At 50.5% G+C, this 115,343-nt stretch carries 105 protein-coding genes and 3 pseudogenes (2 of these 108 cut by a window edge); 58 read left to right on the top strand and 50 right to left on the bottom strand.

What is annotated here, in order from left to right; genetic code table 11:
* Together L2725_RS19725 and L2725_RS19720 are read right to left on the bottom strand one after the other, a co-directional pair.
* On the bottom strand, window positions 1-571 hold the start of the coding sequence (locus tag L2725_RS19725; protein ID WP_249250542.1) for a TonB-dependent receptor domain-containing protein. It extends 2,540 nt beyond the left edge of the window; 571 of the gene's 3,111 nt are visible here — the first part of the coding sequence; it begins with the start codon at window positions 569-571; its stop codon lies off the left edge, out of view.
* Between the two features lie 13 nt (window positions 572-584).
* Window positions 585-1,478, bottom strand: a complete 894-nt coding sequence (locus L2725_RS19720) for a S1/P1 nuclease (protein WP_249250541.1) — start codon at window positions 1,476-1,478, stop codon at window positions 585-587.
* Between the two features lie 207 nt (window positions 1,479-1,685).
* On the opposite strand from L2725_RS19720, the gene L2725_RS19715 reads away from it, so the two are divergent.
* The 8 genes from L2725_RS19715 to L2725_RS19680 all read left to right on the top strand — a co-directional run bounded on the left by L2725_RS19715 (window position 1,686) and on the right by L2725_RS19680 (window position 12,401).
* Window positions 1,686-2,558: a type 2 periplasmic-binding domain-containing protein gene (locus L2725_RS19715; protein ID WP_249250540.1), complete on the top strand. Its 873-nt coding sequence runs from the start codon at window positions 1,686-1,688 to the stop codon at window positions 2,556-2,558.
* Window positions 2,555-3,478 (top strand): hypothetical protein, encoded by a 924-nt coding sequence (locus L2725_RS19710; RefSeq protein ID WP_249250539.1) that lies wholly within the window; start codon window positions 2,555-2,557, stop codon window positions 3,476-3,478. The genes L2725_RS19715 and L2725_RS19710 overlap by 4 nt, the downstream gene beginning before the upstream one ends.
* 158 nt (window positions 3,479-3,636) lie before the next feature.
* Window positions 3,637-6,111, top strand: a complete 2,475-nt coding sequence (locus L2725_RS19705; protein ID WP_249250538.1) for a prolyl oligopeptidase family serine peptidase — start codon at window positions 3,637-3,639, stop codon at window positions 6,109-6,111.
* A gap of 119 nt (window positions 6,112-6,230) precedes the next feature.
* On the top strand, window positions 6,231-7,373 hold the full coding sequence (locus L2725_RS19700) for an HDOD domain-containing protein (RefSeq protein WP_249250536.1): 1,143 nt from the start codon (window positions 6,231-6,233) through the stop codon (window positions 7,371-7,373).
* A gap of 353 nt (window positions 7,374-7,726) precedes the next feature.
* Window positions 7,727-8,944 carry an aspartate aminotransferase family protein gene (locus tag L2725_RS19695; protein ID WP_249250535.1) on the top strand — a complete coding sequence of 406 codons (1,218 nt, stop codon included), beginning with the start codon at window positions 7,727-7,729 and terminating at the stop codon, window positions 8,942-8,944.
* A gap of 48 nt (window positions 8,945-8,992) precedes the next feature.
* Window positions 8,993-10,012: an arginine N-succinyltransferase gene (gene astA / locus L2725_RS19690; protein WP_249250534.1), complete on the top strand. Its 1,020-nt coding sequence runs from the start codon at window positions 8,993-8,995 to the stop codon at window positions 10,010-10,012.
* Window positions 10,013-10,022: 10 nt separating this feature from the next.
* Window positions 10,023-11,483 (top strand): succinylglutamate-semialdehyde dehydrogenase, encoded by a 1,461-nt coding sequence (gene astD, locus L2725_RS19685; protein WP_248937284.1) that lies wholly within the window; start codon window positions 10,023-10,025, stop codon window positions 11,481-11,483.
* Between the two features lie 102 nt (window positions 11,484-11,585).
* Window positions 11,586-12,401, top strand: coding sequence for a DUF1338 domain-containing protein (locus L2725_RS19680; protein WP_249250533.1), 816 nt, complete (start codon window positions 11,586-11,588; stop codon window positions 12,399-12,401).
* Between the two features lie 46 nt (window positions 12,402-12,447).
* Here L2725_RS19680 and L2725_RS19675 read toward each other — a convergent pair whose 3' ends face one another.
* The 4 genes from L2725_RS19675 to crp all read right to left on the bottom strand — a co-directional run bounded on the left by L2725_RS19675 (window position 12,448) and on the right by crp (window position 15,523).
* Entirely contained in the window at window positions 12,448-13,779 is a 1,332-nt protein-coding gene (locus L2725_RS19675) for an ATP-binding protein (RefSeq protein ID WP_249250532.1), read from the bottom strand.
* Window positions 13,776-14,450 (bottom strand): response regulator transcription factor, encoded by a 675-nt coding sequence (locus tag L2725_RS19670; RefSeq protein WP_115137108.1) that lies wholly within the window; start codon window positions 14,448-14,450, stop codon window positions 13,776-13,778. Before L2725_RS19670 ends, L2725_RS19675 begins: the two co-directional genes overlap by 4 nt.
* Window positions 14,431-14,778, bottom strand: a complete 348-nt coding sequence (locus tag L2725_RS19665; protein WP_249250531.1) for a PepSY domain-containing protein — start codon at window positions 14,776-14,778, stop codon at window positions 14,431-14,433. The genes L2725_RS19670 and L2725_RS19665 overlap by 20 nt, the downstream gene beginning before the upstream one ends.
* Window positions 14,779-14,887: 109 nt before the next feature.
* Window positions 14,888-15,523, bottom strand: coding sequence for a cAMP-activated global transcriptional regulator CRP (gene crp, locus L2725_RS19660; RefSeq protein WP_115137106.1), 636 nt, complete (start codon window positions 15,521-15,523; stop codon window positions 14,888-14,890).
* Window positions 15,524-15,901: 378 nt separating this feature from the next.
* On the opposite strand from crp, the gene L2725_RS19655 reads away from it, so the two are divergent.
* A complete protein-coding gene (locus tag L2725_RS19655; RefSeq protein ID WP_249250530.1) occupies window positions 15,902-16,675 on the top strand; it encodes a tetratricopeptide repeat protein in 774 nt (257 codons plus the stop codon).
* Window positions 16,676-16,916: 241 nt separating this feature from the next.
* Here L2725_RS19655 and L2725_RS19650 read toward each other — a convergent pair whose 3' ends face one another.
* The 3 genes from L2725_RS19650 to L2725_RS19640 form a co-directional block, all read right to left on the bottom strand.
* A complete protein-coding gene (locus tag L2725_RS19650) occupies window positions 16,917-17,804 on the bottom strand; it encodes a phosphoribulokinase (RefSeq protein WP_249250529.1) in 888 nt (295 codons plus the stop codon).
* A gap of 61 nt (window positions 17,805-17,865) precedes the next feature.
* Window positions 17,866-18,111: a YheU family protein gene (locus tag L2725_RS19645; protein ID WP_249250527.1), complete on the bottom strand. Its 246-nt coding sequence runs from the start codon at window positions 18,109-18,111 to the stop codon at window positions 17,866-17,868.
* Window positions 18,111-19,082 carry a hydrolase gene (locus L2725_RS19640; RefSeq protein WP_249250526.1) on the bottom strand — a complete coding sequence of 324 codons (972 nt, stop codon included), beginning with the start codon at window positions 19,080-19,082 and terminating at the stop codon, window positions 18,111-18,113. The genes L2725_RS19645 and L2725_RS19640 overlap by 1 nt, the downstream gene beginning before the upstream one ends.
* A 154-nt stretch (window positions 19,083-19,236) precedes the next feature.
* Here L2725_RS19640 and L2725_RS19635 point away from each other — a divergent pair, with 154 nt between their 5' ends.
* Both L2725_RS19635 and L2725_RS19630 read left to right on the top strand, forming a co-directional pair.
* Window positions 19,237-19,731: a TAT leader-containing periplasmic protein gene (locus L2725_RS19635; protein WP_249250525.1), complete on the top strand. Its 495-nt coding sequence runs from the start codon at window positions 19,237-19,239 to the stop codon at window positions 19,729-19,731.
* A gap of 14 nt (window positions 19,732-19,745) precedes the next feature.
* Complete coding sequence (locus tag L2725_RS19630; protein WP_249250524.1) at window positions 19,746-21,350, top strand: GMC family oxidoreductase; 1,605 nt, start codon at window positions 19,746-19,748, stop codon at window positions 21,348-21,350.
* A 42-nt stretch (window positions 21,351-21,392) separates the two neighbouring features.
* Here L2725_RS19630 and L2725_RS19625 read toward each other — a convergent pair whose 3' ends face one another.
* Window positions 21,393-21,839: a TIGR02444 family protein gene (locus L2725_RS19625; protein WP_249250523.1), complete on the bottom strand. Its 447-nt coding sequence runs from the start codon at window positions 21,837-21,839 to the stop codon at window positions 21,393-21,395.
* A 70-nt stretch (window positions 21,840-21,909) separates the two neighbouring features.
* Window positions 21,910-23,832 (bottom strand): ABC transporter ATP-binding protein, encoded by a 1,923-nt coding sequence (locus L2725_RS19620; RefSeq protein ID WP_249250522.1) that lies wholly within the window; start codon window positions 23,830-23,832, stop codon window positions 21,910-21,912.
* A 159-nt stretch (window positions 23,833-23,991) separates the two neighbouring features.
* Between L2725_RS19620 and L2725_RS19615 the strand changes: the two genes are divergently transcribed.
* From L2725_RS19615 to L2725_RS19565, 11 genes are all read left to right on the top strand, one after another.
* Entirely contained in the window at window positions 23,992-24,186 is a 195-nt protein-coding gene (locus L2725_RS19615; protein WP_205407327.1) for a YheV family putative zinc ribbon protein, read from the top strand.
* Between the two features lie 38 nt (window positions 24,187-24,224).
* Complete coding sequence (locus L2725_RS19610; protein WP_249250521.1) at window positions 24,225-24,461, top strand: hypothetical protein; 237 nt, start codon at window positions 24,225-24,227, stop codon at window positions 24,459-24,461.
* Window positions 24,462-25,050: 589 nt separating this feature from the next.
* Window positions 25,051-26,568, top strand: coding sequence for a hypothetical protein (locus L2725_RS19605; protein WP_249250520.1), 1,518 nt, complete (start codon window positions 25,051-25,053; stop codon window positions 26,566-26,568).
* A 254-nt stretch (window positions 26,569-26,822) separates the two neighbouring features.
* Entirely contained in the window at window positions 26,823-27,338 is a 516-nt protein-coding gene (locus tag L2725_RS19600; RefSeq protein ID WP_249250519.1) for a curlin, read from the top strand.
* Between the two features lie 49 nt (window positions 27,339-27,387).
* Window positions 27,388-29,706 carry a beta strand repeat-containing protein gene (locus L2725_RS19595; RefSeq protein ID WP_249250517.1) on the top strand — a complete coding sequence of 773 codons (2,319 nt, stop codon included), beginning with the start codon at window positions 27,388-27,390 and terminating at the stop codon, window positions 29,704-29,706.
* A gap of 222 nt (window positions 29,707-29,928) precedes the next feature.
* Complete coding sequence (locus tag L2725_RS19590; RefSeq protein ID WP_249250515.1) at window positions 29,929-30,351, top strand: curli production assembly/transport protein CsgE; 423 nt, start codon at window positions 29,929-29,931, stop codon at window positions 30,349-30,351.
* Between the two features lie 36 nt (window positions 30,352-30,387).
* Complete coding sequence (locus L2725_RS19585; protein ID WP_249250513.1) at window positions 30,388-30,795, top strand: curli assembly protein CsgF; 408 nt, start codon at window positions 30,388-30,390, stop codon at window positions 30,793-30,795.
* Window position 30,796: 1 nt separating this feature from the next.
* Window positions 30,797-31,654, top strand: a complete 858-nt coding sequence (locus L2725_RS19580) for a CsgG/HfaB family protein (protein WP_249250512.1) — start codon at window positions 30,797-30,799, stop codon at window positions 31,652-31,654.
* Between the two features lie 104 nt (window positions 31,655-31,758).
* Window positions 31,759-32,883 carry a membrane-bound lytic murein transglycosylase MltC gene (gene mltC / locus L2725_RS19575; RefSeq protein ID WP_249250511.1) on the top strand — a complete coding sequence of 375 codons (1,125 nt, stop codon included), beginning with the start codon at window positions 31,759-31,761 and terminating at the stop codon, window positions 32,881-32,883.
* Between the two features lie 395 nt (window positions 32,884-33,278).
* Window positions 33,279-33,809: a YbhB/YbcL family Raf kinase inhibitor-like protein gene (locus tag L2725_RS19570; protein WP_249250510.1), complete on the top strand. Its 531-nt coding sequence runs from the start codon at window positions 33,279-33,281 to the stop codon at window positions 33,807-33,809.
* A 26-nt stretch (window positions 33,810-33,835) separates the two neighbouring features.
* Complete coding sequence (locus tag L2725_RS19565; protein WP_249250509.1) at window positions 33,836-34,606, top strand: helix-turn-helix domain-containing protein; 771 nt, start codon at window positions 33,836-33,838, stop codon at window positions 34,604-34,606.
* A gap of 18 nt (window positions 34,607-34,624) precedes the next feature.
* On the opposite strand, the gene L2725_RS19560 is transcribed toward L2725_RS19565, so the two are convergent.
* From L2725_RS19560 to L2725_RS19545, 4 genes are all read right to left on the bottom strand, one after another.
* Window positions 34,625-35,632 (bottom strand): class I SAM-dependent rRNA methyltransferase, encoded by a 1,008-nt coding sequence (locus L2725_RS19560; RefSeq protein WP_249250508.1) that lies wholly within the window; start codon window positions 35,630-35,632, stop codon window positions 34,625-34,627.
* A 73-nt stretch (window positions 35,633-35,705) separates the two neighbouring features.
* On the bottom strand, window positions 35,706-37,007 hold the full coding sequence (locus tag L2725_RS19555; RefSeq protein WP_249250507.1) for an alpha/beta hydrolase-fold protein: 1,302 nt from the start codon (window positions 37,005-37,007) through the stop codon (window positions 35,706-35,708).
* Between the two features lie 139 nt (window positions 37,008-37,146).
* Window positions 37,147-38,001, bottom strand: coding sequence for a class I SAM-dependent methyltransferase (locus L2725_RS19550; RefSeq protein ID WP_248937309.1), 855 nt, complete (start codon window positions 37,999-38,001; stop codon window positions 37,147-37,149).
* A gap of 109 nt (window positions 38,002-38,110) precedes the next feature.
* Entirely contained in the window at window positions 38,111-40,255 is a 2,145-nt protein-coding gene (locus tag L2725_RS19545) for an FUSC family membrane protein (protein ID WP_249250506.1), read from the bottom strand.
* A 333-nt stretch (window positions 40,256-40,588) separates the two neighbouring features.
* On the opposite strand from L2725_RS19545, the gene codB reads away from it, so the two are divergent.
* From codB to L2725_RS19520, 5 genes are all read left to right on the top strand, one after another.
* Complete coding sequence (gene codB, locus L2725_RS19540; protein WP_249250505.1) at window positions 40,589-41,827, top strand: cytosine permease; 1,239 nt, start codon at window positions 40,589-40,591, stop codon at window positions 41,825-41,827.
* 30 nt (window positions 41,828-41,857) lie between these two features.
* On the top strand, window positions 41,858-43,135 hold the full coding sequence (locus L2725_RS19535; RefSeq protein ID WP_249250504.1) for a cytosine deaminase: 1,278 nt from the start codon (window positions 41,858-41,860) through the stop codon (window positions 43,133-43,135).
* Window positions 43,136-43,579: 444 nt separating this feature from the next.
* A complete protein-coding gene (gene bufA2 / locus L2725_RS19530) occupies window positions 43,580-44,041 on the top strand; it encodes a BufA2 family periplasmic bufferin-type metallophore (RefSeq protein ID WP_115137082.1) in 462 nt (153 codons plus the stop codon).
* Window positions 44,042-44,107: 66 nt separating this feature from the next.
* Window positions 44,108-45,001, top strand: a complete 894-nt coding sequence (gene bufB / locus L2725_RS19525) for an MNIO family bufferin maturase (RefSeq protein ID WP_249250502.1) — start codon at window positions 44,108-44,110, stop codon at window positions 44,999-45,001.
* A complete protein-coding gene (locus L2725_RS19520; protein WP_249250501.1) occupies window positions 44,989-45,786 on the top strand; it encodes an HvfC/BufC family peptide modification chaperone in 798 nt (265 codons plus the stop codon). Before bufB ends, L2725_RS19520 begins: the two co-directional genes overlap by 13 nt.
* A gap of 25 nt (window positions 45,787-45,811) precedes the next feature.
* Here the strand turns inward: L2725_RS19520 and L2725_RS19515 are convergent, their stop codons facing one another.
* From L2725_RS19515 to L2725_RS19500, 4 genes are all read right to left on the bottom strand, one after another.
* Window positions 45,812-46,378 (bottom strand): PepSY-associated TM helix domain-containing protein, encoded by a 567-nt coding sequence (locus L2725_RS19515; protein ID WP_249250500.1) that lies wholly within the window; start codon window positions 46,376-46,378, stop codon window positions 45,812-45,814.
* Window positions 46,371-46,841: a DUF4920 domain-containing protein gene (locus tag L2725_RS19510; protein WP_249250499.1), complete on the bottom strand. Its 471-nt coding sequence runs from the start codon at window positions 46,839-46,841 to the stop codon at window positions 46,371-46,373. Before L2725_RS19510 ends, L2725_RS19515 begins: the two co-directional genes overlap by 8 nt.
* A gap of 137 nt (window positions 46,842-46,978) precedes the next feature.
* Window positions 46,979-50,494: a pilus assembly protein gene (locus L2725_RS19505; protein ID WP_249250497.1), complete on the bottom strand. Its 3,516-nt coding sequence runs from the start codon at window positions 50,492-50,494 to the stop codon at window positions 46,979-46,981.
* Between the two features lie 136 nt (window positions 50,495-50,630).
* Window positions 50,631-52,655, bottom strand: coding sequence for a S9 family peptidase (locus L2725_RS19500; RefSeq protein ID WP_249250496.1), 2,025 nt, complete (start codon window positions 52,653-52,655; stop codon window positions 50,631-50,633).
* 565 nt (window positions 52,656-53,220) lie between these two features.
* Here L2725_RS19500 and L2725_RS19495 point away from each other — a divergent pair.
* Window positions 53,221-55,473 (top strand): TonB-dependent receptor, encoded by a 2,253-nt coding sequence (locus L2725_RS19495; protein ID WP_249250495.1) that lies wholly within the window; start codon window positions 53,221-53,223, stop codon window positions 55,471-55,473.
* Between the two features lie 63 nt (window positions 55,474-55,536).
* Here the strand turns inward: L2725_RS19495 and L2725_RS19490 are convergent, their stop codons facing one another.
* The 6 genes from L2725_RS19490 to napF all read right to left on the bottom strand — a co-directional run bounded on the left by L2725_RS19490 (window position 55,537) and on the right by napF (window position 60,077).
* Complete coding sequence (locus L2725_RS19490; RefSeq protein WP_248937321.1) at window positions 55,537-55,674, bottom strand: TIGR02808 family protein; 138 nt, start codon at window positions 55,672-55,674, stop codon at window positions 55,537-55,539.
* Between the two features lie 11 nt (window positions 55,675-55,685).
* Window positions 55,686-56,261, bottom strand: a complete 576-nt coding sequence (locus tag L2725_RS19485; protein WP_248937322.1) for a NapC/NirT family cytochrome c — start codon at window positions 56,259-56,261, stop codon at window positions 55,686-55,688.
* A 26-nt stretch (window positions 56,262-56,287) separates the two neighbouring features.
* The gene (locus L2725_RS19480) at window positions 56,288-56,743 is read right to left on the bottom strand and encodes a nitrate reductase cytochrome c-type subunit (RefSeq protein ID WP_249250494.1); all 456 of its coding nucleotides are present in this window, start codon (window positions 56,741-56,743) and stop codon (window positions 56,288-56,290) included.
* A 63-nt stretch (window positions 56,744-56,806) separates the two neighbouring features.
* Entirely contained in the window at window positions 56,807-59,296 is a 2,490-nt protein-coding gene (napA, locus tag L2725_RS19475) for a periplasmic nitrate reductase subunit alpha (RefSeq protein ID WP_249250493.1), read from the bottom strand.
* Window positions 59,293-59,586 (bottom strand): chaperone NapD, encoded by a 294-nt coding sequence (locus L2725_RS19470; protein ID WP_249250492.1) that lies wholly within the window; start codon window positions 59,584-59,586, stop codon window positions 59,293-59,295. The genes napA and L2725_RS19470 overlap by 4 nt, the downstream gene beginning before the upstream one ends.
* Window positions 59,587-59,591: 5 nt before the next feature.
* Entirely contained in the window at window positions 59,592-60,077 is a 486-nt protein-coding gene (napF, locus tag L2725_RS19465) for a ferredoxin-type protein NapF (protein WP_249250491.1), read from the bottom strand.
* Window positions 60,078-60,388: 311 nt separating this feature from the next.
* Here napF and L2725_RS19460 point away from each other — a divergent pair, with 311 nt between their 5' ends.
* Complete coding sequence (locus L2725_RS19460; protein ID WP_249250490.1) at window positions 60,389-61,063, top strand: hypothetical protein; 675 nt, start codon at window positions 60,389-60,391, stop codon at window positions 61,061-61,063.
* A 215-nt stretch (window positions 61,064-61,278) separates the two neighbouring features.
* Window positions 61,279-64,158: an insulinase family protein gene (locus L2725_RS19455; RefSeq protein WP_249250489.1), complete on the top strand. Its 2,880-nt coding sequence runs from the start codon at window positions 61,279-61,281 to the stop codon at window positions 64,156-64,158.
* A gap of 54 nt (window positions 64,159-64,212) precedes the next feature.
* Here L2725_RS19455 and L2725_RS19450 read toward each other — a convergent pair whose 3' ends face one another.
* On the bottom strand, window positions 64,213-65,052 hold the full coding sequence (locus L2725_RS19450; RefSeq protein WP_249250488.1) for a CZB domain-containing protein: 840 nt from the start codon (window positions 65,050-65,052) through the stop codon (window positions 64,213-64,215).
* Between the two features lie 57 nt (window positions 65,053-65,109).
* Window positions 65,110-65,649 (bottom strand): DUF6985 domain-containing protein, encoded by a 540-nt coding sequence (locus tag L2725_RS19445; protein ID WP_249250487.1) that lies wholly within the window; start codon window positions 65,647-65,649, stop codon window positions 65,110-65,112.
* Between the two features lie 195 nt (window positions 65,650-65,844).
* On the opposite strand from L2725_RS19445, the gene L2725_RS19440 reads away from it, so the two are divergent.
* The 3 genes from L2725_RS19440 (at window position 65,845) to L2725_RS19430 (ending at window position 67,909) form a co-directional block, all read left to right on the top strand.
* Window positions 65,845-66,789 carry an alpha/beta hydrolase gene (locus L2725_RS19440; protein WP_249250486.1) on the top strand — a complete coding sequence of 315 codons (945 nt, stop codon included), beginning with the start codon at window positions 65,845-65,847 and terminating at the stop codon, window positions 66,787-66,789.
* 77 nt (window positions 66,790-66,866) lie between these two features.
* A complete protein-coding gene (mtgA, locus tag L2725_RS19435) occupies window positions 66,867-67,592 on the top strand; it encodes a monofunctional biosynthetic peptidoglycan transglycosylase (protein ID WP_249250485.1) in 726 nt (241 codons plus the stop codon).
* 47 nt (window positions 67,593-67,639) lie between these two features.
* Window positions 67,640-67,909: a hypothetical protein gene (locus L2725_RS19430; RefSeq protein ID WP_249250484.1), complete on the top strand. Its 270-nt coding sequence runs from the start codon at window positions 67,640-67,642 to the stop codon at window positions 67,907-67,909.
* Between the two features lie 53 nt (window positions 67,910-67,962).
* Here the strand turns inward: L2725_RS19430 and L2725_RS19425 are convergent, their stop codons facing one another.
* Window positions 67,963-68,223, bottom strand: a complete 261-nt coding sequence (locus L2725_RS19425; protein WP_115137064.1) for a DUF2999 family protein — start codon at window positions 68,221-68,223, stop codon at window positions 67,963-67,965.
* Window positions 68,224-68,419: 196 nt separating this feature from the next.
* Between L2725_RS19425 and L2725_RS19420 the strand changes: the two genes are divergently transcribed.
* Window positions 68,420-69,424: an AraC family transcriptional regulator gene (locus L2725_RS19420; protein ID WP_249250483.1), complete on the top strand. Its 1,005-nt coding sequence runs from the start codon at window positions 68,420-68,422 to the stop codon at window positions 69,422-69,424.
* Between the two features lie 247 nt (window positions 69,425-69,671).
* Complete coding sequence (locus L2725_RS19415; protein WP_249250482.1) at window positions 69,672-72,272, top strand: hypothetical protein; 2,601 nt, start codon at window positions 69,672-69,674, stop codon at window positions 72,270-72,272.
* A gap of 88 nt (window positions 72,273-72,360) precedes the next feature.
* Here the strand turns inward: L2725_RS19415 and L2725_RS19410 are convergent, their stop codons facing one another.
* Together L2725_RS19410 and L2725_RS19405 are read right to left on the bottom strand one after the other, a co-directional pair.
* Window positions 72,361-72,609: a DUF3297 family protein gene (locus L2725_RS19410; RefSeq protein WP_248937339.1), complete on the bottom strand. Its 249-nt coding sequence runs from the start codon at window positions 72,607-72,609 to the stop codon at window positions 72,361-72,363.
* Between the two features lie 124 nt (window positions 72,610-72,733).
* Entirely contained in the window at window positions 72,734-73,198 is a 465-nt protein-coding gene (locus L2725_RS19405) for an MBOAT family O-acyltransferase (protein WP_249250481.1), read from the bottom strand.
* A 271-nt stretch (window positions 73,199-73,469) separates the two neighbouring features.
* On the opposite strand from L2725_RS19405, the gene L2725_RS19400 reads away from it, so the two are divergent.
* The 3 genes from L2725_RS19400 to L2725_RS23420 all read left to right on the top strand — a co-directional run bounded on the left by L2725_RS19400 (window position 73,470) and on the right by L2725_RS23420 (window position 75,060).
* A complete protein-coding gene (locus L2725_RS19400; RefSeq protein ID WP_249250480.1) occupies window positions 73,470-73,895 on the top strand; it encodes a hypothetical protein in 426 nt (141 codons plus the stop codon).
* Window positions 73,896-74,169: 274 nt separating this feature from the next.
* Window positions 74,170-74,700, top strand: a complete 531-nt coding sequence (locus tag L2725_RS19395) for a GNAT family N-acetyltransferase (RefSeq protein WP_249250554.1) — start codon at window positions 74,170-74,172, stop codon at window positions 74,698-74,700.
* 45 nt (window positions 74,701-74,745) lie between these two features.
* On the top strand, window positions 74,746-75,060 hold the full coding sequence (locus L2725_RS23420; protein ID WP_487392539.1) for a hypothetical protein: 315 nt from the start codon (window positions 74,746-74,748) through the stop codon (window positions 75,058-75,060).
* A 297-nt stretch (window positions 75,061-75,357) separates the two neighbouring features.
* Here L2725_RS23420 and metH read toward each other — a convergent pair whose 3' ends face one another.
* The gene (gene metH, locus L2725_RS19390) at window positions 75,358-79,089 is read right to left on the bottom strand and encodes a methionine synthase (protein ID WP_249250479.1); all 3,732 of its coding nucleotides are present in this window, start codon (window positions 79,087-79,089) and stop codon (window positions 75,358-75,360) included.
* 216 nt (window positions 79,090-79,305) lie between these two features.
* Between metH and L2725_RS19385 the strand changes: the two genes are divergently transcribed.
* The 8 genes from L2725_RS19385 to cobO all read left to right on the top strand — a co-directional run bounded on the left by L2725_RS19385 (window position 79,306) and on the right by cobO (window position 86,876).
* The gene (locus tag L2725_RS19385) at window positions 79,306-79,944 is read left to right on the top strand and encodes a histidine phosphatase family protein (RefSeq protein WP_249250478.1); all 639 of its coding nucleotides are present in this window, start codon (window positions 79,306-79,308) and stop codon (window positions 79,942-79,944) included.
* A 330-nt stretch (window positions 79,945-80,274) separates the two neighbouring features.
* Window positions 80,275-81,096, top strand: coding sequence for an ABC transporter ATP-binding protein (locus tag L2725_RS19380; protein ID WP_249250477.1), 822 nt, complete (start codon window positions 80,275-80,277; stop codon window positions 81,094-81,096).
* A complete protein-coding gene (locus tag L2725_RS19375; RefSeq protein WP_249250476.1) occupies window positions 81,086-82,141 on the top strand; it encodes a FecCD family ABC transporter permease in 1,056 nt (351 codons plus the stop codon). Before L2725_RS19380 ends, L2725_RS19375 begins: the two co-directional genes overlap by 11 nt.
* Entirely contained in the window at window positions 82,134-83,189 is a 1,056-nt protein-coding gene (gene cobT, locus L2725_RS19370; RefSeq protein ID WP_249250475.1) for a nicotinate-nucleotide--dimethylbenzimidazole phosphoribosyltransferase, read from the top strand. Before L2725_RS19375 ends, cobT begins: the two co-directional genes overlap by 8 nt.
* Window positions 83,170-83,952, top strand: coding sequence for an adenosylcobinamide-GDP ribazoletransferase (locus tag L2725_RS19365; protein WP_249250473.1), 783 nt, complete (start codon window positions 83,170-83,172; stop codon window positions 83,950-83,952). The genes cobT and L2725_RS19365 overlap by 20 nt, the downstream gene beginning before the upstream one ends.
* Entirely contained in the window at window positions 83,949-84,512 is a 564-nt protein-coding gene (cobU, locus tag L2725_RS19360) for a bifunctional adenosylcobinamide kinase/adenosylcobinamide-phosphate guanylyltransferase (protein ID WP_249250472.1), read from the top strand. Before L2725_RS19365 ends, cobU begins: the two co-directional genes overlap by 4 nt.
* 4 nt (window positions 84,513-84,516) lie before the next feature.
* Window positions 84,517-86,124: a cobyric acid synthase gene (locus L2725_RS19355; RefSeq protein ID WP_249250471.1), complete on the top strand. Its 1,608-nt coding sequence runs from the start codon at window positions 84,517-84,519 to the stop codon at window positions 86,122-86,124.
* A gap of 110 nt (window positions 86,125-86,234) precedes the next feature.
* On the top strand, window positions 86,235-86,876 hold the full coding sequence (gene cobO / locus L2725_RS19350; RefSeq protein ID WP_249250470.1) for a cob(I)yrinic acid a,c-diamide adenosyltransferase: 642 nt from the start codon (window positions 86,235-86,237) through the stop codon (window positions 86,874-86,876).
* Window positions 86,877-87,371: 495 nt separating this feature from the next.
* On the opposite strand, the gene L2725_RS19345 is transcribed toward cobO, so the two are convergent.
* The 3 genes from L2725_RS19345 to L2725_RS19335 all read right to left on the bottom strand — a co-directional run bounded on the left by L2725_RS19345 (window position 87,372) and on the right by L2725_RS19335 (window position 88,723).
* On the bottom strand, window positions 87,372-87,791 hold the full coding sequence (locus L2725_RS19345; protein ID WP_249250469.1) for a GFA family protein: 420 nt from the start codon (window positions 87,789-87,791) through the stop codon (window positions 87,372-87,374).
* Between the two features lie 46 nt (window positions 87,792-87,837).
* Window positions 87,838-88,233, bottom strand: coding sequence for a helix-turn-helix transcriptional regulator (locus tag L2725_RS19340; RefSeq protein WP_249250468.1), 396 nt, complete (start codon window positions 88,231-88,233; stop codon window positions 87,838-87,840).
* 88 nt (window positions 88,234-88,321) lie between these two features.
* A complete protein-coding gene (locus tag L2725_RS19335) occupies window positions 88,322-88,723 on the bottom strand; it encodes an ExbD/TolR family protein (RefSeq protein ID WP_115137045.1) in 402 nt (133 codons plus the stop codon).
* A 322-nt stretch (window positions 88,724-89,045) separates the two neighbouring features.
* On the opposite strand from L2725_RS19335, the gene L2725_RS19330 reads away from it, so the two are divergent.
* Window positions 89,046-90,467: an endonuclease/exonuclease/phosphatase family protein gene (locus tag L2725_RS19330; RefSeq protein WP_249250467.1), complete on the top strand. Its 1,422-nt coding sequence runs from the start codon at window positions 89,046-89,048 to the stop codon at window positions 90,465-90,467.
* Between the two features lie 49 nt (window positions 90,468-90,516).
* On the opposite strand, the gene L2725_RS19325 is transcribed toward L2725_RS19330, so the two are convergent.
* The 4 genes from L2725_RS19325 to L2725_RS19310 all read right to left on the bottom strand — a co-directional run bounded on the left by L2725_RS19325 (window position 90,517) and on the right by L2725_RS19310 (window position 96,228).
* Window positions 90,517-90,984 (bottom strand): OsmC family protein, encoded by a 468-nt coding sequence (locus L2725_RS19325; protein WP_249250465.1) that lies wholly within the window; start codon window positions 90,982-90,984, stop codon window positions 90,517-90,519.
* Window positions 90,985-91,024: 40 nt separating this feature from the next.
* Window positions 91,025-91,849, bottom strand: coding sequence for a cobalamin-binding protein (locus tag L2725_RS19320; protein ID WP_283164378.1), 825 nt, complete (start codon window positions 91,847-91,849; stop codon window positions 91,025-91,027).
* A gap of 423 nt (window positions 91,850-92,272) precedes the next feature.
* Window positions 92,273-93,622: a magnesium transporter gene (locus L2725_RS19315; protein WP_249250552.1), complete on the bottom strand. Its 1,350-nt coding sequence runs from the start codon at window positions 93,620-93,622 to the stop codon at window positions 92,273-92,275.
* Window positions 93,623-93,825: 203 nt separating this feature from the next.
* Window positions 93,826-96,228, bottom strand: coding sequence for a Lon protease family protein (locus tag L2725_RS19310; RefSeq protein WP_249250463.1), 2,403 nt, complete (start codon window positions 96,226-96,228; stop codon window positions 93,826-93,828).
* Window positions 96,229-96,458: 230 nt separating this feature from the next.
* On the opposite strand from L2725_RS19310, the gene rihA reads away from it, so the two are divergent.
* The 3 genes from rihA to L2725_RS19295 all read left to right on the top strand — a co-directional run bounded on the left by rihA (window position 96,459) and on the right by L2725_RS19295 (window position 98,983).
* Window positions 96,459-97,406: a pyrimidine-specific ribonucleoside hydrolase RihA gene (gene rihA / locus L2725_RS19305; protein WP_249250551.1), complete on the top strand. Its 948-nt coding sequence runs from the start codon at window positions 96,459-96,461 to the stop codon at window positions 97,404-97,406.
* Window positions 97,407-97,774: 368 nt separating this feature from the next.
* Window positions 97,775-98,503, top strand: coding sequence for a hypothetical protein (locus tag L2725_RS19300; protein ID WP_249250461.1), 729 nt, complete (start codon window positions 97,775-97,777; stop codon window positions 98,501-98,503).
* 75 nt (window positions 98,504-98,578) lie between these two features.
* Window positions 98,579-98,983, top strand: coding sequence for a cupin domain-containing protein (locus L2725_RS19295; protein ID WP_249250459.1), 405 nt, complete (start codon window positions 98,579-98,581; stop codon window positions 98,981-98,983).
* A gap of 62 nt (window positions 98,984-99,045) precedes the next feature.
* On the opposite strand, the gene L2725_RS23390 is transcribed toward L2725_RS19295, so the two are convergent.
* The 4 genes and pseudogenes from L2725_RS23390 to L2725_RS23375 form a co-directional block, all read right to left on the bottom strand.
* Window positions 99,046-99,228 carry a M24 family metallopeptidase C-terminal domain-containing protein gene (locus L2725_RS23390; RefSeq protein WP_428985304.1) on the bottom strand — a complete coding sequence of 61 codons (183 nt, stop codon included), beginning with the start codon at window positions 99,226-99,228 and terminating at the stop codon, window positions 99,046-99,048.
* Window positions 99,229-99,273: 45 nt separating this feature from the next.
* A pseudogene (locus L2725_RS23385) lies at window positions 99,274-99,894 on the bottom strand (M24B family metallopeptidase); the annotation flags it as partial.
* A 30-nt stretch (window positions 99,895-99,924) separates the two neighbouring features.
* Window positions 99,925-100,377, bottom strand: a pseudogene (locus L2725_RS23380) (aminopeptidase P family N-terminal domain-containing protein); the annotation flags it as partial.
* Window positions 100,378-100,434: 57 nt separating this feature from the next.
* Window positions 100,435-100,833: pseudogene (locus tag L2725_RS23375) on the bottom strand (aminopeptidase P family N-terminal domain-containing protein); the annotation flags it as partial.
* A gap of 224 nt (window positions 100,834-101,057) precedes the next feature.
* On the opposite strand from L2725_RS23375, the gene L2725_RS19285 reads away from it, so the two are divergent.
* The 3 genes from L2725_RS19285 (at window position 101,058) to L2725_RS19275 (ending at window position 103,884) form a co-directional block, all read left to right on the top strand.
* Complete coding sequence (locus L2725_RS19285) at window positions 101,058-102,236, top strand: MFS transporter (RefSeq protein ID WP_249250456.1); 1,179 nt, start codon at window positions 101,058-101,060, stop codon at window positions 102,234-102,236.
* Window positions 102,237-102,276: 40 nt separating this feature from the next.
* A complete protein-coding gene (locus L2725_RS19280) occupies window positions 102,277-102,459 on the top strand; it encodes a hypothetical protein (protein ID WP_249250455.1) in 183 nt (60 codons plus the stop codon).
* 207 nt (window positions 102,460-102,666) lie between these two features.
* The gene (locus L2725_RS19275) at window positions 102,667-103,884 is read left to right on the top strand and encodes a M24 family metallopeptidase (protein ID WP_249250454.1); all 1,218 of its coding nucleotides are present in this window, start codon (window positions 102,667-102,669) and stop codon (window positions 103,882-103,884) included.
* Between the two features lie 63 nt (window positions 103,885-103,947).
* Here L2725_RS19275 and bamJ read toward each other — a convergent pair whose 3' ends face one another.
* From bamJ to L2725_RS19250, 5 genes are all read right to left on the bottom strand, one after another.
* Complete coding sequence (gene bamJ, locus L2725_RS19270; protein ID WP_249250453.1) at window positions 103,948-104,421, bottom strand: BamJ family beta-barrel-assembly machinery protein; 474 nt, start codon at window positions 104,419-104,421, stop codon at window positions 103,948-103,950.
* A gap of 67 nt (window positions 104,422-104,488) precedes the next feature.
* Window positions 104,489-105,064: a DUF1294 domain-containing protein gene (locus L2725_RS19265; RefSeq protein WP_249250452.1), complete on the bottom strand. Its 576-nt coding sequence runs from the start codon at window positions 105,062-105,064 to the stop codon at window positions 104,489-104,491.
* A gap of 99 nt (window positions 105,065-105,163) precedes the next feature.
* On the bottom strand, window positions 105,164-105,673 hold the full coding sequence (locus L2725_RS19260) for a hypothetical protein (RefSeq protein WP_249250451.1): 510 nt from the start codon (window positions 105,671-105,673) through the stop codon (window positions 105,164-105,166).
* 298 nt (window positions 105,674-105,971) lie between these two features.
* Entirely contained in the window at window positions 105,972-106,487 is a 516-nt protein-coding gene (locus L2725_RS19255; RefSeq protein ID WP_249250449.1) for a hypothetical protein, read from the bottom strand.
* A complete protein-coding gene (locus L2725_RS19250) occupies window positions 106,480-109,113 on the bottom strand; it encodes an Ig-like domain-containing protein (protein WP_249250447.1) in 2,634 nt (877 codons plus the stop codon). The genes L2725_RS19255 and L2725_RS19250 overlap by 8 nt, the downstream gene beginning before the upstream one ends.
* A 577-nt stretch (window positions 109,114-109,690) precedes the next feature.
* On the opposite strand from L2725_RS19250, the gene L2725_RS19245 reads away from it, so the two are divergent.
* The 4 genes from L2725_RS19245 (at window position 109,691) to L2725_RS19230 (ending at window position 112,602) form a co-directional block, all read left to right on the top strand.
* The gene (locus L2725_RS19245) at window positions 109,691-110,263 is read left to right on the top strand and encodes a phosphopyruvate hydratase (protein WP_249250445.1); all 573 of its coding nucleotides are present in this window, start codon (window positions 109,691-109,693) and stop codon (window positions 110,261-110,263) included.
* A 116-nt stretch (window positions 110,264-110,379) separates the two neighbouring features.
* Entirely contained in the window at window positions 110,380-111,288 is a 909-nt protein-coding gene (locus tag L2725_RS19240) for an aldo/keto reductase (RefSeq protein WP_249250444.1), read from the top strand.
* Between the two features lie 109 nt (window positions 111,289-111,397).
* Window positions 111,398-111,859: a hypothetical protein gene (locus L2725_RS19235; RefSeq protein WP_249250443.1), complete on the top strand. Its 462-nt coding sequence runs from the start codon at window positions 111,398-111,400 to the stop codon at window positions 111,857-111,859.
* A 209-nt stretch (window positions 111,860-112,068) separates the two neighbouring features.
* Window positions 112,069-112,602, top strand: coding sequence for an acyloxyacyl hydrolase (locus tag L2725_RS19230; protein ID WP_249250442.1), 534 nt, complete (start codon window positions 112,069-112,071; stop codon window positions 112,600-112,602).
* 17 nt (window positions 112,603-112,619) lie between these two features.
* Here the strand turns inward: L2725_RS19230 and L2725_RS19225 are convergent, their stop codons facing one another.
* Complete coding sequence (locus L2725_RS19225) at window positions 112,620-113,159, bottom strand: YdcF family protein (RefSeq protein WP_249250441.1); 540 nt, start codon at window positions 113,157-113,159, stop codon at window positions 112,620-112,622.
* 65 nt (window positions 113,160-113,224) lie between these two features.
* Complete coding sequence (locus L2725_RS19220; protein ID WP_249250440.1) at window positions 113,225-113,695, bottom strand: hotdog fold domain-containing protein; 471 nt, start codon at window positions 113,693-113,695, stop codon at window positions 113,225-113,227.
* 188 nt (window positions 113,696-113,883) lie between these two features.
* Here L2725_RS19220 and L2725_RS19215 point away from each other — a divergent pair, with 188 nt between their 5' ends.
* Window positions 113,884-114,810 (top strand): polyprenyl-phosphate transporter, encoded by a 927-nt coding sequence (locus L2725_RS19215; protein ID WP_249250439.1) that lies wholly within the window; start codon window positions 113,884-113,886, stop codon window positions 114,808-114,810.
* 263 nt (window positions 114,811-115,073) lie between these two features.
* Here the strand turns inward: L2725_RS19215 and L2725_RS19210 are convergent, their stop codons facing one another.
* Window positions 115,074-115,343, bottom strand: the 3' portion of a protein-coding gene (locus L2725_RS19210; RefSeq protein WP_249250438.1) for a hypothetical protein. It continues 42 nt past the right edge of the window; 270 of the gene's 312 nt are visible here — the last part of the coding sequence; its start codon lies off the right edge, out of view; it ends in the stop codon at window positions 115,074-115,076.

Below are 115,343 nucleotides of genomic sequence, written 5' to 3'. Positions count from 1 at the left end.
TCAGACTGTTGAATCTTGGGTTACCACCGGCACACTGAATAGCGTCGCTGCCACCGGACTCATCGATATAGATACGTGGGTCGGAACGAACAATATCTTTCAGGTCGCGGTTGATAGCAGGGCGGCGCTCAAGATCACGCTCGGTAAAGGTCACAGAAGGACCCACACCACCAGACAGGGCGCTGATGACACGGCCGGTTACTTCGATGCGTTCAACATCGTTCTTCGGCTCCAACTGCACATTTACTGGATAGGTGTGACCCAGCAGCAGGCTGATATCGTTGACAATAGTGTCATCAAACTCATCCGAATCCAGAACTACCTGGTATGGACCACCAACACGCAGGCCTTGAGTGGTAAACAAACCTGCTTCGTTAACTACAGCTTCCTTGGTAGAGCCTGTAGGAACGTGGATGATGGTGACCTTGGTGCCTTCAGCTGGCTGGCCGTTTGGTCCTGTGATAAAGCCCTTAATAGCAGAAGTGGTTTCATTCGCGAATGCGGCGCCACTCATGCCCATCCCGGCAATAATTGCCAGTGCCAGAGCGTTTTTCTTCAGTGCGTTGCTCATTTCAACATTTCCCTTAGCGGTTATATTTTTGGGTACTGAGGTTTGATGTTTCCGCGCCAACACCTGTCTTACCACTGACAGGCATAGTTGCAGAATCATCGAAGATTTGGTTGAGTAATCCGGCAAGACGTACGCCGCCCTGAAGCAGTCGTTGCTTCACCAGCGGCATAAAGTCGTAGATATAGCGATAGGAAAGGCCGGTTTTAGGTTGCTGATAAAGACGCTGGGCCAGAGTGTGAGACTCCAGTACCCAGTCTGAAGGCGCGGAGTTCAGTGCTTCGTCAATCAGCGATGAATTATTGGTATCGATAAACGCCGACAATTCTGTGTATGACAGGTTTAAAGATTCAATCAGTTTGGTGTCCCAAAGGGCATGCAGGTTGGTGGGACTGCGGAAGAACTCAACGTCGACATCGTTACCGCCTTTGTCGTGTTTGTGTCCTGCATGCATGGGCTGATGAATATCCCCCACCATATGAGTAAGCAGTTTCAGATGAAATGCTTTTTCCTGCTGGCTGCTGGTTGTGGATTCGAGCACGGCAATCGATTTGAGAATAGCGCCATAGATATCCTGAATATCTTTATGGGGAGTATCGGCAACCACTTTATAGGCATCTGGGTTAAAGTCATTGGTGCCATTCATATTGATATAGTGCCAATGGTGCATGCCCTGCCACATCTCATCCGGGTTTGAACGCATCTCATCTGCCCAGGTGGAGACTTCCGCAAGACTGTCCTCCCCCAGCAAAGCTGCCACAGCCATACTGGCATTGGGAGTCAGGTGATTCTCTGCTACCTGACCTATAACTCGGTGGCCATTTTGTCCCCAGGCAAGGGCATTTGAACTGAACATTGCCGGAACCAGAATTAATGCCAGCAGTTGCGCCCCAAATAGAATGTTTCTCATTGGTTGGTGTTGTTGTTATCTCGTTAATTTGTTGGCGCTATTGTCCAACATTTAACATGGCTCTTGAAAGTACTTATCAATATTCATAATTTCTTGTTAACAATTTAATGTAAACAATAGGTTACGTGTGATGGGTAAATTAACCTGTTGTAACAGGTAATTTTTTTTGTTTGAATTGCGGTGGACTTGAGATTCAATGAGGATTGAATGACAGCACTGACGGATTACAGAGCATCAGGCTGGTTAATTGTTTCGTTTTTATTACTTTTTTCCGCCGTAAGTATGACCCTGGGAATGCTGCAGGGAGAGGCACCAGACCTTTCCGGGCGTTCCTTGTTGTCTTTGTCGGCTCAATGCGAGATCCCCGGAGCTGTCAACAGCGATATGTTCGTTGTGCATATCCCGGAAGAGGCCCTTGCTACCCCCTTGCTGGATAAGTTGTGTCAGAACCCTGTGATCGTGAGGCAATTTGGCGCAGTTGAGGTGGTCTGGGGATATAAAGTTAGTGATGCGCTAGAGTTTCTCGGCAAGGGCCTGGCTGATCTGGTCATGACAAACGAAAACATTATGCAGGCTCTCATGGGAGAGCCCACACACAACTACCACCCCATACTTCAATACCCCAGCTATTCTGCATTCCTGCTTTCCAATAAAGAGAAACCCTTACTTGAGAAGTCTTACTATATAGGGAAGACTCTGGGCCTCCTGTCCTCACCGACCAGCCGCTCTGGTCATATTCTGCCAAAAAGGTTCTTTAATACCCTGGGTCTGGATGTGGATGAGTTGGATATTCGCTATGCCAGTTCCCACGCTGAGCTGAGAAACCTGTTGGCGGCCGGTGAAGTGGATATTATTTCCACCTATTGGCAGGAGGCCGACGAAAAAGCGTTCTCCCGCAATTACATCACCCCGATACGGGAAAATATCAGCGGTGCCCGCTGGTATCTAAAGCTGGCCCAACGAAATACGGATCTGGTTTGCGCTGTACAGGATGATCTGATTTCGCTGTCGCTGACCATGAATGGTTACTTCAGGGATGTAACTCCCGTCTGGCAGTGCGAATCGCCGGAGGGCCAATGAGTATTGGTAAACGCTGGCAGTTGTTGCCGATATTCCTGGGATTCTGGTTGCTGTTGCAACTGATATATATTGCCGGTGTCGACTGGTCCAGGGCAGAAAATCAACAAGCCGGTGTCGACACTGTTGCCAACCGTGTTGCGTTGGACATGAGTCGATTACCGTTGTCTGGCAACGCGGCGTATCAGGTTGAGCGGGGAGAGATAATCTCCCGTTACATAGGGACAATTAATCAAGAGTTGCAACGTCAGGCTTCACCTGTGCTATTGATTGAGTTGGGGCCTCCCGAGAGAATTGCAGCTAATGCGGAAATCATCAAAATACTGGTTACGCCCGGTGATAAGTTGGCGCTTACTTTTTATGCGGCCCCCAGAAATGTTGCCGACTATACCTCTTTAACCTGCCTGCTGTTGGCACTTATCCTGACTGCTCTTTGTTATTCAAGGCTGCGTCCGGATGTTGTTGCGGAAATAACTCCCGAAGAGCAATTACTGAATCCGAGGCTGATCCTCGACCTGCAGCAGCGGACCTTGAGGCACTCAAGTGGTGGCCCTGCCGTAGTGATGGCGAACAAACCTATTTGCTTTTACGCGGCGTTACTGGAGTTTTGCTCCAGGGATAACGAGACTTTGCTGAGCCAAAATAAAGATATGCCGGAAGAGCTACAGACATTGGCGAACAAATATTTCTTACGTTTGGTTGAGCTGGGACATACGGTTCGCAAACGGCCCAACTTTAAAAACAGTCTTGATAAAACTTTGAGTGATATCAGGGCTGTACTGGATGAGGTCTACTCAGAACAGCCATCGCTAAAGGGTAATTACTATCCTCCCAAGGCTCATGGTGAGGGCTCCAGATCCAAGCTGCACCATTATGGTCTTAGACAAATATCGGACCAGGATTACGAAATTCTTGGCCGGTAACCAAGGCTTTATTCTGGAATGCTCCGCAGTGCACCGATTGTTTGTCAAAGTTCGGATTCAACATGACTCAGGCTAACTGAGTATCCTGTGATATAAATTGACCATGCTGCCTGAATTAGGAAGAGAGATTGGGCAGAAATAATAAGAAAGGAAGGAATATGATCAAACATCTGGCTGTCAGCGCTTTGTCGCTGGCACTTCTGTCAGCCTGCAGCACGACTCAGGCCCCCGCTGATTCCAGGCCTGCTGCGACTGCAGCGGCCAATGTGCAATTGCTGGCGCCTCCACAGGCTGACCAACCCCTTACTCTGCAACAGATTATGGCTGACCCTGACTGGATGGGGATTCGTGCGCAGGGTGCTTACTTTGCTGATGATGGACAAAGCGTCTATTACAGCCGCCAGCCAAGTGCCTCAGTACTGAAAGACTATTATCAATTGGACTTGGATAATGGCAGTAAAACCAAGCTAGAGCTGGCTCAGCTTCACAGTGCTGATCAGCGTGTTGGTGTTCTGAATAACAAGGGAACAGAGAAAGCCTATCTTTATCAGGGAAATCTGTTTGTTAAAGATTTAGCGTCAGGAAAGGTTCGTCAGCTGACCCGCAGTAACAACGCCATTAAAGATCTACGCTATTTAAACGATGGCTCAATAGCATATTGGCAGGGCGGTAAGGTGTCCGTGATTGATACTGAATCAGGCTTAACCCATCAGCTGGCGCAGATTGAGACTCAAAACGCCCCCAAAGGAGTTCAGGAGCCTGACTCCTATCTTGCCAAACAGCAGCACAGGTTAATCAAATACGTCGCGCTGCAACATGATAATGCCAAAGATAAAGAGCAACGTAAGCAGGCGCTGCTGGCTGTCGATCCGACCATGGCCGCCGAGCCGTTTTATGTCGGTAAGGGTAAGCGTATTGCTGAATTGAGTGTGTCACCGGATGGTCGTTACATCCTGCTTGCCCTGTCTGAAAAGTCAGATAAGTGGCGCAGTGACCACGACATTATGCCGGACTATCTGGGCAAGGATGGCTATGTCGATGCGGTTCCTGCGCGTGCCCGTGTTGCTGAGGCAAAATCCAGCGGTCACAGCTTTTTGCTGCTGGATACTCAGGAGGGTACTCAAAAGCCAATCACCATCGAAGGTTTAACCGGTTACGATGAGGATGTTCTGGCAAAAGTTAAGTCAGAGAATGCAGCCGCGCAAGGCGAAGAGTACGACTCTGAAAAGTCGCCGCGCACCATAGCTTTGATGCTGGACTGGGGCTGGAGTCAGAGTCCGGTTCAATGGCACAGCAGTGATAACAAGCTGGCTTTGATGGTGGAAGCACTGGATAACAAAGACCGCTGGATCGCGACAGTAGATCTGGATAAGGGTAAGTTCAGCACTCAGCACAGGCTGCACGATGATGCATGGGTTAACTACACCCATAACCAGTATGGCTGGTTGCCGGATACAGACACCCTTTACTACCTGTCGGAAGAGAGCGGCTATTCACACCTTTATCTCAAACCTTTGGGTGGTAAAGCGAAAGCTCTGACGCAGGGACCTTATGTGGTCAGCGATATCACTCTGAGTCCGGACGCAAAATATATCTATTACCGTGCCAATAAGCAGCACCCCGGCATCTATAACGTTTATCGTGTCGAGTTGGCATCAGGTAAGGATGAGCAACTGACTCAGTGGGATGGCAATCTGGAATATGAGTTGAGTCCTCAGGGGGATGCGCTACTGCTGAACGCTTCAAGGCGAACCGAGCCAGCAGAGCTTTATCTGCAGCCTATTGGCGGAGAGATGAAAAAGCTCACTGATTACACGAGCAATGAGTTCAAGTCCTACCCCTGGCAGGCGCCGGAAGTGGTTGCCGTTCCCTCAAGCCATGGCGCTGAGGATATTTATGCCCGGGTTTATCTGCCGGCTGGATTTAATCCGGACAGTGCCGATAAATATCCTGCGGTGATCTTTAACCACGGAGCCGGTTATCTGCAGAACGCCGATTATGGTTTCTCCGGCTATTTCCGCGAATTTATGTTTCATAACCTGCTGGCGCAGCAGGGTTATGTAGTAATGGATATGGATTATCGGGGTTCCAAGGGGTATGGCCGGGATTGGCGCACCGCGGTTTACCGCAATATGGGGAAACCTGAGGTTGAGGATCTGAGTGATGGTGTGAAGTGGATGGCAAAGCATGCCAATGTGGATGCACAGCGAGCCGGTACCTATGGCGGCTCTTATGGTGGCTTCCTGACCTTTATGGCGCTGTTTACGCAACCAGAACTGTTTCAGAGTGGCGCGGCATTACGCCCCGTAACTGACTGGGCACACTATAATGCTCCTTATACATCAAATATTTTGAATACGCCGGATGTAGATCCCATCGCCTATGAGCGAAGCTCGCCCATAGAGCACGCCGAAGGCCTGCAAAAGCCTTTGCTGATTATGAGTGGGGTACTGGATGACAACGTGTTCTTTCAGGACAGTGTGCGCCTGGTACAAAGGCTGATTGAGCTGGAAAAGCCTATGTTTGAAACCGCCATCTATCCGGTAGAACCTCATGGATTTAAGCAGCCTTCGAGTTGGCTGGATGAGTATCGTCGTATACATAAATTGTTTGAAGAGACACTAAAAGAGTAGCCACAGTCAGTTTTGATGGCATTTATGGTGGCAGCCGGGTCCCGGCTGCTCCATATTTACTTGGAAGGGAATGATTGGCCGACTTTTGGCCTGCCACGTAATTTGAGGAAGGATACAGGGTGGTTGTTTCTATAGCGGGCGGAGTAAAACCAGGAAAACTGTTGGAGATAGAGGCCAAGCTCTATCGCTTGTTGATTGTGGGTAAGCAGAAAAGCGGCGCTATGTTGGACGGACTCGATGAAGAAATTGAAGCCCATGCCAATAAGCTTGCAGTAGAGCGTGATGCCGTATTGGACCGGCTGGAAAAACAGCTGCAGAGCCGTCAAATTTTCGAAGCGGTATCAAGTCAACTCTCTGAGGCGGTCAGACGCAGCATTGATTTCAGGTTGGCAGAACCTGCAGATGTGCTCAGGCATACCAAAATCAGTGAGCAGCAGATCATGTTGCTGGAATTATTGCAATCGTCTGCGCCTGATATGAACCAGCTCTATCTGTATGTCAACGACCTGTCCTGGCTGGTCCACGACCTCACCAATCTGGTTAACAGTCCCTCCTTCCGGGCCAAGCGGCCTAACCGTTCTGATGTGAAAGTCTCTGATCTTAAGCTGGTGCTGAGTTTTATCGGTATTGAAAACCTGCAGACCCTTATCCCCTATTTCTGTGTTCGTCGTTGGTTGCCCAGCGGACACCCCAACCTGCTGTGGACTACCCGAAAGTTGTGGCGTTACAACATAGTCACGGCTATTGCCAGTCAGACCCTGGCGACTGCCCAGGGCAAAGATGCTGCATTTGCTTATATTTGTGCCTTGCAATATCAGTTGGGTACGTCAGCAATATTGAATAACAGTGCGGAGATTTTCGAGCAGATATGGGGATCCTGGCTGCGAGAGGCTGAGAACAGCAAGGAAAGGGAGGTATATGATGCCGTGCTGGCAACAGAGTTCCCTGCCAATCAGGTCTATGAAAAGGTAATGGAGTACGAGCTTGAGCTGAACTGGCAGCTTTTGGATCTGCTCGGGTTTGGTGAGAGCCGCATTACTGAAGTGCTCAGGGAACTGAGCTATACCATGCGCTATGCCGACCTATCTGAAGATGCCGCTCTGATTGCCAGAGGTAATGCCTTTGCCAAAATACTGTTTTTGGAGGAGCAGAGGAAACTCTACCCTCAGGAAAGGGAGCTGATTATCGACTATTATCAATTTACGCCAGACGAGATTGAGCTGCTGCGCGGACAAAATTATCGCAAGTTGGATCTTGTCTGAAATACAGATCCAAGGTGATTTTCAATCGAGGATGCTTGTTTATTTATTCATTATCAATGCATATAAACAATGGTTTGCGGTAAAGCGATATTTTTTATGACTAAATATGCTGCAAACCCCCGTCTAAAACGCCTGAACAATTCTTAAACTGCAATCTTTATGCACTGAAGAGTGCAGGATTTACCCCATAAGCTGTTAAAAACTGGCTTTCTCGTCACATTTTCGCTAATAATGACCCACAAGTAACAAAAAACTTCCCTGTCGCGTTCATATTCAAATAACAAAGCGGCGGGCTGGACCTGTGGTAATCGCACTGGCAATTACCCCTGATAACAACAAAGGACGAAAGCACTATGAGCAATGCAATGAATCTGACCCGAGCCCAATTCGATGAGGTGATGGTGCCTAACTATTCACCTGCCGCAGTAATTCCTGTGCGCGGAGATGGTAGCCGGGTATGGGATCAGGAAGGTCGCGAATTTATCGATTTCGCCGGTGGTATTGCCGTGAATTGTCTGGGTCACTGTCATCCTGCTCTGGTTGATGCTTTGTCTACTCAGGGACAAAAGCTGTGGCATCTGTCCAACGTCATGACCAATGAGCCTGCTCTTGAATTGGCGACTCACCTGGTGGAAGGTACTTTTGCTGACAAAGTGTATTTCGCCAACTCAGGTGCTGAAGCCAACGAAGCTGCCCTGAAGCTCGCACGCCGTTATGCTTTAGACAAGTTTGGTGCTGAAAAGGACGAGATTATCGCCTTTAATCAGGGCTTTCACGGCCGCACTTTCTTTACCGTCAGTGTAGGTGGTCAGGCTGCTTATTCAGATGGTTTTGGCCCTAAGCCACAGTCTATCACCCACCTGCCATTCAATGATGTGGCTGCACTGGAAGCTGCTGTTTCAGATAAGACCTGCGCCATTATGATGGAGCCTCTGCAGGGGGAAGGCGGCATTATTCCTGCGTCCAAAGAGTTCCTGCAGGCGGTTCGTGCTCTGGCTGACAAGCACAATGCACTGGTGATTTTTGATGAAGTGCAAACCGGTATCGGCCGTACAGGTCATCTTTATGCCTATATGGATACTGGCATTGTTCCGGATATTCTGACCAGTGCCAAGGCGTTGGGAGGCGGTTTCCCTATTGCGGCTATGCTGACCACTGCAGAAATCGCAACACACCTGAAAGTCGGTACCCATGGCTCCACCTATGGCGGTAACCCGCTGGCATGTGCTGTGGGTAACGCAGTACTTGGTGTGGTCAATACCTCAGAAACTCTGGAAGGTGTTAAGCAGCGCGAGCAGATGATTCGTGAAGGACTGGAGCGCATCAACGCCAAGTACCAGGTGTTCTCTGAGATTCGTGGTAAAGGCCTGCTGCTGGGTGCTGTGCTCAATGATAAATATCAAGGCCGCAGCCGTGATTTCCTGGTGGCCTCTGTTGCAGAAGGTTTGATGGCGCTGGTTGCCGGTGCCAACGTAGTTCGTTTCACTCCCTCTCTGGTGATCCCTGAACAGGACATTGCCGAAGGTCTGCAGCGTTTTGAGCAGGCTGTTGCCAAGGTAGTGGCAGGCTAAGAGCCAAGGCGCCACGGATTGCCCGTGGCGCACTTCAGGAGACATCAGATGCTAATCATACGTCCAATCCGCTCTTCGGATTTCAATGCGCTGTTGCAAATCGCCCATGAGTCGGGGCATGGCTTTACCTCGTTGCCTGTCAACGAGGAGTTACTGCGCAATAAAATCGCCAGAGCTGAAGCGTCTGTCAGCAAACAGGTAGAAAAACCTTTCGACGAAGGTTACCTCATGGTGATGGAAGATTCAGAAACCGGCGAGGTTGTAGGTACTTGTGGCATTGAGGCCGCGGTAGGCATGGAAGATGCCTTTTATCACTATCGCCTGGGGACAGAGGTTTACCACTCGGAGCAGATAGATGTGCGCAACGAGGTGGAAACCCTGACGCTGTGTCACGACTACACAGGTGCTGCAGAGCTTTGTACCTTGTTCCTGCGAGAAGGTTATCGTCAGGGGAACAATGGCCGTTTTCTGTCACGCAGCCGTTTCCTGTTTTTAGCTGAGCATCCGGAGCGTTTCGGTGAAATTGTTATCGCCGAGATGCGTGGTGTCAGTGATGACGAAGGTAACTCTCCTTTCTACAATTGGCTGCAACAGCATTTTCTGGGCATTGATTTCGTTCACGCTGACTATTTGTCCGGCTTGGGGCAGAAAGCCTTTATGGGTGAGATGATGCCCCGCAATCCTATCTATGTTCCTTTGCTGCCTTCAGAGGCGCAGGAAGTGATAGGTGAGGTTCATGCCAATACCCGCCCGGCATTGCGTTTGCTGCATGCCGAAGGCTTCCGTCACAGAGGCTATGTCGACATCTTTGATGGCGGCCCTACGGTGGAATGCAACCTTACAGATATCCGCTCAGTGCAGGCAAGCAGAAGCCTGGAGGTCAGCACAGGTGAGGTGGATGCTGTGGGCGATACCTACATTGTGGCCAATGGTGAGGTGGAGAACTACCGCGCCATCATTGTTCAGCGAACTCTGGACGATGAGGCCAGGAACCTGATGCTGACAGCAGAAGAAGCCGAAGCCCTGATGGTGAATATCGGCGATCAAGTAAGAATTTTGGCGATTTAGGAAAAGCAAGATGACACAGTTTATCAACGGAAAATGGTTGGCCGGTGAAGGCCATGCTATGGCGTCCGGCAATCCTGCCAACGGCGAACAGATTTGGCAGGGGCAAAGTGCGACTCCTGCACAGGTAGAAGCAGCAGTTACTGCGGCAAGAGACGCGCAATTTGACTGGTTTATGTTGGGCTTTGAAGGCCGATTGAAAGTAGTAGAGGCATATCGCGATCTGCTGCAGGAGAACAAAGACCATATTGCAGAAGTGATTGCTCAGGAAACAGGTAAGCCTCGGTGGGAAACCGCCACTGAAGCGGCTGCAATGATAGGTAAGATTGGTTTATCCGTCAGTGCATTCCACAAGCGCACCGGCGAGACCGAGTCTGAAACTCCTGCCGGTAAGGCGGTATTACGTCACAAGCCCCACGGCGTAGTGGCAGTATTTGGTCCCTACAACTTCCCGGGACATCTGCCAAATGGTCATATAGTGCCTGCACTACTGGCGGGTAATACTGTTATTTTCAAGCCTTCTGAGCTGACCCCAAAAGTTGCAGAAGAAACTCTGAAGCTCTGGGAGAAGGCCGGTTTGCCTGCCGGTGTCATTAACCTGGTTCAGGGTGAGGTGGAAACCGGTAAGGCTCTGGCTTCGCATCCACAGTTGGATGGGTTGTTCTTTACCGGCAGTTCCCGTACCGGTCATCTGCTGCACCAGCAGTATGCCGGTCATCCAGGCAAGATTCTGGCACTGGAAATGGGTGGCAATAACCCACTTATTGTTCGGGATGTTGCCGACACCAAGGCGGCTGTACACGACATTATTCAGTCTGGCTTTATCTCTTCTGGTCAGCGTTGTACCTGCGCCCGCCGTCTCTACATTCCTGTAGGCGAAGCTGGAGATCTGTTGCTGACAAATTTGGTGGAAGCCACCAAACAGATTCGTGTTGGTGCCTGGAACGACGAACAGCAGCCATTTATGGGCTCAATGATCTCCGAAGCTGCTGCTAAAGGTATGGTTAGTGCCCAGGATAACCTCTTGTCTCTCGGCGGTAAGTCGCTGGTGGAACTCAAGCACCTCAAGGCGGGCACTGGCTTGGTTTCTCCGGGAATCATAGATGTGACCTCCGTAGCGGAATTGCCCGATGAAGAGTATTTCGGTCCTCTGATGCAAGTGGTTCGTTACTCAGACTTTGATGAAGCGATTCGCCTTGCCAACAATACCAAATATGGCTTGTCTGCCGGCCTGCTGGCAGACAGTCGTGATGACTATGAGTATTTCCTGGCACGTATCCGCGCGGGTATCGTCAACTGGAACAAGCAGATAACAGGTGCATCCGGCTCCGCTCCATTTGGTGGTGTCGGCGCATCCGGTAACCACAGAGCGTCAGCTTTCTATGCTGCCGATTACTGTGCTTATCCTGTGGCATCCATGGAGTCTGATTCTGTGAGTTTGCCTGCAGCTTTGAGTCCGGGCCTGAGCCTGTAATTGAACGCCCGCTCAGCGGGCGTTTTTTTATATTTTCTTACTAAAATTAAATACGACCTAAAGCCGGGGCTGCCAGCCAGTGAGGCTTAAAAAGGAGACCAGATGCACACTGATGTGAATGAGCTGTTTTCTGCTCTGTGGACTGATTACATCCAGATGACCCCTTCCGCCGCCAAGGTACACGAACTACTTGGTAAGGGTGAGGACATTATTAATGACCATATTGCCCTGCGTACTTTTAACCTGCCCAAGGTTAATTTACAGGTGCTGGCGGCTCATTTTGAAGCGCTTGGTTATAAGGCCTGTGGTGATTATAACTTTGAAGCTAAGAAGCTGAATGCCAAGCATTATGAGCACCCTGACCCAACTCAACCCAAGGTATTTATTTCTGAGTTGCTGGTTGAGGAGTTCAGCCCTGAACTTCAGGACAAGGTGGCATTTCTGGTTGAACAGATTGATGAACAGGCACTGACTCAGAAAGATTTCCTCTATTCCGGTCGTCACTGGAAGTTGGACAGTGAAACTTATCAGGCCTTATTGGCCGAGAGTGAGTACGCTGCCTGGGTCGCTGCCATCGGATACCGTGCTAATCACTTCACTGTTTCAGTCAATCATCTGCCCGGCTACGACTCCTTACAAGAGGTCAATCTGGCATTGAAAGAGGGTGGCTTTGTACTGAATACTTCTGGTGGTGAGATCAAAGGCTCTGCTGAGGTATTGCTTGAGCAGTCCTCAACTATGGCTGATCAGATTGAAGTAGCCTTTGAAGATACCAAGCTGAAAATTCCAAGCTGCTTTTATGAATTTGCGCTGAGATATCCCAAGCCAGATGGTGAACTGTATACCGGGTTTGTTGCCGCCTCAGCAGATAAAATTTTTGAGAGCACCAATGCCGTATCCGGGAAGCAGTCTGCCTGATACCCACTGTTATGCATTGATAAAAAAGCGGCCTGAGGCCGCTTTTTTACTGGGCAAACTCCAACAATATACTCAGACCGCTCAGAGACTGGCCCCGGCTGAAGCTGAGGCGAATATCGTACTGCTCACAGATCTCTTTCACTATCGACAAGCCAAGGCCATGTCCCATCACTGACTCGTCAAGACGGGTGCCTCGCTCTGTCAGCAGGTTAAGCTCATCATCCTCAACGCCAGGTCCGTCATCCTCAATGGTGACTTTGACGCCATCGGTTGTCTGGCGTACAGAAATGCTCACCCGGCTTTGGGCCCATTTATAGGCGTTATCCAGCAGATTGCCCAGAAGTTCCATGCCATCTTCTCTGTGGATGGGAAGGCGGCTGACCTGAGTGTCCAGATCAAACTGGCAGTGAAGCTGCTTATAGCTATAGACCTTGCCAAGCGTGTTGGTAAGACCATCCAGATCATCAGGCAGTTGCATTCGCGCTGCCGGCAGCATACTGCCAGTGATTCTGGCGGCGGCCAGCTTGCGCTCAATCATCTTACGGATCTGATCCAACTGCTGTTGCATGGCTTCGGCAAGCTCAGGATCTTTCAGCCCAAGTACTTCAACCTGTTGCTGCATCACCGCCAGCGGGGTTTTCAAACCGTGGCTGAGGTTGCCAAGGTTATTACGGCTGCGTTTGATTTGGTTGGCTGCATAGTCCAGCAGTTCATTGTGGCTGCGGGCCAGTGGCACAATCTCCGGGGGAAGGTCATCCAGTTCAAGCTTGGTTATGTCGCCGTCTCTGAGCTGTGACAGGGTCTGGGTCATTCGCATCAGGGGTTGGAAAGACTGGCGCAGCACAAGGAATATACCGGCTATCATGGCGGCCAGCATTCCCAGATTGACTACCAGTTTGGTGCCATAGATTTCGCTGAATACCCTGCGGCCGATACTCAGGTCCTGAGCGACTGTCAGGGTTGCTGTCAGGTTACTGGTGTTGGAACTCAGGCCCACTGACAGCAGCTGCATATCATGATTTTTGGGGCCTTTAGCCTGCCACACCCGGGTTTCCCCTTTGGCCAGGTTTTCAATATCCAGGGTTTGATCCCACAGCGAGCGGGAGCGAATCACTTCATTGGGCAGGTTAAGCTGAAAATAGCGGCCGGAGTAGGCGGGTTTGTAAAAGATGGACAGCTCTGTCTCATCAATACTTATCTCGCCGTCGTGGAAGTGGGTAGCCATGATGACATGCTCAAGGTCCTCTTCCAGACGATTGATAATCGAGTCGTGGAAGGCTTGCCTGAGCATGGATTCGAACAGCACCATGCCTATGATGGTGCCCAGCACCACCAAAGCGGTCAGCCAAAGGCTGAGTTTGGTGCGAATTGACATCATAGGTTTTGGCCGTGGAAGATATATCCCTGACCGCGACGGGTCTCGATGGCAGTTTTCCCCAACTTTTTGCGCAGGTGAGTCACATAGACTTCAACCACATTGCTCTCTTTCTCATCATCAAACTGATATAGCTTGTCGGTGAGCTGAGATTTGGACAATAGTTTCTTGGGCGACAGCAGGAAGATCTTCAGCAGACGAAACTCCATTGCGGTCAATTCAGATGTCACGCCGTCAACAGTGACCGTTTGCTGGGATTCGTCCAGCGTTACGCCGCCAAAGCTGAGGGTCTTGGTGGGGGAGTTCATTCTTCCCGAAGCGCGGTGGATCAAGGCCTGGACCCGGGCCAGCAGCTCCTGAGCATGAAAGGGTTTGCCAAGGTAGTCATCGGCGCCGGCATTGAAGCCTTCCACTTTTTCGTGCCATTGGCTGCGTGCAGTCAGCATGATCACCGGGGTGTTCACGCCGCGATTACGCCAGCTTCCCAACAAATCAAGGCCATTGCCGTCGGGCAGGCCGATATCCAGGATCACACAATCATATTGGGTTTCACTGATCAGATAATCAGCTTCGGAGGCCTTGTCTGTTACGTCGGTAACATAGCCTGCCTGCTTGAGTTGTTTTTGCAGTTCCTGCACCAGCAGGTGGTTATCTTCAACGAGCAGTAGTTTCATTTGGCTGACATTCACTGGGTAGAGGGAGACCGGATACAGGCTTACCACTGCGGGCGTCCACGCTCAACTTTAACAGTTGACCTTTATGTACCTTGAGTTCCAAATCATACCGCCATTTATGACCCTCCTGATAGAGGTGCGCGTCCATTAATTTGCCGTTGCAGTAATGGCTTACGATGGCGAGAGTATCTGTCAGTGAAAGTATCTGGCCGGAGGCGACCAAAGTGACGGCCTGATTATGGTGTAACTCTGTGGTTGAGGCGGCCACCCTGACCCAGGGCAGGAAAGCTAACAGGCTGAAAAAGCAAATGAAAAACAGCCTTGTCATAAAAGCTCCCCTGATTACCCAAAAGAAAAAGTGGCCCAGAATTTATTCTGCGCCACTTTAATGTTTCAGGCTTAAACCAAACTGAACCCTAACTTAGGGAGGGGGGAGATCAGCGGGTGCCGTAAACTACGATAGTCTTACCGTGAGCCTGGATCAGGTTTTGCTCTTCCAGCATCTTCAGGATACGGCCTACAGTTTCGCGGGAACAACCTACGATCTGGCCAATTTCCTGACGGGTAATCTTGATCTGCATACCATCTGGATGGGTCATTGCATCTGGCTGTTTGGCCAGGTGCAGCAGAGTCTGAGCGATGCGACCGGCAACGTCCAGGAACGCCAGGTTACCCACTTTCTGGCTGGTGCTTTGCAGACGGTAAGCCATCTGAGAAGCCAGCTTCATCAGGATCTCAGGGTTTACCTGGATCAACTGCTTAAACTTTTTATATGAAATTTCTGCAATTTCACATGCCTGCTTGGCGCGAACCCAGGCAGTACGTTCAGCCTGCTCTTCAAACAGACCCAATTCACCGATGAAGTCACCCTGATTCAAATAAGACAGGATCATCTCCTTGCCTTCTTCATCCTTGATCAAAACGGCTACAGAACCCTTAACTATGTAGTACAGAGTGTCAGAGTCTTCACCAGCATGGATCAGTGTGCTCTTGGCTGGATACTTGTGAATGTGACAGTGTGATAAAAACCATTCCAGAGTTGGATCAGGTTTTGGTTTACCAATCAGAGCCATGCCTATGTTCCTCTACTGATAAAAACGAAAGTTAGAATATTCTAAACAAGCATTTTACGTCAATTAAACCCTTAATTCCTTGACTGGCGTCTTACTATGCGTATTTCTAGGGGCAATGCGCTTGTCAAGCTTGGTTTTGACATTCGCGGTATTCTGCTACTTTAGTGATATTAGTCAACTCAGCAGACCGTTAACTCTTCAGGATTCGTTGAACTCTGTAGGTTACATCACATCTTAACCTTTATTTGGACATTATGACGTAGTTATCTGGACAGAGGCTTAACGCAATGTCAGGAGAGGTCGACTTGTGTGCAGTTTTCTGGCTAACTTGTAGCTGAGCAATAAAGCGATGACAAATCAATAACAGAGGTTAATGACATGACAAAGCGGTGGACATTCGCAGTCGCAGTAACTGCACTGTTGTCAGTCAGTCAGGGCGCCTGGGCATTCAGTGTTCCTCAGCCTGACGCAGAGAAAGTGGCAACCAAGGTCGCCTTTATTGAGTTGAACGCTCAAAGTGGTGATGCAGAAGCCGAATACCTGCTGGGGTTGATGTATCTGTCTGGTCGTTATGTTGACCAGCAGGCTGAAGTGGGCCTGGAGTGGTTGCAGCGTGCGGCCAGTAATCAGCATGTCAAAGCGATTCAGACACTGGCCGATCTCTACTATGACGGTAAAGTCGTCCCCAGAGATCTGGAGCAATCTGTACATTGGTATCAGGAGTTGGCGCAAACCGGCCAACCTTATGCCTATTTCCGTCTTGGATTGATTTTCGGCGCTGGAGGAGATGGTATTCAGCGAAATTGCGGTCAGGCTGTTGAACACTTTAACAGTGCGGGCGATCAGGTTTCACTTGGCAATGTCGCGTGGATTTTGGCTACCTGCCCAGAGGGAGAGTACCGTGATGGTACCAGAGCCGTTGAACTGTCGCTGGAGCTGCTGAAACATGACGAGCAGGACCCATCTATTCTGGATAACCTGGCGGCAGCCTATGCTGAAACGGGGGATTTTGCCGCTGCTGTGTCGACTCAACAAAAGGCGATTGATGCCCTGAGACAACGTCCCGAAGTGGCGGATATCAGTGAGTTCCAGCAAAGACTGCAGATTTACCTGCAAAAGCGGGCCTATCGCGAAGTGATCCCACTGCTGTAACTGGATTGGCTCAAGACATAAAAAATGCGCTGCTTGAGCGCATTTTTGCGTTTCTGTGAGTGAAGAAACCAGATCCAATCCACAGGGTGAATTGGTATATCGGGACTGTTGACTTACTCAAGGGAACGAACAGATCAAGATGGGGGAATTCATCCCCTAGAGCAGGTCAACCATCAGTCTTTCGCCTGAAATCCCGACGTGTTGAAGCATAAAACAGTCTGCTTAAACCAATCTTAAGGGATTACTCATTTTCCGGGCTGAGCAACTGGCGACGCTTTTCCATCAGATCTCTTATCAGTGGAGTCAGGATCAGTTCCATTGCCAGAGGCATCTTCCCTCCGGGCACAACCATGGTATTGATTCGGGACATAAAGGCGCCATCAATCATGCTCAGGTAGTAGGGAAAGTCCACATTCTCTATGCCGCGAAAGCGGATAACCACAAAGCTCTCATCCAGGCTGGGAATGCCTTTGGCGCTGAATGGGTTTGAGGTGTCAACCGTAGGTACACGCTGGAAGTTGATATGGGTACGGGAAAACTGAGGCGTCATATGGTTGATGTAATCATCCATACTACGCACAATCGAGCCCATCACTTTTTCACGGGTATGTCCCCGCTCTTTGGTGTCCCGCACAATTTTCTGGATCCACTCCAGATTGACTATGGGCACCATGCCAATAAGCAGGTCCACATGCTGGGCGACATCCGCATCATCGGTCACTACGCCGCCATGCAGGCCCTCGTAATAGAGCATGTCAGTGCTTTCCGGCAACGGCTTCCATTGAGTGAAAGTGCCGGGCATTTGGTTGTAGGGTACGGCTTCATCAAAGGTGTGCAGGTAGGAACGTGTCTCACCATTACCTGTGGTGCTATAGTCGCTGAAGCACTGCTCCAGTCGGGCAAAATCATTGGCTTCAGGGCCAAAGTAACTGATATGACGATTCTCAGCCTGGGCTTTACGGATCATGACTTCCATTTCTGCCCGGGTGTAGTGATGAAAACTGTCGCCTTCCACAAACGCAGCGTTGATCCCCAGCTGTCTGAAGATGTGGCTGAATGCCGTTGTAGTCGTGGTTGTTCCTGCGCCCGAAGAGCCTGTTACGGCAATAATAGGGTGTTTCGCTGACATTCCAATTGCCTGCTTTTACTTTTGAGTTATGCCTTGTTATACGGCAGCCTTGCCGTAAAGGTCAATTTTGAGTGCCGATGATCTGATCGCGGTTGCGAATAGCGATAGACTCATCTTCTTCACCATACTCCACTACCAACTCACCCCGTTTCAGAGCATCCCTGCAGCGGCTTATGGCATGTTTCAGGGAGTCGCCGGACAGGGTGTCAAAGCCACCGTCTTCCACCTGAGTGAACAGGTATTCGCGGATCAGGTTGTTCAGGGTTTCCTCGGGCAACTCCAGCAGCGAGTTGTAGGGAATAAGCATCAGGATTCTCCGGTCAGGAAGTACAGAATTCTTGGCTCCAGATAATACCTCGGGCGCCAGGGAAGACCACCATTGATAAAGCCAACATGACCACCAAGTGGTTGCAATTCATACTCGACATTTGGTGCAAGACCGTTAGGGGGAGGGATGACATCCGAGGTCATAAAGGGGTCATCACCGGCGTGGAGGACCAGAGTAGGCACCTGGATCTTGGCGAGAAAAGGCATCCCACTTGCCCGCTGATAATAATCCTGCACACCCTTGAATCCATGCAAGGGCGCTGTGACTGCGTCATCAAATTGATGAAAGGTCGTTAGCTCCCTGACTTTGCTCTCGTCCAGCGGCATCTGCTTGCCCAGCTGTGGATGGTTCACCTTTTCGAGGGTTTTCGCCTGCAGCTGGCGGATAAGGTAATTCTGGTAAACCCGGGAGAAGCCCGCTTTAAGTCGCTCGGCACAGGCGCCCAGCTGTAAGGGCGCGGAAACCACAACGGCGCGGTCTATCAGGCTGTCACTGCCTGTTTCTCCCAGGTATTTGGTCACGATATTGCCTCCCAGGCTGTAGCCACAGGCCCAGATGGGGGAGTCAGGCAGTCGCGTACGGATCTGCGTCAGTGTATGCCCTAAGTCCTCAGTGTCGCCACTGTGGTAGCTGCGGGCTAAACGATTGGGCAGGCCTGAGCAACTTCTGTGGTGGTGGACCACGGCGGTCAGTCCCTTAAGATGGCACTGGTTAAGCATCCGTCTGGCATAGTGGGACTCTGAACTGCCTTCCAATCCGTGTATCAACACCAGTACAGGTTTCCCATTGCTGGCCTGTCCACACCAGTCCAGATCTATGAAGTCCCCATCTGCCAGCTCCAGTCTTTCGCGGGTGACTTTGGGGGATTGCTCCTTGGTCAGTACCGGCAGGATAGTTTGAATATGTGGGCTGCGTGCCCACCAGGGAGGAGAGAACTTGTCTGGAGTCATAGGGATGGCGATTGTTTTCTTTATTTATTCTGGGTGCCAACACTATACCTGATTGTCTGCTGGTGTGGTCGGATCCCCTCTGCTTGTTTATTGCGCGCTTGCCGGAATTTAAAACGTATGTTTAATTAACTCTTTGTAGCCAAAGGATGAGGCGATGAAAAGAAGACACTTTATCACCGGAGCATTTGCCACGACGGCGGCCCTGGCTCTCGGTGTCAGTTTGTACCGACCCGAGCTGGAGCCCGTTGACGCGGAGGATAGTCACAGAGCCCTTTTTGCCGTGTTGGTGCCTGTTTTGCTGGATGGCGCCCTGCCCAGGATGTCCAGTCCCAGAGAGGCCGCAATAAACCGCACGCTGGATGCAATAAGCCAAACGCTCACAGTGTTGCCCCAGTCGCAACGTGATGAACTTGAGCTTCTGCTTGATGGCTTGGAAAATCGCCTTGGTGTGCTGGTGCTGACAGGCAGTATGACGCCACTGCTGTTGCGCTCGCCTGAGCAGTTGGTGGTGATGCTGGAAAGCTGGCGTGATGGTTTCCTTGAGATGCAGCAACAGGCTTATTACGGTCTTCGAGAACTGATTATGGCCAGCTACTACTCCTGCCCGGAACACTGGGGCACTCTGCATTACTCCAAACCCAAAATATAAGTGAAGGAACACAGATGCCGATAAACGATCCCATTGCTGAAGGTCTGGCTGCAGGTTGGCACCATCTGGATGGCAGCACTATGACTGAGGATGTTCAGCTTGAGGCCGATGTGGTGATCATTGGCAGTGGTGCCGGTGGCGGGACAGCTGCGGATATTCTGTCTGAAGCTGGACTCAAGGTGATTGTGGTTGAGGCCGGGCCGTTGAAGTCCTCCAGTGATTTTGACATGGAAGAGCGTACTGCCTATCCCAACCTTTACCAACAGGCCGCGTCAATGAAAACCAGCGACAAGGCCATAGGTATATTTCAGGGGCGGGCGGTTGGTGGGTCGACGACGATTAACTGGACCACCTCTATTCGGACTCCCGAACCGACACTGGAGTTCTGGGCTGCAGAAAAGTCTGTCAGTGGTTTGTCCCGAAATGAGTTGGATCCCTGGTTTGAGGCAATGGAGAACAAACTCTCCATTCGCGAGTGGGCCCTGTCGCCCAATGCCAATAACGACAAATTAAAACAGGGCTGTGAGCAGCTTGGCTGGGAATACACTGTTATCAAACGCAACGTAGCTGCCTGCTGGAATACCGGATATTGCGGTATGGGGTGCCCGGTTAACGCCAAACAATCCATGTTGGTGACCACCTTACCTGCCATGATGACCAGAGGCGGCACTCTGCTCAGCCGGGTAAAGGCGGTTCAGATAGAGCATCATAAGGATAGGGTGTTCGGTATAAGGGCTCAGGCGCTCAATGAGCAGCTTAAGCCAACCGGAGCCAGCGTGATGCTGAAGGGGCGTCACTATATTCTCGCCGGAGGTGCGATTCACACTCCGACACTGATGATGCGCTCAGGAGTGATAGATCCCTACGAACTGCTGGGCAAAAGGACCTTCTTACATCCAACCCTGCTTAGTGGAGCCTTGTTCGACGAAACTATCAGTGCCCACAGCGGCGCACCTCAATCCATCTATTCCGATGAGTTTGTCTGGCGGGACGGCGCGGCCGGTAAGCCGGGATACAAGTTGGAGGTTCCTCCTTTGCATCCTGTGCTGCTGGCATCCAAGACCATAGGCTATGGTCGCTCTCACGCTGAGTTGATGGAGCAATTTAATCAACTGCAGGTGACTATTGCCCTGGTCAGAGATGGATTCCACCCCAAATTGGAAGGGGGCAGGTTGTCGGTAAAGGCTGACGGCAGCTTTTCGCTGGACTATCCATTGACCGATACTTTCTGGGAAACCGCGAGGGATGCGTTTGCGTCGATGGCTGAGTTGCAGTTTGCCGCAGGTGCTCAAAAAGTCCTCCCTATTTCCGAGGGAATGGCGATGATGGGCAGCTGGAAGCAGACCCGGCAAGCGATTGCAGATATGTCTCTGGCACCGCTGAAAACAGTTGTCGCTTCGGCGCATGTGATGGGCGGCTGCCCTCTGGGTGAAGACAGACAATTAGCCATGGTCGACAGTCATGGTCGCAGCCATTATCTGGAGAATTTATCTGTGATGGATGGTTCTGTGTTCCCATCCAGTCTGGGAGCCAATCCGCAATTGACCATCTATGGTATGACTGCCCGCAATGCTACCCGGCTGGCCGGTGAACTGCTGAAAACAAAATCGCCCGCTTGAGCGGGCGAGGGAGTGTGAAGCTCAGTCAGTTGAATCACAGTGTCAGGCAACAGCTTCAGTTTGATCGCCAAAGGCTGCAACGGCGCTGATATCCAGGTCGTAAAGGGCCAGATAATGACTCAGGTTATGGCTGTGAGGTTGGATGGACTGTTGCCCCAGCCATTTCTGTACAAGCTTTTGGCCATTACGTTCGAGGGATAGCTCAACATCCAGCATCTTGCGATATTCGGCCTGAGGCAATTGCTCTTTTCCCAACTGCCTGAGACGGCGGTAGGGCTGTAGCAGCTTACTTTCCCACTCGGTCAGATGTTGCAGTATCTGTTGCCACTGTTCACCGGATAGTCCTTGCTGCCTGCCATCCAGATACCAGGCAAGCAGCAGGAGATTGACGTTGACGCCATGCTGATTTTGCAGCTGTAGGCAGAGATCTTTGTGCTTGGCGTAGTGCAGGTCACAGAGTTGCCACAGGCGTTGTTCAAAAGTCGTCATTGATGCTCCCAACAGGCTTGCTTGATTTAAGCAGATGGCGTGAACACTCCTTTGAGTTCACGCCTGCCGATTACTGCAGCACGGCAGTGGCGGCTTCCTGCTCCATCATATCAATTGTTTCCTGCAGTTCAAGCCAGTCCATTTCACTCTCTTCCAGGGTATTGGTCAGCTCGGTCCTTTCCTTCAATACTGCTGTGAGTTTGGCTTTATTTTCTGCGTCGTACAGGCTGGTGTCCGCCAGCATGGCTTCCAGCTCTGCCAGTCTGTCGCTGCAGGTTTGCTGCTGGGTCTCCAGTTTTGCCTGCTGTTTTTTCAATGGTGACAGCTTTTGTCTGAGCTCTGCTTCCAGCCGTTTTTGCAGTTTTTTGTCAACCACCGGCTTGTCCGTTGGTTTTTCTACAGCGGCTTCCACCTTGGCTGCCTTGGCAGCGTCCAGCAACCACTGATGGTAATCCTCGAGAGTACCGCCAAAGGCTTTGACTTCTCCGCCATCAACCAGGTAGTAGTCGTCGCAAGACAGGCGCAGCAAATGACGATCGTGGGAAACAATCAGCATGGCCCCTTCAAACCCCTGCAATGCCATGGTGAGGGCGTGACGCATCTCCAGATCTAGGTGGTTGGTCGGTTCGTCGAGCAGCAGCAGGTTGGGCTTTTGCCATACCAGTAATGCCAACACCAGACGGGCTTTTTCACCACCAGAGAAAGGCTTGACCGGCTGCAGTGCCATATCACCCTGGAAACCGAAGCTACCCAGGAAATCACGCAGTTCCTGCTCTCTGTGATCCGGTGCCAGTCGCACTAGGTGCTGCAGTGGGCTGTCATCCATACGCAGATAATCAATCTGATGCTGGGCGAAGTAACCAATGTTCAGACCAGCATTGGTCTCGTATTTGCCGGTCATTGGCTGGAGTTCACTGGCCAGTAGTTTGATTAAGGTGGACTTACCCGCGCCATTACGACCCAGCAGCCCGATACGGGCACCGGGAACCAGATTAAGGTGAACCTTTTTCAGCACCTCTTTATCGCCGTAACCGACGGAGACCTGCTCCATGCTGACCAGGGGATTAGGCAGCGCATCAGGTTCACGGAATGACATGGTGAACTGAGAGTCGGCTTTGGCCGGCAACAGGTCTGTCATACGTTCCAGCGCTTTTACCCGGCTTTGAGCCTGCTTGGCTTTGCTGGCTTTGGCTTTGAAGCGGTCGATGAAGGACTGCATATGAGCACGCTCACGTTGCTGACGTTCAAAGGCTACTTGCTGCTGCGCCATGCGCTCGGCACGGATGCGCTCAAAGGCTGAGTAGTTACCTTTGTAGAAATTCAGCTTCTGATGTTCCAGGTGAACGATTTCATCCACAATGCCATCGATAAAATCACGATCGTGGCTGATCAGTACCAGGGTTCCCTGATAGGCTTTAATCCAGCCTTCCAGCCAGTACATGGTATCCAGGTCAAGGTGGTTGGTCGGCTCATCGAGCAGCAGTAGGTCTGAGCGGCACAGCAGAGCCTGCGCCAGGTTAAGGCGCATACGCCAGCCGCCGGAGAAGCTCTTGACCGGATTGCTTTGCTGCTTTTCTGAGAAACCCAAGCCTGCCAGCAAAGTACCGGCTCTGGCACGAATACTGTACCCGCCAATGGCGTCCAGTTTGCCGTGCAGAGTGGCAATGGCGTTACCGTCATCGTTTTGCTCAGCCTTAGCCAGTTGGCTTTCCAGTTCACGGAACTCTTTATCACCATCCAATACATACTCCAACGCCGACTTTTCCAGTGCTGGTGTGTGCTGAGCTACAGAAGCAACCGCCCAGCCGGATGGTACTTTTATCTCACCTTTATCCAGGGTGACCTCTCCCTGAATCAGTGCCAGCAGTGAGGACTTGCCTGTGCCATTGGCGCCAACCAGTCCAATTTTATGGCCTGGGTAGATGGTGAGTGAGGTCTCTGATAACAGAGTTTTGCTGCCGCGAATGAGCTCAGCATCGGTAATGGTGATCATGGGTCGGAATTCTGGCCGGATGGAACATAATTGGGCGGCATCTTACCGCAAAGGCCTGGGGTGGGGAAATCCTATACCGGTTAATCCTGGCTGATGTGATAGAACGTATTGATTTTTCGCCCAGTATGGCAAAATGGCCGAAAAAAAGGAGCAAATCCAATGACCAGAATGAAAAAACGCTTCGTGGCTGGCGCCCGGTGTCCCAAGTGTCAGGCGATGGACAGCATTATGCTGTTTATGGAGAACGGTGTGGAAACAGTGGAATGTACCGAGTGTGACTATCGCGAGAAGCAGACTGACAAACAGGTCAGCGACCAGGCTGGTGGTGACATCATTGGGGTGTTCAAACCCTGAACATTGTCTGGGCTTTCACTCCCAGTTTGTAGCCTGCAATGCACACCAGCAGTGAGAATGCTGCAGACAGCGTCAGTGATAACCATGCTGGCGCTCCCAATCCAAATGCCAACATAAATGCCAACCCGTTAATTCCTTCCCAGAGGTTAAATACAGACGAGATGCTACCTTCTGCTGACCTACCAAAAACCTGGTTGAAGAGCATCAGTGTGACTAAAGCAACAGCGGGTGGTATGGCTCTATATAAAGCTGGCATAGAGAAATCCGGGAAGTGAAGGGCGACTGCAGACAATTTTATCAAAAAGGTTCAATCTGATGACAGAACTGGTATTACGCGCTGTGACGGTTAAGTCAGTATCCGGCTTTGTTCATCTGCCGTGATTGAAAATTGCTTGTGAAACAGATAAGTAAATACGTTTCTATGGCGTTTCCCCCGTATCTTGTTACTTTTGCCCCTTAGTCGTCTTTTGTTTCCTTTGGCGCTCAGAACTCTTCTGAACTATTTTTGAATCAAATGTTTTGAAAATGTTGCGTTGACAGCATTTGATCCTGTGTGTTTACAATTTCTCAGGCTCATTGATTCTGTGAGTGATTCAAACACCTGTTTTGAGAGTAATGTGCGGTCTTTTGTTTTCAATCGAACGAAAGACAGGGGCGTTGTTGTTTTCTGCAAACCTGTGTTGCTGTTGAGTGTGCTTACCTAAGTGTGACGATTGGAGAGGTGATGGCAATGTGGCTGTCTCACCTTATCCGGAAATGTGCCGTTTAACGCGATCATCCGGGATCGTAAAATAACAAGCAGCTTTTCTATCGGTCGATAGGGAGATCCCGTCAGCTGCCTGAACATAAAAAAGGTTTTGTGGCATGCAAGATGAACAGCAGAATATTAAGTACTACTCTACGTTTTTGATCCGCCTTGCGTGGACCGTAGAGGTAATTGCCGTATTGATCGGCTTCACCATCTCAATCCTGATGTCGGTATCGGCATTCAATTCAATTTCAACCTTCGAAAATATCAGCTTTATCGACAGCGCCTCGGCGATTGTGATTGCCGGTTTGCCCTTCCTGCTGGTGGCTGCGGTAGAGTTGTGTAAAATTCCACTGGTATTTGCCTTTATGGCAACGCGTAACCTGTGGTGGCGCAGTATCTTCCTGTTTTTCGTATTCTTCCTTTGCATCATTACCTTTGAAACCATGCTTAATGGTTTCGAGCGTAACTTCTCCAATCTCAGCAGAGCCATTGATAATCGTAAGAACGAAATTCTCAATGTAGACACTGAGATTGAACTGCTTGAAAAGCGTCGGGCTCATGTACAGAAGTTTACCGAAGAGGAACTGATGGCAGAGATTGCACAGGAGGATGAGCAATCTCAGTTGGTGTTGGATGAAAACCTGGCTCGTATTGAGGCCAGTAAGAACCAACAGCTGACCTCTATTAATGCCAACTTTGAGCCCAAGCTTAAGCAGGAAATTGCTGAGCTGATGACGATCCGCGATGGCTACTATAAAGATTGGAACGAAGAGAAAGTACTTATTGAAGAGCGCTTTACCAGTACCGTGGTGAGTAACGTCTCCGGCAGTAAAGATGAAAGAGAAAGGTTGCTGGCGGAACTTGAAGCGCTTAAGGCCGAAATGAAGCGGGAGATGGATGATGCCAGCTTCCTTACCGAGGCTTCAGTGGAGCGCAAATATCGTCAGCTTATTCGTGAGAAAGAGCAGATGCTGGCCACCATTACTACGGGGTATCTCGGTGGCGGCGCACTTGAGAAGCAGTCCCTGATGGAGAATCAGCTAAGGCAGCAAATTGAGTTTGTGAACAGCAAGTATGACCGTCGAATCAAGGATATCAATGAGCGTATCGATGAGAAGAAAGCTGAGATCCAAAGTCGCTATAACCAGAATGCCCGCCTGAGAAACTCTATTGTCGCTAAAGCCAGGACTGAGCAAAACCAGTTTATTGGTATGCGGGAAGACAATCTTGCTGAACTGGCGGAGTATGAAGCTACCAAGCGCAATGAATTGGAACGCATCAGTCAACAGGTATTCGGGTTTGAGGAGCAGATCTTTAAACTTAGAAACGAGCAGCGACTGCTGAACACCCAGATTAATCACTTGATTAACCAAAACCAGGTTTACCGTATCGCCATGTATGTAACCGGCAAAGACAATGCCGCAGAAGTCGGGCGCAGCACTGTGGGTATAGTGGCACTTGTATGGTTTGGCTCGTTGGCACTGATTGCCGCTGTAACCGGGGTTATGTTGGCACTGGCCAGCTTCTATCTAAAACGAGAAGCACGGAATTTGGCTAAAGAAGAGGTAAAACCTTCGTCTGAGCAGGTAAATTCTGAGTCAGATGAGGTAGCACCTTCCACTACAAGTTAAGCAAATCCAATTAGATACGTAATCGACTAGCCATGGTTATCCAACCATGGCTAGTACAAAATCTACTTTAAAGGCGCTGAATAGCGCCTTTTTGTCATTCTAAGTGATGATATTTCTTTGTTTTTGTTAGTTCTTTTTTCTATTTTGGCGCTTTCAAATAGTCCTTTTGACAAGCGTTAGTCACCCAGTGGTGGTATCCCATTTGGTATATCTCCCCTCCATAATAGCCAGCAATAAAAACAACAACAGCAGGGATGGCGACGTTGAACTTCAGGCTTGGGCTGACAACATTGATGTTACTGGCAGCCTCCTTATCTACAGACGCTAATGCTCACCCGGATTTAAGTGACTTTGACGAACTGGGCCTCTACAGCCAGTTCGCCAGAGTATCTCAAAGCGGTGACATCCTCAGTGCCGACATCTCTCAAAGCGGGTTTAACAACCTAACCCTGTTGAACCAAAAAGGTTTGAGCATCAATAGCTCGATCGAGCAATCGGGTGCCGGGAATATCGCCGTGCTGACTCAATCTGGCTTAGATATTGAGGGTGTAATCCAGCAGCAGGGAATGGGAAATGGAGTCTACGGGCTACAGGATGGCTCAAATCTCTATTTCGAGGTGAATCAAACCGGTTTTGGTAACCAGGCTTTTATTCATCAAACCGGCAGTAACAATCACATAGAAATCAATCAACGAGGCTTTGGTAATGCTGTTTCTGTCCGTCAGTGGGGGACTCAGCAGCACACAGTGGTAAACCAGGGATTTCAGTAAGGATGCTGGCGCTTGCGTCAGGGAATAATAACCAAGGGAAGAAGGGAAAATGAAAAAATCCAATATTTCAATTTTAGTTGCTGCCATGCTGACCAGTGGCGCTGCGTTTGCTACTACACCAGTAGACAATAAAGCCGATGTAACTCAGGTTGGTGATAATAATACCACCACCATAGACCAGGCCCAGAACAGCACTGGCAGTGAGGCATTTGTGCGTCAACTTGGTAATGGCGATACCGCTACCATTACTCAGAAGGATACAGGTGGCGCCGGTGGCAAAGCGTTTGCAGATATCGAGCAGAAAGTGGGTACCGGTAATGTGTCGACCATTCTGCAGGAAAATGAAGTGGGCGGCTCAAATGCGGGCATTTATGCAGAGGGCGATGGCAACATAGGTACAGTGACCCAGCGCGCCACTCGTGGAGATGCGACTGCTTCTCTTTACCAGCAGGGTTCAGACAACCGTTCTAATGTGCTGCAGGAAAATAATGTTGCTAACTCGATAGCATTTGCCACCTCTATGGGTGACGGTAACACCAACAATATTACCCAGCGTAATACTGATGGCAGTGCCACAGCTACTGCAACTCAAGAGGGTAACGACAACACAGCCAATATTACTCAGCGCGCCAATGTTGCCACAGCAAGTGCTGACATCAACACCTATGGCGATTCCAACAGTGCGACTATTACTCAGAAATTGCGTACCGAAGGTAGTGCTGAGGCAGAAATTAACCAAGGTACTATGGGCGCAATCGCGTCAGGCAATACCGCCACAATAACCCAGGAAAATGCTGACGGTGGTTACTCCCAGATCAATCAGAATGGTAATGGTGATACCGCCACTATCGATAACTTTCTGTCTGATAACGCCACCGCTGTAGTCACGCAAAATGTGGGTGCCGGTAACACTGCGACTATCAACCAGCGTGTGTCTGATGGTGCGGATGCGACCCTGACTCAGACTGGCGATGGCAACCAAGGTGTGATCAATCAAAACACTGCCAACTATAGTCATGCTGCCAATTCTGATACCACCACGGCTACGCTGATGCAGTCGGGTTCAGCCAACAAGTCTGAAATTAAGCAAACCGCTAAATTCAATACGGCGACTGTGACCCAGGCTCAAAGTGAAAACGAAGGCTATGTTACCCAAAGTGCGCGCAACAATACTGTCACCCTGGCTCAGGATGGCGTTGAAAACAAAGCCTATGTGGATCAAACCGCTGCAGGCAACACAGCGACTGTGACCCAAGCGGATTCCTATAACTATGCCGATGTTGATCAGTATGGCGCAGACAATACCGCAACAGTGGCTCAAAGTGGCGATAGCAACCGCGTTGAGCTGTTGCAATCAGCCGCCACTAATGGCGCCAGCGTGACTCAAGCCGATGGTAGCAAGGCGTTTGTTACTCAATCCGGTGATGAAAACACACTGATTGCGACGCAATCCGGTTTAGACAATAACCTGGTTGCCACTCAGGAAGGGTTCTCAGCTGAAGCTACCATCGACCAGCTAAATGGTGGTAACTCAATAACCCTGACCCAAGGCGGTGTTGACAGTGTGGCCGTTATCACTCAAAACGCAGATAACACAGTTGATTTGACTCAGATTGACCAAAACTCCAAAGCCACAGTATCCCAGATGGGGACTGGTAACAGCCTGATCGCATCTCAAAGTGGCAGCGGTGAAACTGGTAATGAGATCTATGTAGATCAGCGTGGTACCGGTGACTCTGCGACTATTACTCAATCCGGTGGTGAGGGCAACTATGCTCAGGTTAAGCAGGTAGACAATAGCTATGGCAACTTTGTCACCGTGACCCAAACCGGCAATGCCAATAATGCCGGTGCGACCACTGAGTTGGGTGATAACAACAATATCAACCTGACTCAAAACGGTGACGGCAACAGCATCACAGCCAAGAATGATGGCTCTTCCCTCGGTGCTCCTGGCTACGGTGCAGGCACTCGTGGCAACAACAATATGCTGACTATCAACCAGCAAGGTGACAATAACCAGGCTTATGCTGATGTGGCTTTCAGCTATGCCGTGGTAGATATTGCTCAAGATGGCGAATTTAACTACGCCTCAGTGGAAGCCGCGAATGGCTTTAGCAGTGAAGTATGGATTGATCAGACTGGTAACAGTCACAACGCTGATGTGTATGTCAACGGTGATGATGCCCTGGTAACAGTCGATCAGTTTGGCATTGGCCAGACTGCTGACATCTCTATTGGCAATGCATTTGGCAGTAACAACAACACTGTCACTGTGACTCAGCACGATTCCTACAACCTTGCCACTGTGAACACCAATGGTATGGGTAACACCGTAACCATCACTCAGGGAACTCAGAGCTTCTAATCACCTGAGTTGAGTCTTGACGATAAGGGAGCTTCGGCTCCCTTTTGTCAGTGAAATCAATCGCTCCTGGTTGTTGCTTACGCTCAATTTGATTACAATTGTTGCGCAATTGATACCGCTGATTCGCCATGGTTCAGGCGTCTCTCAAAGCAAGGATGTTGGGTGGTAATGGCTCGTTTTTATCTATTTTTTCCAATCTTGTTTGTGGCAGTTTGCTGTCCTGTGATAGCTAAGAGCACAGATACTCATATCAGTGTCAAAGAGACTCCTGTCCAGGATATCAGCGATAACAAACCCAAAATTGAATCAGACCTGATTGATGGCCTGATCCTCAACCGCACCATGACCCGCTTTGGGCACAGATTCTACAAAGAGTTTGTGATGGATTACCGCAATATCGGTGGCATGACAGATCATGATGGTTTGACCATAAAGGAGCAGGCTTCAGCCCGTAATGGCTCCCGCATGACCATACTCCACAACCGTAAACCTGTCTTTGTGACTGTGGTGTCCCCCGCCAGCAGAAACATTGATGCGCAGGCTAAATCTGCTGCTTCATACGTAGATAAAGTTTTAAGACAACAAAGAGATCAAGCTGCCTGGTCCTCGCTGATGGATCCGGATCTGGCGGCAGATGAGTTTTAGGACTCAGTTTTAACAACAAGAATAAGGGTGACAGGGATGACAAGAAAACACTCAATAAGGATGTTGGCATTAAGCTGTTTATTGGCCTCGTCCGCCACTTCGGCGACTCAATTGACCTACACACCGGTCAACCCGGCATTTGGTGGTAACCCGCTGAATGGCTCCTACCTGATGCAAAATGCTTCTGCCCAGAACGACAATAACTCAGGCAGTGGTTATGTGCCGCCTACCGCACTTGAACGTCTGGCCAGCTCTCTGGAATCCCGGCTGATGAGCCAGCTGTTTAACGACGCCGCCAACGGTGGAGAAGGCTATCTGCGCACCGATGATTTTGAAATTAATGTGGTCAACGAAGATGGTTCTTTGCTGGTTCATATTCTTGATATTGCCACGGGCGAAACCACAGTGATTGAGGTCGGTGGCCTGATCTCGGAGGGAGGTTGATATGAAATATTGGCTCCCTGTGTTGGCAGTGCTGGCGTTGGCAGGCTGCAGCTCAACCACAGATATGCTCGAAGAGATCGAGCATTCGTCCAGTTTGATGCCCAGAGGGCAAACCTACTTTGATTTGACTGAATTGCCATCCCCGCAGGGGGCAATTGTCGCTGCGGTCTATGACTTCAGAGATCAAACCGGGCAGTACAAGCCTATCCCCTCCAGTAACTTTTCAACCGCAGTTCCTCAAAGTGGTACCGCCCTGTTGGCGAAAGCGCTGAGTGATTCAAACTGGTTTATTCCGGTTGAGCGAGAAGGGCTTCAGAACCTGCTGACTGAGCGCAAAATTGTTCGTGCCGGACTGAATGGTGATGGTGGCAAGCTGCCTCAGTTGAACAGCGCGCAAATCCTGCTGGAAGGGGGGATAGTTGCCTACGACACCAACCTGAGAACCGGCGGCGCAGGTGCAAGATATCTGGGAATTGGCGCTTCGACCCAGTTCCGGGTAGACACTGTGACTGTGAATCTGCGAGCGGTTGATATCCGCACCGGTCGTATGCTGAGTAACGTCACTACAACTAAATCTGTGCTGTCCCTTGAAGTGACAACCGGGGTATTTAAGTTTATTGACGCCCAGGAGTTGCTGGAAGGCGAGGCGGGTTTCACTACCAATGAACCTGTGAGTTTGTCCGTATCGGCTGCCATTGAGAGTGCGGTGACTCACCTGATTGCCGACGGGATATGGAAGGGTAGTTGGAACCTGCAGAATCCGACGGAGCAAACCAATCCGGTACTGCTTAAATACTGGATGGAAGCGTTTGGAGAGAAACAGGTACGCAAGAGATTGAGTATTGAGGAGCAGGTTTGAAGTAATTGCTTGGCCGAATTCAAAATTCAGTCGTTTCATAATGTTCAACAGCGGGTCGCATATGGATAATTGCGGCCCGTTTTTGTTGAGAGATGACCCCTGTTTTGAAAAAGCTCTGGCTATTGTTGTTTCCTCTGCTGTTGTCCGCCTGTGCACAACAGCCTGTCACCTGCGTATGTGAATCGCCTGCCAATAACACTGCACACAGTGGAAGCAGCAGACCTGCTGTCCCCGCCAAAGACAGAGAAGCTTTTGAAAAGCTGATTCAATATTTCGCCACTCAGGTTAAGAAAGAGTGGGGCGATGATGATTATATGGTGGCCAGTAAGCATCACTATGTGAAGTACATCGATGGTTATCGCACCCGTGCCCATATTGACTTTGATAAAGGCAAAATCTGGGTCAGCACTGTAGCCCGTTATCAGCCTGAAGCCAGATTAAAAAATGCCATTATCGAAACCCTGCTGATGCCATCAGATCCTTCCAAGGTGGACCTTTTCAGCGACAAAAAAGTCGTGGTATCCGGTAAGCCATTTCTGCTGGGGCAGGTGGTGGATCATGATGGGAAACCTATCGAGTGGCAGTGGCGGGCCAACCGCTTTGCTGAGTTTTTGCTGGCCAATAAGCTAACCATGAAGCAGCTGAAAAAAGGTCATGCCTACTATGTTGAAATTGATATGGTGCAGGATCACCTGAGCCAGCGTGAGTACCAGTACGCTCACCTGATCCGTGAGGCGTCCCGACGTTATCAAATCGACGAAGACCTGATTTACGCCATCATTAAAACCGAGTCCAGTTTCAACCCTTATGCAGTGAGCCATGCAGGGGCCTATGGATTGATGCAGGTGATCCCCAAGACTGCCGGGGCAGATGTGTTTAAGTTGGTAAAAAACAGAAATGATATTCCTACCCGGGACTACCTGTTTGATCCGGCCAATAATATCGACACAGGTGCCGCTTACTTCCATATCCTGAAGAATCGTTATTTAAGGGATGTGAGCAACCCTACGACCAAACATTACTCTATGATATCTGCATACAACGGCGGGACGGGCGGTGTACTGTCGACCTTTGACAGTGACCGTAAGCAGGCGATGCGAGAGCTGAATGCCATGTCGCCGACTCAGGTGTATAACGCGTTGACTACTGAGCATCCCAAAGCTGAGGCGAGAAGGTATTTGCAGAAGGTTTTGTATTTTCAGAAGGAGTTTAACGCCGGAAACCTCTGAGGTAACTGCTGCCTGCCCAGCGTTCTGACTGCATTGCTTTCACCGCCTCAGCCAATCACGTAGCGCTGCTACGCTCATGGACTGAAACGGTTCAGCGGCTTTGTCAGAGCCTCGGGCAGATTGCAGTTGAGCTTCAGTGAGATCGTCTTTCTGCCAGTATTGACGGGGAGCCAACTCTGAGAAAATTGAGCATGATGTCATGAGCTGTGGTGGGTTCGATTTTTTCTAAAGATTTATGTTGTTTTCTTCCCTTCCAACCAAATCCCTTAAGTTTTTCGCCGAAGTTACACAAAGTCTCAATAGTGGTTTAAATTGACTCTATATTGAGCCTTTTTGTTGTGTTTGGTGGTTTTCATCTCTCTACACTGTGTCCATCAAATATAGGAGGACACAAGATGAAAGCGAGATATTTACTGCCTTTGCTGGCCATGGTTTCCTTTGCCAGTTCAGCCATGACTCTGTCCAGTCAGGATATTCAGGAAGGTTCACGTATGGCCAACACCTATGCCTATAACGGCTTTGGTTGCAGTGGCGATAATCAGTCCCCACAGCTGAGTTGGCAGGGGGCACCCAAGGGCACTAAAAGCTTTGCGATTACCGCCTATGACCCTGATGCGCCAACTGGCAGCGGCTGGTGGCACTGGCAGGTAGTGAATATTCCTGCCAAGGTTCACAGTATCAAGCGCGATGCATCAGGTCATATTAAAGGCGCCGATGAGCTGACCAATGACTATGGCAGTAAAGGCTTTGGTGGTGTGTGTCCGCCAGCGGGAGATGGTATGCACAGATATGAGTTCACTGTATGGGCTTTGCCGGACGCTAAACTGGAACTGCCTGCCAATGCATCAGCAGCGCTGGTGGGTTATATGCTCAATGCCAAGGCATTGGATAAAGCCACTTTGACCGCGACTTATGTGAACCCCTGATACGGGGTTCGCCCAGCAACGAGAACATGATGAGCCGTAAACCTATTCAGACCAGTGTGTTTTCCGGCGTACAGCCTCAGCCACTGCGCAATGTGCTGATACATGTGCCTACCATTATCTGGGTGGATAAAGGCCAGAAGAACCTTTGGTGGCACGAGCAGGAGCTGGCATTTTCCCGGCGGGAGTGGCTGCTCGTGCCTGCCGGTCAGTACCTGACTTTTGTTAATGAGCCCGGCGCTACTGAGTTTCACTCCCGGTGTTTGGGCTTGCTGACGTCACCGCCCGAGGAATGGTTGCTGCAGGGTGAAGGTGCTATCTCAACGCAAACGCCGCCGTCCACCGCTGTGACTGACAGCTTGGCCTGGTTGTTTGAGGCGATATTTGCGATGCCAACGCTGAGTCACACTGCCCAGCAGCAGATGCTGTTTGCGCTCTATGCTGAGCTTAGGTCGCAGCGTGCACTGGGGTTCTTGTTCCCCAGTGCCAATGAATCTTTGCGGGAGCGGCTGAGTCGTTACTTTGCCGTAGAGCCTGGTCGTGAGCATAAGCTGGAAGAGGTATCTCTGCACTTCAATATGAGCAGAGCGACCATGATACGTAAGCTGGCGGCAGAGCACACCAGCTTCAGAGATTTGCTTGCAGAAGTGCGCATGGTACATGCGTTGTCTTTGATGCAGGAGTCCAGATCTCAGCTGGATATTGCCCTGGCCTGTGGTTATCAGTCTGAGTCCAGATTCGCGGCCAGATTCAAGCAGCTGTTTGGCCTGACCCCGAGGCAATATCAGCAAACCTTATAACAGCTAAAACCTGGCCTGTTAATCCAGTGTCAGCGCCACAATTTTCAGTGGATGATTGCCATCAAATGACGGGAAATCCTCATGGCAGTCGAGCCACTCGTGGCTGACGACTTCACGTCCCTGTTTCTGCACGCAGCGGAGCAGAGCGTCAAACCACACCTGTTTATCCACTTTGGCGACGTTGTTACAGCACACCAGAGTGCCACCTGCTGCAGTTGCCAATACGGCAGGCTTTTGCAGGCTTTGGTAGTCGTTTATCAGGTCGACAATACCAAAGGGGCTTTTGGCATATCGGGGTGGGTCCAGAAACACCTGGTCGAACTGGGAGCGTGGCAATTTCGGGTATTTTGGCAGGCGCTGACCACGGCGCCCACCGACATTCAATCCGGCCAACTGTCTGAGCGCCGGAAACACATCACTTTGCACAAATTCGCAGCGCTCACTGACCTGGTTCAGCTCGGCATTGCGACGCCCGGCTGCAAGTGCAAAGGAGGAAAAGTCGATATTCATTACTTTGTCGGCACCACCCACAGCAGCAGCCGTGCCTATACCACAGGTGTATGAGAACAGATTCAGCACCCGTTTGTTGAGACTGTGCTGGCGCACATATTCACGGCCAATTCGCATATCCAGAAACAGCAAAGGGTCCTGCCCTTCATGACGCATTTTGGAGGTAAACCAGATGCCATTCTCCTGCATCAGGGATTCCTGCTCTGCGTCACCGGTTTCTTCATCTGTCAGGCTGTTACTGACTCTGGAGTGGTTGCCGGATCTGTCGTTGTAGATCACTGGTAATGCTATCTGCGCCTTGAGGATCTGGGAGATCTCATCAAGCTCGTCCTCTGTCAGGCTGGTATGAAAAGTCTGTACCAGCCAGTTATCGCCATAGCGGTCGATGTTCAAGCCATTGATGCCTTCCACTGTGCCATGGAATACGCGATAGCAGTTGGTGTTGTCGGCGGCTGCCTGGGTAAGAAAGTGCTGTCGCTTGGTAATGGCGGCGGTCAACAGGGATTGTATAGACATGTGGTGGCTCGATTGAAGCTGGGGTCAGGATTGACCCCGGCATGGTAGCAAAATGCGCTAAGGCTTACCTGTTTTATTCTGCTATGGGGCCACCAAGCTCCCAAACTTCCCAACTTTCAAAGCCCTGTGCTTGTGCCAGTTCGATAGCTTTGCGGTGCAGCGCTTCGGCCTCTTGAGTATTCCCAAGCGCTGCCTGTGCCAGACTCATTTGCTGATACCAGTCGGCGCTTTCGCCTGCGGCTGACTTGATGCTGTCCAGCAGGGAGGCAGCTTTTCCCGCCTGCTTGGTCTTATTGAAGCCTTTGCTGATCCCCAGTGCAATTTCTACATAAGAGTCAGGCAACTGAGTTCTGGCGCTGGCCAGAATCTGTTCCAGCTGGTCTATCTGCTTGGAAGCAAACAAATACTTTGCCAGATAATACGCCTGCAACCAGTCCATACGGTATCCGGCCCATTGCGACTGCTTGTCGGCAAAGTGCTTGAATGCAGCCTGATAGTCTGCTATCTCCATCAGCTCATCCATATCTGTGTAATGGTTGTCGGCAAGGATATTCAGCCCATCCATCATGGCCGGTATCGCTGTGGTGTAGTGGGTTTCATTGGGGTAGGTGTTAAAGGTCACCTGCCAGCCTGGCGCCTGCTCAGTCAGTAAGGCATGGAAGTCTCTTATGCCCATGCCCTGTTCATTGGCGACCGACAAAAACAGAGGCGGCAGTGGTTTACCTTTATTGGCTTTTATGAACTCTGTCAGCTGATTATTGAAGCTGTAGTTGTCATACCAGAGGCTGGGGCTCATGGAGATAAAGGCGTTGAAAGGCGTGTCTTTCGCCATCATGGCCTGCAGTACAAACAGACCTCCAAGTGAGTATCCGGCAACGGCATTGCTGCCGGACGTTCGATAATGTTTGTCGATGTAAGGCACCAGCTCCTGACTCAGATGCTGCATCATTACATCAATGCCACCAAACTCATCCCCCTCTTTTTCTGATTGCCAGGTAGTACTGTAGAGGTAATCCGGGTTGCCCTGATTGGCAATACCCACCACTATCATGGGCGGCAATTTGCCCATGCGGGACTGGGTGTGGGCCAGCATGGCGGTGTGGCGAAACTGGAAGTCGCCATCCATTACATAAAGCACTGGGTAGTGCCTTTGCGGGTAGGCTTGATATCGCTCAGGTAACGACACCATAAAGCGCCGTTTTGCATCATAGGCTTTGGACTCGATATTGTCCGCAACGCCATAACTCAATACCTCTGGTGCCGCGTTGACCATAGTAGGAAGGCAGATACACAACAGCAGCCCTACGGACTTAGGCGCGAGGACTTTGGGCAGAAGTGAACTGACAAATGAGCGTGAAAATACCTGCTTGGCCATCATTGGCTCCGATTATTATTTTGATGAGAGTTGCGAACAGCCTACAGAGCGGCAAGGGGATGGTCTGTAGGAAGAAAGGATTAACACCTGTGCTCAGCTGCCTTAAGTCACGGCTGAGCACAGGGGCGCTCTGTAGCAGTTAAGGTTTGCGGAACAGCAAGGTCATACGGTCAGACTCACCAATGGCCTGCATGGCTTGCTTTTGCTCAGGGTTGTCCCGGCTGCCGTTAAAAGAGGGAGGTAAGCGCCAGACAATATCTGTCTCACTGGGTTTGTCCTTGGCGTTGGCGTTGATTTCACTTTTGGCAACCAGTTTGAACCCGGCATTGGTAAACAGCTTGATGATGTCTGATTGCTTCATATAACCGCGGTTACCCTGAACACTTTCATCTGAAGCACTTTCTGGCGCTCTGTGTTGCACTACACCCACCATGCCGCCTTTTTTGAGCAGTTTACTCGCGGCTTCAATGGCCTGAGTCATGGTGCCTGCTTCCTTTTCAAAACGATTCAGATTATGCAGGGCGCGGATAAAGAGTACGCGATCCGCAGTCCCCTCTGCGGATGCAGGCACAGAAGCAAAAGTGAAGCCTTCAGCTTCAGGACCATCTTTGGAGAAACCAGCGACCAGCTCAGGGAACTTACTCGTGCTGGCAACACGCTCTTTAATGCGCTCGGGAGAGAAGAAACCGAATCTGGCCCACATGTCATCGGCATAGTTGACGCCATACAGTGTGCCATCTTCACCCAGATAGTCCGCCAGAATTTCGGTATACCAGCCGCCACCGGGAAGCGCTTCAGCGACAACCATTCCGGGCTTTACCTGAAAGAACTCCAGTGTTTCGACCGGGTGACGGTACTCATCTCTGGCCTTGGCCTTATCACTGCGGGATTCAACGACCTGCTCCAGCGTTGGCGCAGGACTGGCAACGACAGATGTGCTGCCCAGTGCCAGCAGCATAGCTGCACCGAGCAGGTGGAGTTTGGACTTGTTCATGGCTAACCTTCCTGTGGCGATAGAAATCGGTAAATAATTCACCAATTTCTGAAATAAGCCCGGAGATTACCAGTCGAGAATTGTAAGCGGATATTGATTGCGCTCTTGTTTACATCAGGGCTTCCACTTCAGTGCGCAGCAATCGCAGGATATTGACCGTATCCAATTGTTCTCCCTGCTGTTCTATCTCCAGCAGTCGAGCACGGATATCATTTTGATGCTGACGCATGACTTCAAAGAAATAAGGCGAGTTGGCATCTTTCAACAGGCGTTTATGCCAGTTGTCGAACACGGCAATGGTTTCTGCAAGTTCCCGGGTGATTAGATCGTCAGCGGCAAGTTTTTGTGCCTGCCAATTCAGCAGGGTGAACAAGCGCAGAATAATGTTGGAGCCGTGGCAGCACAGCAGGATTACTTCGGCGACACTGCTTTTGGGTCTGGGCTCGGCCAGGTACCCCAGCCAGTGGTCAAACAGGTTGGTGTCGTTGCGCACGCACTGTTTGAAGCTCTCCTCCAACTCCTTGCTGTCGTCAGGCTGAGACTGATTAGTCTGGTCAGGATGGCCCAAATAAAGCTGCATGGATTTCAGATAGGTCAGGTAGCCAGAGACAGTCGACAACAGTTGGTTGGGGAAGGCACGCTTTTGCCACTCGGGTGCGATAAAGAGTACGCACAATACCGGCAAAGCCACACCCAGCAAGGTATTTTCTAATCTTGGCAGCAATATGCCATCACCATGGCCACTGAGGGCAAAGCCACAGAAGACAAACAGGGTGACACAGAATACGCCAAAGCCGTAGAAACGGTTGGCTGTGTGGAAGAAGCCAATGGCGGCCAGCGTGAAAGTGGCGACCAACAGAGGTTCGCCTATTTGCCAATGCTGCATCAGGGCGACTATGGCCAGACCGCCTATGGTACCCGTGAGACGCTGAAGTAGTCTGGGCCAGGTCAGCGCCAGATTAGGCTTGAGCACCAACAAACTGGTCATCAGAGTCCAGAAACCAAACTCCAGATGCAGCGCAGTGACGACTGCCCACCCGAGTGTCAGGCTAATTACAGCCCGAACGGCATGACGGAAGTGATTGGATTTCAGAGTCAGTTGACTGCTGAATTTTTGCCACAGCACACTGGCGGAGGAAAGCTGCAATGACTTGCTGTCCGTATGGCTGTTGGCTGGCACAGGATAACCGGACTCAAGTTGAGTCAGAGCGATATTGATCAGCTCCAGCTTATCGATAACCGCCAGGGTTTGCAGGTATTCATGGCGAAACTCAGGGCCGGGTTCCATCCCTTCCCGCGCGGGCATTTGACGCAGTGCATCAAAGCGCTCCATAGGCAGACTCAGGTTGGCGGCCTTGGGTTTGGCGGTACGCAGACGTTGAGCCAGGTCTCCAGACAGGGCATGAATTTGTTCAAGCCAGAACTGATGTTGGGACTGATAGGCGGCTCCCGGGGTGAAGTGCAGCAGGCGGGTTAACTCTGCAATTTTATCGGCCGTATTGATACTGCCCAGCAGCCAGCCCAGCTCCTGACTTTGCTCACCGGCAGTCAGGCGCTGCTGCACTTTTTGCTGCAGCGAGTTGTACTTACCTGCATACAGGGCGCGCAGTTTGGCGGTGACCACAAAGGTCTCGCGATAGCTTCCGGGCAACAGTGGCCGGGTATGGGAAATCAACTTCTGCGCCAGCTCCTGATATAGCTCATGCTGCAGGTCTCTGTCTTCCCGTCCCGGCCAGCGCCAAAGGGCGAAACACTGCCACATGGCATACCAGATTGCACCTGCAGTTAATGCCAGTGGCAGGTGCCAGTCTTCAAGTCCCGGCTGATAAATCAACATGGTGTAGATACCTGCCAGCACAGTGGCAAAGCCGACGGCGCCCAATCTTGGGGAGTATACAGACAGCATGAGCAGTACAAAGCTGCTGCCTGCCAGATACAGACCATAGAGCCAGGGCGTAGGGAAGAGTACTACGCTCAGATAACAGTGTATTGGGAACAGGATGAAACACAGCAGAAAATCGAACAGCCGATGACGGGTCACACTGGCGCTGTCACCCAGGTGGCAGGCAATACTGCCTAAAGACAGGGCAAACCCTGTGGTGTAATGACCCAGAAAGAACAGCGGCAGGGCACAGCTCAGGTAGCTGAGTGCCGCGATATTGGCACGTAAATTCAAAAGATTACGTAGTGTTGGTTGGAAGTTTTTTAGCATCTTATTGAGGTTGGATGCCAAAGAGGTAGCTGCCTGGCTCATGATGTTGGCTGTTGGGACAAATATACTGCTACTTTAGCACTGATTTGTTGGGGGTTTTAGCGCCAACTCTGACTCCCGCCACTAGATTTAACCGAATTAATTTGCCGCCTTCTCCCAAGGCGTGTGCAGCTGCGCTGTCAGTGCCTGAATTGAGGGATGCAAGGACGTGAGCAAATATCAGAACGTTACTGCATAATGTGTGAGCTAAATCAGATTTAGTTAAATTAACTTCTATTCACATTGACTCGGCTGGAGATCTCCTTAGAATCCCGCACCGTTTGCCCGGGTGACGGTGACAAGCACACACAATTCTAAAATTTAAAAAGGTGTACTATGGCGGCTGATAACAACTACAGCCTGGGGCCGGTTCCCAGTGCTGCGCGCAAAGGAGTGCTGTCCCTGACGATGGTGATGTTGGGGTTAACCTTTTTCTCGGCAAGTATGTGGACCGGGGGAACATTGGGAACGGGGCTCCCGTTTAATGATTTCTTCCTTGCTGTTCTCATTGGTAACCTGCTTCTTGGCATCTACACTTCTTTCCTCGGTTACATCGGCGCCTCTTCTGGCCTTTCTACTCATCTCCTCGCTCGTTACTCTTTTGGCCTCAAAGGCTCCTGGCTTCCTTCTTTAATTCTCGGTGGTACCCAAGTGGGGTGGTTCGGTGTTGGCGTGGCCATGTTTGCCCTGCCAGTACAAAAAGCCACAGGTATCGACACCACAATTCTGATTGCTGTTGCCGGTCTGGCCATGACAGCGACTGTCTACTTCGGTATTAAAGCCCTGATGATCCTCTCTGCCATTGCGGTGCCAGCCATCGCCCTGCTGGGTGGTTACTCTGTGCTGGAAGCAGTAGACAGCGTGGGCGGTATTGAAGGTCTACAGGCCATCACCCCGAAAGAGCCGCTGGACTTCTCTGTGGCACTGGCGCTGGTGGTAGGCTCCTTTATTTCCGCCGGTACCCTGACGGCAGACTTTGTACGCTTTGGTCGCAGTCCGAAAGCGGCCGTTATTGTGACCATGGTGGCCTTCTTTATCGGCAACAGCTTGATGTTTATCTTCGGTGCTGCCGGCAGTGCGGCCACTGGTCAGTCAGATATCTCCGAAGTGATGATGATGCAGGGCCTGCTTATTCCGGCCATTATCGTGCTGGGTCTGAATATCTGGACCACCAATGACAACGCCCTGTATGCCTCAGGCCTGGGCTTTGCCAATATCACCGGCTGGAGCAGCAAGCACCTGGCCGTCGCCAACGGTATTATCGGTACCCTGTGTGCCCTGTGGCTGTATAACAATTTTGTTGGCTGGCTGACCTTCCTGTCGGCAGCTATTCCACCCATCGGTGGTATCATCATCGCCGATTTCTTAAGGCACCGTGAGCGTTATAAAGACTTTGCCAATGCCGAGTTTGCTACTGTTAACTGGGCAGCGATTGCCGGTGTGGCTATCGGTATTGCAGCGGGTCATTTCCTGCCGGGTATTGTGCCTTTGAATGCTGTGATTGGCGGTGCACTGAGCTACCTGATTCTGGATGCGTTGCAAGCGCGTCTGGCGAAACCTGCGCAAGCGGTTTGATAGACCCACGGTTTGAATAGAGAGTAATAGATGTCTGATTTGCTGATTAAAAATGTGGTTATCCGCGGCCAGGAAGGCAGCAAACAAATTCTGGTGAAAGATGGCAAGATTGCCGCTATTGCCGACAATGATGCCAAACTGGATACCACAGCGCCTGTGCTGGATGGTGAAGGCGGTATGGCGCTGCCACCTTTCTGCGAGCCGCATATCCATTTGGATACCACTCAAACTGCCGGTGAGCCAAGCTGGAACATCTCGGGCACTCTGTTCGAAGGTATCGAGCGCTGGGCTGAGCGTAAGGCGATGCTGTCCATTGAGGATGTGAAGGCCCGTGCCAAGCAGACGCTGAAATGGCAAATCGCCAACGGTGTGCAGCATGTGCGTACCCATGTGGATGTGTCTGACCCGACTCTGATTGCACTGAAAGCCATGCTGGAAGTGAAAGAAGAGATGAAGCAGTGGGTTGATCTGCAGATTGTGGCTTTCCCGCAGGAAGGCATTCTCTCTTATCCCAACGGCAAAGAGCTGCTGGAAGAAGCCGTTAAGCTGGGCGCCGATGTGATTGGCGCTATTCCGCACTTTGAGTTCACCCGTGAATACGGTGTGGAGTCTTTGCACTATGTATTCGAGCTGGCGCGCAAGTATGACCGTCTTATCGACGTTCACTGTGATGAGATTGATGATGAGCAATCCCGCTTTGTTGAGACTGTGGCTGCGCTGGCGCACAAGTACAACATGGGCGAGAAGGTGACAGCCAGCCACACCACGGCAATGCACTCCTACAATGGCGCTTACGCCTCGCGTTTGTTCCGTTTGCTGCGCATGTCAGGCATCAACTTTGTGGCCAACCCTCTGGTGAACATTCACCTGCAGGGCCGCTTCGATGACTATCCAAAGCGTCGTGGCGTAACCCGTGTGAAAGAGATGCTGGCATCCAACATCAATGTCTGTTTCGGTCACGACGATGTGTTCGATCCCTGGTATCCACTGGGCACCGCCAACATGCTGCAGGTACTGCATATGGGTCTGCATGTGTGTCAGATCATGGGTTATGACCAGCTGAACCAGTCACTGGATCTCATCAGCACCAAATCTGCCCGCACCCTGCACCTGCAGGACACTTACGGCATTGAAGAGGGCAAGGCAGCCAACCTGTTGATTCTGCCTGCCGAGAACGACTTCGACGCTTTGCGCCGTCAGGTTCCGGTGCGTTACTCTGTACGTAACGGTAAGGTGATTGCACAGACTCAGCCTGCGACTACTCAGCTGCACCTGGACGCCACTGAGACAGTGACTTTCAAGCGCTAATCGGTCAGCTGATTCATAAACAGTAAAGCCCTGCACTCCATTGGAATGCGGGGCTTTTTTGTTTTCGGTTCTGTGGTAGCCAATAGCTGGATAAATATTCTGACGTCCGGCCATCCAATAACATAAGTGAATGATTCTAAAAAATTGGTAAATTCCGGCTGTATTTATTATCACCATCAAGCTGATTGCTATTCAGTCAAGGATGTGTGCTGTAGCCAGTTGGTGTGGCGGGCATCTTTATGCATCAAGTGGGCGTTTTCTCAGGAGTGAATTATGTTGTTATAACCGGTGTGGGTTTAATTTTTGTGCTTTTGCCTGAAATCATGCCCGGCTGTCAGCGGTCTGCTCAGGCAGGCTTTGTTTTCAAAGGGAGCGACTTGGTGAAGACCGAATCTCAGCCTTTGTCGGGAGAGCCTGATTTTCACTTTAAACAGGAAAAGCAAAATGAAAAAGACTCAAACCCTACTCTCGGGTGCCGCAATGGCGGTTGCTATGGCTGGTCTGGCCGGGTGTAACTCAACTGCAGAATCCTCTTCTGCGGCGCCCGCTGTAGCCGGTAAAACCGATTTGGTTCACTGTTACGGTGTGAATGTCTGTAAAGGTCATAACGACTGTAAAACAGCCACTAATGCCTGTGGTGGCCACGGCAGCTGCAAAGGCAGTGGCTTTGTGGCGATGCCGTCCAAGAGCTGCGCAGATGTTGGCGGTGAAGTTAAAGATGACTGGGTTGGACAGATTGCACAGTCTGAGCTGGTGCATTGCTATGGTGTAAACGTGTGTAAGGGCCACAACGACTGTAAAACGGCGGAAAATGCCTGTGCCGGCCACGCTACCTGTAAAGGTACCGGTTTTGTGGCAGCCCCTGCTAAGTCCTGTGCGGATATCGGCGGCAAAGTCGGCGCCTGATTACTTGTTGTAACTGTATAAGGCTGACGTGGTTTGTCAGCCTTGCTATCGGTACTGGGGTGACTCGTGACAGATAAGATTGAACGTGAGTTTCTGGGATTCGGCCTTGGGCTGAGAACCAAACACTTTGAGTATATTTTGCAACATCAGCCCGATATCGATTGGTTTGAAATCCTCAGCGAAAATTATATGGTCGCCGGAGGTAAGCCAAGATATTACCTGCAGGCCATCAGTGAACAGTATCCACTGGTAATGCATGGGGTGTCACTCTCAATTGGCAGTGCCGACCCTCTGGATATGGACTACCTGAGGGCGCTGAAAACCCTGGCCAATGATGTCGAGCCCAAGTGGATTTCCGACCATATCTGTTGGACTGGTATTCACGGCATCAACAGCCATGATCTACTGCCACTGCCTTATACCATGGAAACAGTCCGCCATGTTGCTGAGCGCATCTCCCGGGTGCAGGATTTCCTGGGCAGACAGATATTGATGGAGAACGTCTCCAGCTACCTTTCCTATCAAGACAGCGAGATGGATGAGTGGACCTTTGTCAGCGAAGTAGCCAAGGCCTCGGACAGCCTTATTTTGCTGGATATCAACAATGTTTATGTGAGTGCTCGTAACCATGGTTTTGAACCCATGGATTACCTCAATCGCATTGATCCTGCACGGGTGCAACAGTTCCACCTGGCCGGACACTCAGACTATGGTGACTATGTGATAGATACCCATGACCATGATGTGCCGGACAGTGTCTGGGACTTATATCGTCAGGCTCTCGTGCGTTTTGGTGCCGTCAGCACCATGATTGAAAGAGACGCCAATATTCCGGAATTTCCGGTGTTGGAGGCTGAACTTGGGATCGCCAGAGATATTGCGACTCAGGTGTTGTCGCCAAATCAGCTGAGCATTGCTGACTTGGCAAGAAATAGAGGTGTCAAATCGTGCCTGGCCTGAAATACACTCAAAACACTGTGATGCAGTATTTGTTGCAGCCGGACGCAGGGGCCAGAGAGTCACTGGCTGAGCTGGTAGTTGATCAGGGTAATGTCAGCCTTGAAACCCGAATGGGCATTTATGCCAATGCTTACCGTATTCGGTTGAAAGAGGTGATAGAAACAGATCATGAGCAGCTCTGTTTTTACCTGGGAGATGAACTGTTTGAGCGGATGGCCGATGAATTTATTGCCGCCAGTCCCTCTCAAAACCGCTCCCTGAGAGGGTTTTGCGAACCATTACCTGAGTTTCTGGCTGAGGATGAGTTCTTCAGCCAATATCCGATATTGGCGGATATTGCGAGATTTGAACGACGTTTGCTGACTGCGTTCGATGCAGCGGATACCAACAGAGAGGAGTTTGCAGCCCTGGCCGCTTTACCTCCAGAGCAATGGCCTGCAGTGTGTTTGCGTTTTCACCCCAGTGTGCAACTGTTTCGCTGTGCCAGCAATGCTGTGGAAACCTGGCAGGCGCTGAAACAGGGGCTGGAAGTGCCGGGTGCAGATTATTCCGGTTGGCGATACTGGTTAATCTGGCGAGGCAGATCACGATTGACCGAGTTCATTTCTCTGCAGCCCTGGCAATTGGTGTTGGTGGAAGCTGTGATCGCCGGAGAAAACTTTGCCGGACTTTGTGAGCTTATGCTGGACTTCTTCGATGAGTCGCAGGCTCCTGCTCAGGTATTTGAGTCATTGAAGGCCTGGTTTGAAATGGGGCTCATTCGAAGCCTTGTTGTTTCCGATTAAGTCAGACCTGTTGGCAAGCGCGGCGTTACCACAGAATAAACCCAGCGGGCAAAGCAATCCCTGCCAGTACCAGCAGGCCGCGTTTGCGCCAGGGGCTATGTCTTCCTTTGACCATAAACAGGGCGCTTATCGCCAGAAAAATAAGCATACCAGCGTACAGATCGGAAAAAATCACCCAGGCTTTGTGTGTTTCGTTGAGGTGAAGGCGATTAAACTCATTGAGCAGGGGCCGCTTGCTGATTTTCTCCACCTCCAGGCTGTGACGCGTCAAATCAAGTGTCAGGTTGCTGGCGTCCTGCAAAAACACCTTAAACTCGCCGGGGTGACTCCAGTGAGTGGCTTTGACACCCGCAGCATCAGGCACCTGTTCCACCAGTATCTGACTTAGTTCGCGGTCGCTAAGCGCCAGCCAATCTCTCGGTGCTAACTGCAGCTGACTCAGTTCAACGCTATAGTCAGGGTTCCAGTCATCATTGTGATTTACCGCAATGCCTGAGATGGCGAAGATTAGCGTCATGCCAATGCAAAAGTAGCCAATATCCCGGTGCAGACTGCGGTTGAGCCGGAACCAATTCACCCTGGCTTTAGTCAAGAATACTGACTCCCACAGGCACCAGCTGATAGTAATTCATGCCCTCAGTGATAGTCGCCGGGTCAAAGGATTCCCCTTGTTCTTTGGCCTGATAGGCCATCATTTTGCGGGTGGCCTCCAGGTCGAGCTCATGCTTTTGCAGCATGCCTGTGGCGATGGCTTTACTGCCTTTGGCACTCATGGGGAACACCATATCGCCATCTTTTACTTTGATTTTGAGGTTCTGAAAGCGTTTGTCTGAGGCGATACTCATCCAGCAGCCACGCTTTTGGCATACCGCGACTACTGTGCCTTCAATGGTTACCGGAGCCTGCAGATAGTTATCCGGTGTGGCCATGAGTGTTGATATTGGGGTGACCTTGGTTGCATCCACTGGTGAGCCAAAGTTCAAAGGTTCAGCCTGAACACTCAGGCCTGTCAGTAATACTGCGAGGGGCAGGGCTTTTATCATCCGGGGCAACATGGTGACTCCTGTCAGGGGAATGGAAACTCGGATATACATTAGAGTCTGTGGCGTTATCTTGTCCAGTGACTGGCGATAGCATTGTGAAACAGGCAAAAAAAGACAGCGCCTTGCGCTGTCTTTTTCGAGGCCATTTGCTACTGGGCGTAGTAGTAAATGCGGTTGGTGCGCATACCACCACCAACGCAACGATGATCACCTTCGGCGCAGCCTTTGGCAGGGGCCTGTACTTCCATTTGAGCTCCGGCATTGCCTATGCCAATGAGGTACATGTAGTCATCACCATCTCCGGATGGGGGAATGACCAGCTGTGGTGTATCCGGGACTCTTTCGCCGACATCCAGATACTCCTGAGAATATGTTCTGGTGCCTCTGTGCAGGTCGAAACTATACAAGCGTCCCTGGCCTGCAACCAGACAAGTATTACTGGAACTTGTATCCCCGGGGACATAAGAAGTGAAATAGACTCGGCCAAATATAATGGATGCTGCGGCCAGGTTCTTTTCTCCTTCAGATCCAAACGAATAGTACCAACCGCGTTTGGTTCCGAATCGAACCAATTCGGCTTCAGTTGTTGGCGGAGCTTCGCTGACCCGGTAAAGGTTGTCTAAAACCAATGGCTCTGGGATGGGATTTTTAGCTGTGCCAAAGGACTTGGTAACAACGTTTCTGTCCTGCAGGGTAAAGAACATGTCTTTGCGGGTTTTATCCGTCGGGTGAGGCCTGTGCCCCGTACCGATAACAACAGCATCGTAAGGAACGTTTTGGTAACTCAATTGGGTAGTGATACCACCAGTTGATTCAGAAACAATCTGATGTTCAGTGACATTGCTGAACATGGTCTGAGCGACAACCGGCTCAGCGAAAAATCTTCTGTCAGCTATCTGGACGTTCCCCCCAAGTGCGGCGAACTTAAACGCACTCCAGGGCGCATCATTACTACTTGGGGTTGCACCTGGCAAATCCATCCTCCAGACGTTTGCTCCAGTGTCCGTGGCGTAAATACGATCCGTCAGGCCATCACTGTTACTGTCCAACACAGCAACTGAGTTTGGAATACTGTCGGTAATTCCGGACATTACAGTGGTGTTACTGCCGCTTGTCGGGGTAAAGCGATGAACCAGCTCACCAGTTTCAGCATCCAAAATAAAGACTCCCCGTCCTTCACTGTCAGGTATCCCTACGGCGGCTGAGTCTTTGGTTGCCGGCGAGTAACCAGCACCTACTATCACTACTGGTTTTGCCTGGTCAGGATCCTTATTACCTCTGGGCCAACCGGGAATATAGGTGACAACCGGCTCGGCCCAGGTTTGCGCAAGTTCTTCCATTCCCGGACTGTCAGCACTGATAGTCCACATTAGCTTGGGATTGTCAGGAGTGGTTACATCCAGCGCATAATAGGATTTGCCACCCCGGCGCATGCCAAAGAATACCCAGGCTCTTTCTACGCCTGTCTTACTGGTCTTTACATAACCTACAGGAGGTGAGTCGAGACCATAAACAGAGTGAACACCCGTAGGTTCATTGTTCCTCAGTTCCGCCAGATTAGGGAGTAACTCATAGGGCATGAAAGCCCAGGACTCAGAGACAGTATTTCCTGTATCTCTGAACATATGCATAAAGCCATGGTTGGTCCCCATCAAAATTCGAATGTCCGGGTTGCCTTGGGTTCCATAGTTGATAGCAAGCGGTTTAGAGTGAAGGGGATCGCCCAGAACGTCACTGCGAATGTCCGATGTGGAGTTATCCCCATCTTCGTCATCAATATCTTTACCATGCGCCCATTTGAATAACGCTTCCAACTCAGCCGTGGTTGAGTTCATATGCGTTGCCAGTTCGGTTTCGCCGCCTGCGTGAATAGATGCCTGGATATGGGTTAACTCAGTGAGCTCACCATTGGCGCCCAGGTTGCCATATAACTTGCGTGATTCTGCTTTCTTAAGCACCTCGACTGCGCCGCCGATGGTGACGTCGTTTCCATCGCCACCATTGTTGGCGCTGCAAACTGCATCGTCAGTCCAGTAAGAGCAAGCTTTAGGACTGATGTTGCCATCATCGGCTATCGCTATACGTCCTTTTTTGTCAACGATGTCCCCGCTTCCCGTAACTTTGAACTTCTTTAGATTGCCTGACCATCTTGGGCCTCTATTGGGCAAGAACATGGCATAGTAAACGGCATCAAACGTCTGGGTTCGGTCGAAATTGTTGCTCGCAATTGATGGTGACGTGAAGCTGGCATTGACCTCAAGAATATCGGTAAAAACTTGCTGAAGAGCAGCTTGCAGATCACTGGCGTCCTTGGCGGCGAAGTATTTCCCTCCTCCGCGGTTGGCTGCTGCCTGGAGCAGAGGTGCGGCATCTGCTGCACCGTCACTGAATCCAATGGTGAAGGTCTTAATTGTCTGGGTATCTGGGAGATTTGGATTGACGTCGTTCTTGTACATCCACTCCGCCAGGTTCGGCAAATAGTTCGACTTACCACTCCAGGTGAACGCATCTTTGTCCACTCCGGGCAACCCTTTGACCAGCTTGTCCGCATTATCATCTTTGGTTGGGGCACCGTCAGTCATATAGACCACGAACGCTAAATTTTGGCACTCTTTGAATGGTGATATGTACTTATTACCATTTTCGATGCTGGTGTCTCTGGCAGGTCGCAATCCTCTATCATTGTCTTTACCGTAGACAACGGCTTCACCCGCAAAATAACGTTTGGCTTCATACAGGGTTTCGCATAGAGGGGTGTTGGTCTCCGGATCAAGGCCATCGATGGTTTTCAGCAAGTTGACCTTATTATCTTCAGTCATTTGTTTAATACCGGAGACAATGCGACCTCCTTGCTCAACATCGTAGTTTGTGTTGTGGTTGAATACCGCCAAACCAAAGTCAACACCCGGGGTAGAGGCAATAGTGTTAGTGATAACCTCTCGGGCTATTTCAATACGCTGCTTTTTACTGACATTGCCTTTCTGGTGGTACCAACGCAGATAGTTTTCTGTATATATGGTAACCGCATCGGCTCTGTGAAAGTCGGCATCTTTAGCGATTTCAATGGCTGCTTCGAAGTCTTTGGTTGGAGAAGAGTCGTCTACTTGAGTATAGGAATCAGTTTTACTGCCCTCTTTGGGGAATCCAGATGGAAAGCCGCTGTTGTTCCTCCAGTTTTCCGTTTGAATGTCTTCATTACATTCCATCGCAAGAATTCTGTTTGATTTTGTATTTTCGCTGGGCTCTTTCCAGTCGAATTTGCCGCTGTTTCTTTTTCTCAGGTACTGGAATTTATCAGTAAAAAATCCAAATCGTTGCAGGGCGCTCTGGGATGTATGGCAGTTGTTGACGGCTTCAGCGAATCGCCCTTCATTACTATTTTCATCAGGGCGTGGTATCCCATCGCTGGAAAAATAAAGCGTGGATTCAGAAGGAGCGTTATCACTCAGTGCAGGATAAACTTTTGTGGGGTCGTAGCTGTCTTTAGCGTATGTTTCTTCGGTACGCATACTTCCTGAGTTATCAAAGATAATCAGCACCTGAGGTCTTGCACCTGTGCGCGAGCCTGAGTCATAAACATATAGCTCGGTATCATCCGCAAAACTGCTGCCAGCAGTGAGGGTGAGGGCGGCGATGGCCGCAGCTGTGATTTTCTTGATAAACATGAGCAACTTCCTGTCCTTGCCGACAAAAAACGCCGGTTACATCCGCAGGCGGTCCTCCGCGCTGCTTCAATTATTGAATCTTGTTGGTGGGACGACCAAGCGGGCGTGCCCACCAACTCTGGGGTCTATCCCCCGATTAACGTCCGCCAGGCTCGGCGAATTTGGTCATCCAATCTTCCACCTGGTTGTACCAATAGATGGAGTTGTTGGGTTTCATGATCCAGTGGTTCTCATCCGGGAAGTAGATCATGCGGGACTCTACGCCACGGCTTTGCAGGGTACGGAATAGCTCAAACCCCTGACCTACGGGTACCCGGTAATCCAACTGACCATGGATCACCAGGGTCGGAGTATTAAAGTTACCCGCGAAGTAGTGAGGTGAGATGGACTTATAGATTTCCGGTTTTTCCCAGTAGTGGCCGAAGCGGGTTGAGTGCACCGCAAAGTCAGCTGACATCTGTGAGTACATGTTGTACACGGCCGCATGGATCAATAGGGCTTTAAATGGGTGTTCGCTGCCCAGAATGATGGAAGTCAGGTAACCGCCATAGCTGGCGCCACCGGCAACCATACGATCGCTGTCGATCCACGGCTTGGCCTTGAACCAGTCTGCTGCCTTGAGCACGTCATCCAGGGACTTGTTCTTCCAGTCCGGGTTGATGGAGTCAGCAAACTCCTGACCGAAACCGCTTGAACCGTGGAAGTTAGGCCATGCCGTGACATATCCCCAGGAAGCGAAGGTCTGGGCATTCCAGCGGTAGTGGAAACCGTCGGTGATGGCATTGTGTGGACCACCGTGAACCAACATCATCAGCGGGTATTTCTTGCTCTTGTCAAAGCCCGGTGGGTAGTGCACCCACATCTGGATATCCTGACCATTGTGGCCTTGGTAGGTCACAGACTCGTAGGTGCCGACATCCACATCTTTCATGATGTCGTCGTTGAAGCTGTCCAACCGAGTGGTTTTACCGTTACGGGTATTGACCTTTACCAGACGTGCCGGGTACAGAAAGCTGTCATTGGTGGCCACCAGGGTGCCATCTTCGCTGACATCCGGCGTGCCAAAGTTGGTGTTCTTGGTGATTGGCTTCACCTTGCCTTTAACGCTGATCTGGTACAGGCGGCTGGTACCGGCATCGTCAATCGCGGCATAGAAACCATCACTGTCTTCGTTCCAGGTCCAGCGGGAGACGCTGCGATCCCAGTCCGTGGTGATCTCCTTTTTGCTGTTGTCGTCCAGATCCACCAAGACCAGGTTGGAAGTGTCAGCGTAGAAGCCGGGGATCTGTTGGCGTGTGTAGGCCAACGTGTCGCCGTCTGGGCTGAACTGGGGGCTGGCATCCGGAGCCGGATTGTCAGCGGTCAGATTAATGCTTTCACCACTGCCAATAGTCGCCAGGAAGATATCGATATTGGGATCGACCTGGTTTTCCCAACCGTTGGCGTTAAAGGCGATTAACTTACCATCTGGGTGAATGTCATAGCTGCCAGCACTTTGGTAGGAGCGTGGTAATTCGGTATTCAGCGGCTGGGTTATGGCTTCTACTTCACCGCCTTTGGCGGGAATACGGAATACATGGGCCTGCTTGTCTTCATCCAGCCAGTGGTCGAAGTGAGAGTAAGGCAGGGCATTCCACTGGTGTGCTGATACCTTGTCGTCCTTGTCGGCTGTCAGTTGTTTGCCCATCTCATCCCAGTTCTGGCCTGGATAGATGCGGCTGATAAAGTAGATGTAGTCACCCACCCATTTAATGCCATACACCCCGGTGGGAACTTCGCTCAGACGCTGAGCCTCACCCGGGCCATTCATTGGCAGCAAGTAAATCTGACCTGCGTCGTCATCATTACGTTTGCTGATAAAGGCCAGGGTCTTGCCATCCGGTGAGAATACCGGCTCGCTGACGCGCATGCCTTCGACAGTCAGTGGACGCTGGGTTTTACCATCTTCACCAAACAGATACAGCTGGGTTGAGCCCTTGTCTGTGTCGACATCATATTTGGTCACTGGCGCAATGATTTGTTCGCCATCGGGGGAGATGGTGGGGCTGCCAATACGATTGAGTTGCCACAGCACATCAACCGAAAGTGGCTTGGCTGCTTCTGCCACAGCTGATGCCAGAGGCATCATGGCACAGAGCAATGAAATACCGACTTTCTTCACGAGTGGTTCTCCAATTAGTTGTTGATTTTGTTCCCTTCTGCTAACTGGTCAGTATATCCAGTTAGGTTAACTAAATGCTATTGCAATCAGTGGTTTGGTGGTGGCGTGTGGCTATTTTGTGGGTTTTGTTTGCGAAGTGTTTCCGGGTTGGTGTTTATGCTTGTTTATGGTGTTTTTGTTGGTGATTGATGCTGGTGTTTTTGGAGTGGGCAGTGGTGGCTGTCCTCCCTGTGGAGAGAGGGATATTGTTCGTTATTGCGCATTTGCTGTTTTTGTGTGAGAACTATGTTAATCTTCGGTTGCGAAAAGATGACATTTTTTCGTTTTTCAGTATGATGCACACCGAACTCGGACTGGTCAGAGTTCCCGAACTGGGGGGAGCTGGCGATTAAGTCAGTTTTGGTCGGAACAGCGGGTGATGTTTTCGGGCAGGTATTAAAAAGCCGCTTACAAAGACGTTAGGGATAATAAAATCAAATATCGCCATGGAACTGGCGCTTTGTTGTGCGGGAAAAACGCAGCCTGAGGCATTACGTCTCACATAACAAGAATGCGAGTCCACAGGATGAAACCACTACATAAAACCAAGATAGCCACTTTGATAAAGCTGTCGTTGCTGGCTACAGCCTCTGTGACTTCGGGCCATGTGATTGCCGAAGAAGCTGCAGCTAAAGAATCCAAACTTGAAGTGATTGAAGTTACCGCACGTAAACGGGTAGAGAATGCTCAGGAAGTGCCAGTGTCTGTTTCTGCATTGCAGGGCGAAAACCTGGATGCATACTCAAGTGCCGGTATGGATATCCGCTTTATGAACGCCAAAATCCCCAGCCTGTCTGTGGAGTCCTCCTTTGGCCGTACCTTTCCGCGCTTTTATATTCGTGGCCTCGGTAACACTGACTTTGATTTGAATGCCTCTCAACCGGTTTCTTTGGTGGTTGATGATGTGGTTCAGGAAAACCCCATTCTGAAAGGCTTTCCGGTATTTGACGTTGAGCGTATTGAAGTACTGCGCGGTCCTCAGGGAACCCTGTTTGGCCGTAACACGCCTGCCGGTCTGGTAAAGTTTGATTCGGTGAAGCCTTCGCAGGTGTTTGAAGGTTACGCTTCTGTATCCTATGGCACTGAAGGCGCAGTTGATTTTGAAGGTGCCGTCGGTGGTGGTTTGACTGACCGTATCTCTACTCGTATTTCCGCCCTGTGGCAGGAAAAAGACGACTATATCGATAACATGGCTCCGGGTTTTGTACAGGATGATGTGTTGGGCGGGTACAGCGAGAAAGCTGCCCGTGTTCAGTTTCTGTATGAAGGTGATGATTTCACTGGCCTGCTGGCATACCGGGTTCGTGATCTGGACGGCAAACCTATTATCTTCCATGCCAACCTCATGGACAAAGGCTCAAACGGTATTCGTTCCGGTTGGGATGACAAAGTGGTATTCCATGATGCCGCCAGCCGTGCGACCCAACAGGTTGAAACTCAGGGGCTGAGCCTCAAGCTGGAATGGGACCTGGGTGACTATGATCTGACCAGCATTACTGCCTGGGACAGTGCCGAAATCTTCTCCCGTGCGGATGTCGATGGTGGCTATGGTGCCGCTTTCCTGCCTGACTTCCAGGGCCCGGGTGTTATTTTGTTCCCCGCAGAAAGTGCCGATGCAATTCCTGACCATGATCAGATCACTCAGGAGTTCCGTCTTGCCAGTAACTTTGATGGCCCGTGGAACTACCAGACTGGCCTGTTCTACTTTTATGAAGATCTGACGATTGACAGCTACAGCTACGACACGCTGGCTGGTGGCGCTCAGAACGGCTATGCCTTCCAGAATCAGGAAACCAATGCCTGGGCGGTATTCGGCTCGGTAGATTATGACGTTAACGACCAGTTCTCAGTCAGTGCCGGTCTGCGTTACTCAAGAGATGATAAAGAGTTTTACGCTGAACGTGTGCAGGGACCATTTGGCAGTGGCACTGCTGTGGGTACGGCTAATCCTGACGATGACCACATTTCCTGGGATCTGTCCGGTGTATATAAGCTGAATGATGATGTGAATCTGTTTGCCCGTTTGGCCAACGGTTTCCGTGCTCCGAGTATTCAGGGCCGTATTCTGTTTGGCAACGACGTGACGGTAGCCAACTCAGAAACCATCAACTCAGCCGAAGTTGGCTTCAAGTCAGACTTGCTTGACGGCAATGGACGCCTGAACCTGACCGCTTTCTACTATGAAATGAAAGATCAACAGCTGACTGCAGTTGGTGGTGACTCCAACTTTAACCGTCTGCTGAATGCTGACAAGACGACTGGTTACGGATTGGAGCTGGATTCAACCTGGGTATTGGCAAGTGAACTGCTGGCGACCTTTAATGCCAGCTACAACAAAACTGAACTGGATGATGCCAACCTGTTCCTGCCTGGTTGCGCTCAGTGCACCATCACAGATCCCTTTGTTGATGGAAAGGGTTACAGCCTTGATGGCAACAACCTGCCTCATGCGCCAGAATGGATTGCCAACCTGACGCTGGAGTACAGCAGGGATCTGGGTGAAGGTGAGTTCTATGTATTCACCGATTGGTCATACAGAAGCGAAATCGACTTCTTCCTGTATCGCTCTGTTGAGTTCACCGGCGAAGCTCTGCTGGAAGGTGGCCTGAGAACTGGTTACAAGTGGGATATGGGTGACAACCAATATGAAGTCGCTGCTTTTGCCCGTAACCTGCTGGATGAGCGTGTGGTTATCGGTGGTGTCGACTTTAACAACAATACCGGCATGGTTAACGAAGGCCGCTTTGTTGGTGTTGAAGTCCGTGTAGACTTCTTCTAAACCTGATTGATCCGATAAAAAGAAAGCCAGCTTGATGCTGGCTTTCTTGTTATTAGAGCCGGTCTAATCGCCGGCTTTGTCCTTCCATAGTGACAGTATGCCTACGGACACCGCGGCAACAGCCAGAAAGCCGCCCAGAATAATGACAGGAATGGCGCTGTAACCCAGAATGTGCCAGATGACTGATTCAAGTGTACTCATATCTGTGCTCCTTATTGCCAGCCTTCAACGCCATGCATATCCGGCAGTTTGTGGGCGATACCTTTGTGACAATCAACACAGGTTTTCTCGCCATTAGCCAGTGCTGTTGAGTGCAGTTTGGCACTGCGAGACCCCTGCTCAGAGAAGTCCATATACTCAAACTGGTGACAGTTGCGGCACTCCAGCGAGTCGTTGGCTTTCAGGCGAGCCCACTCACGTTCGGCAAGATGCGCTCTGCGCTCCTGAAACTTCTCTGGTGTATCTATGGTGCCCATAAAGTGAAACACCAGCTCCTTGGATGCCTGCACTTTACGCACTATTTTGTCTGTCCATTCGTGAGGAACATGACAGTCAGAGCAGATGGCCCTTACACCTGAGCGGTTGGAGTAGTGAATGGTTTCCTGAATCTCTGCGACTATGGGGGCATGACAGCCCGAGCAGAACTCTTCGGTATTGGTTGCCTCCATTCCCATATTAAAGGCGCCCCAGAACATCAGGCCACCGGCAAATCCCATAAACAGGACGATGCCGAGTGCTGCCTTGCTTGGACTTTTTAACTTTGTCCAGAATGCTTTTATCAGTTTCATATTCAGCCTCATCTCATCGCTACGGATTATTGCTGACGCAATGAGTCAACACGCTGGAAGTCATTCTTTACCAGAGGTTTGGCATTGGCCTGAGGAACATGACATTGCAGACAGAAGTAGCGCCTTGGGGACATATCGGCCAGCACCGCATCTTCTCTGTTTACGTAATGAGTCACACTGATTTTAGTGGCGCCCATCTCTTTGGCATTTTTCCAGCTGTGACAGGAGAGACACTTATTGGCATTAAGCGATACCTCATAATTGCGAATGTTATGGGGGATCAGTGGAGGCTGATAAACATAGTCACTTTCCAGCGCCTGCTCCCGTGGGAACTTTTTCAGGTCATCGGCTGGCCGGGTATCCTGCAGGGGAGTAACCCCGCGTAAAGAGGCCAGCCCGCCGGTATCACCCAGATTTTCCTGTTGCGCCCATGCGGCTGTCGAAAGCACTGCAGCCAGTATGAATAAGCTTGGTTTTTTCATTATGAATTCTCCGCCTTATTGGCTTGGGTCGGAGCATGAACCCAATCATGCTCCTGCTCAGGGTTAGGCCACCTTGGTGATCTTGACCGGACACTTCTTGAAGTCTGTCTGTTTGGACAGAGGATCTGTGGCATCCAGGATCAGTTTGTTCACCAGAATTCGGGCGTCGAAGAAGGGCACAAATATTAGTCCCTGAGGTGGGCGATTCCTGCCTCTGGTTTCAACTCGGGCTTTCACCTCACCACGCTTATTGGCGATAAGTACTTCATCACCCCGGCGAAGTCCCTTGGCTTTGGCATCGGCCGGGTGGATATAGCAGAGCGCATCAGGTACAGCCTTATAGAGTTCAGGTACCCGGCGGGTCATGGTGCCTGTGTGCCAATGCTCCAGTACCCGACCGGTACACAGCCACATGTCATATTCGGCATCCGGTACCTCTGGTGGCGCTTCATAGGGGGCGGAGATAATCAGTGCCTTGCCATCTGGCTTACCATAAAAGTCCCAATCGCTTCCCGCTTTGGCGTATGGATCTGAGCCTTCTTTGTAGCGCCACAGCGTCTCTTTGCCATCCACTACTGGCCAGCGAAGTCCCCGTACCTGATGGTAGATATCGTAGGGGGCGAGATCGTGCCCATGGCCGCGACCAAAGGCAGCGTACTCTTCGAACAGGCCCTTTTGAACATAGAAGCCGAAGTGTCTGGCATCATCATTCAATGCCTGTTTCTCGGGCAGTGGATACTTGTCGACCTGACCGTTGGCATACAGCACGTCGTACAGTGTCTTACCACGGTATTCCGGTGCCTTGGCCAGCAACTCTTCCGGCCATACTTCGTCTACTTTGAAGCGTTTGGAGAACTCCATCAGCTGCCATAAGTCTGACTTGGCCTCACCGACTGTCTCCACCTGTTGATACCAGGCTTGAGTACGCCGTTCGGCATTGCCGTAGGCACCTTCTTTTTCAATCCACATGGCGGTGGGCAGAATCAGGTCCGCTGCCTGTGCCGTGACTGTTGGGTAGGGATCAGAAACCACAATAAAGTTCTCAGGATTGCGGTAACCCGGCAGACGCTCGCCATTGATATTGGGGCCTGCCTGCATATTGTTGTTGCACTGAACCCAGTAAGCATTAATTACACCGTCGTGCAGCATACGGTCCTGCAGTACTGCATGAAATCCGGGTTTTGGCGGAATGGTGCCTTCTGGCAGTTTCCAGATCTGTTCGGCAATCGCTCTGTGCTTGGGATTGGCAACCACCATATCTGCCGGCAAGCGGTGAGCGAAAGTCCCCACTTCCCGGGCGGTTCCACAGGCAGATGGCTGACCTGTCAGTGAGAATGGGCTATTGCCAGGAGTGGCGATTTTTCCCGTCAGCAGGTGTAGGTTGTAGACCAGACTCTGCATCCACACTCCACGGGTATGTTGGTTCATCCCCATGGTCCACAGAGACATCACCCTGGTATTGGGATCTGCATATTGCCTGGCCAGCTCAATCAGCTTCTCAGGTTCAACGCCGGACATTTCTGAGGCTTTTTCCGCAGTGTAAGGCGCCACAGAGGCTTTGTAAGCTTCGAAGTCGATATCTGACATTTTACCTGAGTTGGGGTTTTGCGCCTGTTTTTGCAGTGGGTCATCATCTCTCAGGCCATAACCTATATCGGTTTCCGCCTGTTTGAAGTTTGTGTGCTTGTTAACAAAATCCCAGTTAACCGCATCGTTTTGAATGATGTAGTTGGCAATGAAGTTGGCGATAGCCAAATCTGACTGAGGCTGGAAGATATAGCCGTTATCAGCCAGTTCGAACGAGCGATGATAGTAGGTGGACAGTACGTTAACTTTCACATGAGGGTAGCTCAGGCGACGGTCTGTGATACGGCTCCACAGTACCGGGTGCATCTCTGCCATATTGGATCCCCAGAGCACAAACGCATCGGCATGTTCAAAGTCGTCATAGCAGCCCATGGGCTCATCGATACCAAATACCCGCATAAAGCCGACTACGGCAGAGGCCATACAGTGACGGGCGTTGGGGTCTATGTTGTTGGAGCGAAAGCCCGCTTTCATCAACTTAGCTGCGGCATAGCCTTCCATGACAGTCCATTGACCTGAACCGAACATACCGACGCTGGTGGGCCCTTTCTTGGCCAGGGCTGCTTTCCACTTCTCCGCCATAATGTCGAAGGCGGTATCCCAGGAGACCGGGGTAAACTCACCGTCTTTGGCATACTGGCCATCTTTCATACGCAGCAAAGGTTGGGTCAGCCTGTCTTCGCCATACATGATTTTGGACAGGAAGTAGCCCTTGATACAGTTAAGCCCTTTATTTACCGGCGCTTCAGGATCCCCTTGAGTCGCAACCACTTTTCCATCTCTGGTGCCAACCAGCACTGAGCACCCTGTGCCGCAGAAACGACATGGTGCTTTATCCCAGTGAATTTTGGTTTGGTCTGAACTGGCAATTAAATTGGTTGCTGACGCGGGCAGATTTACCCCGGCGACTGCAGCTGCAGACGCTGCAGCACTTGCTTTAATAAAGTTACGTCTTGACAGTGTCATAGCCCCTCCTCGGGTCGACGCCCCTCGACGCCGTTATTGAGCTGATCTGAAGTTGGTTCAAATTGGTGGTAAACCAGAGCGGTTCCCAAAACATTGGGCAGGTTATTAATTTTCTCTATGATTTCAGTAAGAAACCCCTGAGTTTCCGACTCCAGCACCACAACAATCTTGCCCTTGGGGTTATCACCCCAGACTTCGGCATTGGGTATTGCGTTTATCTGCTCACAGATCCCGACGATATGCTCGGGAGCTGTGTGGACTACCAGACTTGAAATATGGACTTCTTGCATTTGAGTCATGTCTCCCGCAGGACTAAGTTGATGGCATCGGCCGGGCAGGGGCTGATACAGGCACCACAGCCTGTACAACTTTCTGTTTGTAAATTGGGTTGCGCGACTTTGCCGATAATGGGTTTGAATTGGATGGCCATGGGTTCGCAGGCATCTGCACAGCTGCGACAATCAATGTTCTGCAGAGCAAGGCATCTGTCTGTCAGCTGTATATCTGCCTGCCAGGGGGCTTCTGGCTCTGCTTTAAAAAGGGGCTCACTGCATACGCTGGCGCAGCGGTAGCAGAGGGTGCATTCGTTGATAGTCAAATCGACATGGGGAAAACCACCGTCGCCGACCTGAATGATCTGAGTTTCACAGGCATCAACGCACTTGTTACAGCGGGTGCAGGCATCAACAAACTGCTGCTGGCTGAATAGCCAGGGAAGGCTCAGTTGCCCGGCAGGACCACGAGCCAAGGTAACCAGTTTTCTGCGTACGAGATCGACCATTTGTTCACTCAGCGAAGCAATTTATCTATTGAGATAAATGCATTTATTGTTCTTTTAAGTCCATTTTGTGACCACTGTTGTAAATGGTGAATACTCACAAAGTGATAACATTTGTATATAACTTGATCCAAAACAAGTTTAGATGTTTTAACGTTTTTTTCTTCCGTCTTTGAGCGCCGAAAGGTATGAGTTTTGTCTTTTTATTTGTGAAATGGCGAACCGCTTTACCCAAAAGGGCAATGTGAAGCATGGATAGACTGGTCTAGAGTGGGGAGGCGTAATCTGAATTGTCCATAAAAAGGGATTTACTTATGTCCATCCGAACCTTTTCCACCTTGCCTGCTTTACTCTTGTCTATGTTTGCGGTCACTGCCTACGCAGAGTCGATGCCAAAGATGACAGAAGAGCAGAAAGAGATGTTTGTGCAGATGTCCATTGCATCAATGAAGCAAGAGTCTGAGGTGCTGGCCAGAGTTGCTGAATGCACAGGTAAGAGCGAGGCCGCAGTGGAAAAGAGCTTTGCCCGTGAAATCAGGGCTTGCTTTGATAATTCCAGCCACTCAGAACAAGCTATGGAAGCCTGTATGAATAATCTGACGCAGGCAGCTGTTGGGTTGTCCGAAGCTGAGATGATGAGCTGCATGGGCATTTCAGATGAAGTGGTTGCGATAGAGCAACAGCTGATGGAGATAGAAGATAGACTTGATGAGCTGATGGGAATTTATCCCCGCAGTGATGCTCAGGAGAAAGAGCTTTACAGTTTGCAGGAGAAACAGCATGAGCTGGAGTTGCAGCTGTATCAGGCCGGTGGTGAGAATATGTCAGATGCCGAGTATCAGTTGACTGAGCTTGAGGCGGCAATTGGAGACAATGAGCCAACAGAGGCGCAATTGGAGCAGTTGGACAGGCTTTATCAGCAGGTTGAGCAGGAGCATATGGCAGAGGCCAAGCGGATGATGGAGCTGATGCGCAAGCAGCAGGATTAACGCCGACAGGACTCGTATCTGAGAGCGATATCAACAAGGGCCAGCAGGCCCTTGTTTTGTTTTTCCTGTCAGCAAACTTGTCTGTTGTATTCAGGCTGCCTTGTTGATTTCTCAAGTCAACGAATTGAATTTTGTTACTACTTTATTTTGTTGCTTACGGTAAGTATCTGCTAGCTTGAGTCAAACTCTAAAAAAACCGTTCAAAAGGAATTGGTATGAAGAAAACTCTGGTACTCAGCACGTTGACGCTGGCGATATTGGCCGGTTGCAGCAACACAAATCAAGGTTCACAGACTACCCCGGCCCAGCAGTTGACCCCTTTGACTGAGCTGGCGGTCAGCCCCAATGATCAGCGTGGTTATCGCACCCTGAAGCTGGACAATAACCTGGAAGTGATTCTGGTATCAGATCCCTCTACAGATAAGTCAGCAGCGGCATTGAATGTGGGAGTGGGATTGCTGCAAGACCCCATGACTCAGCAGGGGATGGCGCACTATCTGGAGCACTTGTTGTTTCTGGGCACAGAAAAGTTCCCGGATACCAATGAGTACAAAGAGTTTCTGTCTCAAAATGGCGGTATGTCCAATGCCTCTACCTGGATGACCTACACCAATTATATGTTCAAGGTGAACAACGACGCCTACGACGAAGCGCTGGACCGTTTCTCTGATTTCTTCAAGTCTCCCAAGCTTTATCCTGAATACACAGAGAAAGAGAAGAGTGCGGTGAATGCCGAATGGTCCATGCGACGTGAGCTGGATTTTTTCGGTCAGTTCAAGCTGTCACGCCAGATGATGGGCGAGCACCCTGCCAACCGTTTCCTGATTGGTAATCTTGAAACCCTGGGCGATAAAGAAGGCAGCAAGTTACACACAGAAACCGTGGCCTTCTACGACAAGTACTACTCGGCCAATATTATGAAAGTGGCGCTCATCAGCAATCTGCCACTGGATGAGATGGAAAAGCTGGCGCGCAAACACTTCTCCCCCATCAAAGACAAGCAGATAGACAAACCTGCCGTTACCGCTGAAATGAACTTTGCGGATGTGGGCGGTAAGAAGGTGTACTACAAGCCCAATGAAGATGTGAAGCAGCTGAAGCTGGATTTCACCATACGCAACAATATGGATGAGTTCATGTATAAGCCCAATGGCTTTGTGACTTATCTTCTGGGTTCAGAAATGCCGGGCACGCCTGCACAGCTGCTGAAAGAGAAGGGTTGGATAAGCGCGCTTAATGCCAGCTCCAGCCCGAACCACTACGGTAACTATGGCGAACTGAGTATCACCATGGATTTGACCGATGAGGGTATGAAGCACAGAGATGAAGCCCTGGCGTTGGTGATGCAGTACATAGAACTGGTGAAGCAACAGGGTGTCGATGACAAGTATTTCAAAGAGATCAAAACCTCGCTGGATAACGAGTTCCGCTTCCTGCCCAAGGTTGAAGAGTTCCGCTATGCCGCCACCCTGGTTAACACCATGCAGAACTACCCAACCAACTATGCAATTAACGCCAATTACTATTACGGCCAGTTTAATGCTGATGCCATTAATCAGGTGCTGGAGCAGTTAACCCCGGAAACTCTGAGAGTTTGGTATATCAGTAAGGATGAAGAGGTTTCCGATACCCAACACTTCTACGCTGGCGAGTACCGTATTGAGGATATCCCGCAAAGCCAGGTCGACAGTTGGACAGGAACTAATACTGCTTTGGTTCTGCCTCAGGTCAATCGCATGATGCCGGAGAGCTTTGCCCTAAAAACTCAGGGTATGGAGCAAGCCAAACCTGAGCTTAAAGTAGATAAAGATGGCGTTAAGGTGTGGCATTACCCCAGTCAGCAGTTTTCCCAGCAGCCTAAAGGTGTGTTGATAGTTGACTTGAATGCCGGCAGTGCCAATGAGCAGATAGAAAATCAGGTGGCGCTGGACTTGTGGCAGGATCTGTATGGGCTGCAGCAAAGCCAGCTGACCGCTGAGGCAAGCGCAGCCGGTATGTACGCCACGCCCATTGTGGGTCAGGGCATGGCGTTGCGGATCACTGGCTTTACCGACAAGCAGCCACTGCTGCTGGAAGAAATGTTGAAGTTGCAGCCTAAAGTGGATGAAACCAGTTTTGAGCAAGCTAAAGACAGATATGTGCGGGCACTGGCCAATAAGCAAAAACAGTTTGCCATCTATCAGGTATTCCCTGCTGTTCGGAAGTTGACCCAACAGCATCAGTTTGAAGATAAGGCGCTGAGCGCTGCGGCTGAGAAAATGTCACTGGCAGATTTCAGCAACAGGGTTAGCGGACTGATTAAGCACAACCAACCCCGTATTCTGGCCTTTGGTAACTATGACAATACCGAGCTTGAGCTGGTGGCCAAAGAGGTTGCCAATGCCCTGGGTGCTGACCACAAGCAGACTGATTTCGTTAAAGTGGTGGATGTGATGCCACAGCCAGGCCAGGTGCTTAGCTATCAGCAGGATACCGCAGCAGCAGATATCGCGCTGGCCGATCTGGCCGTACACGCCAAACCGGGTGTGGAGCAAAAGGCGATCGCCAAGGTGCTGGCAGCCCATTTCCGTCATGAGGCGTTCAATCAGCTCAGGACTGAAGAGCAGCTGGCCTATGCAGTAGGCGCGCTCGACTACCCCATGGATGACTATGCAGCTGTGGGGCTTTATATCCAGTCTCCGGTCATGGACCTACCACAGGCTCAGGACAGGTTTGACCGCTTTAAAAAAGAGTATCAGGCCAAGCTGGATAAATTGACTGAGCAGGAGTTTGCTGCCATCAAAAATGGTGTGCTGGTGGGGCTGAAAGAGGCACCCAAGAATATGTTTGAGGAAGTGCAACCTCTGATGGGGGATTGGTACGATGAAAAGTGGCAATACGACTCAAAGGACAAGCTGATTACTGCCGTTGAGGCCGTCAGCCTTGAGGATATCAAGACCTTCTATGCTGAGACCATGCTCAACCCGGACGCTGCCCGCATTAATGTGCAGCTGAGGGGCAGCAAGTATCAGGACAAGCCGTTCGCTAAGTTGCCTAATCAGATGAAGGTGACGGATGTTGCAGAGCTCAAGGGTAAGCTGAAGTATCAGCTGTAACTGAGAGCATTGAAAAAGCCGCGGTAATTCGCGGCTTTTTTGTTTTTTACAGGGTTAACCGGCGGCGTCAAGCTGTGACAGCTGATTGATGATAGCGGGGTCAGGCACGATTGCCCTGGGCTCCATAATCAGACTGTGTTTGTTGTTATGGTGGATTAACCCCCGAACCAGGCGAGTAGTTTGTGCCTGCATATTAAAGCCCAGATGTGCCAGGTCATCCATAGGGTGAATGTCCTGCTCTTCCACGTCCACACTGTCTTCAACTTTATCGACAAGCAGGCCTATATCCGGTGTTATACCATCGCAGGTGGTGAAGACGATGATGGGTTTGTAATCCAGCGCAAGCTGGTCTTTGGCCACACCAAACAGCCTCATCAGATTGGCGTAACTTGAGTGCTCTTCCCGGCGAAACGCCTTCAGCGCCTGCTCTTTTTCGTCCTGTTCGAGCAGCTCAAGTACTTCGCCGGCCAAAGCATGCAGCTGCTTGTGGGGAGCATCGAACTTTTTCAGCAAGTCCGCAAAATCTTCATTGTCAGTCTGAAAGTTGTCATACCACTGGGCGAATGCACATGCATGGGGATCGCAGTCTTTGGTGAAGGGGGTATCGTCTTCTATAGTGCAACGTAGGGCTTTGAACCAGGTGATATGGTCCTCTTCTCTGTCTGCGAGCAATGTTATCAGCTTCTGATTGGTCAGGCCTGTCGATTCGCCATTGAGCATAACGCCCAGGTCAAAGATAGGTACAGGTTTGTGTGCATAATCTTTGACCCCCATAAAACTGCTGGTGTTATTGGGCAGAGAAGTCAGCTTGCCGTCATGTTTTTCTGTTTGAAGTATGTCGAGAATTTTAAAGGCCACCATCTTCTGGCCGACCTTGAAATTGATAAAGTCCATTAGCTATGTCGTCCCTGAGTACATTAAAGAAAGCATAGCTCAGCTGACAGTTATCGCTTAGTCGATGTGATACAGAATGCAGTCTTCATTCTCTTCCAGGAAAAAGGCATCCGCGTTGGTAAGACTGCCATCCTGCTCACTCACTCTGACAAGAGTCGAACCTGCCCGATATACCAGCTGTAAGCCGTGTTCAGGCTCCCATTCACAATTGGCCTCTACACTGACGTAAACGGCTTTATCACCATAGGTGCGGCGACTTACGTAGATCTTGTTGAATTCGATAAAGTCCCAAATCTCACTTGGGTCCTCAATCTCCAAATCCCACTCCTCCAGTTCAAACTCTTCCAGCTCATCGAGCATATGTTGGTAAGACTGAAACAGATATGGCTGGACTACTTGCCGGGCCTCCAAGGGCAAAGCAATCAAAGCCTCGATGGCTGCGACAAACTCCTGCGGAGCCGGGTCTTCTGCGATGTCTATCAGGGTGAAGGAGAGAGCCTGGTTATGCAGAAATGCTATTGCTTTAGGCTTAGTCACGAGCCAATCCTGAATATCTTCATCGGGATGCAAAGCACCCAGCGGAGAGAGTAAGTCCATGCGTCAGTATCCTTTAGGTTGAAGGCTGAGCTCATTAAGCCGTTTGCCCTGTTGATAGACAATGAGCCGTTCGGGCTAAAACATCATCAAGAGTATAGGAAGTTGTTCTGCATGACAGAGAATGCATACGTATGTTTATTGCCGGTGAGGCAGGCTGCTGCATACTCGTAAGATCGAAAAGGGCAAGGAATCCGGATGAGAGCGATAACCAAGGTAGCCACAGGTGTGGCCATATTGCTTTGTGCTATGCAGGCGTGGGCAGAAAAAGCACCACAGGTATCTGCAGGTCAGTTGGAGCAGCTACAGGGTGTCAGCTTTAAATCAGTCCAGCCGCGTACGCTTGAAGTTTGGCTACCTGACAATGTCGCCGGAAAAAAGCTGGCAGTGCTTTATATGCATGACGGCCAGATGCTGTTTGATGCGAAGACCACTTGGAATGGACAGGAGTGGCGGGTTGATGAAGTTGCCCAACAACTTATCGACAGCGGAACGACAATCCCATTTATGGTGGTGGGGGTGCATAACGCGGGCGAGCACCGAAGGGCTGAGTATTTTCCGCAGCAGGCATTTGAAGATCTGAGCAAGTCGGGGCAAGAGGCTTTTTATCAGTTTCAGCAAACTTCCGGAGTTCCTGTTCGCCAGCCCTACTCAGATAATTACCTGAAGTTCCTGGTTGAAGAACTGAAACCCTATATCGATCGTCATTACCCGGTACACACAGGGCCGGAATACACTTTCCTTATGGGCTCCAGCATGGGAGGACTTATCTCTATGTATGGTCTTACCCAATATCCTGAGGTGTTTGGTGGCGCAGCCTGTTTATCCACCCATTGGCCCGGTATTCATGACCTGAATAACAACCCGATACCGGAAGCATTCAGAGACTACCTTGAGCATAAATTGCCTGAGGCCAACAGCCGTAAGCTGTATTTTGACTATGGCGATCAGACTTTGGATGCGCTCTATCCTCCATTGCAGCAGGCGGTTGATAAGGTGATGGTTGCACAAGGCTGGTCGAGTCCTCAATGGCAAACCAGGTTCTTCCCGGGTACCAATCATTCTGAGAACGCCTGGGCTGACAGATTGGCAATCCCCCTAACCTTCCTGCTGGGAAGAGCTGAGCTGCAAGAGGAGGAGTGAGTCGCCGCCGGTTATAAAATTGGCTAGACTGGTGTCAACGTTAACAGTATGACTTTCCAGCCTGGAAGGAGAGCCGGTTGGCCACACAAACAAAAGGCAAATCAAAGAGCAGACGCACTGTCAGTTGGCTGTGGTTTTGGGGGCGGCGATTGCTGTTGGGCTTTGTGTTGCTGTCCCTGCTTATGGTGGTGTTGGTGACCTTTGTTAATCCGCCAACCTGGGCCTGGCGGACGGAGCGTGCTTTATTTCCCCCGGATCCTGACATAGTGGCCATCCATGAGTGGCAGGATCTCAACCAGATATCACCCAATATGCAGTTGGCAGTTATCGCTTCAGAAGATCAGCGATTTCCGGTGCACTGGGGCGTGGATTTTGAGGCTATCACAGTCGCTCTGGAAGACAGACAAGCCGGTGAGCGGTTGCGTGGTGCCAGTACCCTGACTCAACAAACCGCCAAAAACCTGTTTCTGTGGCCATCACGTTCGCTGGTCCGCAAGGGGCTGGAGGCCTGGTTTGCCCTGCTGCTTAACGCCATCGCCGGTAAAGAACGGACGCTGGAGCTGTACCTCAACATAGCGGAATTTGGCCCGGGTATTTATGGCGTTGGCGCGGCCGCCGAGTTCTATTTTCATAAATCAGCGAGCCAGCTTACTGCCAGAGAAGCGGCTTTGCTGGCGGCGATTTTGCCCAGTCCCTGGAAATACCGTATCAGTCCACCCTCTGCCTATATGAACGAGAGAGCAAACTGGATACAACAGCAGATGCGACAGTTGGGGATGGGAACCTTGAAACAGTTGCAGTGAAGGTCATCTCATATAAGGTTGTAGTAAATGGAACATCAGGGGACCAGATGAAAACACAACTTGAGGCTGAACTGGCGGCAGTGAAGAAATCCATGCTGATGACTCAGCTTATTGGCTTACCGGGGGCGATTATGTTGGGTTTGGGAGTTTATGGGATTTTTGTTGAGGGTGAGAAGTTTTTGCCTTTTCTTGATGACCCGGTTAACTGTTATGGCTTGCTTGCTGTGGGCGCATTGATCTCCATGTGGGAGGCTATGCGGGTGCTACAACTCAACCGCCGACAACAAGATATCCAGTCCAAACTTGATACGCTTTAAGCATACAAAAACACCCGGCAATGACCGGGTGTTTTGTTAGTGAGTCAGCAGACTTAGCCTTGCTGCTGTTGCATTTTTTCTTTAGCGGCTTCTACTTTGGAGAAGTCCAGACCCAACTCTTCCACTGCTTCTTTAATCAGGGCAGGATTCTGCATAACCTGCATCATCAAAGCCTGCAGCTTTTCAGGTGGCAGACCCAACTGACCCAGAGTCGCCATGGCCATCATAGGGTTTTCAGTCAGGGTCTGAAACAGAGAGTGGATCTGCTCGTCACTGACATTGTGTTCTTTCAACAGGGCAATAATCGGATTCACAATACTTCCTTAATACTCAACTTAATTCGTTCTGAGCAAGATTTTAGCACTACCGTTAAGTGGTGTGTTAGCTCGGGACGTCCCGGGACAATTTTGATGATTTGCCCGATATTGCCCACTGTTTCGTTCGTTTTGTCTATCGACTCGGTAATAACATGCTCTCAAAGGGTCACTGTGATGTTGAGAGGCATACAAGATGGAAGAGAGTCTGATAACTGTCCCCGCTGACACCGTTTGTTCCTTTGTTAATTTCATCCGTCAACACGGGCTGGAGCCTGAAAATGAAATCGATATGTATGCCATGGAGGCACTGTGTCCGGGGCAGACGATTGATGTGGAAATCTATGAGCGCTTAATCAGCTTTGCCCAACAACGGCTCAACAGGCCTCAGCTTGGCTTCGAGTTCGGACAATGCGTCGATGCCGGTCAGTGGGGAATATTGGGATATATTGCCTACACATCATCAACCATCAAGGATGCATTGGAAAACCAGATGAAGTTCCAGTCTCTGGCAGGAACCTGCGGTTTACCCGAACACGAATATGGGGAGCAATTCACGCTGTTGAAGTGGGTTCCTGCTTATCACTGCAGCCACCACGTGGTTGAAGCTGTGGTGACGAGTTGGGTTGCGATGGCAAGACGGCTAACAGCCAAAAATATACCTCTGCGCAGGGTCTGCTTTCAGCACTCAGCTATGGGGTCGCAACAAAGCTATGAAGATTATTTTCAGTGTGAGGTGAGCTTTTGCAGTGACTTCAATGGCGTGGATGTGTGTAATTCGGCGTTTGGTCTGCCACTGAACCAGCATAACCCGATAGTGCACGACTCACTGATCCGTAAGGCGGAAAACATCATGGACAGATTTGTGACCAGCTGTTCGCTGGATGCCATTGTCGGGTTTATTCAGGAGCAGCTTCCTTATGGGGTGCCTGAAATCGAGTCTACCGCTGCAAAATTCAGTATGAGTGTAAGAACCTTGCAACGACGATTGGATGACTATCAGCTTACCTATCGGGAGATTGTTGATCAGGTTCGCCGCAAGAATGCCATTCGTTATCTTGAGAATGCTGACGTCGAGATCCTGCAGGTTGCTCAGCTGCTTGGCTTTGCAGAGCAGAGCTCATTTCAACGGGCTTTCAAGCGCTGGACCGATAAGACACCCAATGCCTTTCGCCAATCATTGCTAACCACCTCTCATTGACCCTGGATGCCATCTCAAATGGCATCTGAAGTCAGTACTCCTTATGCGCGCTTTTATAGGCTGATTACGGGGATAAACATCCTTCAGTTCGGCTGAAAATCATCGGGCTGGGATTTGTGGCGTGCAGTTGGGTCCGTTGTAACCAATAACAAAACGAACTTTTCGTACAAGGGTGTTTTCCCCGCCTTGCAGATACCTGCCAATCGCCAAAAGGCATCAGGCAGCAGTCATTAATAAGGAGATGGGAATGGATAAATTAGGGCAAAGGTTTGTTGCTGCAGCCATAGCCGGAAGTATCGCTGTGGCACATGCCGGTACTGCTGAGAATGGCTTTAATAGCTATGAGGTTAATGGGAGGACAGTTCAAGAGCAACTGGCGGTGAGCGATGGCAGTGTGGCAGAAAACCTGGAGCTTATGTTCTCGGCGTTGGACAGGTCTGAGTTACCTTCTGGTTTTTGGCTGGAGAAAGGGGCACTACTGCATCGGCAATCCATTTTACAGCGTAATGGAAAGGTCCGGGATGATCGCCGGGATTCAGCTAAAGAGGCTGTATTCTCAGATATGTACAGCGAGCTCTTCCAGGCGGCAAAAGAGACTAACCAGCTTCCCTCCCTTGCCGATATTCGACTTCGTACGCAGCGCAATTTCGAGCGCTTTCAGGCTGTGCCTTTGGCAGTCTCATTAGTGAACTATGACTCGATAGACCCTGCGTCACTTGAAGATGGACGCTTGATTGTACGTGACAACAAACTGTACCACCCCCGCGGGGCACAGGCCTATTGGCGTTCAGGATTGTTTGTAAGCGCCGGTGTTACCGGGGTGAGTTCTGCCATGTGCACTAGTCCTAAAATGGTGCTTCCCAGCGATATGCTTATCTCGAATATGAATTATCGCGGCAGTCCAGTATCTCTGCAGTCTGCATCTATTCAGTTCGAAGGCAGCCGTGAAGTTATTTCAGTCAGACCAGACGTGCCTTTTGAACTCCCTGGAGAGGTCCAGAATTTGTCGGGTGCAGGCTTCAATATCACATTGAACACCAGCGCGGGCGTGTTTCATGCAGCCTCTGAAGTTGATGTGTTGCCCTGTGGCATAGGTGATTTGCCTTATCAGCCGCCTTTGCCCCACTGTGATCTTCCCCAAACTGTAGCTACCCATGCTTATGCTGGAGAGTTTGGGCGTCTCAACGCCAGGGTGTATCCGGCATCGGGAGACACAGATGACTGTCATCAGCTTAAGCGGGCGCTGGTGATTATGGATGGCTTTGACATACTCAATAACCGCAATGCCACCACGCTGTGGAATGAGTTTGGTGAAGGCATAGACCGTTTTATTGATTTGGGCTTTGACGTTATCACGCTGGATTATCATGTGGGCAATGACTATATCCAGCGCAATGGGCAGGCGCTCAGAACATTTATGGTGGATACGCTGCCAACGCTTATGGATGCAGCCCCTGACACAACGGACGTGGCTGTTATCGCCGGAAGCATGGGTGCACAGGTGGTGAATTACGGGTTGCGTCATGCAGAGATGAATAGCGAGGAGCACAACACCAGATTATTTATGGCATTTGATACTGAATATCAGGGGGCCAATATCCCGATTGGACTGCAACTTGAGCTCGCGTATCTGGATAGCTTGCCCGGTGATAGTGAGGCATTGGGAGGCTTCATCGATGCCATCAACAGTCCTGCTGCCCGTCAGCTGTTAATGCATCACTACAATTCAGGCTCAGGTACCTATGCTCCATCAGGTCTTTTCAACAGCTTCATGGCTGAGATTCATGGTCTGGGCTTACCTCTGCTGAGTCGCAATGTAGGTGTTGCCAATGGCAGTGGCACAGGTGACAACTTTAACAATGGCCTGGCGGCCAATTTATCCTATGTGGCTGCTTCCGAGGGCGTTAAAAAAATCTATCTGTCAGCCAATACTGACCACAATGGCCGGGTGTTTCATGGCAAGCTCAAATGGCTGGGCATACTACTGTCTGAATGGACATACGATATCTATTCCGGTGCTTTGGCTGACGATGTCAGACCGGGAAGCTTCAGGCACACCCCTATAGATATAGCCGGTGGTTATAACGGCAGCAGTGATTCTATTGGTACCATGACCTATGCCATTGATGAACATGCTTTTGTCCCCACGGAAAGTGCACTGGGTGCCGATTTTGATGATATTTATCATGAAAAGTGTAATTCCCAGCATGCCACTTTAACTGTCGGAAACCTGGAGGTCTTTGAGGCTGAATTGATTGCCATGAGAGATGGTGTCACACCGACTCCCATCGAACCCTGGACAACCCCCTGTGAAGAGCCTGAGCCAGTATTGTGCGCTCAAAATGTTGCATGGTGGGATGGCACCTTTATCTCGCCGACGATTGTTGGTGCCTCATGTAAAGTGGCCAATATACCAACAGGCAAAGTTGGGTTTGTTGAGGGACAGGACTATTACCTGGAAAATGAAGTTGAATGTCCAGGCGCTTCCACTTACGACTTCGTAAACGGTAATTGCAGATTGACTATCGTTCCACCCGGCGGTAATTACAGCAGTGCTTCAGGCAACATTACTATTTACCCGGTAACTGTTCCTGTAGCGGCATTCTGTCCACTGAATACGACAAATATTGCTGGAGGTGATGACTTTGCCAGTTACCGTGTTTGTGAGGTCAATATTCCTGTTGGTTATACACCCGGAGATATTGAACAAGAGGGCGATAGGCTCGTGATAGATATAGGTGACCCTTGCCCAATTGGGACACCGGACTATCCCGGCTGCTGGATGGGTGAGGCGCCTGCAGGCACAGCGCCAACAATTGCGGCTGATGCCTTCTACTACATAGAGTAGCGATCATAGTAAGGTCATAAAAAAGCCCCGTCTCAATGACGGGGCTTAATCTTTTGAATGCTTAGAGCTCAGTAAGTACCTATGCAGGTTACTTGTAGAAAGCTTCTACCTGACCCTTGATGGTCATCAGCAGTGGCTGACCACGGCGGTCCAGTGCCTTTGGAGAGGCGACTTTAATCCAACCTTCGCTGATGCAGTACTCCTCAACGTCAAAACGCTCTTTGCCGTTGATACGGATGCCGATATCGTGCTCAAAAACTTCAGCAATATGGTGTGGGCTGCGTGGGTTGATAGACAGGCGGTCAGGCAGTGCCGGCAGAGATTTAGTATCAGTCATGATAATTATCTTCAATAAATAGAAACGAGCGACATTGTAGGCAATCGCTATAGCTGGCTCAACAGATAATGAGCCTGTCAGCCGGCGCTTGTTAAAGTGGATTCCGCATCTGTGAGCTGAATACTCAGATTGAAGATAAAGAGAGTTGCCCCGAACAAAGCAGATGGGTAACGTAAAAAGTTAATACAATCAGGCTGATGTTGATAAACGTACGAACATTGATGGCCAGGCTCTTGTAGTTAATATTAAATGCGCTGGATAGCACGACCACTAATCCCATTAAGGTGAACCAGGGGGTAAAGAAAAAGACGGGGTGCCATTTGAACAGGGTAACCGCCAGATCGTGCAACGCACCACTGACGGCAAAGGTCAGCAACACTGCCAGCCAGCGGGGCAGAAATTTGACCAACGGGCGCATCACATAACGGGACAGGTAATAGCCCCATATTGGATTCCAGTAGCGCCAGAATTTAGGGAATGACTCCGCTCCCAAAGATCGACTCAGCATTGCCTGTAATGATCCCGGCGCCCCCAAAGGCAGACCATTGCGCCTCTTTACGTAATCCGCCAGTGAACTGGATTTACTCATATTTTTGTCACTTCCATGTTGCTGCATTGCCAGTTTTCCGCTTAACCAGCCTACACAATATCTCACTTAGATGGAGTTTACGCTTTAAAACTCAGTTACATGCCCCCTTCTTATTCAGACCTGAAACTTATGAAGAGAACTGCCATCTCTGTCGGGAGATGCTTTAAAAAGGTCGGAATGTCCTGTATGTATATTAATCATATCGTTTCCTGAGGAATGAACCTGGGAGCGATATTAGATGCAAAGCAATAGGACATGACGGGAGAAAAGGATGCGCGGAGCTGGTGGCAGTAGCGGTGGGCTGGGACACTTTTTTATTGGCCTGACCATGATGATAGTGGGTTTATATTTGTTGCTAAATGCCATCCAGGTGCGCTCCAGCTTCGGTATGGGTATGTCTCTCTACGGCTTCCAGGCGGGGGGATTCAATGTCAGTATCACCACAGGTATGGTGATGGTGCCCTTTATCTTCGGTGTTGGCATCATGTTCTACAACTCAAAAAATCCCATTGGCTGGTTGCTCACCTTTGGCGCCATCGCTGCCCTGCTGTTTGGGGTGATTACTTCAGTACATTTCAGCATGCGCGCCATGACCGCGTTTGATCTGATTGTCATCTTGGTGCTCAGTTTCGGCGGGCTGGGGCTGTTCCTCAGGTCGCTAAAGAACTTTGATAGCACGGCAAGTGAAGTGGATTGAGTCTTTAACTCCTCGATTGAGTTAAGGTGATGTTCTTCATCGACGAATCTATGTCTTTTTCTGCTTTACTTCTCCAAAGCGATACGGAAAAGAGTGATTACTCTTGAACATTGGGCCAAATGAACAGGAAAACGGTAAGTATTGGGTCAGGTAGAACTGTTGAATTTCCTGCTGACGCCAAGCTAAGTATTTTACTGTCATCTTCACCGCCCTTTGTTTCGACGCTAATGGTCGGAAATAAAAATTGATACCAATACTCGAATCCCAAAGAATAGTGCTTCGCCCTTATCGGCAATCGGACGCTAAAAGTGTCCAAAAATTAGCTGGCGCAAGGGTTATTGCTGAGATGACGGCCAATATTCCTCATCCATATTTAGAGGGGATGGCGGAAGATTGGATTTCAAAACATGAGCCGTGGTTCCAAAACAGAGAAGCCGTCGTACTTGCTATTCAGTTTGCTGACACTGGGGAGCACATAGGAGCCATCAGCATTACGCAAATAGATGGCTTGTCGGGAAATTTGGGGTATTGGCTTGGTGTTCCATATTGGGGAAATGGTTACTGCTCGGAAGCTGCTTCTCTTATTGTTAAATATGGCTTCAATGAATTTGGGCTAGACCTTATTTACGCAAGGCATCTACCAGAGAACCTGGCTTCTGGAAAAGTCCTGTCAAAAAATGGTTTCGTATTCAAGGGCGAGGTGTTGATTGGTGGTCGTGAGCTTTTACACTATGAACTACCCATTGGTCAGTGGCAAAACACTAACAAGCACGAGCTTGGGACGCATAGTTCGCCCCAGCAGTGAAGATTATGTAAGTCGTAAGCGTCAAAGGGAAATTGGAGGCTGATAATGTGGTTCGAGTGTAAATGTGGGCATCGAATACATGATATTTCAGACGCTCACCATTATAAGGCTCACATCATTCCAGACAAACAGTGGAATCCGTTGTGGGACGCAGTGGATGATGCTATCGAGAATTCTGGACCGTCCTCTAAAGATAAGGAGCGCGCATGTATGGAGCTTAGATCTAAGGAGTATGGGCGACAGAGTGTTTATCAATGCCCAGTGTGTGGGCGAATCTACTTTGCACTGGGACACGGTGAGATGGTTTGCTTTAAGCCCGAATTGGACTCTACTTCAAAGAAGCTTTTTGATACTGATTAAAAGGCTTTAGTTTTTATGACTAACTTGGCTAGGGAGATGCAAGAAGGCGAATGGCCACGATGTGGCCAGCTTTGAGCGCGAGATAGGGATATCGAGCTGGCAGTTAAACAAGGATGGTTGTTTGCCGCTGTTAATCCCTCTTGACCGGGCCAGGCTGGGCGAGTGTTTGCTTACAGCAAACGTACTCACGCGCGAGAGCCAAGGAAGACGAACTGGCTTTGTGCATGGATGCACATGGCTTCGAGGTTCATTAATAATACCGCGTGAGATTAAGTGAAGTCCTGACTACTCAGAACCTCATTCCACATCATAATCCAAAACCGGTGCCAGCCACTTTTCCGCCTCGGCAACACTCATTCCCTTACGCTCAGCGTAATCTTCCACCTGATCTCTGCCCACATTTGTGACCCCAAAATAGCGGGATTTGGGGTGGGCGAAGTACCAGCCACTGACTGCAGCGGTAGGATACATGGCAAAGCTCTCGGTGATCTTCAAATCAATGCACTCGTCGGGCTTAAGCAGCTCCCACAGCAGGCCCTTTTCAGTATGATCCGGGCAGGCAGGGTAACCTGGGGCAGGACGTATGCCTTTGTACTTTTCGCGGATAAGCGCTTCGTTATCCAGATCCTCCTCGGAAGCATAACCCCAGAATTCTTTACGAACGCGCTCGTGCATGCGCTCGGCAAAGGCCTCTGCCAGACGGTCAGCCAGTACTTTAAGCATAATGGCGTTGTAGTCATCATGGTTTGCTTCAAAGCGCTCAAGATGCTCATCAATGCCATGCCCCGCAGTCACCGCAAAGCCGCCGGTGTAGTCGGCCACGCCAGAGTCTTTGGGAGCGACAAAGTCTGCCAGGCAGAAGTTGTCATTGCCGACACGTTCTATCTGCATACGCAGGTGGTGAGTGGTCATCAGCACCTCTGAGCGAGACTCATCGGTATAGAGCTCAATGTCGTCATGGTTAACGGTATTGGCAGGGAACAGACCAATCACGCCTTTGGCGGTCAGCCACTTCTCATCGATGATGGTTTGCAGCATTACTTTAGCGTCCGCATACAGCTTGCGGGCCTCTTCGCCCACCACTTCATCTTCCAGAATCCGTGGGAAGTGACCATGCAACTCCCAGGCGCGGAAGAATGGCGTCCAGTCGATACGGTCCACCAAGTCTTCAAGCGGGTAGTCGTCAAATACCTGAATGCCCAGCTGCTTTGGCTTAAATGGCGTGTGAGCCTGCCAATCCAGCTGGCAACGGTTTTCCCGTGCTGCTTCAATGGAGACAATCTCTTTGCGCTTGGCCTGAGACAGGCGCTTTTCACGCATTTCGTCATACTCCTCATAGATCGCATCTATGGTGGCTTGACGGGTTTGGTTGTTAATCAGCTTACTGACCATGGGCACGGCACGGGATGCATCTGGAATATAGATGGCGCCATGGGGGGCATGGGGCGCAATCTTCACCGCGGTATGGATTTTAGAGCAGGTGGCGCCGCCGATAATAGCGGGAATGGTCAGACCTTCACGGGTGAAGGCTTTTACATTGTGTACCATCTCATCCAGGCTTGGGGTGATCAGGCCTGACATACCAATAATGTCGACCTTCTCCGTCTTGGCCACCTCAATGATTTTCTCAACCGGCACCATAACGCCGAGGTCGATCACCTCATAGCCGTTACAGGCCAGCACCACGCCAACAATGTTTTTGCCGATGTCGTGGACATCACCCTTCACCGTGACCATCAATACCTTGCCGTTGCTCTGGCCTTCCACCTTCTCGGCTTCGATATAGGGATTGAGGTAGGCCACAGCTTTCTTCATTACCCGCGCCGATTTAACCACCTGAGGCAGGAACATTTTGCCTGAACCAAACAGGTCGCCTACCACATTCATGCCATCCATCAGTGGGCCTTCAATCACATCCAGCGGGCGGCTTGCCTGCTGACGGGCCTCTTCAGTATCTGCATCTATGTATTCGGTAATGCCTTTGACCAGTGCATGCTCCAGGCGCTTGTTGACCGGCCACTCGCGCCAGGCAAGGTCCTCTTTCTTAGGCCCTGCGCTGCCATCACCACGGTACTTTTCAGCGATCTCCAGCAATTGTTCGGTATTGGAGGAGTCTGCCACCGGGCAGGGCAGGTTAAGCACCACGGCTTCAACCTTTTCTTTCAGATCACTATCGATGTCGTCGTAAATCGCCAATTGACCGGCGTTGACAATGCCCATGTCCATCCCCGCCTTAATCGCGTGATACAGGAACACTGCATGAATGGCTTCGCGCACTGGATTATTGCCGCGGAAGGAGAATGAGACGTTGGAGACGCCGCCGGAAATCATGGCGTGGGGCAGGGTACGCTTAATCTCAGCCGTGGCCTCAATAAAGTCCACCGCATAGTTGTCGTGCTCTTCAATACCCGTGGCAATGGCAAAGATATTGGGGTCGAAGATGATATCTTCCGGTGGGAAGCCCACCTGATCCACCAGAATATTGTAGGCGCGGGTACAGATCTCTATCTTGCGGTCGCGGGTATCGGCCTGGCCTGTCTCATCGAAGGCCATGACGATAGTCGCGGCACCATAGCGTTTGATCAGCTTAGCTTGCTGAATAAAGAGCTCTTCGCCCTCTTTGAGCGAGATGGAGTTGACTATGCCCTTGCCCTGAATGCACTTAAGGCCAGCTTCCAGCACTTCCCACTTGGAGGAGTCAATCATCACAGGTACGCGGCTGATATCCGGCTCAGAGGCAATCAGATTGAGGACGGTGGTCATCACCTCCACGCCATCCAGCATGCCTTCATCCATATTGATATCGATGATTTGGGCACCGTTCTCTACCTGATCCCGGGCGACCTCCAGCGCGGTTTCATACTGGCCTTCTTTAATCAGTCGTAAAAAACGCGCTGAACCGGTGACGTTGGTGCGCTCACCTACGTTCACAAACAGGGAGTCCGCTTCTATGGTGCAGGGCTCCAGACCAGACAAACGGCAGGCGACAGGGATATCGGGGGCGATGCGGGGAGCGAAGTGGTCAATGGCCTCGCGGATAACCCGGATATGCTCAGGGGTGGTACCACAGCAGCCACCAACGATATTGAGCATGCCAGCTTCGGCCCACTCACTGATCACTTCCGCCATCTCCTCAGGCGTTTCATCATAGCCGCCGAACTCATTGGGCAGACCGGCATTGGGGTGAGCTGAAATGGCGCATTCACTGATGCGGTGCAGTTCTTCCACATAGGGACGCAGCTCTTTTGGTCCCAGCGCACAGTTCAGCCCCATGCTGATTGGGTTTACATGGCGCAGCGAGTTATAGAAGGCTTCAGTTGTCTGGCCGGTCAGGGTACGGCCCGAGGCATCGGTAATAGTGCCTGAGATCATTACCGGCAGTTTAAAGCCCAAAGACTCGAACACACCTTCAATGGCAAACAGCGCAGCCTTGGCATTGAGGGTATCGAAAATGGTTTCCACCAGAATGATGTCGGCGCCACCCTCAATCAGTGCTGTGGTGGATTCTGTGTAGGCCTCGACCAGGTCATCAAAGTGTACATTACGAAAGCCCGGGTTGTTCACATCAGGGCTGATGGAGCAGGTTCGGTTTGTAGGGCCCAGTACCCCCGCCACATAGCGCTGAATACCCGTTTGGGCAGTGATCTCATCTGCTACTTCCCGGGCAAGGCGGGCACCTTCGCGGTTAATTTCTGCCGACAGCGATTGCATATCATAGTCAGCCATGGCGATAGTGGTAGCGTTGAAGGTATTGGTTTCCAGAATATCGGCGCCAGCCAGCAGGTACTCTTTGTGGATATCCCTGATAAGCTGTGGCTGACTCAGTACCAGCAGGTCATTGTTGCCTTTGACGTCACAATGCCAGTCGCTGAACCTGTCGCCACGGTAATCGGCCTCCTCCAGCTTGTGCTGCTGGATCATGGTTCCCATGGCACCATCGAGAATAAGAATACGTTTGGCCAGTGACTGCTGCAGGGAGTCAAAGACTGCCTGACTGGATTCGAGGGTATGTGGTGTAGGGCTTGCCATGCTTTACTTCCTGTGCGCTGCGCCGCTGCATCTGCAGGCGGTTGTTCATACTCAATAACTTAGTTCAATAGCCTGACTTGAGAGCCAGGGTTATTACAGAAATTGATTTGGACATTTATACGTATAGACGTCCATAATATTCACCTTGAGTGTGCAGGGCAAGCCGGGCGCTCAAATTTTATGAAAACTCATGATGTACAAGAGATTGGAGCTAACATGAGCAGCAGTTTGCGATTGGTGTTTCTGCGTCACGGTGCCTGCGAAGGAGGAAATATTCTGCGGGGTGTGACCGATGTGCCCTTATCCGCTGAAGGAGAAATGCAAATGCAGCGTCGGGCTGACGGTTTGCTATCTCGTTATGGATATCCATCAAGAGTTATTACCTCTCCCCGCATCCGTTGTCGGCAATTTGCCTGTGCCAGAGCGGCTGAGTTTGGCCTGAGTGCTGAGGTGCTTGAGGCCTTTGCCGAGATGAACTATGGCATTTGGGATGGCAAAACATTTGATGAGATATATCAGACCGATGGCGAGGCGTTTGATGCCTTTTATCGGGATCCATGGAGCAATCCGCCGGTAGCTGGGGAAACTATGGAAGCCTTTGAAAGTCGTGTTAAAGAAGCGTTTGAGCAAGTCTGTGACCAGGCGTTTTCAGCATCGAACTTAAGTCCTGGCTCTGAGCCCGTATGGGTCGTGTGCCACGCTGGTGTCATGTTGGTATTGATGGCTCATATTATGGGGCTCCAGCAGCAGGCGGGAATTTTTAATGGCATGGCGCTACCCTATGCCGCTGCCATGGAAGTGACTGTGATACGTCACGATCATAAGTACTGGCCGAGGCTGCATTGGCCCGGTTAGCTCCCCATTATGAACTAACCCAAAGTGATAGTTTGACAATATCTCTGATGCGGGGCAGTCCCCCTAATGCTATTTATTCTTAAAAACAGCATAATGCAAAACTCTTGTAAGACTTTTTGACTAGTTTGCGTCACACACGCAGGTATTCGTTTCAAGGGAATCGGGTTAAGCCCGAACTGTGCCCGCAACTGTGGTGATAGCCTGTCACGTATGGCTATCAGAGTCAGATTACTTGGCGAATATCATTTGAACACCCCGGGCGGGGCCACCCGGAAGGAGCGAGAATGCATAATCAATTATTACTAACCCTCTCTGGTAGGCATCAGACTTATGGTGGCTGATATTCAACATCATGAGCCAGACGTTCTGACAGTGGAGCAACTGTCATGGTCCGCTGCCGGCAAAGCTTTGCTGCGGGAGATCAGTTTTTCTATTCCCCCCGGAAGCATGTTGGGGCTGATTGGACCCAATGGTGCCGGCAAGTCCTCTTTATTGCGCTGTCTTTATCGCTACATCAAAGCGCAACAGGGACGAATTCTACTGGACGGCCGGGATATAGAGAGCTTCAGTGCAAAAGAGTTTGCGCGTTGTGTTGCTGTGGTGCAGCAGGATACGCTGGCGCAAATGGATCTGTCGGTGCGAGAACTGGTCAGCATGGGTCTGACTCCTCATAAAGGCTGGCTGGAGTTTGACAGTCGGCAAGACAGGCTCAAAGTGTCTGCTGCATTAGAGAAAGTAGGCATGCAGGCGCTGGCGGATAGGACGTTCAACCTTTTGTCCGGTGGTGAAAAACAGCGTGCCCTAATTGCCAGAGCCATAGTTCAACAGCCCAGGTTGTTGATTTTAGACGAGCCAACCAATCATCTGGATATTCGTTATCAAATTCAGATACTCGAGCTAGTACGAAGCCTGGGGGTCAGTGTCATTGCTTCCATTCATGATCTCAATCTTGCCAGTGCCCTGTGCGATAAGTTGTTGCTGCTCAACCGCGGTGAGTTAGTCGCCAGAGGGGCGCCTGAAAAGGTGCTGACAGAGGCGATGATTGCTGATGTATTCGGTGTCTGCTGCCAGATTTCCCCTCATCCTCAACATGGTAAGCCGTTGATCTCCTACTTTTACGGCTACCAGAGGGAGGTTGACCATGGGGGTTGAATGGCGTGAGCAGTCGCTGGCAACGAAATGCAGTTTGCTGATATTTGTTATTTTTGCCTTGTTAACACCATTGCTGGCCACAGGGTTTGGCGCGGTACATCTGTCTATTGAGCAGGTGTGGCAATCTCTGCTGGGTGGTGGGCAGGACCTGACCAGTCGAATTGTACTTGAGCTCAGGTTGCCCAGAATATTGCTGGCCTTTATTGCGGGGGCCGGACTGGCACTTTCCGGTGCCGCACTGCAACTGGCCACCAGAAACCCTCTTGCCGACCCTTATCTGTTTGGCATCTCTTCGGGTGCGTCTTTCGGTGCCATCTGTGTGATGACCTTGTTGGGAGGCAGTTTCTCAGGGCTGTTATCAGGTTCAGAGTTACTTTCCGGAGCCTGGCTCAGTCAACTGACCTTGCCTGTTGGGGCCTTGTTGGGATCTGCACTGTCTGTACTGCTGGTGTTCTCTATGAGCGGTGGCGGTTATCAGATAGAGAGAATTTTGCTTTCAGGCGTCGCGGTGTCATTTATGTTCGCAGCGCTGGGAAGCCTGTTGTTGTATTTTTCTGAGCCACAGGCTGCCGCCGCGGTGCTTTTCTGGACATTAGGCAGTTTTGCCCGGGCCAGTTGGGCGGGACTTTGGTTGCCAGCCCTGGCGGTGGCAGGAGGCTTCGCGGTGCTATTGGCGCTGAAACGATCCTTGCTGGCCCTGTTGGGAGGCGATGAAACGGCTCATACACTGGGAATTAAAGTCCCTTTTTTACGTATGGGTATTTTGTTACTTTGCTCTTTGATGACCGCAGTTTTAGTGGCGACCTGTGGTGGCATAGGGTTTGTAGGGTTGATGATTCCCCATATTGTCAGGCTGTTGGTGCCGGGTGTTCAGTCTTTATGGCTGACGGCTCTGGCTGGCGGTGTGTTTATGGTATGGGTTGATGTATTGGCAAGGACGCTGTTGGATAATCAGGAGCTGCCGGTTGGGGTGATCACCTCGGCACTGGGCAGTTTGTTTTTCTTGTATGTGTTGCGCCGTCGGCGTCAGGTGATCCATGAATAATTACAATATCCATTACCTTAATCACGACCGTGACAAGGATATTCAAACTCGAATCGATCAAATGACCAAACCCCCCGGGGCTTTGGGGGAGCTTGAGGTACTGGCCACACAGTTGGCCAAAATTCAGGGGACTGATGAGCTTAACATCGAGCGTCCTGTGATGATGGTTTTCGCCGCCGATCACGGCATTGCAGCCCATGGTGTATCGATTGCTACCCAGGCTGTCACCCGTCAGATGGTACAGAACTTTATCGCAGGCGGCGCTGCGATCAATGTGTTCTGTCGCCACAATGGCTGGGAACTGGAAGTGGTGGACGCAGGTATACTTGAACCCCTTGATGGCGAAGAGGCCGAAAGCGTCACTATAAGAAGATTAGGGGCTGGTACCCGGGCTTTTCATGAAGCCCAGGCGATGACCCAAAGCCAGATGCAGCAGGGCTTTGAATGGGCAAAAGAGCTGGTGGATAAACACTATCAGCAGGGTACCAATGTGATTGCCTTTGGTGAGATGGGTATAGGCAATACCTCTTCAGCTGCTGCAATTATGTCCGCCATGATGGACCTGGATGTCAGTGTTTGTGTTGGTCGGGGTACCGGGATTGATGACAGTTCGCTGGAGTTGAAAAAGAAACTGATTGCTCAGGCGGTTGCGCTGCACAAACCCAATATGAATAACGCTCTGGACATACTCACCTGTGTTGGCGGCTTTGAAGTGGTACAGATTACAGGAGCGATTCTGGCCGCAGCTGAAAGAGGCATGTTAGTCGTTATCGATGGCTTTATCGCCTCGGCCGCCGCTATGGTGGCAGTCAACATTAATGCTGCCAGCCGTGATTATATGGTGTTTGCCCATGAATCATCTGAGCAGGGGCATCAACTTATGTTGCGCTTGCTGGATGCCAAGCCACTGCTGCGTCTGGGGTTGAGACTGGGTGAAGGAACTGGGGCAGCTTTGGCGTTGCCACTGATTCGGGCGGCGGCTGATTTTTACAATGAGATGGCAAGTTTTGAGACCGCAAAGGTAACCGATGTCAGTGGTAAGGAATGAAGTTGCATTAATCTGGGTTGCGCTGGGGTATTTCACCCGCATACCTGTGCCTCAATGGGTATGGACAGATCAGGATAGACTCAACCGGGCCAGCCGCTACTTTGGGCTGGTTGGTTTTTTGATGGGCGCCGCGAGCGCTCTTGTTTTCTGGCTTTCATCTTTGGTTTTGCCTGGTTCAATCGCTGTATTACTGGCGATGGTAGTCGGCTTACTGCTTACCGGATGCTTCCATGAAGATGGCCTGGCTGATACCGCTGATGGGCTTGGAGGTGGCTGGCAACTGGCTGATAAACTGAGGATTATGAAAGATTCTCGTTTGGGCAGTTATGGCGCATTAGTGCTGTTAATGGCTGTGCTGCTCAAGTGGCAATTGTTGACTGAGCTGGCAAATTTTTCAGTAAATTTCACGGCAACGGCTCTGATCCTTGGTCATACTTTGAGTCGGGTCCTGGCGGCCAGCATGATTTTTACTGAACCTTACGTCCGCGATGATGACAGTAAAAGCAAACCCATAGTGACCGAGCAAAACTGGAATGATTTGTGGGTGCTGTTGACGACGGGAGTCCTGGTTTTACTGCTCTTACCCGTTATGCAGGCCTTGATGTTGTTGATGTCTCTGGTGGTATGTCGCTGGTTGTTGGTGAGATGGCTCAGAGCCCAGTTGGGAGGATATACAGGTGATACGCTGGGGGCATGCCAGCAAATAGGTGAGCTTGTTGTCTATCTCTTATTGGTCGCTCTCTTGATTGGTGGTGGTCAATGATTCATCTGGTGATTGGTGGTGCCCGCAGTGGTAAAAGCCGTTTTGCCGAAGCCAGGGTTGGTGAGTTTGCGGCCCGGGGTTATGAATGTCATTACTTTGCCACTGCACAGGGCCTGGATAAAGAGATGCAACACCGCATTCAAAGACACCAGCAGGACAGGTTAGGTTCAGAAATTTATTGGCATAATCATGAGGTTGGTGTGGATTTGCTGCCTGCGATCCAGCAACTTACCAGCGACAACAGGGTGATTCTGGTTGATTGTTTAACCTTATGGCTTACAGGGCTTTTGTGTGAAGAGCATGAAGAGTACCATAATGAGTCAGATAATCATTCTCACTCACTGATCAGTCAGCACATTGATGCTCTGCAAGAAGCACTTGGACAAGTGCCTGGTGAGGTGATTCTGGTCAGTAATGAAGTCGGTTCAGGAATTGTGCCACTGGGACAACTAAGCCGACAGTTTGTCGACGAAGCCGGACGAATGAACCAGGCCATCGCGGCAATCGCACAAAAAGTCACTCTGGTGGTGGCAGGACTGCCAGTAGAACTAAAAGGATAACAGGATGGGTAAATCTTCTCTGCCCAAGGCACCTGTGGGAAAGGACGCACATACCCTGATGGTGCAGGGCACGGCATCGGATGCCGGAAAGACTACGCTGGTTGCCGGACTGTGTCGGCTTTATGCCCGTAGTGGCACAGCAAAAATCGCTCCTTTTAAGCCCCAGAATATGGCGCTCAACAGCGCTGTCACCATTGATGGTGGCGAAATAGGCCGCGCCCAGGCACTGCAGGCCGCAGCTTGCTTTCAGTCTCCCCATACAGATTTCAACCCGGTATTGCTTAAGCCAGCGAGTAACACTGTTGCTCAGGTGATATTCCAGGGTAAGGCGTTAACTCAGTTGGAAGCGGTCTCCTTTTTTGGCAAAAATCGCGGTGAGTATAAATCCCGGGCCATGGAAGTTGTACTGGACTCATGGCAGCGCCTTAAATCCCAATATCAACTCATCTTCGTGGAAGGCGCAGGAAGTCCGGCTGAGATCAACCTCAGAGAGGGGGATATCGCCAATATGGGCTTTGCTGAGGAGGTCGATTGCCCGGTAATTTTGGTGGCTGATATCGACAAGGGTGGGGTATTTGCTCAGCTGGTGGGTACGCTTGAGCTGCTCAGTGATTCAGAGCGCGAGCGGGTCAAAGGTTTTGTTATCAACCGCTTCCGGGGTGATATCAGCTTGCTGCAATCAGGCCTTGAGTGGTTGGAAGAGCGCACCGGTAAGCCAGTCATTGGGGTGTTACCTTACCTTGAAGACTTGAGGCTGGATGCGGAGGACGCCGTCAATACCGCCTCCACAGATTCATCCGGGGCGAACTTTAAGGTTCAGGTGTTGGTTCATCCGAGGATCAGCAATCATACCGATTTCGATGCTCTGAGGTTGAACCCGCATATTGATTTCAGCTATCTCAACACCTCTGTCAGTGCCCAGGGAGCCTCTGCGGCAGATCTGATGATTATCCCGGGCTCAAAGAGTGTACGGGATGACCTGAGAACCCTGATCAACAACGGCTGGGGAGAGCATATTCGCAGGCACCTGAGATACGGCGGTAAAGTCATCGGTATATGTGGTGGTTACCAGATGCTCGGGTTAGAGGTTGATGACCCGGCCGGTGTAGAAGGAGAGGCTGGAGTAACCGATGGACTTGAGCTGCTGTCTCTGATTACCGAGCTCAAACCTCAAAAGCAGGTTCACAATGTTGAGGGAACCCTGAGACTTGGTGGCCATGAATATCCGGTTAAAGGCTATGAAATCCATTGTGGTCACAGCCATAAGCTACGCCCTGTAGGTTCACCGCTAACCTGGCAGCGCGCTGTTATTGAAGACGCTGGCAGTGCGATTCACCGGGGGGATGGTTTACTGGTGGATGATGGCATGATCTCAGAAGATAACCAGATATTCGGTACCTATCTTCACGGATTGTTTGACTCTCCTGAAGCCACTGCGGCGCTGTTGCAGTGGGCAGGCATGAGCGCAAATATCCATGCTCTGGATATGGATGAGCTCAGAGAGCAGGAACTTGATCGCCTTGCTGATACGCTCGCCGAGCATCTGGACATCAACCTACTTAACGCCATTCTTGCCGGTAGTGACACCATAAAAACAGAGGCTGCCAGCTGATCCCGGCAGCCTTGGCTTATCGTATACCTCAAGCATTACGGCTGGCCTGACGGACTGATTATAAGTTCGCGGGCAGGCTTGCTTACACTAAAAAGAAGAAACCCCTACTAATGTCAGAACAACAAGATAAAAACCAGTCAGAAGCGGACAGAATTGCTGCTGAGAAAGCCCTGCGTCACAAGGCCCGTCAACAGAAAGTAAAACAAGCCGTAGATGCCCGAGTGGCAGAAGCCACTGAAGAGCGTGGCGTATTGATGGTGATTACCGGTGATGGCAAAGGCAAAAGTACCGCTGGCTTTGGCACTGTTGCCCGTGCAGTGGGGCATGGCCAAAAAGCTGCTGTGGTGCAGTTTATCAAGGGTAACTGGGAATGTGGTGAGCGCAACTTGCTGGAAGGTGCCGGAGTGCCTTTTGCTGTGATGGCGACAGGTTTTACCTGGGAGACCCAGGATAAGGCCGCCGATACAGCGGCTGCGCTGGCGACCTGGGAACAGGCGGAGCAGTTTTTGGCGGATGAAAACACTGACCTGGTACTGCTGGATGAACTGACGTATATGGTGAGCTATCACTATCTGCCACTGGAAAGAGTGGTCGAGGCATTGAACAGTCGTCCTTTACATCAGCATGTCATTATCACTGGTCGTAACTGCCATAGAGAACTGGTGGAGTTGGCGGATACGGTAAGTGAAGTGGGGTGCGTAAAGCATGCGTTCAACAGCGGTATTAAAGCCCAGCCTGGCTTCGACTACTGAATTTCTTCGTGCTCACTTCTGTGGCTGCATTGTCGGCAAGGTTTCACCCCATCACGTAGCGCTGCTACGCTCAGGGGCTGAAACCTTTTGACGGCCTTGCCACAAAAGCGATCACTGTGAAATTGCTATCCTCGGATGCCGCTGTAATGTTGAAACAAGTCGACGGCTTTGTCAGAGCCTCGAACAGATTGCTGGATGTAGTATTGACGGACTGCGATACCTTGCCCAATTTCTTTAATGGTCTACATGCTGAATGTAGGGGCTGACACCTTTGCCACAAAACCAGACACTGTGAAATTAGTATCCTCGGATGCTAAACGAGCCTGGAGTCGAGTCCAGGCTTTGTCAGTGCCTCAAACAGATTACTGGATGTCACTAATAGCAACTTCCGGGTTGAAACCTTTTACTGGTTTTGCCGCATCGCAATCAATCACATGATTAGTCTGATTATCCCCATGTAGCGGTATCAACAGGAGCTGGGCGGTTAGACTTTATCTACTGGTCACTGGGGTGATCTTCACCATCCAATACAGGCACATTCTTCAATACAAATGGGTCAACACCATCCAGGCAGGCAATGTTGATAGCGTACAGTTTTGGATTGGATCTGCGTTGATGATGGGTGTAGATACCACATCTGGAGCAGAAGTAGTGTTTTGCTGTGTTGGTGTTGAATTGGTAAAGGCTCAGGAACTCTTGACCTTGCTCAATAGTCAAGTCAGCAAGTGCTACTGAGGCGACTATTGCCCCCCGGCGTCGGCACATTGAGCAATTACAGCGTCTGGGATCAATCAGCCCATTAGGTAAACGGACGCTAAATCTGACACTGCCACAGTGACATTGCCCCTGATGGACTGGCTGCACCTTGATCTCATCAACCAGAGGTTTTGAACTGTAGGTGTACTTCACACTCATCTATATGTCCTTTACCAAAGTGTTGGGGATTGGGTGTTCCTGTTTATTACTGGCTTAACAGATAAGCAATCGCAAATGCCAGAGTAAAAGATATCAGGGTTGCGCTCTTGTTCATTTGAGAGAGTTTACAGGCAAGAGCAGCTGAGAATATCGGTGTAAACTCTGGTTTGGGTTTTTGATGAATCAAGAGTTCATCAAGTTTCAATTCAAATGTGGCACACAAAGATTTGATTGACTCCGGTGATGCGACACCCGACTTTTCAATACGCTGAATGGTCCTCAGGCTGATGCCACTGACTTCAGCCAGATGAGTTTGACTCCATGCTCTTGCTTCTCTGAGTTGCTTCAATTTGATGTGGTCTAATTTCATTTTCATTGCGGCTTCCTCCGACATTTCTCTATCGCTATTGTCGTTGAAAGCCCCGGGTTTTTGGTACGTCATCAATAGGACACAATTACGTCAACTCAGTGTCGTCAATGCGTCCGGGGACTTTTTATCGCAGTGAGCGGTGGCAGTTTTGGAGCAGACCTTATTTGGCTTCAGTCACCGAGATTTTTTGTACCCCGGCGGTTCTTACCTGATCCATCACTTCCACAACCAGACCGTGTGAAGCGGCGGTTTCTGCGCGAATAAGCACTGCTGCTTCAGGCGCTTCTGCGAGCATGCGTTCAACGTTGGCGGTCACACGTTCGATATCCACCAGCCGGTTCTCCATGGTAATTAAGCCACTTTGGCTCACCAGTATCAGAATATTATCTGTCTTGGAGTCAGAATTTACGTTCGCTTCAGGCTTGTTGTAGTCAATCCCTGAAGGTTTGACAAAAGAGGTGGTGACGATAAAGAAGATCAGCATGATGAAGACAATGTCCAACATGGGGGTCATGTCGATTTGAGCTTCCTCTTCAATTTTTGAGTGCTTTTTTAAAGACATACCTTTGCTCTCTCTTTGGGGTGGTATTTGGCGGACTGAGCACTGTGTGCTGTCCTTTTATCCAACTTAAGCGATCCCTGAAGTGAATACCAATCTGATTCGAATATGGAGTTGTTCTGCAGTCAGATGAGCTTCGGCTGTCGCCTGTACCAGGGATAGTAAATCAACGTATTTTGTCTGATTTTCCAATGACGGCGTGATCCTCTTCGCGCTTGTTATCGTGGATGTTTTAAAGTCTTTGCTTGTCCTAAATGATTGATATCTAATTCAGGCGCACAACATAGATTGTGACGATAACTATATAAAGATGATGGTATTTATCATGAAAAAGAAACTAATCCCTGCACTGCTATCCTCCATGTTTTTGATGGCTTGCAGCTCCGATGACACAGTAATCGTCACCGAGCCTGCACCAGTGTCTGAAGTGAAATTCGCCCAGTTCAACCTGTCTTTTGCCGTTGATAACGACCCAGCTGAAAGTTACCAGCGCTGGGTCGAATATATGAGCCTGACTGTGGCTGAGCAGGACAAGTTGATTGCTGCCTGGAAAGAAGATGTCGCGGCCGGTGAAGAGGGAGGCGCAGATCACCTGCTGGCTGAGCGCGTTATCCAGATCCGTAACATCGCAGCAATTATTCAGAAGAACCGTCCAGATGTACTCTTGATGAATGAGTTCAACAACGACGGTGATGCAGTCGATACCAAGGTATTGGAAGGCTTCCAGAACAACTATCTGGCGGTGTCTCAGAGTCTGAACAGTGTCGATGGTGGTGACATGTTGGAGCCAATTGAGTACCCATTCGCGCAAAATTACGCCACCAACACAGGTTTGATGACAGAGTTTGATCTGAATAACGATGGTCAGAAAAATGGTGCTGATGATGCGTATGGCTTCGGTTTCTACCATGGTCACTACAGCTTTGCTCTGTTGTCCAGATTTGAAATTGATACCGAAAATACCCGTACTTTCCAGAAGTTCCTGCGTAAAGACCTGCCAGGCTCAGTGAATCCAGAAATTGAAGTGTGCGATGGCAGCAAGCCGATTCCTGAAGGCATGGCCTGTGGCGACCTCTGGTACAGCAAGGCAGAGTGGAATGCGCTGCGCTTGTCATCCAAAAACCATGTGGATGCTCCGATTCTGGTGAATACGCCGAACGGCAAAGTTGCCGTTAACGTACTGCTGGCCCACCCGACGCCGTCAGGCTTTGATACTGTGACTTATAACAACCGTTATCGTAACAGCGAGGAGAACCTGTTCTGGCATCATTACATCAGTGGTGAAGAGAGCCTTTATGATGACAAGGGCAACACTGGTGGCTTCAGCGGTCAGCACTTTGTCGTGATGGGTGACATGAATGCCGATAACGTGATTGGTACTCAAATCAACAAGCCCTGGGACGGCATTATGCAGTTGCTGGGTAATGAGAAGGTTAACCAGAGTGTGGCTCAGGTAGGCCAGGAGTTTACCCCAACCAGCCTTGGTGCCTTTGAGTCGAAAAACCCTGCCAATGGCTGGAACCCGGTCCACACAAATCCTGAAATTCGGACCAGTGTATTTGGTTCCCGTGCCGATTACGCTGTGCCTTCAGCCAGCCTGGAGGTTGTTGACTCAGGCGTTTACTGGGCTGCAGAAGGGTACAAAGGTCGCCTGCTGTTTAACGATCCTCGTGTGGGAAAATACGGTGACAGCAAAGAAATTTCCTCAGACCACCGCTTTGTTTGGGTGACAGTGAAAGTCGACTAATCTTAGGTCGATGCTAAACGACAAGGGCAAGCCAGCAGGCTTGCCTTTTTTATTGGTAGGGTTTTATTTCCACTTTGGTGGTAACTGAGTTGGCGATATAGCAGCTGTTATGAGCCATTTGATGTAGCTTTTGTAGTTGCTCGTGAGAAGGCTGTTTCTCTTCGCTGAAACTGACTTTGGGGGAGAGAGTCAGTTGGCTGACACCGGTTTTGCCGTTAGCCATTTTGCCCAAAGTCCCGACCGGAGAATCCGAGTAGTGAGTGACGATATATTTACGTTTGGCGGCAATGGCGAGAAAGGCCATCATATGGCAACTGGCCAATGCGCCGATAAAGGCCTCTTCAGGGTCGATAGCCTGAGTTGAAGACAGCGGCTCAGCAATAATCGAAGGTGAGGATGAGGCTTTGAGTGTGTCACCGTTATCCAGCAGCCACTCATGCTCACGACTGAATTCTCCGGTTGCGAAACTGTCCGATGCTTGCTGCTGCCATCTAATATCCAGAGTGTGCTTGCTCATCGTGAATCTTCCCTGTTTTAGCTAATAGCTTTAGCTCTGATTACTTTGAATAGGCTGTGCGGGCCTTATCCAATGCATCACAGGTCGCTGTGACTCCCTGGGTGACACGAGGGCCGGCACGGTGCAGCAGATCGGCGTTCAACTGATAAATCTGATGCTGCTTTACTGCGGGTATATCTGGCCATTGCTGCCAGTCCACGCCCAGAATATTACCCTTATCCTGGCTTTGCAGTATCACCTGGGGAGAGGTCAGCAACACATTTTCCAGACTGACCTGTGGGTAGGCCGAGGCCGCATTGGCAAATACGTTTGTGCCACCGCAGACCGCCAGAATTTGTTGGATCCAGCTGCCCTCAGCTACAGTCATCAGTGGTTGAGACCAAAGTTGATAGAAGACTTTGACTGGGGCCGCGTTAGCATGATCCTGTCTTTGCTTCGCCAGTTCGTCACGCAGTTGTTTTGCTTGTTCAGCCGCCTGTTGGGTGTGACCTGTCAGCTCGCCCAGCTCTTCAAGTTCATCGGCGACCGCTTCCAACGTTTTGGGATCCGAGTTATACAGTTTAAGTCCCAGTTGATGCATTCTGTCCATGTCTTCAGGCCGGTTGCCACTCCCCCACACCACTACCAAATCAGGGTTCAACGCCAACAGCTTTTCCATCTGAATGCCATGGTAGCCACCAATGCGGGGGATCTGTTTGGCTGCTTCGGGATAGTCTGCGTGATCTGTGGTGGCGATAATCCTGTCTCCGGCTCCTATTGCATACAGCATCTCAACGGCATGGGGAGATAGAGCGACAATGCGGTCGGCTTTTGCCAGGCATTGGAAAGAGACTAATAACAGAGCAACGGCAAAAACTGGTTTCATGACAATCCCTGGAAGCTTGAAAGCAAGACAGGATACCCGAGTTGGTGTGATTACGACACCATGTTGAGTATTATCCTGATGCTGGATTGCTGCAGCAGGTGAGCCTTTTAATTTATTTAAAAAACAACGATTTAATACTAATTTATGATTGTCCGATATGAATTGCTGGCTTAGCTTGAAGGGGCACTACTGCAAGGGATTGAATCAAAGGAGAATTTAAGGATGATTAAGAAAGTTGCTGCGTTAATTTTCGCTTCTGCAATGTTTGGTGCTTCAGCTGGTGTGGCTGTAGAGACTGGTTATTGGACCGACGTGAGAAGTTTTTGCAAACAGTACCCCAATCAGTGTGTATGTGATCCTTACTATAATCACTGCATCATTAAATAAGAAAAACCCGGCGCTTGCCGGGTTTTTTTACGCTTTCTACAGGAACAGCAAGGTCGCCAGACCCAGAAAGGTCAGAAAGCCCACCACATCTGTTACTGTGGTAAGAATGACCGAGCCGGAGAGCGCAGCGTCCTGATCCAGCTTCTGCAGTATCACAGGAATAAGTACCCCTGACGCAGCAGCGACCAACATATTGATCAGGATTGCGCAGGCGATAACCACGCCGATTTCCGGGCTGGTAAACCACCATCCGGCCACCAGGCCTATTACACCTGCCCATAATACGCCGTTAAGACTGCCTATCCCTAATTCGTTTTTCAGCAGTGCCCACATATTCCCAGAGCTTATCTGGCCAGTGGCCATGGCGCGAATCATCAGAGTCAGCGATTGGCTGCCGGCTATGCCGCCCATGGAGGCGACGATTGGCATCAACACGGCCAAAGCGACCACCTGCGTCAGAACATCTTCAAACAGGCCAATAGTGGCCGACGCCAAAAAGGCGGTCAGCAGGTTAATGCCTAGCCAAACTGCTCGCTGGGATGCGCCTTTGATGATGGGGGCAAACAGGTCGTGAGTTTCATCCAGACCTGCTGTTGCCATCAACTGAGCTTCGTAATGCTCGCGCATCAGCCAGGTGGCGCTGCGCAAAGTGATCCGTCCAAGCAGCCTGTCATCCGCGTCGATAACCGCCAGCTCAAGTTGCTCGCTGTGCTCCATGGCTTCCGAGGCATCGAACAAAGAGGTATCTGCCCGGATACTTCTGGCGTCGTCAGCCATTAACTCCTTTAGCTGCAGTGATGGATCGGCGCGACGTATATCCTGATGGCTGACGCAGCCTACCAGCACGTCATCGTCATCGGTCAGAAACAGGGTATCGTTACAATCCAGTTCGATACGGCGGATAAACTTCTGAGCCTGACTGACACTGGCATGAGGACTCAGCACCAGTACCTGATGGTCTACATAGCGACCAATTTCGTTTTCCGAGTAGAGGTCAAATCGGGCGTATTGTTGCCGTTGACGCTCATGCATCAGAGCCAGGGCTCTGTCTGTGAGCTCATCGGGCAGCGAGTCACTCCAGTCGATCAGTTGCTCTGCAGTCAACTGCGACAGAATGCTGTCCACCTGAACATCCGACATATGCTTGAGCATGTCGATTCTTGGCTCAGCTCGCATATCGTCGAGCACTGCCAACTGTTCATCTTCACTGACCTGCAACCAACGTTCGTGACGTTCATCCAGCGGCAGAGCTTCCAACAAGAGTGCTATGGTGCCGGGCTCTGCAGCTTCCAGAATCTCGTCAAAAACGACCGCCTGCTGTTCTCCTTCGGCACCGGTAAGTTGTTCTACTACCTGGCCCACCTCAGGTTGAGGCGCGACCGGCATTTCTGTATTGGCTGATGTCTGAGGCACGAGATGGGACCTTGGTGAATGATGGCGCCACTATAGCCAAGGGGCCTGACTGCATCAAGTCTGTGTGTTTGTAGTTATTCTGAGTGTGCTCAAATGATTAGAAGAACGTAGTGTGGGTATAATAAATAAAAATGCCTCCGGCGGGAGGCATTTTTCAGGTTTGGGTTCGCAAGAGATTAGCTTGCTTTGAACGCCTGATGACCATTATCGCTTGGATTGTCTGTCAGTGCTTCCTGCTGCTTGCGGTATTCGGTCAGCTGTCTTTCGGCACGGCTGGACATACAGGTGTCGCCCTCAACCGGGGTGCCGGTAAGAATGCTGGCAGCTTCGGTGACATGATTAACCGTCCAGATATGGAACTCTCCCTTCTCAATGGCTTCCACTATGTCTTTACGCAGCATCAGGTTCTGACGGTTGGACTCGGGGATAATCACGCCCTGGCCGGGATCCCGCCCCTTTATAGAGCAAACATCAAAGAAGCCTTCAATCTTCTCATTCACTCCGCCGATTGGCTGAGCCTCGCCAAACTGGTTCATTGAACCTGTAATGGCGATGTCCTGTTTCAATGGCACGCCGGAAATAGCCGACAAAATGGTGCAGCATTCGGCCATTGAGGCACTGTCGCCATCGACACCACCATAGGACTGCTCAAAGGTGAGATACATGGTCAGTGGGATTTTGGCACTCTTACCCAGTCGCGCAGCCAGGAAGGCGGTCAGGATATATACGCCCTTGGAGTGGATTTGGCCACCCAGGCGAACCTTGTGCTCAATATCCAGTACCTCGCCCTCACCGTAAGCTGTGCTGGCGGTGATGCGATTGGGCAGGCCAAACTGGTGATCTGTGGTGGCAAGTACTGACAGGGCGTTGATTTGCCCCACTTTCTCACCCACCACATCAATCAATGTAGTGCCATTGGTAAAGGACTCCAACAGATTGTCCTGCAGCCTGGATACCCGGGTTTGCTGGGCTTCCAGCGCCTTCTCCACGTGCTGTCTGGCTATGCTCTCTGCATTGTCTCCACCGGCATAGTAGTTGGTCTCACGCAGCAGGTTGGCAACATCAGCAGAATAGAGTGACAGCTTGTTCTGGTTATCCGCCTGACGGGCACTGAACTCAATGATCCGCTCCATGGCATCCCGCTCACAGGGCAGCATCTTGTTGTCCTGCACGATTGAGGCGATAAAGCGGGCGAATTGGGCTTCGGACTCCTGAGTTCGGGCCATCACATTTTCGAAGTCGGCGGTGACCTTAAACAGTTCTGCAAAGTCGGGATCGTACTGCTGCAGCAACTGGTATGTGTGTCTGTCCCCAAACAGCACGATTTTGACATCAAGTGGCACAGGTTCCGGTGACAGTGAGATAGCACCTGAAAGTGAGACTTCCCGCTCCAGCGAGCTCAAATCCAGTTGGCGGGAGCGAAGAGAGCGCTTAAGGCCATCCCAAACATAGGGGCGCTCCAGGACTTTCTGCGCATCCATCATCAATACGCCACCATTGGCCTTGTGCAGGCTACCGGCTCGGATTAACGAAAAGTCAGTAAATACTGTGCCCTTGTAGGTCGCGTTTTCCACATAACCGAACAGGCTGTGGTAGTTGGGGTTTTCCTCGACCACGATTGGGAAGCCGTCATCTTCTCCACTCACCAGTACATTAACCTGATAGCGACGGGGCAGCTTTTTATCCAATGAAGCGTAAGAGAAGGCCAACTGTTCTTCGGTTTGCTCCAGAAAGATATCCAGATTATCGAGAATATCTGTCTGCATCTCTTTCAGATAACCCTGCACTTCGGGCAAAGATTTATACTGGCGCTTCAGCGGCTGCATATAGTGTTTGAGCACATCTTTGGCTACCTGCTCATCATGGGCTTGTTGCTGATCAGAAAACTCCTCTTCCCACTCGGTCATATCCCGGACGATGCGCCGGAGCTTGGTTTCCAACCCTTTGATGTCGGTCTCAAACTGAAGCTGCTCTTCGGGGGAGAGGGCATCATATGTCTCTTCACTGTGGGGTTCTTCGCCATTAAGGGCGACCAGTTGGTAGTCTCCATTGCTGCTGATGGAAAGACTGATCTGCTTGCTTTTGGCATCCTCCGCCAGTTCACCCAACACCTCTTCCTGACGACCGGCCAACTGGGCTTTGCGTTTTTCAGCCCGGCTGTAGTACATCTCGTTATCGAAGGCCATCGGCAGGGCTTTGGCCAGCTTTTTCATCAGGTTTTCGATGGACTTCTTAAAGCCGGACGCACTGCCGGCTGGCAGGCTAAGTACCTTGGGCTGGCGGCTGTCATCGAAGTTGGCGACATAACACCAGTCCTGGCGTTGCTTGTCGTTGGCGGGGTGAGTATTGAGGTAACGCAGCATCATAGTGCGCTTGCCCAGGCCGTTCTCGCCTATGGCGTAAATGTTGTAGCCCTTGTCCTTGATAGACATGGCAAACTCCACCGCCTGTCTGGCCCTTTGCTGGCCAATAATGTCATCCAGTGGCACCAGGTCGTCAGTGGTCTGACAATCACAGTGGGGAGTTTGCAACTGCGTGGCGCGGTACACTTGCTTGCTGCTGAGAGTCGTTATCGCCATATCAGATCCTTTTTTGGTGGATTCTTATTTACGACAATAAGATACGAAATCACAGATAGCAAAGACTATGGGCTCATAAGGTGATTTTTTCGCCAGTAAAAATGCTAAATCAGGATAAAGTGTTAAGGCTTTAACTCCTGCTGTGTGTACGTTCCGTGGAGGGATCACAGACAGGTGAAGCGCAGGGGATTATGCTGAGCGGATAATAAGGAGAAAACCCGATGACTGATATGACATCAACTGTTACGCCTCGTCCCATTATTCTTGATTGTGATCCTGGCCATGATGATGCAATCGCCATGATCATGGCTCTGGCAAATCCGCAACTGGATGTGTTGGCTGTGACCACCAGTGCCGGTAACCAAACGCCGGATAAAACCCTGCGCAATGCCCTGAGTATCCTTACTCTGTTGGGACGCAAAGATATCCCGGTGGCCGGGGGCGCTGCCAAGCCGCTTAAACGCGAGCTGATTATTGCTGACAATGTTCACGGGGAGAGTGGGTTGGATGGCCCAGAGCTACCAGAGCCCGCCTTTGCAGCCGTCGAGCTCACCGCATGGGAGCTGATGGCACAGCAAATTCAGGCCAGCGAACACCCAGTGACTTTGGTGCCTACAGGCCCTTTAACCAATATTGCCACCTTTCTGCTGGCCTATCCTCACCTGAAACCTCGTATTGAACGCATCGTCTTGATGGGGGGCGCAGCTGGTGTCGGTAATTGGACCCCGGCAGCTGAGTTCAATATTTTCGTCGACCCAGAAGCAGCAGATATTGTATTCCGCTCAGGGATTCCTTTGACCATGTGTGGTCTGGATGTCACCCATAAAGCCCAGATTATGGATGAAGACGTAGCGCGTATGCGCGCCATTGATAACCCTGTTGCCCAGTGTGTTGCCGATCTGCTGGAGTTCTTTGTGATTTATCACAGAGATCCCAAATGGGGCTTTGATGGCGCACCACTGCACGACCCTTGCACTATTGCCTGGCTGCTGAAGCCTGAGCTGTTCACTGGTCAGGATTGTTATGTTGCCATTGAAACCCAAAGCGAGATGACAGTTGGAATGACGGTTGTGGATCGTTATCACCTGACCGGCAAGTCCGCCAACACCCATGTGTTATTTGACCTGCAGCGGGAGCGATTCGTTGACCTGCTGGCAGAGAGCCTTGAGGCCTGGTAAGTCACTATCATCAAAGAATGCCACCTGAGGGTGGCTTTTTTGTGTCTCAGGTTTCTGCTTATATCGTCAAACAGCCTTTCCCATTTGGGAAACTTATCAACTCTGATATTAGCTATCTGTTTGTTTTTATTGCTAACAATTGTTGGCACAGTGCTTGATGTAACTGAGCTTCTTTAAATAAGGAGCAACCAATGAAAGTCATAACAACAATAGTCATTTCCTTGATATTAGCTGGCTGTGCATCTTCAGATATTAGCCCTCCGCACCCTCTTGGTCCCAGCGGGACCTCTAAGCCGGTGCTAACCCGGGTTGATTCGGCCCCGGGGATCGTTCTGTGGAGCGATGGTGTAGCTGCGCCGGAGAATACTATGCAGCTATTGATTGAGGCGAGAGCCAAGTTCAGTCGTCAGGTGGTGACTCCGCCGGATTTTAATACTCTTAAGGTGCTGAATAATGAAGCGCTGATTGCCCTTAGCTCTGAGTTACCCGGGACCGCAAACTTAACTCTTACCGAAGAGATGTTTAATGGTGATGAGCACAGAACGGCAACCATAGTCAGACATGAGGCATGCCACATCATGGCTATTGAAGGTTGGAAAGCTATGGGGCTGGGCAGTCGGACAGATATCGGATTGAGCTATGGTCATCCGGCGGTGGCAGACTGGCTGGATGAAACTCTGGCTGTGATGTGTGAACCAGAAGCTAGCCGACTGGATCAGCCTTTTACACCGATTCCCATGGCTGACTACCTGACCATGGAGCACCCGGTATTTGCCACCATGAAGGCTCAGCTTGAAGTAATGCAGAATTCCGCTGGACAGGGAGATTCAGAAGATGACAGCGGACCCATGGTTATTGTGATGGACGAACCGGAAGAATCAGATTTGCCGGGAGACTATTACACCCAGAGCGCCTGGATAAGAGAGCTGATTCTGGATCAACTGGGGTATGAAGGGATAAGGCAGATATACAAGAGTGCTGCAGCCGGTGTTAATCCTTCCAGAGCGTTAATGCAAAGGCTGGGCGCTGACAGTTGGCAACAAATGGATACTCTGTTTGCTGATTATCTGGCTCGAGCTGGTGCGCCATTAAGATAAATTCACTGTCACCGTTTGATTACGGCAAGGAAGATGAGCTTATGATGAGGAAAATCTTCTTTATCAGGAGGCTCCATGAAGCCACAAAACCTTGATATACAAACCAGTGAGGTTTGGCAGCATCTGAAATCCGGTGAGGACTTTCCGACAGGGTTTACCATGCGCGGTACTTTACCTGCCGATCCCGGCGGCGTTGAGCTGATGCTTGAAGGCTGGGAGGCGGGCAGTACTGAGCCTCCTCACTGCCATCCGGGCGATGATATGACTGTGATGAGTCAGGGCGAAATGCATGTGCAGTTCTATCTGGAACAGGACGGCAAACTGCTGAAAGATGGCCCGGTTGAAGTCTTTCATCAGGGGGAAACGGCCTATATCCGTAAAGGGCGTATCCACAGCGTGTTATATGCCAGTGAATGCCGTTTGGTCTATGTGCACAGTGGTGAATTCGACTTTATTGAGAGCAAGTTGCCGCAGGCGTAAGCGCTTTACAATAATATAAAAATGCCGCAGAACTCTGCGGCATTTTTTATTCAGCTTTACAGTCAGATTGCCTGGGTGGCTTTGGTCAGCCAATCCAGCTCATCACCGCTCAGCAGTGGCGAGATAGCTCTGAATACACGGGTGTGGTAGCTGTTGAGCCAACTGATTTCCGCCTGGGTCATTAATGACTTATCCAGCAGGCGCAGGTCGATAGGGATCAGAGTCATAGGCGTAAACTCAAACATCTCCCGTTCCGCATCTTTCAGCGCATCACAGCGGCGAACTTCAACCAGGTTCTCGATGCGGATTCCGAATCCATCAGCTTTGTAGTATCCGGGCTCATTTGACAGCACCATACCGGGCTGCAGTGCCACGTCATTTGCGTTTTTACCGATACGTTGCGGACCTTCGTGCACGCTCAGGAAGTGACCTACACCATGACCTGTGCCATGGTCATAATCAAAGCCATGTTGCCAAAGGTGCATGCGGGCAAACGCATCCAACTGTTGTCCTGTGGTGCCTTTGGGGAAGCGGGCGGTATCCAGCGCAATATGCCCCTTCAACACCAGAGTCACCATTTTTTTGTGTTCGTCAGTTACTTCGCCAATGGCAATCGTCCGGGTCACATCAGTGGTGCCGTCGAAATACTGTGCGCCGGAGTCTACCAGGTACAGGCTGTTCATTGTCAGTTGCGCCGGTGTGCCATTCATATGGTTGTAGTGGCACATGGCGGCGTTGCTGCCTGCGGCGGAGATGGTATCGAAGCTTGGCTCAACATACTGCTTATCCACCAGACGGAAGCTCTCCAGCTTGTCCGCCAATTGGGCTTCATCATACAGTTTGCCCGCGGCGACCTCCTTATCGAGCCAGGCCAGGAAACGACTGACGGCAGCGCCATCGCGAACATGACAGGCACGCATACCGGCCAGCTCAACCGGGTTCTTGGCCGCTTTGGGCAAAGCAACCGGGTCCATCCCTTCTACCAGTCTGGCTCCAGCATCGCGGGCAATAAGCTGAGACGCTGCGTTGGCACTGTTGGCGTCGGCCAGCAGTCTTTGTCCTTCCAGTGCCTTAAGGGCGGCAGGCAATTCAGACTCTTCAGCAAAACTTACGCCTGTGCCCACATGACTTTGAATCTCTGATGGCAGCTTGCTGATGTCGGTAAAGAAACGCATATCACCATTGGCCCAAAGCAGGCCTGTGCCCATCACTACAGGCAAGCGTGGCACAGCGCGACCACGGATATTGAGCAGCCAGGCAATAGAGTCCAGTGCAGCTATCAGGGCAACATCTGCGCTCTCTTTGGCAATCAGTTCACCAATCTGCTTGCGCTTATCAAGGCTGGCAGCCCCCGTGAGCTGGTCACTGATCAGCAGTACATCATCGCACTCAGGGAGTGGGCGATTTTGCCAGTGCAGATCGATAGGGTTTTGAGCCACAGCCACCAGTTCAATATCAGCCTTGGCCAGGCGCTTTTGAGTGGCCTCATACCAGGCCAGAGTGTGCAGCCTTGCGTCCACGCCTACTTTGCTGCCCGCAGGAAGTGTTCCGGCGAGATAGTCAGCCTGTGGTGTATCGGTCAGGCTTTCATAATCAAACAGTTTGCCATCAACCTGCTGACGAACCTGCACCGTATAGCGGCCGTCGGTAAAAATTGCCGCCTTGTCTGCCATGACTATCACAGCCCCGGCGCTACCGGTGAAGTTACTTATCCAGTGCAAACGCTCATTGTGAGCGGGGACATATTCGCCCAGATATTCATCGGCGCGCGGAATAATAAACGCCTGCAGCTCCTCTTTGGCCATCTCGTTGCGAACAGCATTCAGACGGGTGGCAATAACTTCTGACATACGGATTCCTTTACTCATTCGTTCGTCAGGCATTTGGCGAACGTTGATATCTTATTGTGCAGGGATTATGGCAGGGGGGAGGAAGCGGGTGCAAGTCGGCCTGCCGGCCAGTGAATTTCGCTGCGAGGGACAGTATATTCTGTTACAGGTGTCTGGTTTTCCTTTATTTACATTCGTGAAACAATGCCTGCACGTTACGGGGAGACACGGAGTCACGCGGCATAATGAACAAAACGGTTTGGTTACTGACCCTGGCTCAGGCATTGGCTATGAGCGCAACGCCGATAATGGTGCTGTTGGGTGGCATTGTTGGCGCGCAGCTCAGTCCGACTCCGGAACTGGCAACCCTGCCATTGGCGCTGACCGTGGTGGGGGTGGCACTGACTGTGATCCCGGCATCCAGACTAATGCGTCGTTATGGTCGTCGCCTGGTGTTTCTTTTAGGTTCGCTCTGGGGGGCCGGTTCAGGCTTACTGGCCATGGCGGCGATTCAGGCTTCTCATTTCTGGCTGTTTTGTTTCTCCGGAATCATGCTTGGGGGCGCCGCCTCCATTGTCCTTCAGTACAGGTTTGCCGCGATGGAGGCGGTACCTGTTACTCAAGCTGCCAAGGCGGCGTCACGGGTATTATTGGGCGGTTTGGCCGCTGCCATTATCGGGCCTGAACTGGCAGTGTTTGGCGAGTCTTTGCTGACAACCCGGTTTGCCGGCGCATTTATGATGCTCAGCCTGATCTGTCTGGCGTCGTTTGTTGTCTTGCTGTTCTACCGGGAGCCTGAATCTCTGCAGGATGAGTCCTCTTCCCGTGAGGCTGGCAGGCCTCTGCCTGAGATCCTCTCATCTCCCATGATATGGGTGGCTATTCTGGGCGGTATGCTTGGCTATGCCCTGATGAGCCTGATTATGACGGCCACACCTTTGCATATGCACCACCATGGCAGTCATTCACTGGCTGATACCAAATGGGTGATACAAAGTCATATCATCGCCATGTACCTGCCATCTCTGTTTTCCGGCTGGTTAATTGCCAGACTGGGCATAGTCCCTATGATGCTCGCCGGGTTGGTGGCTTACCTGGCGACTGTGGTTATGGCGCTGTCTGGCAGTGGCCTGCTGAATTACTGGAGTGCTCTGGTGCTCCTGGGTATTGGCTGGAACTTCCTGTTTGTCGGAGCCACAGCGTTGCTGCCCAACTGCTACCGTCCTGTTGAGAAATTTCGGGTTCAGGCGTTTAACGACAGCTTCGTGTTCAGTGCTCAGGCGGTAGCATCCTTAAGCGCGGGCTGGCTGCTGCACAGTTTTGGCTGGCAGACCTTGTTGCTCAGTACCTTGCCCTTTATTGGCATGCTGCTGATAGTCATTGCCAGCTGGCAATGGCGTCAAAGGGCTGTATCTCAGGCATGACAGGCGTATGCTGAAGTAACACTTGTTACCGGAGCCGCTTATGACTGATAAAAAACACAGAGTCGGTAATGGCGTGGGAATAGGCGCTGTCGTTGGCCTGGCCATAGGTGCCGGGCTGGGATTTATGTTTGACGACCTGTTTTACTTTATGGCCTTATGGTTAGTGACCGGGGTGTTTCTTGGCATGCTGGTAGACTATGTACGGCTTGGAAAGCGTAAATAGCTTTTCTTTTTCTCTGGCTTACATTCCTTTTTAAAAACAATCCATTCGGGATTTATCTCCCCGTTGTGCCGTGTAGTTTCCAACATTATTGAGCAATTTTTTGGTCGGTTAACTGGGCATTGGTTTTTAAATTGTATATTTTATCCTGATTATCTGTTGGCCAGGTTTGTGCCGACTTCCGAATAACGAAAACACAAAGGTGACCTTATGACCCTGGGCGTTGGGGGTTCAACCCCTGAAATCGAACTGGCTAAACTGTCAGATATGACTGGTGGTATTGAGCCAATTTCACAAGCTGAGTTGAGTGCAAGGCTGGAAAAAGCACAGAGACTGATGCAGGAGCAGGGGATTGAGGCGCTGTATCTGAATGCCGGTTCCAATCTTTATTATTTTACCGGTCTGCGTTGGTACGCCTCAGAGCGCATGGTGGGGGCAATTTTGCCTGCCAGGGGCAAGCTTGAGTATATTGCTCCTCACTTTGAGATGGGCACCATCCAGGGCTTTATGAATGTTCAGGGAGAGGTGAACACCTGGCATGAAGATGAGTGTCCATATGAGTTGGTCAATACCGTGCTGACCCGTATGGGTATCAACTCAGGTAAGCTGGCCATTGATGAATCCGCCGCGTTCTTCCTGTGTGAAGGAGTGCGCCTGGCCAACCCGAACATGCAGTTGCAATCTGCTCAAAGCGTGACTCAGGTGTGCCGCGCCTGTAAGTCAGAGGCTGAGATTGCCATTATCAAACGTGCCATGGATATGACGCTGGAAGTTCATAAGGCTGTTGCCCGCATCCTGCATCCAGGTATTACAGTTGCCGACGTCGAAGCCTTTATCGAAAAGGCACACATGAAGGTGGGTGCACCGGCAGGCAACTACTTCTGCATCGTGCTTTTTGGTGAGGATTCACAGTATCCTCATGGCGTGAAAACCCCCAAAGCGCTGGAAGCGGGTGAAATTGTATTGATAGACACCGGCTGTGAGTTGTTTGGTTATAAGTCAGATATCACCCGTACTTACGTGTTCGGTGATGCTAGCGAACGTCAGCGGGAGATCTGGGATCTGGAGAAAGCCGGTCAGGTTTCGGCCTTTGCTGCAGCCAGGTTGGGTGAGCCCTGTGGCAATGTGGATATCGCAGTCCGTAATACGCTGGAAGCGGCTGGGATGATGCAAGACTACGGACTGCCAGGCCTGCCGCACAGAACCGGCCATGGCATAGGTCTGGACATTCATGAGGGGCCCTATCTGGTGCGCAGCGATAAAACGCCACTGCAGGTGGGAATGTGTTTCTCCAATGAACCTATGCTCTGTATTCCTGGCGAGTTTGGTATTCGACTGGAAGACCACTTCTACATGTCTGCCAATGGACCTGTTTGGTTTACCGAACCTGCACACTCGATTGATGACCCATTTGGTTATCAGGCGTGATTGATATCAATTGAGATAAAAAAAGCCCGGCATTGCCGGGCTTTCGTTTATTGAGCTTGGGCGTTATTCGTTGATGCCCAGCAATTCCACATCAAAAATCAATACTGAGCCACCTGGGATTTTTCCGGCGCCACGATTTCCATAGCCCAACTCTGCCGGAATAAAGAAACGTACTTTATCGCCGACAGTCATCAGTTGCAGACCCTCAGTCCAGCCTTTGATAACCCGGTTTAGTGGGAAGGATATCGGCTCGCCACGTTCTACCGAAGAGTCGAATACGCTGCCGTCAATCAGAGTGCCGTGATAGTGCACTTTTACCGTGTCAGTGGCTTTGGGGTGAACGCTGCCATCACCCTTGTGCAGAAATTCATACTGCAGTCCTGACGGTGTGACATTTACCCCTTCGCGGGCCTGATTGTCATGCAAAAATGCCTGACCGGCGGCCATATTGGCTTGAGCCTCTTTGTGGTTGTTCATTGTGGTGAAGAAGTAAAAAATCACACAGGCGATAACCACCACGGCGAGCAAGATACGCATATCTCTATTTCCCTGAAATTGAATTGGTATTTATGTTACTGAGGGTATATGACAGGGTAAAGCAGATTCAGTTCCAGCTGGAGTGGATTGATTGCCAATAAACCAATGCCACCAATCCACAGATATTCATCAGAGCCATCAGATAAAGCACCACCGAGAAAGAGGTTTTGCTGCTTTTATGCCTCAGCCAATGACGGGCAATGAGTGCGCCGGGCCAGCCGCCTATCAATGCCTGAAGTTGCAGGCTCATCTCACTCAGTCGCCAGTGTCCCAGCTTTGCAGCCGACTTGTCTCTGGCATAGCTGATGAAAGTAAACAGGCTCATCAACAGGTAGAGCCCGACCATCCAGTCCGGCAGATACCTGAGCACAGCTGCACCGGCTAAGGTTGCAAGAAATGTAATGGCGAAAAGTACGCTGAATGAAATCCAGCCGCCATGGAGGTTGATCCTCATAGCACTTGGCTTACCTCTCTGATCTGGCACCTGTTCAAAACTGATGGTGTCGCCAATGCGGGGGCGGCGTCGTTTGCTGCTGAACTGTTTGATATGGACAAAGACCTTGCTGCCTTTGTTATTCTCGGCGAAACCAAAGCCCCTTTCATCCTGCCATTCGATGATTTTGCCCTTGTGTCTTGTGCTCAAACTTTGCCCCATTGATAACAGCGATACAGCAAGCTACTGAAATACTTAGAAGACTGCAAATATTACAGAAAAAAAGCCGGCAAACGCCGGCTCTGACGGTCAATGAAGTAGCAAGGTATAGCTTAGTCTTGGGGCATCATGGGCGTCATCATATTGCCAGTTACGGCTGGCGGGATTATATCCATCAAGCCAAAACGAATAGCGCTGACCGCTCAGGGTAACGGTGTTGGCTTGATGAGGTTTTATGTGTTGTACAGGGCCAACTTGCGGAACCAGCATCAAGCTGCCATCCCGGTTGTAGGAGAGAGCGAAGTGGCGAGGCCCCTCAGTAGTTGGGAAGGTGACATTATCGCAGGCATCATCCAGCTTAATCGCTTTTAGTTGATTGCCCTGATAGAGATGACGCGCCTCAAGCGAGCCCGTCGTATATTCGGAGGAAGAACGGATATCACAGTTATCACAAAGCGTTGTCTCACTTTCCCAGTTGATACTTTGCTGCTGGAAATTGAGTTGGCCTTTAATAAGCTGCCACTCAGTCGATGCCATAACAGAGGTTGGCAGAGCCAAGGATAGCATTAACGGAAAATAGGAAATCGGTACTTTAATCATAATCAATCCCTGAAAAATCAAAAAAATAACGCATTGAAAATAGTGTTGTCTTGCAGCAGCTTTTGCAAATTAGATAGTTTTAAATCAATCGGTTATGTTTTTCTGAATTGTCGGTTGAGAGAGTGGTTTTTGCTATCTCATGCTGATTTTTTCATCTGCTGTGACAGGGAATGTTGTCGAATCAGGTTTGGCCAAGGTTTCGACAATTTGATTAAATTTTCGTTTTGCCGAAGTGGAATGAGAAAAACCGGCCGGAGCCGGTTTTTATATTTACTGTATCCAAGAGATAAAGCAGGGCTTACAAAGCCAGTAGCGTGTACTTAATGGCCGGGGCATCATGCTCATTGTCATATCGCCAGTTGCGGCTGGCAGGATTGTAACCATCCAGCCAGAGCGCAAACTCCTGACCATCCAGTTGCAGCGTGTTGGACTGATGTAGGTTCAGGTGCTGCATTTCACCATTAGGCTTACGCAGCATCAGACTGCCATCCTTGTTATGGGAAAGAGGGAGTTTGACTGGGGCTTGCTGGTGAGGAACTGTCACCCAGTTTTTAAATTGCTCAACTTTAACAGCACGCCATTCATTCCCCTGCAGCAGCTTATGACTGACAGTTGGACCGGATGGGTGGTAGCCCTTATCCGTTTCTATGCTGCAGTCGTTGCAGCTATGCAGCGAGTCTGAGCTCCAATCAATGGTCTGACCCGCATAGGCAAGCTCTCCCTGAGTCAGTTGCCAGTGTTGGGTGGTTTCTGTCGTTGACTGACAGCCTGCCAGTGCAGTCATCATTAGCAGTGCAGTGAAACTCTTAGTCATGGTTGAGTCCTCTTATTTTGTCGAGCAAGACCTGGCTTGGTGCCGGCTCACTAATGGTTTCCTGTTGGTCGGAATTCATCACATTGGTCTCCTGGCGGGGGCGTTGACGTTGCTCATTGCCACCGACGTTGCCACTCCAGGTTCGATTAAACTGCAGATCCAAGATCGCCCACTCGTTGTAGTCTCTCAACTCGTCAATACTGCCATCACCATTAATATCCATGGGGCCAACGAGGTTGTCGTAAGAGCCATCGCAATTGAAATCCACAGAGCCTGATTCTGTATGGCCAAAGCCCTGAGTTTCATCGAGCGTGTTTTCGTTGAGAGTCATGCTAAGGCCGTCGGAGTAGTCCATGGCAAACTCTTCTGGTGCGACATCGAAACCATTGACCAGAGTATTTTCTGCTTGGTTACAGTTAAGATTGTCGTAGAAGAAGCGGCGGTAGTATCGATCGCCTTCTCGGTTACCTATGCTGGGTAATCCTTGCAGCTGGTAGAGATAGTTCATGCTGCTCAGATAGTTGGGCTTGTTGTTAAATCCATCTTCGCCACCGTGGTACAGACCCAGGTTATGACCAAGTTCATGCAGTATGGTGGAAGCCTGCATGTTGATAACTGTATTGCGACTGGCTTCAGTCTCCAGTGAGAATCCCCAGTTGCCCATACTGATGAAGAAGTCATTACCATATATCTCTGCATAGCCGGAAGAGCCTGCTGCACCGTCAACCTGTTGACTGTTGGCCATCAACATATAGTGGAAGATAGGTTTACGGCGTAAATCTGAATGCTGCACCTTATGGTCGCCAATGCTTGGAGCTTCTGCAGAGGAGGTGAACAGAGTTTGCTGATAGAAAGGCACCTGATTACCGCCGCCCAGATCCATATTGGCCGGTGAGATTCCATCGGCCTGATCGTAGAGGTCACCTACGTCAAAGTGTACTTGATAGCCACGGGCTTCAAACACTTCCTGAACTCTTTCCAGGGAGCGTTGGTGAGGGGTGATTCCGGGATCATCACTCTCCATGTAATCCACTTCGATGAAGATATCTTTTACATTTTCCCGAGCTCCCCAGTCATAAAGTGGCAGGCCGGCAAAGGTAGTTCCCGGCTGTTCTGCACAATCGGGTATTCCATCTTCATCAAGGTCGTCGCGACAGCTACTGACGTCATTGATACCGCCGGGAGTCATATAGAAGGCTGTACTCCAGTCGTTTCCTGAGTCGGAATCCCGGACACTTTGGTCTCTGACAATACTCATGCCCAGTTGGGTTTCCAACACAGGGGCGCTGCCATCAGTCCAAAAACCTGCTGATGTTGGCTCATCAGTGCTTTCACCGAAGCGGACAAAGTCGACAGTTTGATTGCCATTGGCAGTTAAGAGTTCAACGAACCCGGACTCATACCAAAGGGGACGAACATTGTCTGACGCCTCGCCAATTAGGATAAGTTGCTCTGAGTCGGCAACATTGGATTGCCAGTAACCGTTACCAAATCGCCCCTGAATGACCATATATTCACCGGGCGCCAGGGTTTTGTCTGACAGGGAAAAGGTTTGAACGCCGGATTCTGCCCAGGCATCCAGGTCAAAGGTTTCAGCTTTTACTGCATAGTCCGCCAGGCTGACTGAGCGGTTGGTACCGTTGTATAACTCTATCCAGCGGTTATCACTGCCATATTTCGAAGCTGAAACTTCGGTGATGATTAGGTCTACCGCTTCAGTCGTAAAGGTAGTGATGCTGTCTGTGTCCATGGCTGTGCCATGAAAGTTACTGACGGCGCCAGTGGTCTTAAGCTGATAGTCAGTATCGGCCATCAGGCTGGTTTTGGGAGTCAGAGTCCAGGTTTTGTTATCGGCGGAGGTGAGCTCCGCTTCGATGCAGGAAGCAAAGTTATCCGCAGACAGTTGAATACCGCCTGCACATGTCTGGGAGCTTGCAGTTTGTGGGGCCTGCATTATGTCATCAAACGTGAGAGTGATTGCCGGGGTGAGCGCAACTCTTGTGGCCTTGTCTGCAGGGCTGACACCAGTGATTACCGGGGCAGAAGTATCAATGATCTTAATATCTACATTGATCTGAATTTCATCTTCCTGATCAGTGATGGTAAAGACCAGAGTTTCACTGTCGATTGCGTCTTTATTGGTTAGATAGGTAAAGCTCAATGGCTGACCATCTATAGCTTCAATCTGACCATTGCTGGCTTCTACTGCCAATGCGCCGGATAACTCGTCGCCATCCGGGTCGGTAGCGACAAGGTCAAATTGCAGACTGTTGTTGAACTCCACCTCAAAGCTAAGGTCGTCGGCGGTGGGGAGACGATTGATGTGCTGTATGTTGGTGGAGACTTCTGTAGAGGCCGTTGCACCATCGTTGTCCTCTACCGTGACATCAAAGCTGAGCAGGGTGGTCGCTGTGACTTCCGGCACCTCAAAGCTGATGCTGGCGCTGTCCTGAATGAAGGAGATATCCGGCCCAGCGGTTTGCACCCAGGTATATTTCACAATACCACCATCAGAGTCCTGGGCATTTACACTCAGGGTTGTATTGGTTCTCTCGTCTATCGTTTGGGGGGCATTGGAGCTGACTTCTGGAGATTCGTTGCTGTCCAGACAACCTGTCAAAGTCATGATTGCGAGAGGCAAAACGGCAAGTTTGAATGAAGGTTTAACCACGTTTGACAAATTCCTTATGTCGCATGTTTTTAATGTTTGTGCGAATTGTGTATTTGTTGTTGCGTGAATGCAATTGATTGTTTTTGTTTGGGGTGGGTCTGGAAAGGTTGAGATATTGCTGTGTGTTCGCTCGATGGAGGTTTGCTTTGTTTGAGCGTAGTTTTATGAAGCAAGATTCTATTGGTAGGGTTGTTTCGAACAGTATCTAAATTGTGAAATTTTTTGTATCTGAGCGGGGCGTTCAGGGCGTAAAGATACTCTGATAGCAATATTGAATCTGGTGAGAATTTTACCTCCAAGAGTAAATCTTGTGCACTCTGTCTATTCGTTGATAACAGTGATTGAAAAGCCAGCCAAACTCGCCTTATTATCCGGCTGACGCGAAGGATTGTGTTGCGGACGGTTGGTTAAGTAGTTGAACTTTCTGGAAACAATTTGTTTACCTTGGGCACTTGTTCAGCCGCCGGAATCGATAATTACAAAGCAAGGCGAAACACATTCCCTGCGCTGTCAACAAGCAAGAGACCTCTGAATGACGCTCGAACTATTCACTGAAATCCTCGGCTGGACCTCAGTCGCTTTTTATATTTCCCTGACCATTTTCAACTCGATGAAATTCACCCGCTATGCCGCCTTTGGCTCTGCGGCCAACGATGTACTTTGGTCTTTTCTGATGGGATGGTGGCCCAAGGTTATCCTTAACCTGTCGGTCGCATCATTGAATACCTATCGCTATGCCAAGGATTTCACTTCAGTATCCAAAAACGTGATTCTGGCTTTGGGCGCTGTGATGGCTGCTGGGATTGGTTATATCTCCTGGGTTGCGGTAACCAACTTTCTGGCTCAGCCAACGCTGACGGTAGCGCTGCAGTTTGCCGATCTGGGTATCATACTGCTGGCACTTTATATGACGACTCTGCGCAATTATCGCATTCTGATGTTGATGTCAGGCTTTGTCGGGATGGCGGCCTACTACGGTAATACCCAGATGATGATCATCAAGGCCCTGGTTATTGGCATCATGACCTTTAAGTTGTTGTTTGATAAAACTGAAGAGCAGCAGATCCCGGTAGTGGTTAAACCGGACGAGCAGCAGCCGGCTTAATGTGAGCTGTCAATGTTCGCACCCAAAAGCACCTGAACCCAGGTGCTTTTTTGTTGGTTGAATCCCGGCTCGTGCCCCGATAGACTGCCGTTCACTAACGACTACAGGGAAGAAGCATGGAGCAGGATAAGTCAGTCGGAGATGAGCCATTAGCTCTGTCGGAGTTTATTCAGGGATACTGGCGTTTGGCACAATGGCAGATGACGCCACAGCAGCGACTCAGCTTTATTGAGCAGCACCTGGAGTTGGGGATCAGCTCTATCGACCAGGCTGATATTTATGGTGGTTACACCAGCGAGACCTTGCTGGGGGAGGCGCTGAAACTCAAGCCCTCCATAAGGCAACAGCTGCAGATTATTACCAAGTGTGGCATTAAGCTGGTGTCTGATAATGGCCCCGGATGTCAGGTTAATCACTATGACTCTGGGCGCGATCATATTCTTAAATCTGTTGATGACTCTCTCACCCGCATGGGATTGGAGCGGATTGATCTGCTGCTGATCCACCGACCTGATTTTCTGATGGATGCCGATGAGATAGCCGGGGCCTTCAGTCTGCTGAAAAGTGCAGGAAAGGTGAGTCATTTTGGTGTGTCGAACTTTACCTCTTCTCAATTCTCTTTGCTGCAGTCACGACTGGATGAGCCGTTGGCGACGAATCAGGTTGAGATTAATCCCTTTAATTTCGCCGTGACAGAAGATGGTACTTTGGATTTGTGTCAGCAACTCAGAATACGTCCTATGGCCTGGTCCTGTTTGGCAGGAGGACAGTTACTGACAGACAGCAGCGACAAGGCAAACCGTTTGAGAGCCGAGTTGCAGGCCATCGCTGAGGAGTTAAGTGCTGACTCCGTCGAGCAGGTGGTGTTTGCTTGGATCCGTATGTTGCCGTCCCGACCCAGACCAATACTGGGGAGTGGCAATATCGCCAGAGTGAAAGATGCTGTTGGGGCGTTGCAATTGCAGATGACCCGCGAGCAGTGGTACAGAGTGTGGATTGCCTCCAAAGGGCATGGTGTGCCTTAGCCTAGGGTCTGTAGACCTTTAATGGTTGAATTTTGCTCGAGATAGACACGCTTTAATCGCGACGTAAGGTGTGCCGCCTAGTGGGCCTAAGCTATCAAAAGGAAGATTGATGGAAACGGAAATTCTGTTGTTGGAACCGGGCATAGCCATTGGCAAGTTTAAGCTGATGGTATGGCTAGCGGTTACGGCTTTTGTTGTCACCTATATTGCCGGGCGTGTTATCAATAATAAAAGGGGAGGTACAGCTTCGGTACCCAAGGCGGCTTTTATCTCGGCGCTGTTTCCCCTGTTTCTGGTGTGGACCGGATATGGGACACATATGGATACCTTTTACCGGGTGACAGTGCCAGAGTCTGGGGCCTTGACGCTGGACTACGTTTACCCGGAAGGTCAGCAGAGACAAGTTATTGCCGACTATGCTGCAATCAAATGGCAGCGTGGTGCTCAGTGCAGTCTGACGATAGACTCAGAGGGTGAACGTTTAGTGAGTGTTATGACAGTGAATAAAGATGCCTGCCGTCAGGCGCAAAAAGCCATTGCTAATCAGACTAAGTCACTGAAGAGCCTTTGATACAAGCTTTACCTGGTTCTCACGGGGATTAGGTAAGTGATTGAAATAACGTTTTCATTCGGATAGTTCGAACAATACCTCCAATTTAATCTAATTTTCTAATGTTGTTTTGAAGCGTAGGCTTCGCTCTCCCGGGAAGGTAAACAGATCTGCACTCTGATGTTGCAGGTCTCTGGTTTGCCGTTTCCATGATTTGGGAGGTAGCTGAAATGAAACCCGTAAAAGTCATTGTTCTGATGCTTATTCTTATCCTGTCTTTTCCGCTGAAGGCTGCTGGGTTAGGCGTGTCGCTTGACTATATTCAGGGAGAAGGAGATGTTCAGGGCGTTAAGCTGGCTGCCCAATATCACACCGATTGGTTATCACGCCTGTCTGAGCATTTGCACCTCTACTTTGAAACCAGTGCCAACTTCTGGGAGTTCGGTGCCAATAATCGTTACGACTCAAATTTAGTGCTGAGTCTTTCCCCTGTCATTCAATACCCACTGTTTACCCTTGGCGAGCAGGAGGTACTGGCTGAGTTGGGGATAGGTATTGCACTGCTGGATGACACTACATTTGCGGGTAAGGATGTCAGCACTCACTATCAGTTTGAGGATAGATTAGGCTTGCTGACAAGGTTTGGGTCGCGGGATGAGCACAGTGTGACACTGAGGTACTTTCATTATTCCAATGCCGGGCTGGACAGTCCCAATCCGGGATTGGACTTTGTCGCTCTGTCCTACGCCTACCGTTTCAGATAAACCTGAGTCGGGCAGTATCAGGTGCGCTGTTGAAAATAGCGGGCGATATTGTCCCGTTCCCTGTTCATCACGCTGAGTTCATGGGTATGCAGTCTCTGGTATTCAGTTTCCGGCACAGGTGTTGGCGCTGAAATGTAATGCTTGTGCCAACCATCAAATAGAGCATCGAAGATCAGTTTAACTCTGGGCTGGTGGAAGTCAGATGTGACAATCAACAGTTGAGTGTTGTCAGACGTAAACTTCTCTTGAGTGGACAACCAGCTGAGTGTCAGGCTGGCATCTTCAAAGGTGAAACGGCTGTCTATGCCCGGCAGTAAAGCTCTCCGTGGTACACCCAAACGCTGTAACTCTGTTTGCGACCAGTGCCAATGGGGGTTATCTGTCTGATTGAAATGGCTGCCAAAGCCACCGGTGCACAGAATATGGGCATCAGCATATTGCTGCCGGGTGCTGAAGGTGGCGTGGCAGCGGGAGCTGGCAATTGCTGGTAGGCTGCCATCGGCATTGTTGGGGGCGCCCAGTTGGATAATCAGGGGTTGCAAAATAAAGGCCTGCATTAAGCGATTGATATGCAGGCCAGTTTAGCTGTTTTACCGGTTACAGTGTAACGCTGCTGGTGGCGTTATTTAGGCTTCTTCTCAGAGATCCACAATTTGATACTGCCTTTCACCACTACCACATCATTGCTGTCATAGGCGGTGACAGTTACATCCATATCTCCAGGCTGCCAGGCTTCAGGGGAGACTTCTGCGACACAACGGATATCGCTTCCGGCCTTGGCAGTGTAGTCCAGCGTCATACCTTTGGGGATCCAGCGCAGATGGGCGGGAATTGATGCTTCAGCCATTGCTCCCATGGCGATCTCCAGTCCGTTACAGATGGCAATGACATGCATGGTACGGATGTGGTTTTCTACCTTGCGACGCTTCTTGATGATGCATTCACAGCGGTGGGGACGCAGGTCGGTAATCAAGGGGCTGACACTGCCGAAGTAGGGCGCCATACGGCAAATGGCCAGAGAGAACAGCTTGTTGCCCATGGGCCAGCGCTGCAGCTTATGGTAAAGGGCGAGGGTTTTATTCTTCTTGGTCATGCCGGCGTCCTTTTGGCTGGTACTGGCTGTCGAAGTGCCAGTGTTATAAAAATGATCTGGTCGGATGAGTCTATCAGTGATTTTTTCTCCAAGGCAAGGGGCGAGACATTATCCGTAGATGTTTCTTCGACATCAGCTGGGTATAATCCGCCTGCGCATAAGCACAGATATTTTTATAAGGACTAACTGTGAAGTACCTGCTTACTTATTTTAAAGGCCTGGCTATGGGAGCCGCCGACGTGGTTCCCGGTGTATCCGGTGGCACCATTGCCTTTATTACCGGCATTCTGGATACCTTGCTGGACAGCATTCGCCGCATTAATCCAAGCCTTTGGGGGGGGATTCGTAAAGAGGGCATCAAAGCCGCCTTTATGCATATCAACGGCCCGTTTCTGGTGTGTCTGTTCGCCGGTATCCTGACCAGTATTGTGAGTCTGGCCAAGCTGATCACTTATCTGCTGGAGCACCACCCAATCCCCGTATGGTCCTTCTTCTTTGGCCTGATCCTTATCTCTGTGGTGCATATGCTCAAGCAGGTGAAAGGTTTTACCCTTGGTCGTCTGGGATGGTTTGTCGCCGGCGTGGCTGTGGCTTATGTGATTACCATTCTGAATCCGGTATCGGTTGAACCATCACTGCTGAATATCCTGTTTGGTGGCGCCATTGCCATTTGCGCCATGATCCTGCCAGGCATTTCTGGCAGCTTTATTCTGTTGCTGCTTGGCCTGTACGGCCCTGTGATTGGCGCGGTTAAGGCTTTTGATATGACCATTATTGCCACCTTTGCCGTGGGTGCGATTATCGGCCTGTTGACCTTCAGCCATGTGCTGTCTGCCTTGCTGCGTAACTTCCATGATGCGACTTTGGTGTTTTTGACCGGTTTGATGCTGGGTACTCTGGGTAAGATTTGGCCCTGGAAAGAGGTACTGACCTGGCGCACTAACTCCAAGGGTGAACAGGTGCCTTTGGCTGAGCAGAACCTGCTGCCATGGAACTACGAGCATGTGATGGGGCAGCCTTCTCAACTGGCGCTGGCGGTTGTGTGTTTGCTCGCTGGTATAGGTATTGTGGTGGCGCTGGAGTATTTTGGCGATAAGCTGAAAGCCGCCGAGTAATTAGTATCCCAGGTTATTGAGACGCCCTTTTGCGTAAGCAAAAGGGCGTTTTTGTTTTTATCAATAAAACGCATTTACTCTCTGGTGCACTCAGCTCCGCCGAAATTGGGGAATTGGTCGGGAAGCGATGGATGGATATTAAAGAAGCTAATCTCTCCCATCTGCTGCCAGAACGCTTTCCCTTCAGGGCTGTGAGCTGCTTTAGGCGGACACAGATGTTTGACGTTTTTGCTGATATTGGCTTCCAGAGCCTGACTGTGAGTCTAATAATCATTGGAGGCCTTAGCCAGGGCATAGAGTGTTTTGTAGGAGGTGACTTCTTCTGGGCTGAGCTGAATCGCGGCGTAGTAGAAGCCTTCGCGGCCATCAACCCCTTTGATTTTGTAACCGTACTGGGTGAATTCGGGTCTGGTTTTGAGCCATGACTCAATCTGGTCACTGACTGGATCGCTGCATGCGGTCAGCCGCCAAAATCCATTGTTTGAGCATGAGTTTGATCCTTGTGCTGTATCGACCACCCATAGTGTTGATTC

Origin of the sequence: Shewanella corallii (assembly GCF_023349125.1) — a bacterium.
Classification (GTDB): Bacteria; Pseudomonadota; Gammaproteobacteria; order Enterobacterales; family Shewanellaceae; genus Shewanella; species Shewanella corallii.
Note: the sequence above shows the minus strand (reverse complement) of the source record. Positions and strands in the feature narration are given on the sequence as shown.

Bases quoted from the DNA above. Each gene is read 5' to 3' on its own strand.
- L2725_RS19720 (WP_249250541.1), bottom strand. From the start codon at position 1,478: ATGAGAAACATTCTATTTGGGGCGCAACTGCTGGCATTAATTCTGGTT.
- L2725_RS19715 (WP_249250540.1), top strand. From the start codon at position 1,686: ATGACAGCACTGACGGATTACAGAGCATCAGGCTGGTTAATTGTTTCG.
- L2725_RS19710 (WP_249250539.1), top strand. From the start codon at position 2,555: ATGAGTATTGGTAAACGCTGGCAGTTGTTGCCGATATTCCTGGGATTC.
- L2725_RS19705 (WP_249250538.1), top strand. From the start codon at position 3,637: ATGATCAAACATCTGGCTGTCAGCGCTTTGTCGCTGGCACTTCTGTCA.
- L2725_RS19695 (WP_249250535.1), top strand. From the start codon at position 7,727: ATGAGCAATGCAATGAATCTGACCCGAGCCCAATTCGATGAGGTGATG.
- astA (WP_249250534.1), top strand. From the start codon at position 8,993: ATGCTAATCATACGTCCAATCCGCTCTTCGGATTTCAATGCGCTGTTG.
- astD (WP_248937284.1), top strand. From the start codon at position 10,023: ATGACACAGTTTATCAACGGAAAATGGTTGGCCGGTGAAGGCCATGCT.
- L2725_RS19680 (WP_249250533.1), top strand. From the start codon at position 11,586: ATGCACACTGATGTGAATGAGCTGTTTTCTGCTCTGTGGACTGATTAC.
- L2725_RS19675 (WP_249250532.1), bottom strand. From the start codon at position 13,779: ATGATGTCAATTCGCACCAAACTCAGCCTTTGGCTGACCGCTTTGGTG.
- L2725_RS19670 (WP_115137108.1), bottom strand. From the start codon at position 14,450: ATGAAACTACTGCTCGTTGAAGATAACCACCTGCTGGTGCAGGAACTG.
- L2725_RS19665 (WP_249250531.1), bottom strand. From the start codon at position 14,778: ATGACAAGGCTGTTTTTCATTTGCTTTTTCAGCCTGTTAGCTTTCCTG.
- crp (WP_115137106.1), bottom strand. From the start codon at position 15,523: ATGGCTCTGATTGGTAAACCAAAACCTGATCCAACTCTGGAATGGTTT.
- L2725_RS19655 (WP_249250530.1), top strand. From the start codon at position 15,902: ATGACAAAGCGGTGGACATTCGCAGTCGCAGTAACTGCACTGTTGTCA.
- L2725_RS19650 (WP_249250529.1), bottom strand. From the start codon at position 17,804: ATGTCAGCGAAACACCCTATTATTGCCGTAACAGGCTCTTCGGGCGCA.
- L2725_RS19645 (WP_249250527.1), bottom strand. From the start codon at position 18,111: ATGCTTATTCCCTACAACTCGCTGCTGGAGTTGCCCGAGGAAACCCTG.
- L2725_RS19640 (WP_249250526.1), bottom strand. From the start codon at position 19,082: ATGACTCCAGACAAGTTCTCTCCTCCCTGGTGGGCACGCAGCCCACAT.
- L2725_RS19635 (WP_249250525.1), top strand. From the start codon at position 19,237: ATGAAAAGAAGACACTTTATCACCGGAGCATTTGCCACGACGGCGGCC.
- L2725_RS19630 (WP_249250524.1), top strand. From the start codon at position 19,746: ATGCCGATAAACGATCCCATTGCTGAAGGTCTGGCTGCAGGTTGGCAC.
- L2725_RS19625 (WP_249250523.1), bottom strand. From the start codon at position 21,839: ATGACGACTTTTGAACAACGCCTGTGGCAACTCTGTGACCTGCACTAC.
- L2725_RS19620 (WP_249250522.1), bottom strand. From the start codon at position 23,832: ATGATCACCATTACCGATGCTGAGCTCATTCGCGGCAGCAAAACTCTG.
- L2725_RS19615 (WP_205407327.1), top strand. From the start codon at position 23,992: ATGACCAGAATGAAAAAACGCTTCGTGGCTGGCGCCCGGTGTCCCAAG.
- L2725_RS19610 (WP_249250521.1), top strand. From the start codon at position 24,225: ATGCACACCAGCAGTGAGAATGCTGCAGACAGCGTCAGTGATAACCAT.
- L2725_RS19605 (WP_249250520.1), top strand. From the start codon at position 25,051: ATGCAAGATGAACAGCAGAATATTAAGTACTACTCTACGTTTTTGATC.
- L2725_RS19600 (WP_249250519.1), top strand. From the start codon at position 26,823: ATGGCGACGTTGAACTTCAGGCTTGGGCTGACAACATTGATGTTACTG.
- L2725_RS19595 (WP_249250517.1), top strand. From the start codon at position 27,388: ATGAAAAAATCCAATATTTCAATTTTAGTTGCTGCCATGCTGACCAGT.
- L2725_RS19585 (WP_249250513.1), top strand. From the start codon at position 30,388: ATGACAAGAAAACACTCAATAAGGATGTTGGCATTAAGCTGTTTATTG.
- L2725_RS19580 (WP_249250512.1), top strand. From the start codon at position 30,797: ATGAAATATTGGCTCCCTGTGTTGGCAGTGCTGGCGTTGGCAGGCTGC.
- L2725_RS19570 (WP_249250510.1), top strand. From the start codon at position 33,279: ATGAAAGCGAGATATTTACTGCCTTTGCTGGCCATGGTTTCCTTTGCC.
- L2725_RS19565 (WP_249250509.1), top strand. From the start codon at position 33,836: ATGATGAGCCGTAAACCTATTCAGACCAGTGTGTTTTCCGGCGTACAG.
- L2725_RS19560 (WP_249250508.1), bottom strand. From the start codon at position 35,632: ATGTCTATACAATCCCTGTTGACCGCCGCCATTACCAAGCGACAGCAC.
- L2725_RS19555 (WP_249250507.1), bottom strand. From the start codon at position 37,007: ATGGCCAAGCAGGTATTTTCACGCTCATTTGTCAGTTCACTTCTGCCC.
- L2725_RS19550 (WP_248937309.1), bottom strand. From the start codon at position 38,001: ATGAACAAGTCCAAACTCCACCTGCTCGGTGCAGCTATGCTGCTGGCA.
- L2725_RS19545 (WP_249250506.1), bottom strand. From the start codon at position 40,255: ATGAGCCAGGCAGCTACCTCTTTGGCATCCAACCTCAATAAGATGCTA.
- codB (WP_249250505.1), top strand. From the start codon at position 40,589: ATGGCGGCTGATAACAACTACAGCCTGGGGCCGGTTCCCAGTGCTGCG.
- L2725_RS19535 (WP_249250504.1), top strand. From the start codon at position 41,858: ATGTCTGATTTGCTGATTAAAAATGTGGTTATCCGCGGCCAGGAAGGC.
- bufA2 (WP_115137082.1), top strand. From the start codon at position 43,580: ATGAAAAAGACTCAAACCCTACTCTCGGGTGCCGCAATGGCGGTTGCT.
- L2725_RS19510 (WP_249250499.1), bottom strand. From the start codon at position 46,841: ATGTTGCCCCGGATGATAAAAGCCCTGCCCCTCGCAGTATTACTGACA.
- L2725_RS19505 (WP_249250497.1), bottom strand. From the start codon at position 50,494: ATGTTTATCAAGAAAATCACAGCTGCGGCCATCGCCGCCCTCACCCTC.
- L2725_RS19495 (WP_249250495.1), top strand. From the start codon at position 53,221: ATGAAACCACTACATAAAACCAAGATAGCCACTTTGATAAAGCTGTCG.
- L2725_RS19490 (WP_248937321.1), bottom strand. From the start codon at position 55,674: ATGAGTACACTTGAATCAGTCATCTGGCACATTCTGGGTTACAGCGCC.
- L2725_RS19485 (WP_248937322.1), bottom strand. From the start codon at position 56,261: ATGAAACTGATAAAAGCATTCTGGACAAAGTTAAAAAGTCCAAGCAAG.
- L2725_RS19480 (WP_249250494.1), bottom strand. From the start codon at position 56,743: ATGAAAAAACCAAGCTTATTCATACTGGCTGCAGTGCTTTCGACAGCC.
- napA (WP_249250493.1), bottom strand. From the start codon at position 59,296: ATGACACTGTCAAGACGTAACTTTATTAAAGCAAGTGCTGCAGCGTCT.
- L2725_RS19470 (WP_249250492.1), bottom strand. From the start codon at position 59,586: ATGCAAGAAGTCCATATTTCAAGTCTGGTAGTCCACACAGCTCCCGAG.
- napF (WP_249250491.1), bottom strand. From the start codon at position 60,077: ATGGTCGATCTCGTACGCAGAAAACTGGTTACCTTGGCTCGTGGTCCT.
- L2725_RS19460 (WP_249250490.1), top strand. From the start codon at position 60,389: ATGTCCATCCGAACCTTTTCCACCTTGCCTGCTTTACTCTTGTCTATG.
- L2725_RS19455 (WP_249250489.1), top strand. From the start codon at position 61,279: ATGAAGAAAACTCTGGTACTCAGCACGTTGACGCTGGCGATATTGGCC.
- L2725_RS19450 (WP_249250488.1), bottom strand. From the start codon at position 65,052: ATGGACTTTATCAATTTCAAGGTCGGCCAGAAGATGGTGGCCTTTAAA.
- L2725_RS19445 (WP_249250487.1), bottom strand. From the start codon at position 65,649: ATGGACTTACTCTCTCCGCTGGGTGCTTTGCATCCCGATGAAGATATT.
- L2725_RS19440 (WP_249250486.1), top strand. From the start codon at position 65,845: ATGAGAGCGATAACCAAGGTAGCCACAGGTGTGGCCATATTGCTTTGT.
- L2725_RS19430 (WP_249250484.1), top strand. From the start codon at position 67,640: ATGAAAACACAACTTGAGGCTGAACTGGCGGCAGTGAAGAAATCCATG.
- L2725_RS19420 (WP_249250483.1), top strand. From the start codon at position 68,420: ATGGAAGAGAGTCTGATAACTGTCCCCGCTGACACCGTTTGTTCCTTT.
- L2725_RS19415 (WP_249250482.1), top strand. From the start codon at position 69,672: ATGGATAAATTAGGGCAAAGGTTTGTTGCTGCAGCCATAGCCGGAAGT.
- L2725_RS19410 (WP_248937339.1), bottom strand. From the start codon at position 72,609: ATGACTGATACTAAATCTCTGCCGGCACTGCCTGACCGCCTGTCTATC.
- L2725_RS19405 (WP_249250481.1), bottom strand. From the start codon at position 73,198: ATGAGTAAATCCAGTTCACTGGCGGATTACGTAAAGAGGCGCAATGGT.
- L2725_RS19400 (WP_249250480.1), top strand. From the start codon at position 73,470: ATGCGCGGAGCTGGTGGCAGTAGCGGTGGGCTGGGACACTTTTTTATT.
- L2725_RS23420 (WP_487392539.1), top strand. From the start codon at position 74,746: ATGTGGTTCGAGTGTAAATGTGGGCATCGAATACATGATATTTCAGAC.
- metH (WP_249250479.1), bottom strand. From the start codon at position 79,089: ATGGCAAGCCCTACACCACATACCCTCGAATCCAGTCAGGCAGTCTTT.
- L2725_RS19385 (WP_249250478.1), top strand. From the start codon at position 79,306: ATGAGCAGCAGTTTGCGATTGGTGTTTCTGCGTCACGGTGCCTGCGAA.
- L2725_RS19380 (WP_249250477.1), top strand. From the start codon at position 80,275: ATGGTGGCTGATATTCAACATCATGAGCCAGACGTTCTGACAGTGGAG.
- L2725_RS19375 (WP_249250476.1), top strand. From the start codon at position 81,086: ATGGGGGTTGAATGGCGTGAGCAGTCGCTGGCAACGAAATGCAGTTTG.
- cobT (WP_249250475.1), top strand. From the start codon at position 82,134: ATGAATAATTACAATATCCATTACCTTAATCACGACCGTGACAAGGAT.
- L2725_RS19365 (WP_249250473.1), top strand. From the start codon at position 83,170: ATGTCAGTGGTAAGGAATGAAGTTGCATTAATCTGGGTTGCGCTGGGG.
- cobU (WP_249250472.1), top strand. From the start codon at position 83,949: ATGATTCATCTGGTGATTGGTGGTGCCCGCAGTGGTAAAAGCCGTTTT.
- L2725_RS19355 (WP_249250471.1), top strand. From the start codon at position 84,517: ATGGGTAAATCTTCTCTGCCCAAGGCACCTGTGGGAAAGGACGCACAT.
- cobO (WP_249250470.1), top strand. From the start codon at position 86,235: ATGTCAGAACAACAAGATAAAAACCAGTCAGAAGCGGACAGAATTGCT.
- L2725_RS19345 (WP_249250469.1), bottom strand. From the start codon at position 87,791: ATGAGTGTGAAGTACACCTACAGTTCAAAACCTCTGGTTGATGAGATC.
- L2725_RS19340 (WP_249250468.1), bottom strand. From the start codon at position 88,233: ATGACGTACCAAAAACCCGGGGCTTTCAACGACAATAGCGATAGAGAA.
- L2725_RS19335 (WP_115137045.1), bottom strand. From the start codon at position 88,723: ATGTCTTTAAAAAAGCACTCAAAAATTGAAGAGGAAGCTCAAATCGAC.
- L2725_RS19330 (WP_249250467.1), top strand. From the start codon at position 89,046: ATGAAAAAGAAACTAATCCCTGCACTGCTATCCTCCATGTTTTTGATG.
- L2725_RS19325 (WP_249250465.1), bottom strand. From the start codon at position 90,984: ATGAGCAAGCACACTCTGGATATTAGATGGCAGCAGCAAGCATCGGAC.
- L2725_RS19320 (WP_283164378.1), bottom strand. From the start codon at position 91,849: ATGAAACCAGTTTTTGCCGTTGCTCTGTTATTAGTCTCTTTCCAATGC.
- L2725_RS19315 (WP_249250552.1), bottom strand. From the start codon at position 93,622: ATGCCGGTCGCGCCTCAACCTGAGGTGGGCCAGGTAGTAGAACAACTT.
- L2725_RS19310 (WP_249250463.1), bottom strand. From the start codon at position 96,228: ATGGCGATAACGACTCTCAGCAGCAAGCAAGTGTACCGCGCCACGCAG.
- rihA (WP_249250551.1), top strand. From the start codon at position 96,459: ATGACATCAACTGTTACGCCTCGTCCCATTATTCTTGATTGTGATCCT.
- L2725_RS19300 (WP_249250461.1), top strand. From the start codon at position 97,775: ATGCAGCTATTGATTGAGGCGAGAGCCAAGTTCAGTCGTCAGGTGGTG.
- L2725_RS19295 (WP_249250459.1), top strand. From the start codon at position 98,579: ATGAAGCCACAAAACCTTGATATACAAACCAGTGAGGTTTGGCAGCAT.
- L2725_RS23390 (WP_428985304.1), bottom strand. From the start codon at position 99,228: ATGTTTGAGTTTACGCCTATGACTCTGATCCCTATCGACCTGCGCCTG.
- L2725_RS19285 (WP_249250456.1), top strand. From the start codon at position 101,058: ATGAACAAAACGGTTTGGTTACTGACCCTGGCTCAGGCATTGGCTATG.
- L2725_RS19280 (WP_249250455.1), top strand. From the start codon at position 102,277: ATGACTGATAAAAAACACAGAGTCGGTAATGGCGTGGGAATAGGCGCT.
- L2725_RS19275 (WP_249250454.1), top strand. From the start codon at position 102,667: ATGACCCTGGGCGTTGGGGGTTCAACCCCTGAAATCGAACTGGCTAAA.
- bamJ (WP_249250453.1), bottom strand. From the start codon at position 104,421: ATGCGTATCTTGCTCGCCGTGGTGGTTATCGCCTGTGTGATTTTTTAC.
- L2725_RS19260 (WP_249250451.1), bottom strand. From the start codon at position 105,673: ATGATTAAAGTACCGATTTCCTATTTTCCGTTAATGCTATCCTTGGCT.
- L2725_RS19255 (WP_249250449.1), bottom strand. From the start codon at position 106,487: ATGACTAAGAGTTTCACTGCACTGCTAATGATGACTGCACTGGCAGGC.
- L2725_RS19250 (WP_249250447.1), bottom strand. From the start codon at position 109,113: ATGACTTTGACAGGTTGTCTGGACAGCAACGAATCTCCAGAAGTCAGC.
- L2725_RS19245 (WP_249250445.1), top strand. From the start codon at position 109,691: ATGACGCTCGAACTATTCACTGAAATCCTCGGCTGGACCTCAGTCGCT.
- L2725_RS19240 (WP_249250444.1), top strand. From the start codon at position 110,380: ATGGAGCAGGATAAGTCAGTCGGAGATGAGCCATTAGCTCTGTCGGAG.
- L2725_RS19235 (WP_249250443.1), top strand. From the start codon at position 111,398: ATGGAAACGGAAATTCTGTTGTTGGAACCGGGCATAGCCATTGGCAAG.
- L2725_RS19230 (WP_249250442.1), top strand. From the start codon at position 112,069: ATGAAACCCGTAAAAGTCATTGTTCTGATGCTTATTCTTATCCTGTCT.
- L2725_RS19225 (WP_249250441.1), bottom strand. From the start codon at position 113,159: ATGCAGGCCTTTATTTTGCAACCCCTGATTATCCAACTGGGCGCCCCC.
- L2725_RS19220 (WP_249250440.1), bottom strand. From the start codon at position 113,695: ATGACCAAGAAGAATAAAACCCTCGCCCTTTACCATAAGCTGCAGCGC.